Annotated in this window: 101 protein-coding genes, 1 tRNA gene and 1 riboswitch (1 of these 103 running past the window's edge); of the genes, 23 read left to right on the plus strand and 79 right to left on the minus strand. The window is 65.5% G+C overall.

Going from position 1 to position 115,343, the window contains the following annotated elements:
* Nucleotides 1–34: 34 nt before the first annotated feature.
* On the minus strand, nt 35–2,335 hold the full coding sequence (clpA, locus tag NX778_RS13015) for an ATP-dependent Clp protease ATP-binding subunit ClpA (RefSeq protein WP_258812177.1): 2,301 nt from the start codon (nt 2,333–2,335) through the stop codon (nt 35–37).
* Entirely contained in the window at nt 2,332–2,634 is a 303-nt protein-coding gene (gene clpS, locus NX778_RS13020; RefSeq protein WP_258812178.1) for an ATP-dependent Clp protease adapter ClpS, read from the minus strand. Before clpS ends, clpA begins: the two co-directional genes overlap by 4 nt.
* Before the next feature lie 331 nt (nt 2,635–2,965).
* On the opposite strand from clpS, the gene NX778_RS13025 reads away from it, so the two are divergent.
* Nucleotides 2,966–3,169, plus strand: coding sequence for a cold-shock protein (locus NX778_RS13025; RefSeq protein ID WP_078032457.1), 204 nt, complete (start codon nt 2,966–2,968; stop codon nt 3,167–3,169).
* A 91-nt stretch (nt 3,170–3,260) separates the two neighbouring features.
* Here NX778_RS13025 and icd read toward each other — a convergent pair whose 3' ends face one another.
* A complete protein-coding gene (icd, locus tag NX778_RS13030; RefSeq protein ID WP_258812179.1) occupies nt 3,261–4,508 on the minus strand; it encodes an NADP-dependent isocitrate dehydrogenase in 1,248 nt (415 codons plus the stop codon).
* 159 nt (nt 4,509–4,667) lie between these two features.
* Between icd and NX778_RS13035 the strand changes: the two genes are divergently transcribed.
* Nucleotides 4,668–5,234: a pseudouridine synthase gene (locus tag NX778_RS13035; protein ID WP_258812180.1), complete on the plus strand. Its 567-nt coding sequence runs from the start codon at nt 4,668–4,670 to the stop codon at nt 5,232–5,234.
* A 113-nt stretch (nt 5,235–5,347) separates the two neighbouring features.
* On the plus strand, nt 5,348–5,563 hold the full coding sequence (locus NX778_RS13040) for a hypothetical protein (RefSeq protein WP_258812182.1): 216 nt from the start codon (nt 5,348–5,350) through the stop codon (nt 5,561–5,563).
* A gap of 75 nt (nt 5,564–5,638) precedes the next feature.
* Here NX778_RS13040 and NX778_RS13045 read toward each other — a convergent pair whose 3' ends face one another.
* From NX778_RS13045 to rpsT, 4 genes are all read right to left on the minus strand, one after another.
* Nucleotides 5,639–5,899 carry a Txe/YoeB family addiction module toxin gene (locus NX778_RS13045; protein WP_258812183.1) on the minus strand — a complete coding sequence of 87 codons (261 nt, stop codon included), beginning with the start codon at nt 5,897–5,899 and terminating at the stop codon, nt 5,639–5,641.
* The gene (locus NX778_RS13050) at nt 5,892–6,170 is read right to left on the minus strand and encodes a type II toxin-antitoxin system Phd/YefM family antitoxin (RefSeq protein ID WP_258812184.1); all 279 of its coding nucleotides are present in this window, start codon (nt 6,168–6,170) and stop codon (nt 5,892–5,894) included. The genes NX778_RS13045 and NX778_RS13050 overlap by 8 nt, the downstream gene beginning before the upstream one ends.
* Before the next feature lie 227 nt (nt 6,171–6,397).
* Complete coding sequence (locus NX778_RS13055; protein WP_258812185.1) at nt 6,398–8,626, minus strand: NADP-dependent isocitrate dehydrogenase; 2,229 nt, start codon at nt 8,624–8,626, stop codon at nt 6,398–6,400.
* Between the two features lie 262 nt (nt 8,627–8,888).
* Nucleotides 8,889–9,155 carry a 30S ribosomal protein S20 gene (gene rpsT, locus NX778_RS13060; protein ID WP_258812186.1) on the minus strand — a complete coding sequence of 89 codons (267 nt, stop codon included), beginning with the start codon at nt 9,153–9,155 and terminating at the stop codon, nt 8,889–8,891.
* Nucleotides 9,156–9,433: 278 nt separating this feature from the next.
* Here rpsT and NX778_RS24650 point away from each other — a divergent pair, with 278 nt between their 5' ends.
* Nucleotides 9,434–11,452: an acyltransferase family protein gene (locus NX778_RS24650; RefSeq protein WP_258812187.1), complete on the plus strand. Its 2,019-nt coding sequence runs from the start codon at nt 9,434–9,436 to the stop codon at nt 11,450–11,452.
* A gap of 60 nt (nt 11,453–11,512) precedes the next feature.
* On the opposite strand, the gene NX778_RS13070 is transcribed toward NX778_RS24650, so the two are convergent.
* Nucleotides 11,513–12,601 carry a hypothetical protein gene (locus tag NX778_RS13070; RefSeq protein ID WP_258812188.1) on the minus strand — a complete coding sequence of 363 codons (1,089 nt, stop codon included), beginning with the start codon at nt 12,599–12,601 and terminating at the stop codon, nt 11,513–11,515.
* Nucleotides 12,602–13,087: 486 nt separating this feature from the next.
* On the opposite strand from NX778_RS13070, the gene NX778_RS13075 reads away from it, so the two are divergent.
* Nucleotides 13,088–14,527 carry a tyrosinase family protein gene (locus tag NX778_RS13075; protein WP_258812189.1) on the plus strand — a complete coding sequence of 480 codons (1,440 nt, stop codon included), beginning with the start codon at nt 13,088–13,090 and terminating at the stop codon, nt 14,525–14,527.
* Between the two features lie 58 nt (nt 14,528–14,585).
* On the opposite strand, the gene NX778_RS13080 is transcribed toward NX778_RS13075, so the two are convergent.
* The 12 genes from NX778_RS13080 to NX778_RS13135 all read right to left on the minus strand — a co-directional run bounded on the left by NX778_RS13080 (nt 14,586) and on the right by NX778_RS13135 (nt 28,065).
* Nucleotides 14,586–15,185, minus strand: coding sequence for a sigma-70 family RNA polymerase sigma factor (locus NX778_RS13080; RefSeq protein ID WP_258812190.1), 600 nt, complete (start codon nt 15,183–15,185; stop codon nt 14,586–14,588).
* 116 nt (nt 15,186–15,301) lie between these two features.
* The gene (locus NX778_RS13085) at nt 15,302–15,571 is read right to left on the minus strand and encodes a superinfection immunity protein (protein WP_258812191.1); all 270 of its coding nucleotides are present in this window, start codon (nt 15,569–15,571) and stop codon (nt 15,302–15,304) included.
* Between the two features lie 54 nt (nt 15,572–15,625).
* Nucleotides 15,626–17,065 carry a GNVR domain-containing protein gene (locus tag NX778_RS13090; RefSeq protein ID WP_258812192.1) on the minus strand — a complete coding sequence of 480 codons (1,440 nt, stop codon included), beginning with the start codon at nt 17,063–17,065 and terminating at the stop codon, nt 15,626–15,628.
* 24 nt (nt 17,066–17,089) lie between these two features.
* Entirely contained in the window at nt 17,090–18,550 is a 1,461-nt protein-coding gene (locus tag NX778_RS13095; RefSeq protein WP_258812193.1) for a lipopolysaccharide biosynthesis protein, read from the minus strand.
* On the minus strand, nt 18,537–19,712 hold the full coding sequence (locus NX778_RS13100) for a glycosyltransferase (RefSeq protein WP_258812194.1): 1,176 nt from the start codon (nt 19,710–19,712) through the stop codon (nt 18,537–18,539). The genes NX778_RS13095 and NX778_RS13100 overlap by 14 nt, the downstream gene beginning before the upstream one ends.
* Complete coding sequence (locus NX778_RS13105; protein ID WP_258812195.1) at nt 19,705–20,811, minus strand: glycosyltransferase family 4 protein; 1,107 nt, start codon at nt 20,809–20,811, stop codon at nt 19,705–19,707. Before NX778_RS13105 ends, NX778_RS13100 begins: the two co-directional genes overlap by 8 nt.
* A gap of 21 nt (nt 20,812–20,832) precedes the next feature.
* A complete protein-coding gene (locus tag NX778_RS13110; protein ID WP_258812196.1) occupies nt 20,833–22,311 on the minus strand; it encodes an O-antigen ligase family protein in 1,479 nt (492 codons plus the stop codon).
* 18 nt (nt 22,312–22,329) lie between these two features.
* Nucleotides 22,330–23,958, minus strand: a complete 1,629-nt coding sequence (locus NX778_RS13115; RefSeq protein WP_258812197.1) for a glucosamine inositolphosphorylceramide transferase family protein — start codon at nt 23,956–23,958, stop codon at nt 22,330–22,332.
* A gap of 117 nt (nt 23,959–24,075) precedes the next feature.
* Nucleotides 24,076–25,221, minus strand: a complete 1,146-nt coding sequence (locus tag NX778_RS13120; RefSeq protein WP_258812198.1) for a glycosyltransferase family 4 protein — start codon at nt 25,219–25,221, stop codon at nt 24,076–24,078.
* A gap of 271 nt (nt 25,222–25,492) precedes the next feature.
* Entirely contained in the window at nt 25,493–25,867 is a 375-nt protein-coding gene (locus NX778_RS13125; RefSeq protein ID WP_258812199.1) for a hypothetical protein, read from the minus strand.
* A complete protein-coding gene (locus NX778_RS13130; protein ID WP_258812200.1) occupies nt 25,834–26,892 on the minus strand; it encodes a GNAT family N-acetyltransferase in 1,059 nt (352 codons plus the stop codon). The genes NX778_RS13125 and NX778_RS13130 overlap by 34 nt, the downstream gene beginning before the upstream one ends.
* Nucleotides 26,893–26,913: 21 nt before the next feature.
* Nucleotides 26,914–28,065, minus strand: coding sequence for a GNAT family N-acetyltransferase (locus tag NX778_RS13135; protein ID WP_258812201.1), 1,152 nt, complete (start codon nt 28,063–28,065; stop codon nt 26,914–26,916).
* Between the two features lie 195 nt (nt 28,066–28,260).
* Between NX778_RS13135 and NX778_RS13140 the strand changes: the two genes are divergently transcribed.
* The gene (locus NX778_RS13140) at nt 28,261–28,905 is read left to right on the plus strand and encodes a response regulator transcription factor (protein ID WP_258812202.1); all 645 of its coding nucleotides are present in this window, start codon (nt 28,261–28,263) and stop codon (nt 28,903–28,905) included.
* A gap of 18 nt (nt 28,906–28,923) precedes the next feature.
* Here NX778_RS13140 and NX778_RS13145 read toward each other — a convergent pair whose 3' ends face one another.
* Both NX778_RS13145 and NX778_RS13150 read right to left on the minus strand, forming a co-directional pair.
* Entirely contained in the window at nt 28,924–29,601 is a 678-nt protein-coding gene (locus NX778_RS13145) for a response regulator transcription factor (RefSeq protein WP_258812203.1), read from the minus strand.
* A 330-nt stretch (nt 29,602–29,931) separates the two neighbouring features.
* On the minus strand, nt 29,932–30,549 hold the full coding sequence (locus NX778_RS13150; protein WP_258812204.1) for a hypothetical protein: 618 nt from the start codon (nt 30,547–30,549) through the stop codon (nt 29,932–29,934).
* A gap of 301 nt (nt 30,550–30,850) precedes the next feature.
* Here NX778_RS13150 and NX778_RS13155 point away from each other — a divergent pair, with 301 nt between their 5' ends.
* Complete coding sequence (locus tag NX778_RS13155) at nt 30,851–31,975, plus strand: hypothetical protein (RefSeq protein ID WP_258812205.1); 1,125 nt, start codon at nt 30,851–30,853, stop codon at nt 31,973–31,975.
* Nucleotides 31,976–32,085: 110 nt separating this feature from the next.
* Nucleotides 32,086–33,636 carry a murein biosynthesis integral membrane protein MurJ gene (gene murJ, locus NX778_RS13160; RefSeq protein ID WP_258812206.1) on the plus strand — a complete coding sequence of 517 codons (1,551 nt, stop codon included), beginning with the start codon at nt 32,086–32,088 and terminating at the stop codon, nt 33,634–33,636.
* A gap of 132 nt (nt 33,637–33,768) precedes the next feature.
* On the opposite strand, the gene NX778_RS13165 is transcribed toward murJ, so the two are convergent.
* Genes NX778_RS13165 through gspG form a run of 11 tightly spaced genes read right to left on the minus strand, consistent with a single transcriptional unit; the run spans nt 33,769 to nt 42,740 of the window.
* Nucleotides 33,769–34,272, minus strand: a complete 504-nt coding sequence (locus tag NX778_RS13165; protein ID WP_307728043.1) for a type II secretion system protein — start codon at nt 34,270–34,272, stop codon at nt 33,769–33,771.
* Complete coding sequence (locus NX778_RS13170) at nt 34,272–34,643, minus strand: prepilin-type N-terminal cleavage/methylation domain-containing protein (protein WP_258812207.1); 372 nt, start codon at nt 34,641–34,643, stop codon at nt 34,272–34,274. The genes NX778_RS13165 and NX778_RS13170 overlap by 1 nt, the downstream gene beginning before the upstream one ends.
* A gap of 11 nt (nt 34,644–34,654) precedes the next feature.
* The gene (locus NX778_RS13175; RefSeq protein WP_258812208.1) at nt 34,655–35,134 is read right to left on the minus strand and encodes a type II secretion system protein; all 480 of its coding nucleotides are present in this window, start codon (nt 35,132–35,134) and stop codon (nt 34,655–34,657) included.
* Nucleotides 35,131–37,053 carry a secretin GspD/PilQ domain-containing protein gene (locus tag NX778_RS13180; protein WP_258812209.1) on the minus strand — a complete coding sequence of 641 codons (1,923 nt, stop codon included), beginning with the start codon at nt 37,051–37,053 and terminating at the stop codon, nt 35,131–35,133. Before NX778_RS13180 ends, NX778_RS13175 begins: the two co-directional genes overlap by 4 nt.
* Nucleotides 37,054–37,575 (minus strand): hypothetical protein, encoded by a 522-nt coding sequence (locus tag NX778_RS13185; RefSeq protein ID WP_258812210.1) that lies wholly within the window; start codon nt 37,573–37,575, stop codon nt 37,054–37,056.
* Nucleotides 37,572–38,117, minus strand: coding sequence for a hypothetical protein (locus NX778_RS13190; RefSeq protein WP_258812211.1), 546 nt, complete (start codon nt 38,115–38,117; stop codon nt 37,572–37,574). Before NX778_RS13190 ends, NX778_RS13185 begins: the two co-directional genes overlap by 4 nt.
* Nucleotides 38,114–38,659 carry a PilN domain-containing protein gene (locus NX778_RS13195; RefSeq protein WP_258812212.1) on the minus strand — a complete coding sequence of 182 codons (546 nt, stop codon included), beginning with the start codon at nt 38,657–38,659 and terminating at the stop codon, nt 38,114–38,116. The genes NX778_RS13190 and NX778_RS13195 overlap by 4 nt, the downstream gene beginning before the upstream one ends.
* Nucleotides 38,656–39,450 (minus strand): hypothetical protein, encoded by a 795-nt coding sequence (locus tag NX778_RS13200; RefSeq protein WP_258812213.1) that lies wholly within the window; start codon nt 39,448–39,450, stop codon nt 38,656–38,658. The genes NX778_RS13195 and NX778_RS13200 overlap by 4 nt, the downstream gene beginning before the upstream one ends.
* Nucleotides 39,443–41,110 (minus strand): GspE/PulE family protein, encoded by a 1,668-nt coding sequence (locus tag NX778_RS13205; RefSeq protein WP_258812214.1) that lies wholly within the window; start codon nt 41,108–41,110, stop codon nt 39,443–39,445. The genes NX778_RS13200 and NX778_RS13205 overlap by 8 nt, the downstream gene beginning before the upstream one ends.
* Nucleotides 41,107–42,294 carry a type II secretion system F family protein gene (locus tag NX778_RS13210; protein WP_258812215.1) on the minus strand — a complete coding sequence of 396 codons (1,188 nt, stop codon included), beginning with the start codon at nt 42,292–42,294 and terminating at the stop codon, nt 41,107–41,109. Before NX778_RS13210 ends, NX778_RS13205 begins: the two co-directional genes overlap by 4 nt.
* A 14-nt stretch (nt 42,295–42,308) precedes the next feature.
* Nucleotides 42,309–42,740, minus strand: a complete 432-nt coding sequence (gspG, locus tag NX778_RS13215; protein ID WP_258812216.1) for a type II secretion system major pseudopilin GspG — start codon at nt 42,738–42,740, stop codon at nt 42,309–42,311.
* A 385-nt stretch (nt 42,741–43,125) separates the two neighbouring features.
* Here gspG and NX778_RS13220 point away from each other — a divergent pair, with 385 nt between their 5' ends.
* The gene (locus NX778_RS13220; RefSeq protein ID WP_258812217.1) at nt 43,126–43,473 is read left to right on the plus strand and encodes a hypothetical protein; all 348 of its coding nucleotides are present in this window, start codon (nt 43,126–43,128) and stop codon (nt 43,471–43,473) included.
* Between the two features lie 105 nt (nt 43,474–43,578).
* Here NX778_RS13220 and NX778_RS13225 read toward each other — a convergent pair whose 3' ends face one another.
* From NX778_RS13225 to NX778_RS13350, 26 genes are all read right to left on the minus strand, one after another.
* On the minus strand, nt 43,579–44,616 hold the full coding sequence (locus NX778_RS13225) for a TIGR03790 family protein (protein WP_258812218.1): 1,038 nt from the start codon (nt 44,614–44,616) through the stop codon (nt 43,579–43,581).
* A gap of 60 nt (nt 44,617–44,676) precedes the next feature.
* Nucleotides 44,677–45,366, minus strand: coding sequence for a PEP_CTERM-anchored TLD domain-containing protein (locus NX778_RS13230; RefSeq protein ID WP_258812219.1), 690 nt, complete (start codon nt 45,364–45,366; stop codon nt 44,677–44,679).
* Nucleotides 45,367–45,500: 134 nt separating this feature from the next.
* Nucleotides 45,501–46,919 (minus strand): mannose-1-phosphate guanylyltransferase/mannose-6-phosphate isomerase, encoded by a 1,419-nt coding sequence (locus tag NX778_RS13235; RefSeq protein ID WP_258812220.1) that lies wholly within the window; start codon nt 46,917–46,919, stop codon nt 45,501–45,503.
* Nucleotides 46,916–48,079, minus strand: a complete 1,164-nt coding sequence (locus NX778_RS13240; protein WP_258812221.1) for a nucleotidyltransferase family protein — start codon at nt 48,077–48,079, stop codon at nt 46,916–46,918. The genes NX778_RS13235 and NX778_RS13240 overlap by 4 nt, the downstream gene beginning before the upstream one ends.
* Before the next feature lie 19 nt (nt 48,080–48,098).
* On the minus strand, nt 48,099–49,097 hold the full coding sequence (gene galE / locus NX778_RS13245) for a UDP-glucose 4-epimerase GalE (protein ID WP_258812222.1): 999 nt from the start codon (nt 49,095–49,097) through the stop codon (nt 48,099–48,101).
* Between the two features lie 131 nt (nt 49,098–49,228).
* On the minus strand, nt 49,229–49,972 hold the full coding sequence (locus NX778_RS13250; protein ID WP_258812223.1) for a WecB/TagA/CpsF family glycosyltransferase: 744 nt from the start codon (nt 49,970–49,972) through the stop codon (nt 49,229–49,231).
* Complete coding sequence (gene wecB / locus NX778_RS13255) at nt 49,969–51,093, minus strand: non-hydrolyzing UDP-N-acetylglucosamine 2-epimerase (RefSeq protein WP_258812224.1); 1,125 nt, start codon at nt 51,091–51,093, stop codon at nt 49,969–49,971. Before wecB ends, NX778_RS13250 begins: the two co-directional genes overlap by 4 nt.
* Nucleotides 51,094–51,096: 3 nt before the next feature.
* Nucleotides 51,097–54,120 (minus strand): heparinase II/III domain-containing protein, encoded by a 3,024-nt coding sequence (locus NX778_RS13260; RefSeq protein WP_258812225.1) that lies wholly within the window; start codon nt 54,118–54,120, stop codon nt 51,097–51,099.
* Nucleotides 54,121–54,227: 107 nt separating this feature from the next.
* Nucleotides 54,228–55,778 carry a glycosyltransferase gene (locus NX778_RS13265; RefSeq protein WP_258812226.1) on the minus strand — a complete coding sequence of 517 codons (1,551 nt, stop codon included), beginning with the start codon at nt 55,776–55,778 and terminating at the stop codon, nt 54,228–54,230.
* Nucleotides 55,779–56,025: 247 nt separating this feature from the next.
* On the minus strand, nt 56,026–58,260 hold the full coding sequence (locus tag NX778_RS13270; RefSeq protein ID WP_258812227.1) for a heparinase II/III domain-containing protein: 2,235 nt from the start codon (nt 58,258–58,260) through the stop codon (nt 56,026–56,028).
* A gap of 276 nt (nt 58,261–58,536) precedes the next feature.
* The gene (locus NX778_RS13275) at nt 58,537–59,298 is read right to left on the minus strand and encodes a glycosyltransferase family 2 protein (protein WP_258812228.1); all 762 of its coding nucleotides are present in this window, start codon (nt 59,296–59,298) and stop codon (nt 58,537–58,539) included.
* A complete protein-coding gene (locus tag NX778_RS13280) occupies nt 59,288–60,499 on the minus strand; it encodes a glycosyltransferase family 4 protein (RefSeq protein WP_258812229.1) in 1,212 nt (403 codons plus the stop codon). The genes NX778_RS13275 and NX778_RS13280 overlap by 11 nt, the downstream gene beginning before the upstream one ends.
* A 12-nt stretch (nt 60,500–60,511) precedes the next feature.
* A complete protein-coding gene (locus NX778_RS13285) occupies nt 60,512–62,020 on the minus strand; it encodes an oligosaccharide flippase family protein (RefSeq protein WP_258812230.1) in 1,509 nt (502 codons plus the stop codon).
* The gene (locus tag NX778_RS13290) at nt 62,017–63,474 is read right to left on the minus strand and encodes an O-antigen ligase family protein (RefSeq protein ID WP_258812231.1); all 1,458 of its coding nucleotides are present in this window, start codon (nt 63,472–63,474) and stop codon (nt 62,017–62,019) included. The genes NX778_RS13285 and NX778_RS13290 overlap by 4 nt, the downstream gene beginning before the upstream one ends.
* 19 nt (nt 63,475–63,493) lie before the next feature.
* Nucleotides 63,494–64,180 carry an exosortase-associated protein EpsI, B-type gene (epsI, locus tag NX778_RS13295; RefSeq protein ID WP_258812232.1) on the minus strand — a complete coding sequence of 229 codons (687 nt, stop codon included), beginning with the start codon at nt 64,178–64,180 and terminating at the stop codon, nt 63,494–63,496.
* A complete protein-coding gene (gene xrtB, locus NX778_RS13300; protein WP_258812233.1) occupies nt 64,177–65,073 on the minus strand; it encodes an exosortase B in 897 nt (298 codons plus the stop codon). The genes epsI and xrtB overlap by 4 nt, the downstream gene beginning before the upstream one ends.
* Before the next feature lies 1 nt (nt 65,074).
* The gene (epsG, locus tag NX778_RS13305; protein WP_258812234.1) at nt 65,075–65,947 is read right to left on the minus strand and encodes a chain length determinant protein tyrosine kinase EpsG; all 873 of its coding nucleotides are present in this window, start codon (nt 65,945–65,947) and stop codon (nt 65,075–65,077) included.
* A 14-nt stretch (nt 65,948–65,961) separates the two neighbouring features.
* Entirely contained in the window at nt 65,962–67,368 is a 1,407-nt protein-coding gene (gene epsF, locus NX778_RS13310; RefSeq protein WP_258812235.1) for a chain length determinant protein EpsF, read from the minus strand.
* Between the two features lie 38 nt (nt 67,369–67,406).
* Nucleotides 67,407–68,195: a polysaccharide export protein EpsE gene (gene epsE / locus NX778_RS13315; RefSeq protein ID WP_258812236.1), complete on the minus strand. Its 789-nt coding sequence runs from the start codon at nt 68,193–68,195 to the stop codon at nt 67,407–67,409.
* 30 nt (nt 68,196–68,225) lie between these two features.
* Nucleotides 68,226–69,236, minus strand: coding sequence for an EpsD family peptidyl-prolyl cis-trans isomerase (locus NX778_RS13320; protein ID WP_258812237.1), 1,011 nt, complete (start codon nt 69,234–69,236; stop codon nt 68,226–68,228).
* A gap of 76 nt (nt 69,237–69,312) precedes the next feature.
* Nucleotides 69,313–70,293, minus strand: coding sequence for a GDP-L-fucose synthase (gene fcl / locus NX778_RS13325; RefSeq protein WP_258812238.1), 981 nt, complete (start codon nt 70,291–70,293; stop codon nt 69,313–69,315).
* A 4-nt stretch (nt 70,294–70,297) separates the two neighbouring features.
* On the minus strand, nt 70,298–71,413 hold the full coding sequence (gmd, locus tag NX778_RS13330) for a GDP-mannose 4,6-dehydratase (RefSeq protein ID WP_258812239.1): 1,116 nt from the start codon (nt 71,411–71,413) through the stop codon (nt 70,298–70,300).
* A gap of 153 nt (nt 71,414–71,566) precedes the next feature.
* Entirely contained in the window at nt 71,567–72,946 is a 1,380-nt protein-coding gene (locus NX778_RS13335; RefSeq protein WP_258812240.1) for an undecaprenyl-phosphate glucose phosphotransferase, read from the minus strand.
* 22 nt (nt 72,947–72,968) lie between these two features.
* Entirely contained in the window at nt 72,969–74,162 is a 1,194-nt protein-coding gene (gene epsL, locus NX778_RS13340) for an XrtB/PEP-CTERM-associated polysaccharide biosynthesis outer membrane protein EpsL (RefSeq protein ID WP_258812241.1), read from the minus strand.
* A gap of 37 nt (nt 74,163–74,199) precedes the next feature.
* The gene (locus NX778_RS13345; RefSeq protein WP_258812242.1) at nt 74,200–74,922 is read right to left on the minus strand and encodes a CAAX prenyl protease-related protein; all 723 of its coding nucleotides are present in this window, start codon (nt 74,920–74,922) and stop codon (nt 74,200–74,202) included.
* A 261-nt stretch (nt 74,923–75,183) separates the two neighbouring features.
* Nucleotides 75,184–77,091 (minus strand): ATP-binding cassette domain-containing protein, encoded by a 1,908-nt coding sequence (locus tag NX778_RS13350; RefSeq protein WP_258812243.1) that lies wholly within the window; start codon nt 77,089–77,091, stop codon nt 75,184–75,186.
* Nucleotides 77,092–77,266: 175 nt separating this feature from the next.
* On the opposite strand from NX778_RS13350, the gene NX778_RS13355 reads away from it, so the two are divergent.
* Nucleotides 77,267–77,341, plus strand: a tRNA-Arg gene (locus NX778_RS13355).
* A gap of 16 nt (nt 77,342–77,357) precedes the next feature.
* On the opposite strand, the gene NX778_RS13360 is transcribed toward NX778_RS13355, so the two are convergent.
* On the minus strand, nt 77,358–78,623 hold the full coding sequence (locus NX778_RS13360) for a DUF2264 domain-containing protein (RefSeq protein WP_258812244.1): 1,266 nt from the start codon (nt 78,621–78,623) through the stop codon (nt 77,358–77,360).
* Between the two features lie 139 nt (nt 78,624–78,762).
* On the opposite strand from NX778_RS13360, the gene NX778_RS13365 reads away from it, so the two are divergent.
* The 12 genes from NX778_RS13365 (at nt 78,763) to NX778_RS13420 (ending at nt 92,361) form a co-directional block, all read left to right on the plus strand.
* Entirely contained in the window at nt 78,763–81,156 is a 2,394-nt protein-coding gene (locus tag NX778_RS13365; RefSeq protein ID WP_258812245.1) for a beta-galactosidase, read from the plus strand.
* Between the two features lie 40 nt (nt 81,157–81,196).
* The gene (gene cobT, locus NX778_RS13370; RefSeq protein WP_258812246.1) at nt 81,197–82,231 is read left to right on the plus strand and encodes a nicotinate-nucleotide--dimethylbenzimidazole phosphoribosyltransferase; all 1,035 of its coding nucleotides are present in this window, start codon (nt 81,197–81,199) and stop codon (nt 82,229–82,231) included.
* The gene (locus NX778_RS13375) at nt 82,231–83,010 is read left to right on the plus strand and encodes an adenosylcobinamide-GDP ribazoletransferase (protein WP_258812566.1); all 780 of its coding nucleotides are present in this window, start codon (nt 82,231–82,233) and stop codon (nt 83,008–83,010) included. Before cobT ends, NX778_RS13375 begins: the two co-directional genes overlap by 1 nt.
* Complete coding sequence (locus NX778_RS13380; RefSeq protein ID WP_258812247.1) at nt 83,007–83,552, plus strand: histidine phosphatase family protein; 546 nt, start codon at nt 83,007–83,009, stop codon at nt 83,550–83,552. The genes NX778_RS13375 and NX778_RS13380 overlap by 4 nt, the downstream gene beginning before the upstream one ends.
* Nucleotides 83,547–83,765: riboswitch (cobalamin riboswitch) on the plus strand. (Overlaps the previous gene by 6 nt.)
* Nucleotides 83,766–83,827: 62 nt before the next feature.
* On the plus strand, nt 83,828–85,666 hold the full coding sequence (locus NX778_RS13385; RefSeq protein WP_258812248.1) for a TonB-dependent receptor plug domain-containing protein: 1,839 nt from the start codon (nt 83,828–83,830) through the stop codon (nt 85,664–85,666).
* Nucleotides 85,667–85,684: 18 nt separating this feature from the next.
* On the plus strand, nt 85,685–86,287 hold the full coding sequence (gene cobO, locus NX778_RS13390; RefSeq protein WP_258812567.1) for a cob(I)yrinic acid a,c-diamide adenosyltransferase: 603 nt from the start codon (nt 85,685–85,687) through the stop codon (nt 86,285–86,287).
* Nucleotides 86,281–87,585, plus strand: a complete 1,305-nt coding sequence (locus tag NX778_RS13395; RefSeq protein ID WP_258812249.1) for a cobyrinic acid a,c-diamide synthase CobB — start codon at nt 86,281–86,283, stop codon at nt 87,583–87,585. Before cobO ends, NX778_RS13395 begins: the two co-directional genes overlap by 7 nt.
* On the plus strand, nt 87,582–88,139 hold the full coding sequence (gene cobU, locus NX778_RS13400) for a bifunctional adenosylcobinamide kinase/adenosylcobinamide-phosphate guanylyltransferase (protein ID WP_258812568.1): 558 nt from the start codon (nt 87,582–87,584) through the stop codon (nt 88,137–88,139). Before NX778_RS13395 ends, cobU begins: the two co-directional genes overlap by 4 nt.
* The gene (gene cbiB, locus NX778_RS13405) at nt 88,133–89,065 is read left to right on the plus strand and encodes an adenosylcobinamide-phosphate synthase CbiB (RefSeq protein ID WP_258812250.1); all 933 of its coding nucleotides are present in this window, start codon (nt 88,133–88,135) and stop codon (nt 89,063–89,065) included. Before cobU ends, cbiB begins: the two co-directional genes overlap by 7 nt.
* Nucleotides 89,058–90,038 carry a threonine-phosphate decarboxylase CobD gene (gene cobD / locus NX778_RS13410; protein WP_258812251.1) on the plus strand — a complete coding sequence of 327 codons (981 nt, stop codon included), beginning with the start codon at nt 89,058–89,060 and terminating at the stop codon, nt 90,036–90,038. Before cbiB ends, cobD begins: the two co-directional genes overlap by 8 nt.
* Complete coding sequence (locus tag NX778_RS13415; protein ID WP_258812252.1) at nt 90,035–90,907, plus strand: cobalamin-binding protein; 873 nt, start codon at nt 90,035–90,037, stop codon at nt 90,905–90,907. Before cobD ends, NX778_RS13415 begins: the two co-directional genes overlap by 4 nt.
* Nucleotides 90,904–92,361 carry a cobyric acid synthase gene (locus NX778_RS13420; protein ID WP_258812253.1) on the plus strand — a complete coding sequence of 486 codons (1,458 nt, stop codon included), beginning with the start codon at nt 90,904–90,906 and terminating at the stop codon, nt 92,359–92,361. The genes NX778_RS13415 and NX778_RS13420 overlap by 4 nt, the downstream gene beginning before the upstream one ends.
* 5 nt (nt 92,362–92,366) lie before the next feature.
* On the opposite strand, the gene NX778_RS13425 is transcribed toward NX778_RS13420, so the two are convergent.
* The 9 genes from NX778_RS13425 to NX778_RS13465 all read right to left on the minus strand — a co-directional run bounded on the left by NX778_RS13425 (nt 92,367) and on the right by NX778_RS13465 (nt 104,665).
* On the minus strand, nt 92,367–92,837 hold the full coding sequence (locus tag NX778_RS13425; protein WP_258812254.1) for a hypothetical protein: 471 nt from the start codon (nt 92,835–92,837) through the stop codon (nt 92,367–92,369).
* A 95-nt stretch (nt 92,838–92,932) separates the two neighbouring features.
* Nucleotides 92,933–93,430, minus strand: coding sequence for a MarR family winged helix-turn-helix transcriptional regulator (locus NX778_RS13430; RefSeq protein WP_258812255.1), 498 nt, complete (start codon nt 93,428–93,430; stop codon nt 92,933–92,935).
* A gap of 2 nt (nt 93,431–93,432) precedes the next feature.
* Nucleotides 93,433–95,076, minus strand: a complete 1,644-nt coding sequence (locus NX778_RS13435; protein WP_258812256.1) for an AMP-binding protein — start codon at nt 95,074–95,076, stop codon at nt 93,433–93,435.
* 96 nt (nt 95,077–95,172) lie between these two features.
* Nucleotides 95,173–95,883, minus strand: coding sequence for a response regulator (locus NX778_RS13440; protein WP_258812257.1), 711 nt, complete (start codon nt 95,881–95,883; stop codon nt 95,173–95,175).
* A 37-nt stretch (nt 95,884–95,920) separates the two neighbouring features.
* Complete coding sequence (locus NX778_RS13445) at nt 95,921–100,168, minus strand: hybrid sensor histidine kinase/response regulator (RefSeq protein WP_258812258.1); 4,248 nt, start codon at nt 100,166–100,168, stop codon at nt 95,921–95,923.
* Complete coding sequence (locus NX778_RS13450) at nt 100,165–101,328, minus strand: patatin-like phospholipase family protein (protein WP_258812259.1); 1,164 nt, start codon at nt 101,326–101,328, stop codon at nt 100,165–100,167. The genes NX778_RS13445 and NX778_RS13450 overlap by 4 nt, the downstream gene beginning before the upstream one ends.
* A 69-nt stretch (nt 101,329–101,397) precedes the next feature.
* Entirely contained in the window at nt 101,398–103,176 is a 1,779-nt protein-coding gene (gene ggt, locus NX778_RS13455) for a gamma-glutamyltransferase (RefSeq protein ID WP_258812260.1), read from the minus strand.
* A gap of 95 nt (nt 103,177–103,271) precedes the next feature.
* Nucleotides 103,272–104,030, minus strand: coding sequence for a 3-hydroxyacyl-CoA dehydrogenase (locus tag NX778_RS13460; protein WP_258812261.1), 759 nt, complete (start codon nt 104,028–104,030; stop codon nt 103,272–103,274).
* A gap of 89 nt (nt 104,031–104,119) precedes the next feature.
* Nucleotides 104,120–104,665 carry a hypothetical protein gene (locus tag NX778_RS13465; RefSeq protein WP_258812262.1) on the minus strand — a complete coding sequence of 182 codons (546 nt, stop codon included), beginning with the start codon at nt 104,663–104,665 and terminating at the stop codon, nt 104,120–104,122.
* Between the two features lie 161 nt (nt 104,666–104,826).
* Here NX778_RS13465 and NX778_RS13470 point away from each other — a divergent pair, with 161 nt between their 5' ends.
* Nucleotides 104,827–106,125, plus strand: coding sequence for an acetyl-CoA hydrolase/transferase family protein (locus NX778_RS13470; protein WP_258812263.1), 1,299 nt, complete (start codon nt 104,827–104,829; stop codon nt 106,123–106,125).
* Nucleotides 106,126–106,128: 3 nt separating this feature from the next.
* Here NX778_RS13470 and NX778_RS13475 read toward each other — a convergent pair whose 3' ends face one another.
* The 10 genes from NX778_RS13475 to NX778_RS13520 all read right to left on the minus strand — a co-directional run.
* Entirely contained in the window at nt 106,129–106,824 is a 696-nt protein-coding gene (locus NX778_RS13475; RefSeq protein WP_258812264.1) for a hemerythrin domain-containing protein, read from the minus strand.
* 8 nt (nt 106,825–106,832) lie between these two features.
* Nucleotides 106,833–107,027 (minus strand): DUF1059 domain-containing protein, encoded by a 195-nt coding sequence (locus NX778_RS13480; RefSeq protein WP_258812265.1) that lies wholly within the window; start codon nt 107,025–107,027, stop codon nt 106,833–106,835.
* 279 nt (nt 107,028–107,306) lie between these two features.
* The gene (locus NX778_RS13485) at nt 107,307–109,469 is read right to left on the minus strand and encodes a sodium-translocating pyrophosphatase (protein WP_258812266.1); all 2,163 of its coding nucleotides are present in this window, start codon (nt 109,467–109,469) and stop codon (nt 107,307–107,309) included.
* A 187-nt stretch (nt 109,470–109,656) separates the two neighbouring features.
* Complete coding sequence (adk, locus tag NX778_RS13490; RefSeq protein WP_258812267.1) at nt 109,657–110,313, minus strand: adenylate kinase; 657 nt, start codon at nt 110,311–110,313, stop codon at nt 109,657–109,659.
* A 169-nt stretch (nt 110,314–110,482) separates the two neighbouring features.
* Entirely contained in the window at nt 110,483–111,235 is a 753-nt protein-coding gene (gene kdsB, locus NX778_RS13495; protein WP_258812268.1) for a 3-deoxy-manno-octulosonate cytidylyltransferase, read from the minus strand.
* Entirely contained in the window at nt 111,232–111,402 is a 171-nt protein-coding gene (locus NX778_RS13500; protein WP_258812269.1) for a Trm112 family protein, read from the minus strand. Before NX778_RS13500 ends, kdsB begins: the two co-directional genes overlap by 4 nt.
* On the minus strand, nt 111,383–112,405 hold the full coding sequence (gene lpxK / locus NX778_RS13505) for a tetraacyldisaccharide 4'-kinase (RefSeq protein WP_258812270.1): 1,023 nt from the start codon (nt 112,403–112,405) through the stop codon (nt 111,383–111,385). The genes NX778_RS13500 and lpxK overlap by 20 nt, the downstream gene beginning before the upstream one ends.
* 141 nt (nt 112,406–112,546) lie before the next feature.
* Nucleotides 112,547–112,999, minus strand: a complete 453-nt coding sequence (locus tag NX778_RS13510) for an ExbD/TolR family protein (protein ID WP_258812569.1) — start codon at nt 112,997–112,999, stop codon at nt 112,547–112,549.
* The gene (locus tag NX778_RS13515) at nt 112,999–113,607 is read right to left on the minus strand and encodes a MotA/TolQ/ExbB proton channel family protein (protein WP_258812271.1); all 609 of its coding nucleotides are present in this window, start codon (nt 113,605–113,607) and stop codon (nt 112,999–113,001) included. Before NX778_RS13515 ends, NX778_RS13510 begins: the two co-directional genes overlap by 1 nt.
* Before the next feature lie 975 nt (nt 113,608–114,582).
* Nucleotides 114,583–115,343: the 3' portion of a pirin family protein gene (locus tag NX778_RS13520; protein ID WP_258812272.1), read on the minus strand. 151 nt of this gene lie beyond the right edge of the window; only the last 761 of its 912 coding nucleotides appear in the window; its start codon lies off the right edge, out of view — the gene reads right to left on this strand; its stop codon occupies nt 114,583–114,585.

Genomic DNA, 115,343 nt, shown 5'->3' on the forward strand with positions numbered 1-115,343 from the left:
CGCACGAGGCGCGGTTTTTGTGGAGCGGCGAGGCTTACTCGATCTCGACCGTTTCGGCCGGTGCCGGCGGCGGCAGTTCGTCGCCTTCCGGGAACTCGAGGATCACGTTGTCCTTGTCGTCCAACTCGACCGTCACGCGGCCGCCGCTGACCAGGCGGCCGAACAGCAGCTCGTCGGCCAGCGCCTTGCGGATCATGTCCTGGATCAGGCGGGCCATCGGCCGTGCACCCATCTGCGGGTCGAAGCCCTTCTTCGCCAGGAACTTGCGCAGCTTGTCGCTGAACACGGCGTCGACTTTCTTCTCGTGCAGCTGCTCTTCCAGCTGCATCAGGAACTTGTCGACCACGCGCAGGATGATGTCCTCGTCCAGCGCACGGAAGCTGATGATCGCGTCCAGGCGGTTGCGGAACTCCGGCGTGAACATGCGCTTGATGTCGGCCATCTCGTCGCCCTGCGCACGCGCATCCACGAAGCCCACGCTGCGCCGGGTCAGGCTTTCGGCGCCCGCGTTGGTGGTCATGATGATGATCACGTTGCGGAAGTCCGCCTTGCGGCCGTTGTTGTCGGTCAGCGTGCCGTGGTCCATCACCTGCAGCAGGATGTTGAAAATGTCCGGGTGGGCTTTTTCAATCTCGTCCAGCAGCAGCACCGCGTGCGGCTTCTTGGTGATGGCCTCGGTCAGCAGGCCGCCCTGGTCGAAGCCGACGTAGCCCGGCGGCGCGCCGATCAGGCGCGACACCGCATGGCGCTCCATGTATTCCGACATGTCGAAGCGCACCAGCTCGATGCCGAGGATGAAGGCCAGCTGCTTGGCGACCTCGGTCTTGCCGACGCCCGTGGGGCCGGAGAACAGGAAGGAGCCGATCGGCTTGTCGGTCTTGCCGAGGCCGGCGCGCGCCATCTTGATCGCCGAGGCCAGCGCATCGATCGCCGGGTCTTGCCCGAACACGACGTTGCGCAGGTCGCGGTCGATGTTCTGCAGCTTGCTGCGGTCATCCTGGTTGACGGTTTGCGGGGGAATCCGCGCGATCTTGGCGATGATGTCCTCGATCTCGGTCTTGCCGATAGTCTTTTTCTGCTTGGACTTCGGCAGGATGCGCTGGGCCGCGCCCGCTTCGTCGATGACGTCGATGGCCTTGTCCGGCAGGTGGCGATCGTTGATGAAGCGCGCCGCCAGTTCGGCCGCGGTCGACAGCGCCGACGACGAGTACTTGACGCCGTGGTGCTCTTCGAAGCGCGACTTCAGGCCGCGCAGGATCGCGACGGTCTGCTCGACCGACGGCTCGTTGACGTCGACCTTCTGGAAGCGCCGCGACAGCGCGTGGTCTTTCTCGAACACGCCACGGAACTCGGTGTAGGTGGTCGCGCCGATGCACTTGAGCTGGCCGTTGGCGAGCGCCGGCTTGAGCAGGTTCGAAGCGTCCAGCGTGCCGCCCGACGCCGAGCCGGCGCCGATGATCGTGTGGATCTCGTCGATGAACAGGATGCCGTTCGGCGTGTCCTTCAGCTGCTTGAGCACGGCCTTGAGGCGCTGCTCGAAATCGCCACGGTACTTGGTGCCGGCCAGCAGCGCGCCCATGTCGAGCGAGTACACGACGGCATTGCCGAGGATGTCGGGCACGTCTTCCTGCACGATGCGCCAGGCCAGGCCTTCCGCGATCGCGGTCTTGCCGACCCCGGCCTCGCCCACCAGCAGCGGGTTGTTCTTGCGGCGGCGGCACAGGATCTGGATCACGCGGTCGACTTCATCCTCGCGCCCGATCAGCGGGTCGATCTTGCCGTCGGCGGCAGCCTTGTTCAGGTTCTGCGTGAACTGGTCGAGCGGGCTTTCCTTGGTCTGCCCCTCGACCTGCGCTTCTTCCACGCCTTCCGAGGCTTTCTGGGTGTCGAGCTGCTGGTCCTTGCGCACGCCGTGCGAAATGAAATTGACGACGTCGAGGCGCGTCACGCCCTGCTGGTGCAGGTAGTAAACAGCATGCGAATCCTTCTCGCCGAAGATAGCCACCAGCACATTGGCGCCGGTCACTTCCTTCTTGCCGTTGGACGCCGACTGCACGTGCATGATGGCGCGCTGGATCACGCGCTGGAAACCAAGCGTCGGCTGGGTGTCGACCTCGCCCGTGCCAGGCACGGTCGGGGTGTTGTCACCGATAAAGTTCGTCAAGGTCTTGCGCAGATCTTCAATATTCACCGCGCACGCACGCAGGACTTCGGCGGCCGAGGGATTGTCGAGCAGGGCCAGCAGCAGGTGCTCGACGGTAATGAACTCGTGCCGAGCCTGCCTTGCTTCGACAAAGGCCATATGTAGAGATACTTCAAGTTCCTGCGCAATCATACTTCCTCCATCACGCACTGCAGGGGATGCCCGGCCTTGCGCGCATGTGTTAAAACAAACTCCACTTTGGTACACGCCACATCTTTGGAAAACACGCCACACACGCCTTTGCCGTGGCGGTGGACGGACAGCATGATTTGCGTTGCGGTCTCTCGGTCTTTATTGAAGTATTCCTGAATGATCGCCACCACGAATTCCATCGGTGTGTAGTCGTCGTTTAGCAGCGCCACCTGGTACAGAGGCGGCGGTTTCACCGTCTGCCGCTCCAGCAGTTGTTCAGTATCGTGCTTGGTTGCCATGGACGTATTCTAATGCTTTCAGGGATCATGCAATGCGTAAACAAACAGGCCGTTTTCGCTCGCTTCCATCTTACGCGTTTTCCAATTACTGCGCAGATGGCGGCCCGTTTGCTGAAATCAAGAGTCCCTTTTTCAGAGGCTGGCAAGGGGTGTGGAAAAATTTGCAACAGTGTGTTTCAAAACCGCTTGACTTTGAAGATTGTTGCACCAACAATGCTCTCATTGACATGTACTTATGTACTTGTTGATAAGAGTGAGCAGGCTGAGGAGGGGGCAAGAAGCTTCTTGCTTTTATGGCTCGTGTGATTTGTTTTTAATTGAAAGTTCTTTTATGGCAACTGGTACCGTTAAGTGGTTCAATGATTCCAAAGGTTTTGGCTTCATCACTCCTGATGATGGCGGCGAGGATCTGTTCGCACACTTCTCCGCAATCAATATGACCGGTTTTAAGACCCTCAAAGAAGGTCAAAAAGTCCAATTCGAAGTCACGCAAGGCCCTAAAGGCAAGCAAGCTTCCAACATCCAGGGCGTGTAATCACCCGCCTGGGAAGCAAAAAACCCCGCTGCGGCGGGGTTTTTTTTCGTCCCTTCACTCGAAGGGACATGGTAGCACCGGCGGGCGTGCGTCACATGTTCTCGATCATCACCTGGCCGAAGCCCGAGCACGACACCTGGGTCGCCCCTTCCATCAGGCGCGCGAAGTCGTAGGTGACGTGCTTGGACCGGATCGCCTTTTCCATCGAGCTGATGATGAGCTGGGCGGCCTCGGTCCAGCCCATATGGCGCAGCATCATGTCGGCGGACAGGATCAGTGATCCGGGATTCACATAATCCTTGCCGGCATATTTGGGCGAGGTGCCATGGGTGGCTTCGAACATGGCGACCGTGTCCGACATATTGGCGCCGGGGGCGATGCCGATGCCGCCGACCTGGGCCGCCAGTGCGTCCGACTCGCCGTTCAGGTTGAGGGTGGCGATGACCGAATATTCGGCCGGGCGCATCAGAATTTGTTGCAAGAAAGCATCAGCGATCGAATCCTTGATCATGATGTCGCGCCCGGTCCGCGGATTGGTGAGCTTGCACCACGGACCGCCATCGACCAGCTTGGCGCCGAACTCGCGCTGGGCCAGCGCATAGCCCCAGTCGCGGAAGGCGCCTTCCGTATATTTCATGATGTTGCCCTTGTGCACCAGCGTCACCGAAGGCTTGTCGTGGTCGATCGCGTACTGGATCGCGCGCCGCACCAGGCGCTCGCTGCCTTCGCGCGAGACCGGCTTGACGCCGATGCCCGAGGTCTGCGGGAAGCGGATCGAGTTCACGCCCATCTGGTTGACGAGGAAGTCGATCAGCTTGCGCGCGCCGTCCGAGCCTTCCGGCCATTCGACGCCGGCATAGATGTCTTCCGAGTTCTCGCGGAAGATCACCATATTGGTTTTCTCCGGATGCTTGAGCGGCGACGGCACGCCGCGGAAGTAGCGAACCGGGCGCAGGCAGACGTAAAGGTCGAGCTCCTGGCGCAGGGTCACGTTGAGCGAGCGGATGCCGCCGCCGACCGGCGTGGTCAGCGGGCCCTTGATCGACACCACATAGTCGCGCACCGCATCAAAGGTCTCGGCGGGCAAGGACACGCCGGGGCCGTAGACGCGTGCGGCCTTCTCGCCGGCGTAGATCTCCATCCACGCGATGCGGCGCTGGCCGCCGTAGGCTTTCTCGACCGCCGCGTCCACCACCCGGCGCATCACCGGAGTGATGTCGGCGCCCGTGCCATCGCCTTCGATGAAGGGGATCACCGGGGTGTCCGGCACGTTCAGGGTGAAGTCCGGGTTGACCGTGATCTTCTGGCCGTCAGCGGGCACGCTGATATGTTGGTACATCGGGTTCTCCAAAGTGGCGCGGGGCTGGGCCAGGCGCCCGCTGCATTACAATAGCGGTCGACTGGCCTTGCCCAAGACATAAGTGCTCTGCATTATGCACCAGTCAAAGGGCCGCCGCCACGCCGCTGCCCGCCCTGCCCTGTTCCCGATTGCCGCCTGATGCCCCTGATCCTTTTCAATAAACCGTTCCAGGTCCTGTGCCAGTTCTCGCCGCAGGAAGGCCGCGAATCGCTCGCCGATTACCTGGACATCCCGAACATCTATCCGGCCGGCCGCCTGGACGCCGACAGCGAAGGCCTGATGCTGCTGACCGATGACGGCCGCCTGCAGCACAAGATCGCGCACCCGGACCACAAGGAAGCCAAGTCCTATCTGGTGCAGGTGGACGGCGTGCCCGATGCCGAGTCGCTGGCGCGGCTGCAGGCGCCGCTCGACCTGGGCGACTTCGTGACCAAGCCCTGCCGCGCGGTGCGCATCGCCGAGCCGGAATGGCTGTGGCCGCGCAATCCGCCGATCCGCGCCCGTAAGGACAAGCCGACCAGCTGGATCGCGATCACGCTCGAAGAAGGCAAGAACCGCCAGGTGCGCCGGATGACGGCGGCGGTCGGGCTGCCGACCTTGCGGCTGGTGCGCACCAGCATCGGGCCGTTTTCGCTCGCCAGCCATCCGTTGATGCCAGGTGAATGGATGGAAGTCGCCGCCGAAGACGTCGGGGGACGGTCTTAACCACGTTCAAGATTTTTCGCGGCGGATGCAAATTTCTGTCAACCGAGCAAAAATGACTAGCGTTAAGGGATTAGATTCATTTGAATCGCTACCCCACCCGAAAGGAAACCAAAATGTCCAAGATCGTCGCTGCCCTGGTTGCTTCCCTGTTCGCTGTTTCCGCTTTCGCCCAGGCTCCGGCTGCCGCTCCGGCTGCTTCGTCGGCTCCGGCTGCTGCCGCTGCTACCGACACCGCTGCTCCGGCCAAGCACAAGAAAGCCAAGCACGCCAAGAAAGCCAAGAAGGAAGCTGCTCCGGCCGCCGAAGCTGCACCGGCCGCTACCAAGTAAGCCGTTTTTGGTTTCGCGACAAAGGCAGGCGCGTCCTGCCTTTTTTTACGCCCCGGGTTTTCCAAACGGGCGTCGTCAGCTGTAATGGTGTCGGCATGAGATGACGATCAGGTCCGGATCGCTCACCTGATGCACCAGGCGATTCTGTTCGTCGATGCGACGAGACCAACAGCCGGACAAATTCCCTTTCAATGCCTCGGGCTTGCCCATTCCGTTAAATGGGTCCCGTACTGCCGCCTGAATTAATTTGTTCACCCGACTGAGCGTCTTTTTATCCTGGGTTTGCCAGTAGAGATAATCGGCCCAAGCTTCGTCGGTGAATTTCAGGCTACGCATCCGGTTCCACGACGTTGTCGACGTCGATCAGTTCCCGGAGCCTGGCCTCGCCATCGCGCGCTTGGGCGATGGACTTGGCTAGATGTTCCGCATTGGCAGGCGAGCCGAGTAAATGCACGGTTTCGATCAGGCCGTTGTAATAATCGAGGGACATTAACACCGCGTCGGCCGCGTCGCGGCTGGTGATGATGGTGATGTCGGCGTCATCGACGGCTTGGTCGATGACGTGGCGCAGATTATCTCTGGCTTCGGAAAAGTTGATCACCCTCATGATTGCTCCTCGTTACCTGTACAAGTAGTTGTGCAAGTTATCGTACAGACCACCGGGGCGGTTGTCTTGATTGGGCTCAAACGGGCGTCGGTCTGCGAGGGAAATGGGGCCCCGCCTGCGCGGGAAGTCGTTTTCGGCAGTGCCGGAAACGACAGTCGGTATATAGCGAACGCCGCCATGAAAAAACCCGCCATGCGGCGGGTTTTTTATTCATGCTGAGGAAGCGATCAGGCCGAAGCCAGCGCAGCGTTGAAGGTCGGGCTCGGGCGCATCACGGCCTTGACCTTGGCGTCGTCCGGCTTGTAGTAGCCGCCGATGTCGACGTGCTTGCCCTGCACGGCCAGCAGCTCGGCGACGATCTTCTGCTCGTTCTCGGCCAGCGACTTGGCCAGCGGCGCGAAGTGCGCGGCCAGGCCGGCGTCTTCGGTCTGCGCGGCCAGTTCCTGGGCCCAGTACATGGCCAGGTAGAACTGGCTGCCGCGGTTGTCGAGCTCGCCGGTCTTGGGCGACGGCGACTTGCGGTTGTCGAGCAGCTTGCCGGTGGCGGCGTCGAGCGTCTTGGCCAGCAGCTTGGCGCGCGCGTTGCCGGTCTTGATGCCGAGGTCTTCCAGGCTGACGGCCAGCGCCAGGAATTCACCCAGCGAGTCCCAGCGCAGGTGGTTCTCTTCGACCAGCTGCTGCACGTGCTTCGGCGCCGAACCGCCGGCGCCGGTTTCGTACATGCCGCCGCCCGCCATCAGCGGAACGATCGACAGCATCTTGGCGCTGGTGCCCAGCTCCAGGATCGGGAACAGGTCGGTCAGGTAGTCGCGCAGGATGTTGCCGGTCACCGAGATGGTGTCGATGCCGCGCCACACGCGCTCCAGGGTGAAGCGCATCGCGCGCACCTGCGACATGATCTGGATATCCAGGCCGCTGGTGTCGTAATCCTTCAGGTAGGTGTTGACCTTCTTGATCAGCTCGTTTTCGTGCGGACGGTACGGGTCCAGCCAGAACACGGCGGTCATGCCCGAGTTGCGGGCGCGGGTGACGGCCAGCTTGACCCAGTCGCGCACCGCGGCGTCCTTGGTCTGGCACATGCGCCAGATGTCGCCCTGCCCGACGTTCTCCGACAGCAGCACTTCGCCGGTGGCGATGTCGACGATGTTGGCCACGCCGTCTTCCTGGATCTCGAAGGTCTTGTCGTGCGAGCCGTATTCCTCGGCCTGCTGCGCCATCAGGCCGACGTTGGGAACGGTGCCCATGGTGCGCGGATCGAAGGCGCCATGCCATTTGCAGAAGTTGATCACTTCCTGGTAGATGCGGGCGAAGGTCGATTCCGGCAGCACGGCCTTGACTTCCTTCAGGCGGCCATCGGCGCCGTACATCTTGCCGCCGGCGCGGATCATGGCCGGCATCGACGCGTCGACGATCACGTCGTTCGGCGAGTGGAAATTGGTGATGCCCTTGGCCGAGTCGACCATGGCCAGTTCCGGCTGGTGTTCCTGGCAGGCGTGGATGTCGCGGATGATCTCTTCTTTCTGCGAATCCGGCAGCTTCTCGATCTTGCTGTACAGGTCGGCCATGCCGTTGTTGACGTTCACGCCCAGGCTGTCGAGCACGGCGCTGTGCTTGTCGAACGCTTCCTTGTAGAAGGTGCGCACGCAGTGGCCGAACACGATCGGGTGCGAGACCTTCATCATGGTCGCCTTCACGTGCAGCGAGAACATCATGCCGGTCTTCTTGGCGTCGGCGATCTGCTTCTCGTAGAAGTCGATCAGGGCCTTCTTGCTCATGTACATGGAATCGATGATCTCGCCCTGCAGCAGCGAAGTCTTCGGTTTCAGCACCACGGTCTGGCCGCTCTTGGTCACCAGTTCCATGCGCACGTCGCGGGCGCGGTCCAGGGTCAGCGATTTTTCGCCGTGGTAGAAGTCGCCAGCGGTCATGTGCGACACGTGGGTGCGCGAGGCCGGCGACCATTCGCCCATCGAGTGCGGGTTCTTGCGGGCGTATTCCTTGACGGCCTTCGGCGCGCGGCGGTCGGAGTTACCTTCGCGCAGCACCGGGTTCACGGACGAGCCGATGCACTTGCCGTAGCGGGCCTTGATCGCCTTTTCTTCGTCGGTCTTCGGATCGGCCGGGTAGTCGGGGATGTTGTAGCCCTTGGCCTGCAGTTCCTTGATCGCGTTGATCAGCTGGGTCACCGAGGCGCTGATGTTCGGCAGCTTGATGATGTTGGCGTCCGCTTCCAGCGTCTTCTTGCCCAGTTCACCCAGGGCGTCCGGCACGCGCTGCTCGGGCGTCAGGTTTTCCGGGAAGTTGGCCAGGATGCGGGCGGCGACCGAGATGTCGCTCTCCTGCACGCGGATACCCGCCGGCTTGGTGAAGGTGCTGATGACGGGCAGGAAGGCGTAGGTCGCCAGCAGGGGCGCTTCGTCGGTCAGGGTATAGATGATGGTCGGATCACTGCTCATGCGCTTTTTCCTCGGTGTTCGCGAGCTGCTCGCGAGATATCAATCAAAATGGTCGCCGCTGCCTTGCCTAAGTCTTCTATAAGACATAAGACAGATTTTCACATTATGCACCAGTATTTCGGATGACGCCATAGCTTCGGATAGCAATAATGGGCCGCGAAAGCGGATCGCACAAGCGAAAAAACCCGCCGGACCAAAAGGTCGGGCGGGTCTTCTTCACGTACTGCTTCCCGCGGCGAACGCCGCGCGCAACGATGGTCGCTTAGGCCGACAGGGCCTTCAGGGCAGCAGCCAGGCGGCTCTTGTGGCGAGCGGCCTTGTTCTTGTGAATGATTTTCTTGTCAGCGATGCTGTCGATGGTCGACACGGACTGCTGGAAGATCTGGGTTGCGGCAGCCTTGTCGCCGGCCTGGATGGCCTTGCGGACAGCCTTGATCGCGGTGCGCAGGGTCGAACGCTGTGCCGAGTTGTGCGCGTTTTGCTTGACTGCTTGACGAGCGCGTTTGCGCGCCTGTGCGGTATTTGCCATGGAGTTTCCTAAATCGGGGTCAGGTTGCGTTTGCAAACAGTGTCAACCCGGCCCTCTGGGTGGCCTGTCGACGTTGGGTGCCTGCTAACAGAAATCAGTACAGCCCACGATTATAGCGAATTATTCCGCACACGGCAATGTAAAAATCGACCACACCACTCGCAGAGCTAATCGCTGCCCGTTTGACGCGTCTCAATACTAACCCACAATTTATCGAGTGAACTGGGAACGATTTCGCTTCTTTTTGATCGTCATCAAACGCGACCGCTGGAGGGAACGTGAATGTAGCACCGCCCCATCGAAGCCTCACCACCTATCGTCCCGACATCGACGGACTGCGGGCCGTCGCCGTCATCGCCGTCATCCTGTATCACGCCTGGCCCAACTACGTGCCTGGCGGCTTTATCGGCGTCGACGTGTTCTTCGTCATCTCCGGTTTCCTGATCACCTCGATCATCCTGTCCCAGCTTGAGCAAGGCCGCTTCAGCATCCTCGGCTTCTATGCGCGCCGCATCCGCCGCATTTTCCCGGCTCTGCTGCTGGTGCTGGCCGCCACCATCGGGTTCGGCTGGATCGTGCTGCTGCCGGCCGAGTTCAAGCAGATCGGGCGCCACACCATGGCCGGCAGCGCCTTCGTTTCCAATTTGCTGCTGTGGCATGAGGCCGGCTACTTCGACAATAGCGCGGCGACCAAGCCCCTGCTCCACCTGTGGTCGCTCGGCATCGAGGAGCAATTCTATGCGCTGTGGCCGCTGATGCTGTGGCTCACCTACAAGCGCAAGACGGGCGTGCTGCTACTGCTGGGGACGGTATTCCTGTGCTCGATGGCGCTGAACCTGGTGGTCACGGCGCGCGACGCCACGGCCGCCTTCTATTCGCCGGCGACGCGCTTCTGGGAATTGATGACAGGGGGCATCGGCGCCTACCTGCAGCTGCACGGGCGCGACTGGGCCGCACGCCAGGCGCAGGCCGGATCGCTGGCCGGCGTGGTGTTGCTGGCGGCCGGCTTCCTCCTCATCCGGCCGCAGGATCCTTTCCCGGGCTGGTGGGCCGTGCTGCCGGTCGCCGGCACGTTCATGCTCATCATGTGCGGGCCGTCCGCCTTCGTGAACCGGCAGATCCTCGGCCGCCGGCTGGCGGTCGGCATCGGCTTGATCAGCTACCCGCTCTACCTATGGCACTGGCCGCTGCTGTCCTATGCCTATATCGTCATCGGCGAAAAACCCGCGTTCCTGGCCCGCGTCGGCCTGATCGCGCTGACCTTCCTGCTGGCCATCCTCACCTACCGCCTGGTCGAACTGCCCGTGCGGAAATCGCGTGCGCGCGTCCGCGTGGTGCGGCACCTGGCGGCCGGCATGGCGGCGGCCCTGCTGGTTGGCGTGCTGGTCGATACCGGCCTGCTGCGCCAGCGCATCGATGCGCGCGGCGCGGAAGCCTTCCTCAACGCGCTCAACGACAGCGCCTTCCCGGGGCCGACCCTGGCGCCGCTGCGTTACAAGAATTCCTTGTTCCAGAAGGCGAGCAGCCGCGCTGCCGGGGTCACTGTCTTCCTGGGCGATTCCGTCGTCGAACAATACGGTCCCTTTGTCGAACAGGCGATCGCGAACGGGCCGGATCGCGTCCGCTCCGTTGTCTTTGCCACGGCGGGCAATTGTCCACCGATCCTGCATACTTTTCCACTGCCAAAGATCCGTTACGTGCGTTGTCCCGCGACCGTCGAGAATGGCTACGACTATGCCCGGCGCCCCGAGGTGGAAGCCGTCGTGGTCGGCGGCGCCTGGTACGGCTATTTCCAGGACCGCGGCGCAGGCCTGCAGTTCGACGATGGCCAGGTGCAGCTGCAGTTCCCCGACAAACGCGCGCAGGAAGCGGCCTACCGGACGCTTGAGGCCAGCCTCCTGCAGTTGAGACAACTCGGCAAGCAAGTGTACCTGCTGCTGCAGCCGCCGATGGGTTCGTCTTTTGATCCGCGCAATATGATCACCGGATCGCGTTTCGCCAGCATCCGGCCGCTCGCGCGCATCGAGCCGGTCAGGCTGGATCGCTTTCTCGACAATAACGCGGCAGTGCACGACCGCCTGGTGCAGATCGCGCGCGCGACCGGCGTCGAACTGATCGACCCGACCGCCTTCCTATGCCAGCGCAATCTGTGCCCGGTACTCGGTCCCGACGGCGCCCCGGTCTATACGGACACCATGCACATGCGGCCCGGGTATAGCCGCAGCGCGGCCCAATACCTGATCCGGACCATTTCCGCGCGCACGGCGGCGCCATCGATCTCGATGGCCCGCCAATAAAAAAAACCCTGGGAGCGCGGAGCTCGCAGGGTTTTTCGCGGCCGTCAGGCGCGCGCGGTATTACGGTGCAATCGGGGCTGCCAGCGGCTGCTTCGGCGTGCCGCCGCCACCGATGGTGGACGCGGTGTTGTTGCTCACGACGGAGAGGGCCTTGACCAGGCGCTGGATGTCGCGCACCCACGGCGTGTTGTTGTTGACACGCTGCTCCATCGCGAAGCCCCAGTCACGCTGGAACTCGGCCGTCTTGGAACCGCTCGGACCATCTTCGACGTTCAGGTCGAAGCCCGGCGCATAGGTGTCGTCGACCACGTAGGCGCCATAGTTCTGCAGGGTCCACGCAAGCTGCTGCGCGGGCTTGGTCTCCAGGCCCAGGGCGGCGATGTTGATCGACGGCGGAATCGCCAGCAGCGCACCCATCTTGGTCTGCACATTGCTGTTGTTGTTGGCGGTCCCGTACCAGCCCACGGCGTAGCTGTCGGCTTTCACCGCCGGCCAGCGATAGCAGGCCGAGCTGGTGGTGCACTTGTACAGCACTTCCTTGGCATACACGTTCACCTTCAGGGCATGGCGCGGGCCGGTGGTGGTGCCAGGACGCAGTTCGCCGAGACGGATGCTGCCGCCGATGGCCGACAGGCCCGAGCCGCCGTGGGCGCCGGTGATGCCGGTGCCGAACAGGTCGACGTTGGCAAATTTCGCCATCGCGGTGCCGGGGGCGCCCGCCGTGCAACGCGCCAGCGGCTGCGTCTGCACGATCGTGCGGCCGTCCTTGAGCAGGAAGGAAGCCGAGCTGTTCAGGGTCGAATTCGGGACCACATAGCTGCTCGGCATCGGCACTTGGAGCATCAGGCCGCCGGTGGCCGAACAACGGTTCTTGCCGGTCCAGCCAGCGTTGCTGAGGTTCAGACTGGTCAGGGGGGCGGTCGGCGTCAGCACGATTTTCTCGGTATCCGCGCCGGGCATCTTGGCCCAGATATTGTTGCCCGGGGTGGGCGAGATTTTCGCCGGCGTAAACACGGCGCCGCTGCCGATCGGCATATTCCAGATGCTGTTACTGGCGAACGGTTGTTTCAACGGATCGCGAGAGCCCGTGTAGGCATTTGCCGGGCCACAGGCCAGAAGGAGCGACACCATCGGGGCGGCGACCAGCATGGTTGCCTTCAGTTTGGTTCGCGTATTTGCATTCATTTCGAATCGTTGAGAAGTATGCACTAAATTTCCTTACGTATCTGTGAAAGACAGAACGTTTGAGTATTCCCAAAAGCATTTAGTTCCCAACGTCAAAGAAAAAAATTCTCGGAATGCAATAATCTATATAGAGAATATTAATTTCTAGCTTTACAATATAGGGCAAGCAAAACGAAGCAAGACTATTTACTAATGCCCAATAATCATGGCATATTGAACATTATTGGGTTGTCATTACACGAGAAAACTCTTGTTAACTCATCGATAATTCATTATTTTGAAATTCGTTGCATTATCGCGGCGATAAACATATGAGATACATCAATCGCATCGCGGAATATAAGCGTACCGTCAAAACAGCCAAGCCCAGCGCATAAACGGTGCATACCACATTTAGCTCAGCTGCGCCCGGCGTGGGAAATGGCGCGACAGTTAACGGTGGAGGACAAGATGAACCAAACAATGGGTGGACGACGGCGATTCCTGCGAAACTCGGCAATTGCACTCACCGTCCCTACTTTCCCAATCGACCTCCTGGCGCAAACCACCTTGTTCAAGCGTCTGGAGTGGCAGAATTTCAAAGTGACGTCGCAATACGATTCCCTGCTGAGCGCGATCACCAAGATGAAGGCGAATACCAATTCCGCCGACCCCAATAGCTGGACATATTGGGTGAATATCCACCAGAACAAATGTCCACACGGGATTCCGTATTTCCTCGGCTGGCATCGCGGCTTCCTCTACTATTTCGAGAAGCAGCTGCGGACCGCATCCGGTGACAGCAGCCTGGTCCTGCCTTATTGGGATTACTATACTTACGCCACGCTCCCGGCGGAATTCACCAACCCCGGCACCTCGAATCCGCTTTACGTCAGCCGCGTCAATACGAATGTCCGGGCGGCGCTCACGCTCGCGCCTTTCGCGCCCACCATCGTCAATTTCCCCCGTGGTTACAGCTATGCCTTCGAGCCAAGCGTTGAAGGCGCGCCGCATAACCCGGTGCACGACATCATCGGCGATGTCATGGCAACCATGCAGTCGCCAACCGACCCGATCTTCTGGCTGCACCACGCGAACATCGACCGCCTGTGGGTCGCGTGGGTCGCGGCAGGTGGTGGCCGCAAAATGCCGTCGAAAACCAGTTCCTATTGGTACGGAAGCTATAGCTACACCAGCCTGCTGACGATGCAGCGTACCTACACTTACGATACGCGGACCAGACTGTCATATCTTTACCAGAACGAAACGATGCCGACCTCGATTCCGATTGCCCGGGCATCCCAGCCCCAGGCACGCCTGGTCCAGGCGACCGGCGACGACCTCGTGTCGACGATGCCGCCGGTGGGCGCATTCCAGGTCTCGGGACCGCGCGAGACCAGCGCGACGGGAATGTCGATCGCAGGCGCGCTCAATGTCGGACTGGACGAACGCTCGATCAGCGCACAGCTCCCGATTTCGCCTGAGTTCTCATCCGCAGTGCAGGAAATCATGCGCGGCAATTCGGCCTCCGTGCCGGGCAGCGCAAAGAAATACCGCTCGGTACACCTGGTACTGGACGGTGTCGAACTGGCGGACGCCGGCAAAAACGGCGGCTACTACTACCAGGTCTACCTGAACTGGCCGAAGGCCGGCAACAGCCCGAATAAACCGACCTCCCTGTTGCTCGGAACCCTGGGCCCGTTCCAGATCAACGGCGCGATGCACCATATGGGCGGACACGCGCAATTGAGGTTTGCGATTGGCAGGAAAATGGCCGGACTTTCAGGCATGCAGATTGGGATGGCGACGGTGTCCTTCGTCCGGGTGAACGGCGAAAACAGCCCAAGCGGACCGGTGATTGGCATTGGCGAAGTGAGGGTCGAGCTGTCGACCGAAGACATCCAGTCCTGATTGCGCTGCTGCGGCGGGCGCCGCGCGCGGCGCCCGGCACGGGGTTCGCTCTCCGGCCTCAGTGTTTCGCTGCCGGCGCCTCAATGATCGCCCGCAACGCCGAGCTGATCGACTCCCGGGCGCGATGCACGCGGCTGCGCACGGTACCTACCGGGCAGTGCATTCTTTCCGCGATCTCTTCATAGCTCAGGCCTTCGAGTTCCCGCAACAACAAGGCGTCGCGGTAATCGGCGGACAGCTCGTCGATCGCCACACTCAGCAAATGCAGCAGCTGCTGGCTCTCCAATATCGACTCCGGCGTCTCCAGTTCGATAAACTGTTCGGACACGAGCCTTTCCTGGTCGTCCTGATCCGCAATATCGGAAATAAGCGGCAAGCGCCGGCTCGAGCGCAGCCGGCTGTATTTTGCCGAGTTGATGGCGATCCGATATAGCCAGGTGAAGAAACTGGAGTCTCCCCGGAAATTTCGAAGCGAGGAGAACGCCGACACCAAGGCATCCTGGACAATATCCTCGGCTTCGCTATTGTCCCTGACGAGCGGTAACACTTGACGAACGAGTTGGCGCCGATACCGCAACACAAGGGTATCGAATGCCGGCCCGCTGCCATCCTGCGCAAGGCGAACCAATAGTTGATCACTTTCGCTATTGTTAAGCATAGGTGCGCTTCGGTAAGGTTTCCCTCCAGTTCGACTAACGCCAAGGCGCATCCAGCTTTCACGGTGGCCGCCGGGGTCAAGGCACGCCCTGCCCCCTTCTTCCACATCCGCAGCCGTCAACTCCAATGGAACAGCATATGGTCCATGCTGTGTGACTTGGTGTGCGACAACACGAAGAACAGACAGGCCAGCCAGGGGACAAGCAGCCAGCCAGTGAGACCACATACCCAATAAATGCGCCCGGCCTTGGGGTAGTTGCGCCGGGACGCTATGACGGCAGGCAACAGATAGGCACGGGCGACCGAACCCAGCGCCAACACCGCCAGCCTGACGACATACAGCACCGCCACAAGGACAAGCACGATCACCATCCGCAGGACTTTCATAGGACTCCCTTCCGGCCCTCCGTTCGGCAGCCTGTCGACGCCGACCGCGACCTTTTAATGATTACTGGTGTAGAAAAACATCCTCTTCAAAAACGCCGCAAATATGCCAAGAAATACTCCTATCGCCAGAAAGAAGCCTAATATTGCCGCCCGCGATCCTTTCGGGGTGTAAGGAACGATCGGTTCGTCGACGACCTTGACGTTACTCGAGCGATCCTGGGCCACCACCTGCATTTCCGCCAATTTGCGCTCGACCGTGGTGTAGATTTCCGTTTCGTTCTGCAGGTTTCTTGCCAGGCGGTCGAGCTCCTTGGAAACCGACGGGTAACTTCTTATTTCCGAGGAAACCGCCCCGCCTTCCCGTTCCGCAGCCCGGATCTGCTGGTCGAGCGCATGCAGCAAGGGGTGCTGGTCGCCGAGGCGATCACTCATTTCGGCGCGCTTCTGCCGCAATTCCGCCAACTGTTCCCGATTGGCGGAAATACGTCCCAGCCTCAGTTTTGTTTCTTCCGCCAGGTCCACCGTGTTATGCGCCTGCCGGAAAGCCTCATAATCCGCTGCGGCTTTTCTCACGCGTGCTTTCAATCCGGGAATCTGCGCTTCCAATACCCTGACCGACTCCGACGATTGCTCGCGTTTTTGACTGCCGACGAAGCCGGTATAGGTGTCGCCGATATTCTTCAAGACCTTTTGCACCATTTCCGGATTGCTGTCGGAAAAACTGACGTTCAACATGCCCGAGTCTTTTCCCAACTCTTGCACCGACATGGCGCTGCCCAGGTCCTGCAGCGCGACCGCGCGCGGCTTCTTTTTCAGCCTGAATTGGGTACCGCGCCTTGCATAGAGTTCATCGATGTCGAGCCTTACCTCGCCTTGCTCCGTACTCAACAGTAGCGCCTGGCCGACGCGCCCCATGGCGCGAATGCCGGCATCGCGAGCGCTGAGCTCGAACTTCCCGCCATCCAGTTTGGTCACGACGAAGGGCGTGTCGAGCAAGGCCGGCGGGACGACAAAGGTATCGACATCGATTTTTTCGCCGCCCCACGCATAGCCGCCGAAGGGCAAATGGAACACGCCATCACTCCAGTGGGCCAGCGCACGTCCGATCAGCGGAAAATACTTTGGTGAAGCAACAATATCCATGTGCACATTGTCGATCACCGTCCCCAGCACCGCGCGCGAGCGCAGGACCTCGGACTCGGACATGGGTGTTCGCCGGTCGGAATACAGCACGGGAGCGCCAAGCAGACTGCGTTGCTCGCTGGCGCGCTCATCCGCAACCGAGATCAGGAGATTTCCCTCGTACACAGGCGCTTTGGAATAGGCATAGAAGGCGCCTCCCAGCGATACCGTGCCCGCCACCATCAGCACCAGGGCGCGGTAGTGAATGACGACGTCGACGTGCTCGGCCAATGGAATCGGTGCCACCCCCGAAGCAGGTCTCAGCTTGGCGACGCGATTCGGTGCCGAAGAAACAATTCTAGGTTCACTCATGACATTTCCTGTTCAACTGAACATCTAAAAGCTTGATCGAAGTAATCTGAGGTCGGCCATCCCGCCGGTGGCCACATACAGGCCCACCGTGCAGACGGTGCAGGCGATCGCCTTCAGCATTACCAGCACAAACAAGTTCTCGCTCACATGCCCGCCTAGCGCGAAGGCGGCGACATTCCCTAGTGCGATGCCGAGCCCGATCCGAAAGATCGTGGGGATGGGCAGCATTTCCGTCGCGGCGCTTCCCAGCCGCTTGCCCATGACCCGGAAATTCAATGCCTCGCCCAGCGCGAACGCCAGCACGCTGCCGATCGCGGCGCCTGCCAGCCCGAGGTAATACACCCCCACAACGCTGCAGGCGATGGAAAACAGGAGGCAGCCGAGGTTGATCCGCATCGCCAGCGATCCCAGATTCAGGCTGGGGAAGGCATAGCCTGTTGCAATCGACTGGAACATAATCCCGAGCAAATAAATCCGCATGACCGGCGTGGCCGCCTCGTACTTCGGTGTGAACACCAGGCTCACCAGCTCGGGCGCCACCGCAAACAGCACACCGGCTGCCGGCAACAGGATCAAAGCCGTGACCTGGTTGCTCCTGGAGAGCAAGTACACGATCCGCCCGGCATCGCCGGCAGCGAAGGCCTGGCTGATGTGCGGGAGCACCGCGCTGTTGATCGGCTGGCGGATCAGCGACGCCACCGGAAGCACCACCGCACCGATGGTGAAAGCGGCGAAGGCCGCGTGCGACAACATCGTCGCCGCAATCCACTGATCGGCCTGCGCACGCAGCACGAACAGGGCCGCACCCACCGCGAACGGCAGGCAATAGCGGAACTGGGTGAGCAGGAAGCCGGGATCGAACGCCAGCCTTGCGCCGCCCGTCCCGGTCGCCAGATAGGCAGCCAGCACGCCGAGCCGCACCAGCGCTTCGAGCGCCAGCGCCCAGACCACCCAGGCCAGCTGATGGGTATAGGCCGCGGCAAGGCCGATTGCCGCGACCCGCAAGGCGGCGATGCACACGTCGGACAGGACGCGCCACGCGACGCGCCCTTCCGCCACCGGCAATACCGTCGAGATCGATACCACGATCCATAGCATCAGAAACAGTGCCGACATGCCACGCGACGCCGCGAAGACCTCGCGCAGGGCCGCGCCCACGTAGGGGTTGGCGGGACTGGCGACGATGGCCACCACGATGCCGGCGCCGGCCAGATAGGCCAGCACCGTGCCGATCACGACCCCGTGCCCCTGCGTGGAAGCGCGCGGCAGAAAATAATAGAGGGACTGCGGCATGAAGGCCGGCGCCAGCGCCAGGGCAGTGCCGGCGGTCAGCATGAAAATGCGGTATTTGCCGAAATCGTCGGCAGCCAGATTGCGCACCAGGATCATGGGGATCAGGAATTGCAGGCCGAACTCCACGCACCCCGAGGCTGCGAGCAGGGCCGCGCTGCGTCCGACGCTGACTGGCCGTTCAAGAAAGGACATGCGACGCCACCTTTCCTTCGGCAACCAGGCCGGACAGGACCTGCGCATACATCGCCACCATGGTGGCCGCCGAGAATCTGGTTGCCACGGTCTCCCAGGCCTGGCGTCCCAGGGCCGCGCGCCGGGCGCCGTCGGCCAGCAGTTCGATCCGCTGCGACAGTGCCGCGATGTCGCCCTTCGGATAGAGGTAGCCGTTGGCGTCGCTGCCCACCATTTCCGCGGCCCCGCCAACGTCCGACATGATGACGGGCTTGCCCAGCGCCATGGATTCCAGGGCCGCCATCGAAAAGGTTTCATTCCTGGACGGCACGGCGATGACGTCGCAAGCGGCGACCGCCAGTCGGACGTCGCCCAGCAGGCCGGTAATCGCCACATGCTCGCCCAGCCCGCCGTTGCGCACCAACAGTTCCACCGACTTGCGCATGGGGCCGTCGCCGATGAGCAGGCATTTGACGTCGGTGCCGCGCGCGCGCGCCATCGCAATCGCCGCGACCAGGTCGCCGTGGGCCTTTTCCGGGCGCATGTAGCCGCACACGCCGACCAGGTAATGCTTGTCGCCAAAACCGAAGCGGGCACGAAAGGCGGCAATATCGTTTTCCGAGAAATTATTTGAGAAGCGGGCGAGGTCGACACCGTTGTAGATGACCCGCGAACAGCGCGCCGACAAAAAATTGCGTTCCCAAAAAGTGCGCTGGTAATTGCACACATACACCAGCAGGTCGGTCATCCGGAAGAGCGGCCGAAGGACCGTCATCTGGACCCGCGCGTGCACGGTAAACGGTTCGGTTGAATGCAGTATTTCCACGATCTTCAGGGGCCCGCCGTACAAGCTTCGCAGCGCCGATGCATACAGCAGGGGAAAGGGATTCGCACAGACCACCAGGTCGACCGCCTCGCGCTTGCAATACACCAGCAGCTTGCGCAATGCCGCCACATCGAATTTGCGCCGGACGCCGGGGCAGAACACCGCAATTCCCGCGTTCAATTGCTGGGGAAGATCGGCGCCGTCACTTTCATCTTTCAGGTAAGCCAGCGACACCCGGAAGCGCGCCGCCTGCAAGCCATTGGCCAGCGCAATCGCATGGATCTCGGCCCCGCCTATGCTTTGCGAGACCAGGAGAAACAGGACATGGATGGGCCGGCCCGGCGCCTGTTCAGACACGACACACCTCCTGCACGCCGTCAAGGTAAGGCGCCAATACCTGCTGCTCGGAATAGGTCCGGCGCATATACTCCAGGCAGCGCTCGCTGTATTCCGCCCACAGCAGTTCGTCGCCGGTCAAGGCCGCGACCTGCTCCGCCATCTGTTCGATCGACGCCACCGCCGATCCAAGCCGGTGGCGGGCAATGACGGCGTCCGGATCAAAGAACGCGACCGTCGGCGTGCCATGCGCCCAGGCCTGCAGGTAAGAGTTGGGGAAGCCTTCGCTATCGGAGGTATTGACGAAGACCCGGGCCCGCGCATAATGCCCCGACATCGCGTGATACGGTACCCGGCCCAGGAACTGGAGGTTGGGTATGCCGGCCGCTTCGCGGACCATGTCGTCGTACAGGCCGGCGAATCCTTCTTGCTTGCCGCCGATCATGCAAAAGCTCAGGTGCGGGCATTTGCGCGCCAGCGCGAGCAGCAGGTCCGGCCGCTTGAAATCGCGCAGATTATTCACCCACAAGACGTCCACATCACGCCCGACGCTGCGGTCCGGCTGCTGCACCAGCATTTTTGCGACGGTGCTCCGCATTCCGTAATTGGCGAGCATCGCCTGCTGCTGCTGGCAGCTCTGCACGAGCACCAGGTCGGCGCGCCGCAGGCCGTATTCGTACAATTTCTTGTCCCGCCAATACTTGATCAGGAGCGCGTCCGGCTGGCAGTCCGTGTCGTGCGCCACGCGGAAAATGAAGCGGCGCCGATAGCGCTGGCAAAACAAGGCGACCAGGCCCAGCTGCATCCCCGCGCAGCTCACGTAATACACATCGGCGTCCGCCTCGCACAAGGCGCGCCAGGTGCTGGTCCAGCGCGGGTGGATGTAGCGAAACACCGGGATGCCCGCGCGTGGCCGATAGGCCCGATAGGTCATCACCCCGTCCCACTCTTTCCGGTTCGGCTGGCCATAGTCATACACGATCATCGAGACCTCGAAGCCGCGCCTGGCGAACGAACGCGCGAGCAGGGTTTGCTGTACCTGTTCCCCGCCGATGCCGTGCGCACTGAATTCCGGCGCCAGCACCGGCAGATTGTCCATTCCGAAGAAGCAGATTCTCATGTCGGATCCCGTGCTTGAGAATTAAGGAGAACGACGGCGCAGCGCCGCCAGCCGGAAGCCGCGGCGCGACAGCCAGCCCAGCGCCGCGCCATAAGCAATCCAGAGAAAGGAATGGGTGTAGCGTGGCATGAAGGTGTCGTCGGTCATGCCCTGGACGAGCAAGATCGGAACGCAGGCCGAGGCGCCATAGAAATACGCCGAGGTGAGGGCCGAGCGGACCCGCGTCCGCAGGTCCCACAACGTCCGCCATACGTGGACCAGGAATAACAGGACCACGGCGGTCCCGACCACGCCAAGATCGAGCAAGGCGGACAGGTAGGCCGAGTGCGGATGGCCGACCGGCAGCATGGTCCGGTCTTTGGCCGCATCCGACCACAGCAGGGAGCCGTGGCCCTTGCCGATGACCGGACTCTTCAGCACATCGGGAATCAATGGCTTCCAGATCTCATCCACGCGGCCGGTGCTCACGTCATCCAGGTTCTGGGCCGAGGATGCGTAGCTGGAGCGCTTGATCATCGACTCCGGCGTGAGGAAAATGACGCAGCCGGCCAGCACCAGCAAGGGCAGCAGCATCTTCTTCTTCCCGCCCCAGGTCAGGATGAAATAGACCAGGGTGGTGGCAAGCCCGGCAAATGCACCGCGCGAGAATGTCACGAAAATCGTCGCGCCCAACATCAGCACCAGGCAGGCCATCGCCAGGCGCTTCCCCCATCCCCGGACGCAAAAGGAGACCGACACCGTGATCGCCAGCGCCATGTTCATCATCAGGCCGATTTCATTCGCATGCAGCCCGGTACCCGACAAGTAGCGGCGCGCGTCGACGCTGGCCATCTCGGACAATGAGGCGCCGCCCTGCAGCGTGAAGAGGATCACGAGGCAGGACAGGATGCAGGCGGCGCCGAGGGTCGGCAGCAGGATCCAGCGCACATTGCGCGTGTTCGCGGACAGTACCGCCGCCACCATGGCCGCGCAGACGATCAGCATCGGAATCACCAGCGAGACCCGCAAATAGGCACCCACCGTCGTGTCCTTGACGACCGCGAGCGCCTTCATGTAGTCCGGGGTTTGCGCGGTGTACTGGGCGCCGTTGATGGCCTCCACCACCACCACGGCAAGATACAACAGGAAAATCACGGGCAAGCGCGGCAGCGCGATTTTTCCGGGCCTGAGCGCGCAGGAAAAAAACAGCGACAGTGCCGCGAATGCCAGGGCGCCGGCCAGCACGAACGGACCGGAGATCCCCTTGTCGGATTGCGACAGCAAATAGGTCGGTACCAGCGGCAGCAACAGCAACACGCCGGCACAGGCGACTTTGAAATTGTTGATTCCGATCAAAATCAACGGCGTCAGGATCGTCGCGGCCAGGGCCGGCTTCGGCCCAAAACGGTCGAGCAGAACCCCGGCCACCAAGGCGATGCCGGTCGACGCCACATAGGCCCAGACCGCAGCCGATCCGACCCGCGGTCCGGGCTTTGCTGAGGTGCGCGCGATCGTTCCCATGATGGTAGCGCCGCCCGGTCAAGGCGCGAATCGCCGGGTCAGGTAATCGACGACCGTCACTCTTCCCGTCGTCGATATGTGGTGCGAGCCCAGGGCACGGGACGGCCGCACCCGTTTCAGATCCGTGACCTTCACTTCCTCGTAATGGGTGTCGTCCAGGCGGATGATTTCATACAGGCCGACCGCCTCGCCGTATTGATCGAATCCCTGCATCTGCGCGGCCCGGAAGATCTTGCCTTTGTCGAGAATCAATCCCGCGTTGCGGCCACAACAGGCGTCGACATACAGGGGGTTGGCGGGATGCGGGGTCCAGGTGGTGTCGAGCGGCGAACTGGCGGAAAAAAGGCATAGTTCCGAACAATGGTCCTTCAGGCCGGCCCGGTCCAGGCTGGTCAGCAGCCACCATCTGCCGCCATGTTCGAAGAACATCGAATCGGCCGCGGAGATATCGCGCATGGCGATCGAACACAATTCCCACTGCAGCGGGAAGGCGGTGGCCTTGTACACGCGGATCTGCCTGCTTTCCGACGCCTCAGGGCACATATAGATCTCGCCGCGGTACTTGAACAGAAAGGGAAACGAGAGATGAAACGTCTCCTGCAAGGCGACGCCGATGGGGACCAGCTTCTTCTCGATCAGCTCCAGCACGGAAATGTGGGCGCGTTTGGTCGAATATAGGTAGTCCTCCACGAAACAATAGGTGCGCCCTGAATCCGCCAGCAAGAACGGGTCGGCCCAGAAGTGCCCGACCGGCGCCGATATCCTGATGCCGTTCTCGGCCTTGGCCTTGCGCCAGTCCGAGATGGTGATCTGCAGCGCCCATGTCTGCCGGATGTTCAGCGCGCGGCCGATGGCTTTGCCGGACAGCCTGGCAGCCACCTTCGCCAGATACACCAAGGCTTGCCCCGCGTGCGGCAGCGTGGCGAATGGTCCGGTCTCAGGCAACGCCGGGCGTGGTGGCGGCAGCGCGCCACTGAGCGCGACCGAAAGCAGGATCCTTTCCAACTGGGCGAGTGATTTCCGATAGAGGTGCGCCTGGTTCAGCAGGAAGGAAAACTGGGTGCGAAACGCGCCCTGTAACAGCAGCCGTTCACCGCTAGCCGCGGCATCGGCGGACCTGATCGAAAACTGGGTACGCGCCTGCCGGTGATAGGACTCCCAAAAGCCTGCACACACTGTCGGCAACATCGGCCTCTCGTGATAGCCGATCCCGAGCGCGCCCAGGCGCGACAGCGCGAGCAAGGCGCTAGGCAGCGCGGCCGAGCTGAAATTGAGCAGGATGTCGATGCCGAGATCCGTGAGCTGCCGCCAGCCGGCATCGTCCGGACCGCCGTCGCGCTGCAGCGTCATCATGGGAAGGCCGGCCGGGCCCAGGACATTCCCACGCTCCAGGTCCACGACGGACAGGTGTTGCCGATGCGCTGAATAGAATTTCAGCAAGTGCTGTTCACTCCACATGACGCATTCGAAAGCCCATGCCCGGATCGAACGGCGGGGCGCGCGCGCGTCAGCGGCGGCCGGCGCAGGCAGCCGTATCGCCACCACCAGCTCCAGCACGTCCTGCCGCGCGGCCCACTGGAAAAACGAGGCTACATACACATTGGTCAGGGGGCTGTCGAGAACAATGCCCATCCGAAGTTTACGCATAGTCGAGTCCTGTCCGCTGTTCAGCCCGCCAGTCATGGCGCAAGGCGCCCTGTCCGCGACTGATGGCTATGAAGATGGGTTGGCCAGTCAAGGCGGCGCTCCATGTCGGCGCTCCGCTCAAAACTGCCTGTCGGTGTCCGGCTGCCTGTGGCCGGGCGCCCTGCCCAGCGCAGGCCGCGCCTGTGCCCTCGCCTGGCTGCGGCGAATCTGGTCGTACAGTCTTTCCAATGAAGAGATGGTCTTATCGACGCTGAACTCGTGTTCAACTTTCGAGCGCGCGGAATCGGCGAACATCCTGCGTTGATCCGGATTGCCCAGCAAATGGACGATGCCGTTTGCGAGGGCGCGGACATCGCCTGGCTCGACCAGCAAACCCTCGCTGCCGCTGTTGATGGCTTCCGGGATTCCGCCCACGCGGGTCGCGATCACCGGCAGTCTGGCGGCCATGGCTTCCAGCACACTCATCGGCAAGCCTTCGGCATACGAGGGCAAGACCAGCACGGTTGCCTTCGACAACCAGCGCGCACGCGACTGGGTATCGATCCAGCCTGCCACCTGAACGTGCTCCGCCAGGCCGAGCAGCTCTATGGACTTCTGCGCACCGGCGGTGTCGCCGTCGCCGCATAGCACCAGCCTGACGTCGGGAAATGCCGAAATGACCTTCGGCATCGCGTGCAGGAGGTCGTAAGTGCCTTTGGCTTTCCCGAGGTGCCCCAGGAACAGCAGGGTGGCCTGGTCACGCAGGGGCGAATTTTCCTTTTCTTCAATGACTGCGGGATTGAAGATGGTGAGGACCGAACGCTGCGTCGAAATAGAGCGAACCCAGGCGTTAAGCGTATTCGACACGACGACGACATGCTGGACCTTGTCCAGCAAATACCGCACGATGGCACGCTCCGCCCGGTTGCAACGCTTCTCATAGAACTCGGGAAAATGGCCGGCATGGATATGCAGGATCGTGGGAATACCGGAGGCCCGCGCGAGCAAGAGGAAAACCGCTTTGCGCCAGAAACTCATGTCGCAAGCAACGTGAGTATGCACAATTGAAATTGCCCCCTGTAATAGAAGATGATAGAAGCGCGCAACAGAGGAGATGAAAAGGATGCATTTCGTTAAGGACGAGCCGGTGGAATGGGTCGGAAGATAAACGACGTGTTGTCGAACAAATAGGTCCTGCTTTTCGTAGAGCGCAACGACCGATGCTATTCCGCCGAAGGCGTCGCTCCGTGTGCCAAGCATGACGATTTGTTTCTCTTTAACCATGATTCAAGCGCTATACGAGTATTCTTCGCCAGAAGATGAGCTATCTCAGGCAAGATTTTCTTTATGCAGCAATCATATTGAGAGATCGGTCAACAATTGATTTGACGAAGATCAAACGTCCAACAATTTTTTTGAACTTGTGGCGGATTGTTGAATTTGCTTCGTGAAAGCACGAAAAGGCCGGAATCATGCTCGCCAGCACGCTGCGCTGGCATTTTGTGCATGAAGGGCGCCAAGGACAGGCTGGAAATCCCCCGGGCCGAGGGCCCGCTTACGGACGAGCGGCGGGATTCTGCTCCGCGGTGAGGGTGATGGACACTGCGGGGTTGCGGAGCGCGATATGGTGTTTAATTGAAGAAATAAATTCTGGAATAGAAATAAAATCCTGGGAAAAATATGCCCAGGCCACCAGCGCCGTCGTCAGCACGATGATCTTTGCCTGGCGCTCGGCTTGCAAAATGGAAGTATGTTTCCTCAGTGGCGGCGCTTGGTCGGCCATGCGCGGTCCGGCCGATGTCCTCACCGCCACATTGCACTCGCTTTTGCCTGGCTTTTCCTGGCGGTACGGCAGCGGCGGAACAGCGTCATCTACCTCCAGGACCTCGTTGCTCCCTATCCGGCGCCGCCGGTCTGCAATCTGCTCCATTTTCTCCTCCAGGTTTTTATAATTTTTTTTATCATGCGCCCCTCCCCGCGCACGCCGTTCAGGACATAACGCGGCCAATGAGCCAGCATCGACCGATACGAGCGATACAAGGTAATGCGGTCATAATCGCGTTGCTGCCCCATAAAACGGAATTTGTAGTCATATTGGCCTGACAGCATGTGGTACTCCCTCCCGCCACGCCCGATCGCGTCGCAAATGCTCAGGTAGCAGCACACCTTCCCAAGCCGGAGCGCATCCAGCGCCGGATCATGCGCGATTACGTGCATGAAGAAATTCCCTCCGATGCGGGTGCAAATGACGCCGCCGCAGATTTTCCCGTGCAAGCTTGCGATCAATGTCACCCCATACCGCCCAACCAGGCGCGCCAGCTGTGCTATGGATTGCTCGCTGTGGTTCGGCGTTTCACGCTTCAGTTCGATCCGGGCACTGCTCAGATCGACGATGGAGCGGATTTGCGCGAGGCTGACTCGATCGCCCTCGTAGAAGTCGAACTTTATTTCCGGGAATTGTTGAGCTATCCGCTTGCGATACCTGCGAATGCTCTCCTTGGTATTCCTGCTCAACATGGACCAATAGTGCTCGGCAGTTTCCGGAAGCGGCGCTACGAGGTCTTCCGTGGCATTGAAGCGCTGGAAGGGATAGGGCAGTCCGGTATCGCCGATCGACACCGCAGGCAGGTAAACCAGATCGACGTCCTTGAAGTACTGGAATACGTCCCTGGCAAAGCAGGCCAGATCTTCCCCGGACAGGGAGAATATTTCGTTCAAAACCTTAACGGCAGTGCCTTGCTTCGTAAACATGATAACGAGCCTGATATCGTCCTCAACCGCCACAACGTAGGCGTGGGCTGCCTCGCCCGGGTTCGCGTCCGCGAATCTCGCCGCCGAGCAAAATACATTTTCGAAGATCCGCTCAAGCGCGTGCTGGATATCCGGTGAAAAGGGGGCGCGCGCAATCCACGAGCGCCGCCCTTCCCCGGCTGGTGCCAGCATTTCCAGTTTCACTTCGCCCTCCGATAGGGCGTGCTAGATCTCGGTTTTCTTTGCTTGTAGCGCATTTCTGGCAATAATTGATTTTTCGATCAAACGGCCAAGCAGGGTCTTCTTCTCAAGCTGTTCCTTGCAGGCCGCTTTGAGCGCGATTTTTTTCAGTCGGAGCAACTGTTCGGCAAACAGGCGCCCGTGTCGCAAGGCATGCATCCTGGACCGATAGAGCGTGATGCTATTGAAGGTATACGGTTTGGCCCTGAACCTGGCTTTGTGCGCGCGGGCGCCCCCCATCAGCCAGCATTCTTCGGCACGCAGCTCAATCGCATACAGGATCGCCGCCAACCACATCTGGTTGCCCAGCATGTACTGGTCGTAATCCGGGTCGTGCGCGATGAATGCGTGAAAATGTTTCCTTCCGACACTGAAGGAAATCGACCCGGCACAGATCCTGTCGTCGATCGTCGCCATGACGAGGTGCCCGTACCTCTGCAATGTGCTCAAGAGGGCAACGCGGTCGACTTTCTCACTATAAGCGGCACACCCTTTTGCGTCCATGCGCTGCTTCGCCAGCGCCAGGATTTGCGTGACCTGATGCTCTTCAATGGCGCCCCGATCAACCATGCGCAAGCGGAACGAGGGATGATCCTCAGCAATCTTCGCGGCGCCCACCCTGATCTGTTTGGCGAATTGGGGACGCAGGCTGGAAAGATAGGCTTCTTTGCTCGGAGGTAAATGGATGATGTTTTCCTCGATGGACTGCAATTGCTGACATGGCAAAGAAGAACGTTCCAGGCTGGCGTCTAGTCCATAAAACCGGATCACTTGGGCAGATTTAAATGTCCGAAAAATTGTCTCGCAAAATGTGAGTATTTTCTCAGCCGGTAAGCTAATTTGCTGATTGAGAACGTACACGATGTGATGGTCGATCCGGAACAGGATCACGGCCGTGATCGTGCAACCATCTTTCCGGACATAGGTGCTGATACGTTCCAGCGAATCGTACGCCGCGATGCGCGTCAGCGTACAATAAACACAGGCGTAGAGCCGCTCTAATGTTGCGCCCACGAAAGCGGGAATCTCATCCTTATAAATGATTTCCGCTACGTGATTTTCGCTTGAAGCGGCAATAGCCGGTCGTCCCAATTCTCGCATTGTCCGCGGCGTTTCGCTTGGTCGACCATTAGTCATAGGAAATATCTCCGCGGAGCACTTGATATTTATCAATGCTAGTAGTTTTGATCGGCCGCGGTTTGAGACACATCAAGCTTTACCTTATTCGCGGCAGAGATTTGTTTTTACGTCTCAGGTAATCATTTCTATAAATATAATTTCCGGACGCAATATAAAACGGAATGCGGCGGTCCCAAACCAGGATGCGTAAAGATGATCACGGTGGAGTTAATTGACGAGGACGTCCTGATCCTTGAAGGACTCAAGGGCTATCTGTCGACCGCGAGCGAGGTGCTGGTCGTCGGCGAAGCAAGGGATAGTTACGCCTTGGCCGAGCAAGGCGATCACGGTGCCGTTCATGTAGTGATACTGGAGGTCAACGAAGCAGGCGATGGATGGACGGATGCGATCCGGCGTGTGCGGGCGGTTCGCCCGGATTCCGGCATCCTGGTATTGAGCCACTTTCGCAACAGCGACTACGCCTTGATCGCCATTCGCGCTGGCGCCATGGGGATGTTGCAGAAGAACTGCTCAGTATCGGATCTCGTGAATGCGGTGTTCAAGGCGGCCAGCGGCATACCATATGTCGACGACGCGCTTTGCGAACTGCTGTTCATTCACGCGGCAGGTGCCAATTCCCCGCCATCCGACAAGCTGTCCGGGCTCGAACTGGCAATTCTTCGCCTGCTTGTCAGCGGCCGCACCGTTGTCCAGGCGTCGGAGATCGTTGGCCTCAGCGTTGGGCAGCTGCGTTGGAGACGCACGAAACTCATGCAAAAGCTTGGCGCCAGGTCAGTCGGCGATCTTTGCGATTATGCGCGCCACCACCACCCCGCTTTCCTGACGCCGGCTGCCTAGCGAACAAGACCGGAAGGTCTAGTGGGCCAGATCGGTGCAGTCGGCTGCAGCGAGTTGCCGGGATGGGTCTTCAAGGAGGCCAATCGACATCGCATACTGGATAAGCTCGGGCACCGAACTCATGCCGATTTTTTCCAAAATGCGCGCCTTATAGGTGCTGACTGTTTTGACGCTGATGCCCAATTCGGCGCCAATATTCGTGCATTTCTTGCCCTGGCAAAGCTGGGCGAGGATTTCAAACTCGCGCTTGGTCAAATTCGCATGGTGGCGGGCAGTCTTCAGCAATTTCGCGTCATTGGCAAACAGTTCCGATACGCTCTCGTTCACATAAACGCGACCCGCGGCAACAGTCCTGATGGCGTCGGGAAGCGACTCCGGCGAACAGTCATTGGTCAACAGCCCTCGGACTTCGCTTGCGAACCCGTTCAGACCATGTTTCATCGCATCCCTGTGCCCGATCATGATGAGTTGGCAAGCAGGAAGACGGTGACGGATTGCAGCGAGGATTGTTTCATTCAGGGCGCCAAAGGGATTGGCGATCACCAGTACTTCTTCACCATTGCTCGGCTCGTGGAAACATAGTTCTTCAAAACAAGTATATTCTCCGGCCACCGTCAAATCGTCGTGCCATGAAATAATTCTTTTCATGCCCTCGCGCAATAGCGATATTGAGCTCGCAAGTCCGACGCGCGTCATGATTCCTCCCCTTCTTGTTCTTTGTCGGCAATCAAAAGCAATGTCTTTGCGAATGATTTCCTTTGATAATCGCCAACGGTATCGCAGCGTGATGTCTGGGTCTTATTTTATCCCATCGGTTTCATTTATTTAGTAACTATGTGGCTAAACCACATCATTTTCCACTCAAGCACAGTATAGTCAGCGATGCAGGTTTTTGCTGGGAAAACTATTGTCCCTTGATTAATTTTTCTTCGTCAGCATTTTACTATTCGGTTTAAGCCGAGCGGTATTTTCACTCCTGCAATAATTAATCCGCCGGTGACTGCTCGCACCGGCGTTTCCTACCCTTTAATGATTTACAGCGGGCACTTTCGGATCGCTTCCAATGGTCGTCGGATCCGGCGTTTTGACAGGCTCGGCACTTGCCGTCAGTGTGGCAGCTGCATTGTTGCTGCCATCCTGTTGTGCCGGGCTTGAGCCGGCTGCAGCTGCCGCCACGGCGCCCGCACTCGGGGCATTCGCCGGATTCACGTTGGCGCCGGCGTCCCCTGGCGTCGTGCCGGAGGCGGCGGCGACGCGGGCGTCCGCTGCCATCTGGCTCGCGGGGTCTGCCGGAGGAGTCCCGGTGTTCGATGCGCCACCCGGTGCCGCCGGGCTCGCCGGCGTCGCCGGGGTCGCCGTCGCGATCGTGCTCGCCGCCCCCACGGTGTCTGCCGCAGCCGTTGCAGTATCGGTAATCACTGGCGGATTCGTATCGGAGCTCGGCGCTTCAACGCTGTCAACCTGGTAATTCGCGGGGCGGACCTGGGCATCCAGCTCTGCGGCCTGAACGTTCAAGGCATCCCCATAGGGAACATCGCCACCACCACAAGCCGAGAGAAGCGCGAAGATCGGCGCGATGAGGATCGCGTTTGCGATAACGCGTCGCTTATTTGCCTTGTGTAAGAGCTTTTGCGAAATAGTCAACGGTCTTTCCTTTACGTGTCTATGGGAAAGAAGTTGGAGTATTTCCTAAGCTCATTAGTTCCCAACGTAAAGAAAAAAATTTTCGCGATGCAATGTTGGCTATCGCTATTTCTCTTCCATTTTTTGCAAATGACCTCCAAATCGATTCAGTCCGGCATTGATATTTACTCTATAAATTATTGCATCTGAAAAATTTTTTTCTTTTCGTTGGGAACTAAATGCTTTTGGGAATAATCAAACGCTGTGCCTTTTCACCGAAACGTAAGGAAAACCCGTGGTGCAAACTTCTCAACGATTCCTCATGAACGCCAATAAGCGCTCCAAACTGAAGGCAAGCATTCTGGTACTTGCCCCCGTCGCATCGCTCCTGCTCGCTTGTGGCCCGGCAAGTGCCTACACAGGTAGCCGGGATCCCCTGAAGCAACCGTTCGCCAGCAACAGCATCTGGAATATGCCGATCGGCAGCGGCGCAGTGTTTACGCCGGCGAATATCTCGCCCACCCCGGGCAACAATATCTGGGCCAAGATGCCCGGCGCAGATACCGAGAAAATCGTGTTGACGCCGACCGCCCCCTTGACCACCCTCAACACCAGCAGCGCTGGCTGGACCGGCGCCAACCGCTGTTCGGCCACCGGCGGCCTGCTGATGCAGGTGCCGATGCCGAGCAACTACGTGGTCCCGAATTCGACCCTGAACAGCTCGGCTTCCTTCCTGCTCGCGGACGGCCGCACGATCGTGCAGACGCAGCCGCTGGCGCGTTGCACGGCGGGCGCCCCCGGCACCGCAATGGCGAAATTTGCCAACGTCGACCTGTTTGGCACCGGCATCACCGGCGCCCACGGCGGCTCGGGCCTGTCGGCCATCGGCGGCAGCATCCGTCTCGGCGAACTGCGTCCTGGCACCACCACCGGTCCGCGCCATGCCCTGAAGGTGAACGTGTATGCAAAGGAAGTGCTGTACAAGTGCACCACCAGCTCGGCCTGCTTCCGCTGGCCGGCGGTGAAAGCCGACAGCTACGCCGTGGGCTGGTACGGCACCGCCAACAACAACAGCAATGTGCAGACCAAGATGGGTGCGCTGCTGGCGATTCCGCCGTCGATCAACATCGCCGCCCTGGGCCTGGAGACCAAGCCCGCGATGCAGCTTGCGTGGACCCTGCAGAACTATGGCGCCTACGTGGTCGACGACACCTATGCGCCGGGCTTCGACCTGAACGTCGAAGATGGTCCGAGCGGTTCCAAGACGGCCGAGTTCCAGGCTGACTGGGGCTTCGCGATGGAGCAGCGTGTCAACAACAACACGCCCTGGGTGCGCGACATCCAGCGCCTGGTCAAGGCCCTCTCCGTCGTGAGCAACAACACCGCGACCACCATCGGTGGCGGCGGCACGCCGAAGCAGCCGCTGGCAGCGCCGATTGCACCGTAAGCATCACGACGTGATCTGAAAGCACCCTGCCGGTCTGCCCGGCGGGGTGTTTTACGTTTACCCCCTCCACTACCCCTAGCGGCGATATTGCCGGGCTATAATTCCGGCCCATGAACCTGCTTAAGACGCTCGCGGCAATTTCCAGCATGACCATGCTGTCGCGAATCACCGGTCTGCTGCGCGATAGCCTGTTTGCGGGCGCGTTCGGCCAATCCGCCTTCACCGACGCCTTCAATGTGGCGTTCCGCCTCCCCAACCTGCTGCGCCGGCTGTTTGCCGAGGGCGCATTTTCCCAGGCCTTCGTGCCGATCTTGTCGGAATATAAAAACCAGCACGGCGAGACGGCGACCAAGACCCTGGTCGACCACGTGGGCAATTCCCTGATCTGGGCGACGCTGGCCACCAGCGTCATCGGCATCATCGGCAGCCCCGTCATCATGTGGATCATCGCCTCCGAGATGCAGCAGAACCGGGCGGCCTTCGATGCCGGGGTGCTGATGACGCGCGTGATGTTCCCGTATATCGTTTGCATGGCCTTCGTGTCGCTGGGCAGCGGCGTGCTCAACACCTGGCGCGAGTTCCGCGTCCCCGCCTTCAGCCCGGTGCTGCTGAACGTGGCCTCGATCTTCGGCGCCGTGGTGCTGAGCCGTTTCTTCGCGATCCCGATCTTCGGCATGGCGGTGGCGGTCATGATCGGCGGCATCTTGCAGGTGGCGGTGCTGGTGCCGGCGCTGGTGCGCATCGGCATGCTGCCGCGGCTGTCGCTGAATCCCTTCGCCGGCCTGCATGACCCGGGGGTGCGCCGCATCCTGCTGAAGATGGGCCCGGCCGTGTTCGCCGTGGCGGCCGCGCAGATCAGCCTGCTAATCAACACCAGCATCGCGGTCGGGTTGGGCGAAGGCGCCGTGTCGGCCCTGCAATATGCGGACAGGCTGATGGAATTCCCGACCGCCCTGCTGGGCGTGGCGCTGAGCACGGTGCTGCTGCCCTACCTGTCCAAGGCCAATGTCGAAGGCGACCGCGAGGAATATTCGGCCCTGCTCAACTGGGGTCTGCGGCTGACTTTCCTGCTGGCGCTGCCTGCGGCGGTGGGACTGGCCGTGATGTCCAAGCCGCTGATCGCGACCCTCTTCAACTACGGCAAGTTCACCGCGGCGGACGTGGCGCGCTCGGCGGCGCCGCTGGCGGCGTATGGCGCCGGGCTGGTCGGCATCATCCTCGTCAAGACGCTGGCGCCCGCCTTCTACGCGCGGCAGGACATCCGCACGCCGGTGAAGATCGCGGTCGGTGTGCTGATCGCCACCCAGCTCATGAACCTGGTGTTCGTGCCGCTGCTGGACGTGGCCGGACTGGCGCTGTCGATCGGCGCCGGCGCTTGCCTGAACGCGGCCTTCCTGTACACCGGGCTGCGCAAACGCGGCGTGTTCGTGCCGCAGCCGGGCTGGCTCGGCTTTTTCGCGCGGCTGGCGGTGGCGGTGACGGTGATGGGCGCACTGGCCTGGATCTGCCAGGTACAGCTGGACTGGACCGCGCTGCGCGCGCACAAGTTCCTGCGCATCGCGGCGCTGGGAGGGATCGTCTGTCTGGCGGGAGCCACCTACTTCGCGGTGCTGCTTGCGCTCGGGTTCAAGCTGAAGGACTTCAAGCGGACCGCGAAATAAGGGCGAACCGTAGGGTTGGACGTCGTTCCCGCGGACGCGGGAACCCCATTTTGCGTGCGTATCGATACAGCTCGCGTTAGTAACTCTCTCACGAAACGGTATTCCCGCCTTCGCGGGAACGACGGGTCAATTTTAGCGCGCTGCTTGCTGCGCGGCCGCCTGCCCAGCTTGCAGCAGCCCCTGCCCGGCCGCCGTGAACTTCCAGTCCGAGACATGCTCTTTTTTCTCGAAGCCGGCGAAGCGCGCATCGAAATTGCCGATCTTGAGCGGCCGGGCATCCGACAGGCTGTAGACCGCCACCACGCCCTTTTCGCCATTCGCATAGACGATGCCCCACTGCGCCTTGCCGGTCATCGGATCGATGAAGATCTTGCGCAGATGCCGGCGCACGCCGGGAAAGCGCGGATCGCGCAGCAGATCGTCGAGCGCCGGCGGCTGGGTGGGCTGGCCACGCGGCGTGACCGCGGCGTAGCTTTGCAGGGCGGCGCTGAAGGCGGCGCCAGTCGCGAGCAGTTCCTCCTCGGCGGCGGCGCGGCGCAGCAGTGCGTCGGCCTTGAGCGTGAGCGCGCCGACCAGGCCGACCACCGTCACCAGCACGAGCAGGCCAAGATAGGTAAAGCCGTCCTCGCGCCGCATCACCACTTCTGGTAGGGCCGGCCGTCGCGGCCGTTGCCGGGCGCGCCGCTGTGCAGGTCAAGCACGCCACCCTGGCTCGCCTCCTGCGGCGGCTGGATGATCCAGGTCTCGCTGCTGCCCGTGATCGGGTCGGCGGGCAGCGCCGCGAGATACTTCTTGTCCACCAGCTGCTGCAGCGAATCCGGATAGCGGCCGGTGTCCGCGCGGTACTGGTCGATCACCGCGCGCGTGCTGCGCAGGTTGTCCGCCAGGATGGTCTCCTTCGCGCCGTCGATGTGCTGGAAGTAGCGCGGCAGCGCGAGCGTGAGCAGCAAGGCCACGATGGCCAGCACCACCAGCAGCTCGATCAGCGTGAACCCGCGTTCCCTCATTCGAATCTCCCCTACCATCGCCGGTACGCGATGCCGTTCAGGCCCGTGCCCGGCGCGCGCGAGTACACGTCATACACATCCGCACCCTCCTCCGGCGCGTCCGGTTCGCTGGCGTAGCTGCGCTTGCCCCAGGTCTGGGCATCCGCCAGCGCCGGATCGGCGGAGAACGGGTCGCGCGGCAGGCGGCGCAGGAAGTAGATCTTCGATTCCTTCGGGCTGCGCAGGTCGCGCACCCCCTCGACCAGCAGCTCCAGCCGCTCGGGATAGCCGGTGGCCCCGGCCTGCCGCGCGATGCGGCCTTCGTCGCTCGCGCGCTTGTAGGCGTCGAGCGCCTGCCGGATCTCGCGCAGGCTGCTGCGCAGCTGGGCTTCATGGCGGCGCTGCGCGGCGATCTGCGCCACTGGCGCCACCAGCGCGCCAAGCATCGCCAGGATCGCCAGCGTCGCCAGCAATTCGATCAGCGTGAAGCCATGTGCGCGCGCCATATTCATTTGGCGTCGAGTCCCTGCGGCGCGGGCAGCTGGGAGGCCGGCATCTCGGGCGGCGGCGACAGGGCCGGCTGGGCGGCGGAAGCCGGCTGCGGCATTTGCGGAATCTGCGGCGTTGGCGCGCGCGCAGGCGCAGGCTGCGATGGCTGGACGGGCGGGGGCACCGTCTCGGGACGGTTGCGCAAGCTGGCGTCGGTCCCGGCCGCGAAGTAGGCCGCATCGGCCGACGGCCGCGCGAGGTTGCGCACCAGGTGGGGCGTGATCGACAGGACGATCTCGGTGCGGTCGCTGGAATCGTTGGTGGTCCCGAACAGGCGCCCCACCAGAGGCACATCGCCCAGCAGGGGCAGCTTGCTGCCGCTCTTGCGGTCCTCGTTGCGGATCAGGCCAGCCAGTACCTGGTTCTCGCCGTCCTTCAGCTGCAGCAGCGTGGCGGCGGAGCGCTTGCCGATGCGGTAGACGGTGCTGCCGGATTTGGTCGACGACGAATCGATCACGTTGCTCACTTCGAGCGAGACCTTGATCGCCACTTCGTTATCGAGGTGGATGGTCGGCTCGACGTTGAGCGTCAGGCCGACGTCGGCGTAGGTGACCGATTCGGACGCGAAGCCGCCCACGCCTGGCGACACCGTCGTGGTTATGATCGGCAGCTTCTCGCCGATCACCACATTGGCCTTTTCCCTGTTGCGCACGCGGATGCGCGGATTGGCGAGGATATTCGAATCGCCGTCATCCTTGCGCGCCGTGACCGTCGCGGCGACGCCGGCCACGCCGATCGTGCTCCCGTTCAGCCCACGCAGCTGGTCGACCGTCAGCGCGTGGCCGTCGCCAGTGGTCAGGGGCGCGAACGACACGCTGGCCGGCCACGTCACGCCAAGGTCCACGATGCGGCTGTGCTGGACCTCGAGCACCTCGACATCGAGCATCACCTCGGGCTCCGGCACGTCGAGCAAGGCCACCAGCCGCGAAGCCAGGCGGATCGCATCCGGGGTATCGCGCACGATCACCAAGTTAAGCTTTTCGTCGACCACGATGTCGCGCGACTTGACGATCGCCTTCAGGCTGGCGGAAACGCTCTTGGCGTCGCCGTAGGCCAGGTAGAAGGTCTTCACCGCCAGTTCCTGGTAGTCCTTCAGCTTGGCCGGATTGTTCGGATAGACCAGGATCGTGTTGCGGTCCATGACCTGGCGTTCGAGCTGGTTGGTCATCAGGAGGTAATACACCGCGGCTTCGACCGTGCTGTTCCTCAGGAAGATCGAGGTGCGGGCATCGGCGCGCACGTCCTTGTCGAACACGAAGTTCAGCCCCGACTGGCGGGAGATGACTTCGAACACCTGGCGCAGCGGGGCTTCGCGGAATTCGAGGCTGACCGGCTTGCGGAACGCCGCCGCCAGCGCGGCTTCGGCCGGCGGCGCGGCGGTCGCCTCCCTCACCTTCTCCATCAGCGCCAGCGCGCCGGGATGAGCGGGCTGCTCGGACAGGATGTCGTCCAGCTTGCGGCGCGCGCTGTCGTAGTCCTTCCTGCCGAAGGCTTCGGCGGCGCCGGCCAGGCTGGCATCCAGGCGCCGTGTGGCCTCGATCGTGCGCAGACCGGCACGGGCGCGCGCGTTGTCAGGTGCGAACGAGAGCACACGCTGGTAGGCCTGCTGTGCCAGCTCGGCCTTGCCGGCGGCGAGGTCGCGGCCGGCCTGTTCCAGCAGGCGCACAGTGGCCGCGTCGCGGGCGCGCAAGTAGGTCACCTTGTACACCGCGTTGGCGGGATCGGCCGCCACCGCTTCACGATACTTCAGCAGCGCTTCCTCGACCTGGTCGTGCGCGATCAGCTCATTGCCCTCGCGGTAGGCACGCTGCGCGGCGCATCCTGCCAGCGCGAGCGCGGCGAACAGCACGGCAAGGCAGCGGAAAACGGAATAAGGGGTCATCTAGTCAAACACTCCAATATTGAGCTGCCGGACCTGCTCCAGCTGCACGTAAGTCAGGATCATCAGCGGCGGCTTGATCGCGTCCACGCGCCAGGAACCGTCGATGACATCCTTTTCGTGGACCAGCCAGGTCTGTTCGCCGCGCGCGAGGAAGACTTCCCACCTGCCTTCCTGCAGCGACTTGCCGATCACGGTGAACGGCAGCGGCGGCGCTTGCGGCGGGGCCGGCGGCACAACCGGCGCGGGCGGCGGCGGAGGCGGCGGCGGGGTCCAGTTGTGCGCGGCGAAACCGTCACCGGGTCCGGCGCCGAACGCATCGGCGTCATCGCCAATCAATGTCTCTCGCGGCTGCAGGCGCATGATCGCGGGCGCTTGTGGGCGCGGGGCCGTCTGGCTCGCCGCCCTCACCGGTGCCTGGCGCGCAGGCTCGACCACCTCCGTTGCCGGGCTGTTGTCGCCGAACAGGGCGAGCCAAGCCGCGAGCGCCAGTGCACAGGCCATCGCAACGTGGCGCGCCTTCATCGGTCTTCCCCCGCAGGCCGGTCGCGCAAGTAGACAGTGAAGCGCAGGCGTGCCTCGACGTCGGGGTCGCCGATGGCATCGCGATGAAAGCCAATGTCGTCGAGCGAGGCGAATGGGATGGCCTGCAGCGACTGCAGCGCGAAAGCCCAGATGGCCCCGTACCCGCCCCTGACCGGCAGGGTGACCTGATAGGTCCACACCTTCGCGTTCGGGTCGAAGGCCTCCCGGTACTCGCCCTTGCTCAGCACAAGCCCGGCTTTCGACGCCAGCGCGAACATGGTCTTGATTTGTTCGCCAGCGTAGCGACGTTCGCCCAGCGCACGGTAGAACTGGGCGGTGTTGTCATCGCCCGCAGGAACGTCCAACTTGGGAACGGCCTTCGGCAATGCGGCAGACTGCACGGCCAGTTCCTGCCTTTGTTCCAGCGCCTTGGCCACCTGCTCCAGCCACGCAATGACGGCAAGGCCGGCGATGAGCAGCAGCGCGGACACCACTCCGATCACGCCCACCCTTGCAAACAGAATCCGTGCGCGCAGCATCATGGCTGCCTCCAGCGGGCGTCGAGCTGGAAGCGCAGCGGGCGGTTCGGATCCTGCTCGTTGATCTCATGACGGGTCAGCGCGGCGGCCTCGAACCATTCCTGAGACTGGATCTGTTCGACGTAGCCGACCATGTCGTCGCTATTCTTCGCTTCCGCGGTGATGCGCAGCACACGGTTTTTCGCGTCCGGCTCCAGCGCCAGCAAGGCGATCGCCGGTGGCGTGGCGCCCGCCACGGCATCGCGCAAACCGCGCCACGGCAAGTTCAGCTGTATGACTGCGGCGTTGATGGCCGCTGCCTGCGCCGGGCTTACCTGCGGCGTGCGCGGCGAAGGAGGCAGCGGAACCAATGCCTGGTCGCGAGCGCGCAGTGCGGCCAGCTGCTGCTCGTAGCCAGCCATCTGGCCGGCGTACCTGTACGCGCCGATGGCAGCCGCCAGCAGCATCAGCCCCGCCGCCACCGCCAGCGCGCGAACTGTCATCGGCGTCTCGTGAAGCGTGCGGCGCAGGCTTGGCACGGCAAGGTTGATCCGCACCTTCCTCATCGTGCACTCCCGGTGCAGGCCACCGCTGCGAGGCCGGACAGGCCCGATTGCGCGCTCGCGAGCAGTTCACATCCATCGCCACCTGCCCAGCTGGCAGGCGCGGGGCCGCAAACCAGCAAGCGCTCCGGCCGCGCTACGCCCACCCGCAGGGCCTCGCGCGCCACATGCGCATCGAGCCAGTCGGGACCGGCGTCCGGCGAGACCGGAACGGAGCGCACGGCGGCAAAGGCGGCGCCGTCGAACAGGGCCAGCGTGAGCACCTCGGACTGAATCATGCCGAACCATGCGCCCGGACGAATCTGGGCGCGCCACTCATTCAGCGCCGCGACAAATTGCGGCACCACCTCCACCACCTGGCCGCGCTGCCCTCGCACTGCCTCCTCGATCGCGCCGACCAATGGCTCCGGCGCCGCAGCGGCGAGGAATGGACGGGATGCATCCCAGTCCGCAGCGATGCGCCACCCCGTCGTGCTTGCGCCGAACAACGTTTGGAAGCGCATGCCGGCGGCGGCCTGCAGGTCCGACATGCGGGTGCATCCGGCGGGCGGCGTCACCTGCCATATGCGGGCCAGATCGTCCGCCAGCACCACCGATACGGCCGCGTTGCGCGGTATCGCACCGTCGAGCGCCTCGCCAACGGCGGCGGCGAGCTGTTCGTGTGATGCTCCGGCGGGCAGCGCGCGCTCGGCCAGCACCTCGATCCCGGCCCGGCGCCAGACGCTGGTGCGCGCCAGCGCCACGCCGCCAGGCGCGACCCCGATGCGGAACTGTTTGCCGAGGCGCTTAAGCATTAAGCGTCACTCGCTTGATTTCGTCGAGCGTGGTCGCGCCGCGGCGCACGAGGTCGAGCGCGGCAAGGCGCAGGCTGCGCGTGCCATTGGCCTGTGCGGCCGCCTTGATGCGGCGGATCGGCTGCTTGTCCACGATCAGCTCGCGGATCTCGTCGGTCAGTGTCAGGATCTCGGCAATCGAGCGGCGGCCCTTGTAGCCGGTTCCGCGGCAGTCGCCGCAGCCTGCGCCGCGCATGAAGAAGTAGCCCTCAACCTCCGGACGCTGCAGCCGTACGCTGGCCAGTTCGGCGTCGCCCGGCGTGTAGCGCTGGGCGCAGTGAGGACAGTTCATGCGCACAAGGCGCTGGGCCCAGATGCCGTTGAGCGCGGAGACGAAGGCGTAGGGATCGATGCCCATGTGCGTGAAGCGCCCGAAGACGTCGAACACATTGTTGGCGTGGACGGTCGTCAGCACGAGGTGGCCGGTGAGCGCCGACTGCACCGCGATCTCGGCGGTCTCGCGGTCGCGGATTTCGCCGACCATGATCTTGTCCGGATCGTGGCGCAGGATAGAGCGCAGGCCCTTGGCGAAGGTCAGCCCCTTTTTCTCGTTGACCGGGATCTGCAGGATGCCGGGCAGCTGGTACTCGACCGGATCCTCGATGGTGATGATCTTCTCGCGCCCGGTGTGAATTTCGGTGAGCGCGGCGTACAGCGTGGTGGTCTTGCCGGAGCCGGTCGGGCCGGTCACGAGCAGCATGCCGTACGGTTCCTCGGCCAGCGCTCGCAAGCTCGCGAGCGAGGCGTCGTCGAAGCCCAGCGCCTCAAGCGTCAAGGCGCCGTAGGCCTCGATCATGGCGCGCTTGTCGAGGATGCGTATGACGGCGTCCTCGCCGTGGATGCTCGGCATGACGGACACGCGCAGGTCAATTTCGCGGCCGCCGGATTCGACGCGGAAGCTGCCGTCCTGCGGCACGCGGCGCTCCGCGATGTCGAGCTCCGCCAGCACTTTCAGGCGCGAGATGATGTGCTCCGCCAGCTCGATGCCGCCGACCGTGGTCACGTGATCGAGCACGCCGTCGACCCGGTACTTGACAGCGATGCCGCCGGCCGTGCTTTCGAGGTGAATGTCCGAGGCGCCGGCCTTGAGCGCATCATACAGCGTCGAGTTGACCAGCTTGACCGCGGGGCTGGCGGCTTCGGACACGGAGGCGAACGACAGCACCTGGGCCACGTTGCCGTCGCGCCGAGCGTCCATCGCGGCGCCTTCCAGCGTATCGACTGCGCGCGCGGTTTCCTCCTGTTTCGACAGGTAGGCCTGGATGTCGGCCTGCAGCGCAAGGCGCAACTGCAGCGGGCGGCCGTGCGTGGCGCCGGCATGCGCGGACAGCCAGGTCTGCAGGTCCAGGTCGAAGGGATCGGGAATCACGCCGGTGAGCGCGCCGTGCGCGTCGCGCAGCAGCACGCAGTGGCGCGCCAATGCCTGCGCCAGCGGCAGCAGGTCAAAGGCCGGCTGCTGGCCGAACATTTCGGCAGTCTCCATCACGTTCAATCCGAACGGCTCGGCCAGAGCGCGCACCAGTTGGCGCGGCTCCATGCCGCTGATGGCGAGCAGTTCGGCCACCAGCGGGCGCCGGCTCGCGCGGGCGCGCTCGATCAGCGCGTCGAGGACTGCGCTCACGACATGTCTCCCGCGAGGTCGAAGATCGGCATGTAGAGCAGGATCACGATGGTGCCCACTACCAGTCCGATCGCGGCCATCAGCAGCGGCTCGAAGGTGCGCGTGAAGCGATCGATCCAGCGACTGATCTCGCCATCGTAGAAGACCGCCGACTGCGTCAGCATTGCACCCATCTCGCCGGTGCGCTCGCCCACGCGCAGCATGCGCAGCGAAATCGGCGTGGTCAGGCCGTTCGATTCGAAGGCCTCCGACAACGGCCGCCCCTCGCGGATCGCGGCGCGCGCGGCAAGCAGCGACAGGCGCACGGGTTTCGACACCATCGGTTCGACAGTCTCCATCGCGTTGACGATGGTGATGCCGCCCTCGGTCAACATGCCGAGCGTGAGATAGAGGCGCGACAGTTCGTAGATGCGCACACGCTCGCCGATGCCGGGCAGGCGTGCGAGCAGTTGACCGATGCCGCCGCTGCGCAACAGGCGACGCAGGCCCAGCGCGGTGGCACCCATCGCGCACAACACGGCGAGCCCCAGCGCCGCTCCGTGGCGCGCGGCGAACTGGCCCCAGTCGAGCATCAGCCGCGACATCCACGGCAGATCCCGGCCCGCACCCTGGTACACCTCGGCGAAGCGCGGCACCACGTACATGATCAGGAAGGCGCTCACAGCTGCGCCCACACCCAGCAGGATCGTTGGATAGATCGACGCACTGACGACCTTCGAGCGCACCTGGTCGATGCGCTGCTGGTAGTCGATGTAGCGCGACAGCGCGCGGGGCAGGTCGCTGGTGCCTTCGGCGGCGCGAACGATGCCGACATACAGCGGCGGGAACAGGTCGGGTTGCGCGCCCAGCATGGTGGAAAAGCGCTTCCCTTCGCGCAGGCCGGCAAGCAGCCGTTCGAGCACCGTGCGCGTTGCGGGATTGGCTTCCTTTTCGAGCAGTGCTTCCAGGCCTTCGACGATGCCCAGGCCCGCATTCAGCAGCGCCAGCAACTCCTGGCTGAACAGCACGAGCGACAGCTTGCGGCCGCGCGGGCGCACGAGGCCAGCCGCGCGCGCGGGCTCGATCGCGCTGACAAACAAGCCGCGCGCTTCCACTTGGCGGCGTGCATCGGCTTCGTCGAGCGCATCGACGACGACGCTGGCAATGGTCATGTCGGGCGCGAGGGTGCGGACTGCGAACTGCATTGGTGCTGCGGCGGCTATTGCGAGCTGATGTCGGCGTCTTCGCCGGAGCCGCCAGGCTGGCCGTCCTTGCCGGTCGAGAGAACCTCGTAATCACCCTTGCTGCCCGGTGCGCGGTACTGGTACGGATGGCCCCACGGGTCGAGCGGGAGACCCTTCTTCAGGTACGGTCCGTTCCACTTGCCGACGGCGGTAGGCGGCGCGTTGAGCAGCGCGTTCAAGCCCTCTTCCGTGGTCGGATAGCGGCCCACGTCCAGCCGGTAAGTGTCGAGCGATTTCCCGAACGCCTCGATCTGCGCCTTGGCGATCGTCACTTCCGACTTGCCGAGCTGGGAAAAATACTTCGGACCGACGTAGGCCGCCAGCAGCCCAATGATCACGATGACCACCAGCAGCTCGAGCAAGGTGAAGCCCGGCTGCGCGTGGCGGCGGGTGACGATCGTGGACATGGCACACTCCTGAATGTTGCTTTTTTGAAAGACTTAAAAGGCTAGCATGCCCAACAAGCCTAGAGAATGCGAAAGCAGCTCGAAACTGTTGAAGCTGCAAGGGATACCCCAAGCGTGGGGGCGGAATTAGTTGCGCGAACACGAATCCTGATGCGAGCTAAACGAATTGTCACAAAATCCGTCGCGGTCGCGCCACATTGTCGAGCAATTAGGGGGTTGCGGCTGGAAATCAATTTCCCACCATCATCACTTAACGTGCAGCATCTTCGCTCATCAGTATTTCAAATGTTCAATATTTACACGTAACCAACAAAAAACAGATTGATTTGCGGAAAGTTTCCAGCCTACAATCCGGACGTTGAATAGCTGAGTTAGCGAACGTCCCATGAAAACTATCCGCATCCTGCTCCCGATCGCCATCGCCACCCTGCTGAGCGCCTGTGGCGCCAATATGGAAGACGGCAGCACCCGCACCGTCGTGGTGAGCCAGTCGGTCGGCGTGCAGGCCGACACCACTGCTACTGCCCAGCCGGTGACCCAGGTCGCTGCGGCACAGGCGCCGAATCCCTACGGTCCGCCGCAGCCGCCGGTGATGGGGCCGAATATGCCGGAGCCGGATTGTGCGGCAGATGGTTGCCACGCCGTGCGGGTGATCGATGAGAATCTGGAAGTGGCGCACCTGGCGGCGGTGCGTCGTGCGGCCGCGCAGGAAGCGGGGCAGCCGGGCGCTTGAAGCCTCTTCAAGCGTATCGATTGTGCATAGGAAATGGGGTTCCCGCGTGCGCGGGAACGACGCTCTCACTTAAGACGACGCCATTTGCTATCTGCGCCCCTCTGCTCAGCGCCGATGATATGGCGCGGCGAGCGGCTCGCCGATGAATAATCCCTGCGTCGGCCACGCCACGCTCTTCCAGTAGGCTTCGATAGCGCTTGCGCCTTGCACGTAGTGCTGCAGCAGCACGGTTGGATTCGGGAATTTTTGCCAGAAGCTGCAGGGCTCGCTCACGGTGCCGTAACTGGCGGTGGCGCCCGCCTCCAGCCAGCGCAGGCTGCTCATCTGTCCGTCACCCAGCAGGTCGCCGCCGAAGGAAGTCAGATGGTCCGCCAACGCGCCCGGGCGGAACTTGAGCGTGTCGAGCTTGTCCACCTGCGCCATTCCCGTTTCGTAGATCATGATGTCGCTGGCGCCTTCCAGCACGTCGGCCGCCATGCGCTTGGTGACCAGCTTGCGCGCGTCGAACCTGCCGTTCGGCGGGAAGAACAGCGCGCGCGAATTGCGCGCCGTCTCGGACGTGGTCAGGTAGTAGGCGGTGGCCGGCACCATTCGAAACCCACTGCTGACACCGCGGTCGATCACGGCCTTGGCCAGTTCCACCGAACCCGCCGGCAGCAGCATCGAGATGCGCATCTTGAAATCGGTATAGGGCTGCGCAGACTTCGAATTGAAATACGGGCTCGGACTGCTCCGCGCACAGGTACGCGCGCACAGGGTCGGGTCGAAGCCGGAGGTGTACGCGCCCGTGATCGAATTGCACTCCACCGCGTACGGCGCGGTCCAGATCATCAGCACCGCCTGTACCTGCGGGCCAAGCCTGGCGTCGATCTCTTCCTTCAGCTCGTGAAAGCGCGGCGCGCTCAGCTTGCGCGGCTTGCCCGGGATGCGCACGTGCACCACGTTGGCCCGCGGTATGGCGCGCCGCTTTCGGTAATACTCCCCTACTTCCACGCTGTTCGGATCGTCGTCGTTGATGACGATGCCCAACTGACGCGGCTGCAGTGCGCTTTCGGCCGCGAACTGAAGCTGGGCGCGCGCAGCGCCAGCGTAAGCAAACAAGGCAAGCAAAAGGATCAGGACGCGACGCAAGCTCTGGGTCATGGGCATCGAATGGATGAAGTAACACTCCACCCCATCATGCCACAGCCCGGCTGAAAGCCCCTACACGCCTCGCTTGCGCCGCAGCAGCGCGAACAAGCCGAGGCCGGCCGCGAACATGGCTGGCGCCGGCAGCTCGGGCACCGGCGACAAGGTGTACATCTGGAACGCGTCGATGTGGAACAACTGCGCGCCGAGCGAGCGGTCGATGATGCTCTTGCCTTCATCCGCCGGGTCGCCGTAGCTGAGCTGCCAGGAGAACGCGGTATCGAGCTTGTCGTTGACGTACAGGTCGGCCCCGGAGCCGAACACCGGCCCGACCTTGGACGCGTTGTAGGTCTGGTGCAGCCCCTGGCTGGGGAACATGTAGGTGGTCGGCACCTGGCGGTACACGACCGAATCCGTCAGGTTGAAGACAAAGGCGGTGCGCTCGGCGTCGGTCGGCGTCAGGTGCCAGCCGTCCGTCGAGGACCAGCTTTGCGGGTTGTAGGCGCCGACCAGCCATGATGCGCCGGCCGGGTCGCTCACCTGGAGCAGCGCGAAGGTGGCGCCTTTGCCGTCGGCGGCGGCGTGGAAATCGAGCGAGCTGGCGCCGCGCGTGGCGCTGAAGATTTCGGTGAAGTTCTGGTTGCCGGCGCCGAGCCAGCTTTCGAGTTGGGCTTCGCGGAAAGGATCAAGGAGGCCGGTACTGCCTTGCGCCGCGGCGAGACTGCAGGTGCACGCGAGCGCAGCGCTGATGAACAAGAACTTCATGATCGGACTCCGATCAGGCAACGACGACTTCATTGTAGCGCCGCGCTTGGGTGCCGCCCGCACGCTTGCTCGGGACCGTGGCGGCACGGACACAGGGCAACGCCCGCGCCGGCGCGCGGGCCATGCCTGATGCCTCAGGCGCGCTGGTAGATGTCCTCGAAGCGGACGATGTCGTCCTCGCCAAGGTAGCTGCCCGACTGCACTTCGATGATATGCAGCGGCAGCTTGCCCGGGTTTTCCAGGCGATGGTTCATGCCGATCGGGATATAGGTCGATTCGTTTTCGGACAGCAGGCTGACCTTGTCGCCGCAGGTCACGCGCGCGGTGCCCGACACCACCACCCAGTGCTCGGCACGGTGGTGGTGCATCTGCAGCGACAGCTTCTCGCCCGGCTTGACCGTGATGCGCTTGACCTGGAAGCGCTCGCCCGAATCGATGCCTTCGTAGTGGCCCCACGGACGATAGACGCGGGTGTGGTGCAGGTGCTCGGTGCGCGCTTGCGACTTGAGGTGGTCGACCACCTGCTTGACGCGCTGCACCTGGTCCTTGTGCGCGACCAGCACCGCGTCGCCGGTTTCCACCACCACCAGGTCTTTGACGCCGACCACGGCCACGATGCGGCTCTCGGCGCGCACCAGGGAGTTGGAGACATTGTCCAGGTAGACGTCGCCGCGCTTGGCATTGCCGTTGGCGTCGCGCTGCTGCACTTCCCACAGCGCCGACCATGAGCCGACGTCGTTCCAGCCGATGTCGGCCGGCACCACCACGGCGTCGCGGGTGCGCTCCATCACGGCGTAGTCGATCGAATCCGAGGGGCTGCCGGTGAAGGCGGCCTCGTCCAGGCGGCAGAAGTCGAGGTCACGGTAGCCGGTGCGCACGGCGGCCTCGGCGGCGGCCGCGATCCCGGGCTTGAAGTGCGCCAGCTCGGTCAGGTATTTGGATGCCTGGAACATGAACATGCCGCTGTTCCAGTAGTAGCCGCCATCGGCGAGGAAGGCTTCGGCGGTGGCCGCATCCGGCTTCTCGACAAAGCGGTCGACGGTGAAGCAGTCGTCCACCAGCGGCAGCGGTTCGCCGCGGCGGATGTAGCCGTAGCCGGTTTCCGGCGCATTCGGCACGATGCCGAAGGTGGCGAGCTGGCCACGCTGCACCAGCGGCCAGGCGCGCCCGACCGCGGCCTGGAAGGCGTCGCGGTCTTCGATGACGTGGTCAGCCGGCAGCACCAGCATCACGGCATCCGGATCGATGGCCTGCAGGTAGTTGGCGGCGGCCGCCACCGCCGGCGCGGTATTGCGCCCGACGGGTTCGAGCAGGATGCCCAGCGGCGTGATGCCGGCTTCGCGCATCTGCTCGGCCACCATGAAGCGGTGGTCGTTGCCGCACACCACCAGCGGCGCCATCAGGCCGGGCCAGCCAGCCACCCTCAACGCGGTTTCCTGCAGCATCGTGTGATCGGACACGAGCGGCAGCAGCTGCTTGGGCAGCGCGGCGCGCGACAGCGGCCACAAACGGGTTCCGGCACCGCCGGAGAGGATGACTGGATAGATTTTCATGCGCTTACTTTCTCTAAACTGGCGGAATCGTTCGCGACTTCCTTGCGGCTCGCGTGGCGCCGGTCGCGGGCATTGAGCCATTCCTCGGACTTGTACTCCGAAGCATGTTTCATCTGGCCTGCGCGGTCGACGCTGTAGTCCTTGAACACGATCATTTCGTGCAATGAGACATCATTTAGAACGCGAGTATATTCGAACAATACGCTCCGCACGATTTCCGCGCCTTCACAAATGTGGCTGCCGTGCCCGATCCAGGTCGGGCCGACGATGGAAACGCCCGATTCGATGCGCACGCCCGAGCCGATGTAAACCGGGCCGGTGATCTTGGTGCCGTTCCACTCGATGCTGGTGTTCAGGCCCACCCACAGCCCCGGCTCGATCTGGATGCCGGGCACGTCCATATTGTTGACTTCGCCGGTCAGCACGTTCTGCAGCACTTCCCAGTAGTCGCCGACACTGCCGATGTCGAGCCAGTTGAACGGGCGCTTTTGCGCATAGAAGGGCATGCCCTTCTCGGCCAGCAGCGGGAACAGCTCGGAGCCGATGTCGAAGGGAACCCCGGACGGGATCAGGTCGATCACCTCGGGTTCGAAAATATAGATGCCGGTACTGATGAAATTGGACAGCGCTTCTTCCTGCCTGGGCTTTTCCTGGAACTTGGTGATGCGGCCGTTGTCATCAGTGACGACCACGCCGTAGGAGGACACCTTGTCCCACGGTACTTCGCGCGTGATGACCGAGGCCAGCGCGCCCTTGCGCCGGTGTTCCAGCAGCGCGGCCTTGAGGTCGAGGTCGATCAGGGCGTCGCCGCACAGCACGATGGTGGTGTCGTCGAAGAAGCCGCCGAAATCCTGGATTTTCTTCATGCCGCCGGCCGAGCCGATCGGCTGGGCCACGACTTCGCCGCCGTCGGTGGTATAGCCTTCGAAGGAGTAACCGATCTGTACGCCGAACTGGTGCCCCTCGCCGAAATACTCTTCGATCTTTTCATGCAGGTGACTGACGTTCACCATGATCTCGGTGATGCCGAATTTGTGCAGATGCTCCACGAGGTAAGCCATCACCGGCTTGCCCAGCAGGGGGATCATCGGTTTCGGCAGGTCGTACGTAAGCGGGCGCACACGGGTGCCCTTGCCTGCCGCAAGAATCATTGCTTTCATTAGACCGTCCTTATGACCGTTACTTCGGTGTTGTCTGGTAGTGCCACACGTCGGCACACATTTGCGCGATATCGCGCTCGGCGGTCCAGCCCAGTTCGTCGCGCGCCTTGCTGGGATCGGCATAGCACTTCGCGATATCGCCCGGACGGCGGTCAACGATTTGATAGGGAATCTTGCGCCCCGACGCCTGTTCGAAGGCGCGCACCATTTCCAGCACGCTGTTGCCGCGCCCGGTTCCCAAATTGTACGTAACTATGCCGGCGCCTGTCGCCAGCTTGTCGAGCGTCTTGACGTGCCCGATCGCGAGGTCGACCACGTGGATATAGTCGCGCATGCCGGTGCCGTCCGGGGTCGGGTAATCGCCGCCGTAGACCGACAATTGTTGGCGCTGGCCAGTGGCCACCTGGGCGATGTAGGGCACGAGGTTGTTGGGAATGCCGCTCGGCTCTTCGCCGATCAGGCCGCTCTCGTGGGCGCCCACCGGGTTGAAGTAGCGCAGCAGCGCGATGCGCCAGTCCGGCTCCGCCTTGATGAGGTCGCGCAGGATGTCTTCGATCATCAGCTTGCTGCGGCCGTAGGGGTTGGTGGCGGACAGCGGGAAGTCTTCGCGGATCGGCACCGAGGCCGGGTCGCCGTACACCGTGGCGGACGAGCTGAACACGATGGTCTGGACGCGGAACTTGGCCATGGTCTCGAACAGCACTACGCTGCCGGAGACGTTGTTGTCGTAGTAGCGCAGCGGCTGCGCGACCGATTCGCCGACCGCCTTCAGGCCGGCGAAGTGGATCACGGCGCCGACCTGGTGCTTGCCGAAGACGCCTTCCATGCCTTCGCGGTCGCGGATGTCGACCTGCTCGAAGTCGATCGGCTTGCCGGCGATGTGTTCGATGCGCTGCTTGACCGAAGCTTGCGCGTTGCAAAGGTTATCGACCACCACCACCTCGTGGCCGACCTTGAGGAGTTCGACGACGGTGTGCGAGCCGATGTAGCCCATGCCGCCGGTGACCAGGATTTTCATGTGTTGCTCTCTTTTCTCTACAGTTTGATTCGTCGTTCCCGCGCAGGCGGGAACCCATGCTGAGCATCCCGTCACGCGGTCTATGGGTTCCCGCCTCCGCGGGAACGACGATGGTGGATGGGAGCCTGCGGCTAAGACCTCCGCGCCGCCTCCTTAATGAACAGCCAGATGAAGGCCATGTCGTCGATGAAGTAGCGCCGGAACATGCGGCGCGGCTCTTGCAGGAAGCGGTAGAACCACTCCAGCCCCGACTTCTGCATCCACAGCGGCGCGCGCCGCACGCGGCCGATCGCGACGTCGAAGGTGCCCCCCACACCCATCGCGAACGGGATCTTCATCTCGGCCTGGTATTTGCCAAGGAACTGTTCCTTCTTCGGCGAACTGATCGCCACGAACAAGAGGTCGGCGCGGCTGTCGCGGACCTGGCGCGCCACCTCCGCTTCCTCCGCCTCGCCTTTCCAGTAGCCGTTGCGGTAGCCGGCCAGCGCCAGGCGCGGATACTTGCGCTGGTAGGTCTCGGCCACCTTGCTCACCACTTCCTCGCGCGCGCCCAGCAGGAACACGCGCCAGCCCTTTTCGCCGGCGCGCTGCATCAGCGCCTCGAACAGGTCGACACCGGCCACGCGCTCCTTGAGCGGCTTGCCGAGCAGGCGCGAGGCCCACACCACCGGCATCCCGTCGGCATTGACCAGCGCGCAGTCATTGATGATCTGCCGCAGTTCCGCGTCGCGGCTGGCCTTGACGAGCTTGTCGACATTGACCACCACGTGCTGGTGCGGCCGGCCCGACTGGATGAACTGCTCGATGCGGCCGAGCGTTTCCTCCATCGACAGATTGTCGACCTGGCAGCCCATCAGCGTGATGCGCCCGCTCACCGGAGTTCCTCGGCGAGGATGGCGACGATGCGTTCGGCGGCCTTGCCGTCCCACAGCTGCGGGCGGCGGCCCTGCTTGCCCTGGCCGCGCAGCACGCGGTGCGCTTCCGCGACGATTTTTTTCGGATCGGTGCCGGCCAGGACGTTGGAGCCCTCTTCCACCGTCACCGGCCGCTCCGTGTTTTCGCGGATCGTGATGCAGGGCACGCCGAGCGCGGTGGTTTCTTCCTGCAGGCCGCCGCTGTCGGTCAGCACCACGGCCGCGTCCTTCCACAGGTTGAGGAAGGCCATGTAGGCCTGCGGCCCGGCCAGCGTGACATTGGGGCCGAGGTCGATGCCGAACTTGTCGATGTTGGCGCGGGTGCGCGGGTGCACCGGGAAGATCAGCGGCAGTTCCACCGCGATGTCCTTGAGCGCGCCGGCGATGCGGGCGAAGGTCGCGGGATCGTCGACATTGCTCGGGCGGTGCAGGGTGACCACGCCGTAGCGGCCACCCTTCTCCTTCTGCGCGGCCTTGAACGCGGCGGCTTCGGCGTCATCGGGTGCGCCGGTGCGCGACAGCTTGTCGGCCTGGTACAGCACGTTGTCGACCATCACGTGGCCGACGTAGTGGATCTTGTCGTCCGACTTGCCCTCGCGCCGCAGGTGCTGCACCGCGGATGGCTCGGTGACGAAGAACCAGTCCGAGATGCTGTCGGTAACGAGCCGGTTGATTTCCTCGGGCATGGCCATGTCGAAGCTGCGCAGGCCGGCCTCGACGTGGGCCACCCGGATGTTGAGCTTCTTGGCGACGATCGAGCAGGCCAGCGTGGAATTGACGTCGCCCACCACCAGTACCGCATCGGGCCGCTCGGTGGTACACAGTTCCTCGAAGCCGAGCATGATCTTGGCGGTCTGGGCCGCATGGCTGCCGCCGCCGGCGGCCATGAACACATCCGGCTGCGGGATGCCCAGCTCCTCGAAGAACACGTCGTTCATTTCGCGGTCGTAGTGCTGTCCCGTGTGGATGATCTTGAAGGCCAGCGCGCCGCTCGCCTGCAGGGCGCGCACGATGGGCGCGATCTTCATGAAATTCGGGCGGGCACCGGCGATAAGGTAGAGCAGCGGACGATTGTTTTTCATATTTCACAACAGGTTGATGGTGAAGCGGCACTCGACCGGCACAGCCGACGATACCGCTGTGATCCGAAGTACGTCGCACGGTTCCTTCGACTCGTAGCTGCGCGAGGCCCAGCCGAGCGGCGGATGCTCGGCGCCGCGCACCAGTTCCAGCTGGAGGCCGGCGCCGCTGACCTGCAGTTGCAAGGTGAACGCCTTGCCGCGCGCCACCAGTTCGCTGCCGGCCAGGCGCACGTCCAGCGCGGGCGCAAAATGCCAGAACAGCTCGACCTGGTGCGGACGGCGCGCGGTCACCTCGTCGCGCACCACGAGGGTGCCGCCGGCGCCATCGAAGCGCACGCTGCGCACGTGGCGCGCCGGGTCGGCCAGGCGCCGGTAGCCGTCGTGGGAGCCACGAAAGTCGAAATCCTGCGGCGATTGCGGCATGCGCTCGATCGTGGCGAGCGCCTTGCGCAGCCACATGAAGCGGCCGCCGGACACCGACTGGTCGAGCCGGTCCACGCGCACCGTGTTGTGGGCCGCGGTGCCGCGGAAGTAGTCGCGCCACTTCTTCGCCTGCCAATAGGAATAGGTGCCGGGATCGATCAGGCATTCCTCCCCCGCCACCGACAAGGTGAGCGCCAGCGCGTCCGCATGGCCGTGGGCGGCGATGCCGAGGTAGCCCAGCGGGCCGCAGTCGAGCACGCCCTTGATCTCGCGCGGGGTGCCGAAACCGGAACCGAACAGCAGGTAGCCGCCATCCGGGAAGCACCAGCCGGTCGCGGCTTCCCGGGTGCCGGTGTCCGGGCGCGGGCCGGGCAAGGTATGCAGCAGCCAGCGCACGCCGGGGGCGTCGGTGCCGCCGCCAAACACCGCATCGCCCAGCGCCAGCAGCTGGGCCGCGCGGCCGTTGCCGGCGGCGTCGAGGCGAAACACGGCGCCGTCGTCGGCATCGCCGATGCGCGGCACATGGCCGCCGGCGTCCGTCACCGAGCGCAGGAAGCGCAGCGCGCGCTGCAGCACCGTCCAGTAGCCGGGCGCGAAAGGATCGCCGCAGGCTTGCCCCAGCAGGCCGGCGAGGAACAGGAATTCGCAGGCGAACACGTGGTAGGCAAGGGCCTGCTCGCGGTTGACGCCGTCGCGCGAAAACTGGGCCCGGGCCTCGGCTTCGAGCTCGCGTTTGGCGAGCGCCTGCCAGCCGCGCGATGCGCGCCAGCAGGGCCAGGTGACGGCGGCCACGTACAAGCCGGCCAGTTCGCCGATCAGGTGATTGTTGGCCGACGAATGGCGCGACAGGTGGCGCGTGATGCTGCGGCAATGGGCGTGGATGCTGGCCAGCCAGTCGGCCTTGAGGCGCGCGCCGTCCGCGCCCGCGAACAAGGGCCCGGCCTCGCCGCCGCACAGCTGCCAGATCAGGCGCCAGTTGATCAGGCGGATCCCCAGTTCGAGCGAGCTGGCCCAGTTGGGGCCGATGGACGGCGGGCACTGGTCGAGCCAGCTGCGTAGCTGCGCCGCCAGTGCCGCGGTCCAGCGCGCGTCGCCGCTGATGGCCCAGGCCTGCGCCAGGCGCACCAGGTGCAAGTGGCGGTTCAGCTCCCAGATATGCTTGATGTCGCCGACCCGGTCGCGGTAGGTGATCGGGATGTCGCCCGAGAACACCGACGGTGCCACGATGCCGGTTTCCGGGTCGCGGTTCCACAGCGGCGGCGCGCCGACGTCGTAGCGGCGGTCGGCGAACAGCAGGACGCGGCCGGCCAGGATACATTCGGCGTCCCGCAGCAGCGCCGCGCGCTCGCCCTCGTCCAGCGGCGGGGCCCCGCGCGGCGCGAGCGCGAGCGCGCGCGGCAGCGGTGCCGGCGCCGCGTTGCCGTCGAGCCGGCGCGCCAGCTTGGTGACGGCCACTTGTTGCACCCGGTAGCCGATCTCGGCCACCGACATGCAGCGCAAGCGATTGACCAGCCAGGTCACGCGTGCCAAGCCACTCGTTCTTCCCTCCAGCTCGTGGTAGAGGTCGGCGATCCGGTCGATCACCGCGCCGGCTTCGAAGTCGCGCGCGATCGTGGCGCGCGCCCGCGCGCCCAGTTCGCGGCGGCGCTGGTCGTCGTCGAGCAGGCTGCCGAGCGCCGCGGCCAGGCCGGCCACATCGCCCGGCGCCACCAGCAGGCCGTTGTCGCCATCCCGCACGGCATGGGGGATCCCGCCGACGCTGGTGGCGACGACGGCCTTGCCGGCCGCCATCGCTTCCAGCATGGCCATCGGCAGGCCTTCCGCATGGGAAGGCAGGCAGAACATCGCCGCGCGCGCCAGCTCGGCCTGCTTGTCGGCGCCGCTGAGCCAGCCCAGGAACTGCACGCGGTCGGCGATGCCGAGCGCTTCGGCGCGGCGGCGCACCGCCTCGACTTCGCCCTGGCCGCCAATGGCCAGCACCGCCTGCGGATGGCGCGGCGCCAGCAGCGCCAGCGCTTCCAGCAATTCATAGATGCCCTTGCGTGGCTCGATCTGGCCCAGGAACACGATGCGGCCCGGCTCGGCCTCGGTGCGGGAGGCGGGCGGCAGCGGCACCGAATTCGGGATCACGATCACGCGCGCGCCCGGCGCCAGGCGGCGCAGGAAATCGGCCCAGTGCGGCGACAGCGCGATCACGACCGAGGTCGCCTGCAGGGTGTGGCGGATCCAGCGCCGCAGCAGCGGGCTGGCCTGCTGTTCGGCGTAGCGGTCGAAGCAGGCCCCGTGCAGGTGGAACACGGTGCGGCAGCCGGCGCCGCGTGCCACCGCCAGCAGCAGCGACTTGCGCAGGAAGCTGGCGTTGGAGGCCGCATGCACGTGCACGACCTGGGGCCGCCGGAACAGGCAAATGCCCAGCGTGCGCAACAGGCCGGACAGCGCGGCGCGTGCCTTGGCGCCGCGGCCGCCATCGGCGTGGGTGGCGACGTAGCGCACCTGCTCGCGCTCGAACAGGCCGCCCGCGCGCAACATCGATACCACGGTGGCGACACCGCCGCGCCCGTCGAGCGCGGTGCCGAGCATCAGGACGCGCGCCTTGCCGCTCACGCGTCCGCCCCCGTTACCGCTTGCTGCCGTCTCTGTATGCGCATGGTCTTATAAAATAAACAATATTTTTGATAGTACATTATTGTTACGCCGATAGGGCGCACGCTTCACATATCCGGGGCGATGAACTCGAATTTGCCGTTGGGGCCGCGGGGAATGGCGTCCACCCGCTCCACCGTGACGTCGGCGCCCGGCACGCGCCGCAGGAAGCTGCCGATCAGGGCCGCCTCGTCGGCGGCGGCAAAACACGCGGTCGGGACCACGCGCAGCACGAAGCGGGCGGCGCCGCGGTAGCGCACCTGGCCTGCGACCAGGACGTGGTCATGGCCCTGGAAGACGCGGTCCAGGCGCGCCAGGCGGCGGCCATCGGGCAGGGTCAGGGTGCATTCCTCGCGGCCGGGCGCGGCCGCCGGCGAGCGGCGGTCGAGGGGCGTGGCCGGCCGCGGCGCGGCGGCGCGCAGGCGCTGGTAGGCGCGCGCCACGCGCTTGCCGAGGATGGCGTAGCTACGGTGGCTGCGCACCCAGCCGGGGCCGCCCGCGGCCAGGCTGGCGGCCAGTTCGCGGTCGCGCAGCAGGCGCAAGGTGGCGTCGGCGAAGGCGTCGGCCGCCATCGGCACGCACAGCCCTGCCCCGCTCTGCTCGATGACCAGCCGCTGGTCGGGGATGTCGTTGGCAACGCTGGGGATGCCGAGCGCCAGGTATTCGACCAGCTTGGTGGGCGAGGACACGTCGAACAGGGCGCCGCGCGGAATCGGCGACAGGCCGACCTCGGCGCGCACCGCGTAGCCGAGCGCGGCTTCCTGCGGCAGCCAGCCGGTCAGCAGGACGTGGCCGGCCAGGTCGCGGCGGTCGAGCTCGGATCGCATCCAGTCCATCTCGTCGCTGGACGCCGCGGCGCCGGCGATGACCAGCAGGCTGTCGGGCATGGCGGCGCGCAGCCGTTCGGCGACGTCGAACAGGAAATCGGACCGGCGGGCGCGCGCCACGCGGCCCAGGTACAGCACCACGCGGCGCCCGTCGAGGCGTGGATCGGCGGCGGGTGCGATGCGGGCGCGGTCGAAGCGCGCGCCATCGACGCCCATCGGCACCGGCGTCATGCGCGCGCGCGCGAAGCCCCGGTCCGCCAGCCAGGCGGCCATGGCCTCGCTCTGCACGAAGATGTGGCGCGCGCCCGGCAGCACCAGCCGGTAGAGGACGAAGCGCGACAGCGCCGCGCGCAGCGCGTGGGCCGGCCAGCTGCGGCGGCCGGCGCGGCGCAGGTCGTCGCGCCGCGCCTCGAAGCCTTCGACGATCGGGAACGACATCCAGTACACGAAGGGGACGCGCAGCACGGCGGCGGCGAGGCGGCCCAGCAGGCCGCTGGCGATCTTGTCGCGCACCTGGATGATGTCGGGCCGCGCGCGGCGGCAGGCGCGCCACAGGCCGCGCAGGTCCCACCAGGCCGACAGCAGGCTGGCGCGGCGCGAGGACAGCCGGCCCACCGCGTGCATGGCGCCGGCGCGCCACGGCTGCGCCGGCGCAGCGCCGGCCTGCCCGATCAGTTCGGACGTGATGCCGTAGCGCGGAAGTTCGTCGCCGAACAGGGTCAGCACATCGGCCCGGGCCGGCGGCAACGGGTCGCGGATAATGAAGGCAATGTTGGTCGGCGCCTGGCGCATGGAGCACGGTCCTGGAAGCGAAATACCGTGTCCGATTTTATCTTACGCGCCAAGGCGCACGTTTCATGAAATTCAACGCCATGTGCGGTGCTTAACGCAAGCCGATACAGGCCTTGCCGCGGCTGGGCCGACAGCGTAAAAAAAGGTTCACCCCGGAAATCGCCGTAAAAAAAATCCTCCCGGGCGCGCGGCCGCGGGAGGATCGTGGCGCGGGCCGGTCTTGCCGGTCCGCACGGCGCGGGGGCGCTTAGTTCAGGGTAAGCGACTGGCCGCCGACGGTCACGGTCCTGACGCCGTTGCTGGTGCTGATGCTCACGGCCGGGCGCAGGCAGCCCGGATCGACCAGGACCAGGAACTCGTTGACCGTGTTGGCGCTGCCCTTCAGGTAGAAGGCGCCGTGGTCTTCGACGGTGCCGCTCTTGGCGGCCGGGCCGGTCCACTTGGCGAAGTTCACGTTGGTGTTCAGCGAGCGCACGCACACCGACTGGGTGCCGTTCACGACCTTGACGCTGGTCGGGCTTTCCACGGTCATGATCACCGGGGTGTTCATGTTCCACTCGTAGGTGTGGGCCACGGTAGCAGACAGCTTGTCGCGCACCAGCATCGCATTGCCGGCGTTACGCAGGTTCCAGACCTGGCGCTTGGCCATGGTCAGGGCGCCGGCATAGGCCGGGGTGGCGTCGCCTTCGACGAAGTCGTAGGCCGAGGTGGCCGAGAAGGCACTGATGCGGCCGTTGTTCTGCAGGGTCTCGCGATAGCCCGCCACGTTCTGGCCGACACCGCCGTCAAAGGTGATGCCGTTGGTCGAGCGGGTGATGCGGTACCAGTCGGTCCACATCGGCGAGCCGTACCAGTCGTACCAGCCGGCCTTGGACAGCAGCGGGGTACCGCCGATCGACAGCTCGATCGCGTTCTGGTCGCCGTGGCTGTGGTTGAACGAGCCGTAGGGGCTGGACTTGAAGAACATGGAAATCCGGTTGCTGCTGCTCATGTCGCTGTGCATCGCGGCCCAGCCAATGCTGGGGAAGTAGGCCGAGTTGGACGGCGCGATCTTGTACGGCACCGTGGTGATCGGCAGCGGATACGGCGCCTGCAGGCGGGTCAGCGCGTCCTCGAAGCTGTTCATATTGGTGATGTACCAGGCCGCGCGCGGCGAGTTCATGCGCGAAGCGAAAGCGGTCCAGACGCGGGCGTCGGGACCGGTTTCCTCGGCGTCGCCGAAGGCGTGGCGCTTGGCGCCGACCGGCACGAACTCGGTGGCGAAGTCGATGAAGCCATTGGCCCAGGGCTTGGCATAGAAATTGATGCCGGACGCGGCCGACAGCGGATCCCACACCGACAGCAGGATGGCGGCGGCGTATTCACCATAGGCGGTGCCGTTGGCGTAGCCGCCTTCCGGGCCGCTCCACGGGTTCGGCGCCAGCGCATAGGCGCGGAACGAGAAGTCGAACCAGGCCTGGGCGTCGGGAATGTCGCCCAGCGCCAGGGTCGAGATCAGGGTCAGGTAGCACAGCGCGGTGTTGCCGTGCGAGTCGAACGGATACTGGTCGAGGCGGCCGTTGCTGCCGGACAGGTCGTTGTAGATCTCGGTGGTGCGCACCTTGACGATGTTCAGCCAGTTGGCCTTGCGGTTTGCGTCGAGGTCGGCGGCCAGGAAGTCGATCGCCTTGAGCAGGCTGAGCGCGATCTGGCGGGTGGCCTGGTCCTGGTTGACGTAACTGGTCGGGCCGGTCGGGCTGAGCGCGGCCAGCTGGTCGCCGCGGCGAATGGCTTCATTGAAGAAGACCGGGTCCTTTTTCAGGCGCCACATCAGCGCGGCCGCCTCCAGCTGGCGGCTGGCTTCGTCGATCTTGTTGCGGATGTCCGCCTGCTGGGAGTTCATGGCGGCCGTCAGGGGCGAGCTGATGGCCAGCGGCCAGAGCGCGTCGGACAGGTTGATTTCGTTGACGATCTGCGACTTGACTTCGTTCCCCATGCGGCTGGCGTAGGCGTCGAGGTCGGCCAGCTTGGCGCTCGACCAGGTCGAATAGCTGGTGAACGAGGACGGCAGCGCGCGCGGGTGCGCCTTGGCCGCGATGGTGGCGCGCAGGGTGGCGTTGTCGGGCACCGCCCAGGTGGTCGAACGGCTGGTGATCTGGAAGGTACGCGCGGCACTCCAGTCGCTGCTGCCGGTCGGGCGCACGCGCCAGCTGTAGGTGCCGGGCGGCAATGCCTTGGACGGGAGGTACCAGTTGCGGGTCACGGTGGCGCTGACCGGCACGCCGCCGTTCGGGGTGATCTGGACTTCATAGGAGGCCGGGCCGGTCGGGTAGCGGGCCCAGGTCAGGCCGGGCGGGTTTTGCACCTGCACATCGCCGTTGGCGGGGGCGGCCTTGATGATCAGCGGATCGGTCGACTGGGCCCAATCGGCACGCGCATTGGCGCCAAACAGAAGCGACGACACGGCAAGCGCAAGGGCGAGGCCTTTTCGAGGAAACATCATGTATGGATACTCCGAGAATCGATTGACTGGACTACCGAGGGCGGCACCGCGGGGCGGCGATTTTGCATTTCCCCGAATCGCCGGGGACGCCGGGCGATGCCGATCGCGCAGAAGTGCATCCTACCGGAAACTTCTTGGCTTTGGGAAATTTACCCTTAGAAATCAAAGATTTCTCACAGATATCACACAAAAGCGACGTTCCGAAACCTCCTTGATAACGGTAATCTTTTCAGTTCGACCATACGTGTTTTCGGTCAGGCATGCCAAACTAGAAATTTAACAATTTGCGGCCTCGGCCCGCAGCGCGCGCATCCGTTTCAGGTAGCGCAGGCAGTACACGCCGAAGGCCAGCGGCGCCTGGCGCAGGTAGCGGCGGCGCACCTGGAACTCCTCCATGCGGGCCTTGATCTTGTTGGCCGAGGACACGCTGCCGGCGTGGTCGCGGAAGATGGTCAGGGGACGGTCGATGGCGGCCGGGCGCGCCACCCGGCCCAGGCGCAGCCACAGGTCGATGTCCATCGCGTACTTGAGCTGCTCGTCGAACATGCCGACCCGCTCGAACACCGCGCGGCGCAGGAACACGGCCGGGTGGGCCACGAAGGCGCGGCCGGAAGCGAAGGCACGGTAGCTGTAAGGCACCGTCGGGTAAGGCGGCACCAGCCGGCCGTCCTTGAGCACCTGGACCTTGCCGAACACCCAGTCGACCCGGTCCTGCTCGAAACGGTCCGCGACCGTGGCCAGCACGTCGTCGCTGGCGTAGTAGTCGTCCGAGTGCAGGTGGGCGATGTAGCGGCCGCGGGCGGCCTCGATGCCCTGGTTCATGGCGCGGCTGATGCCGCCGCCGACGTCGTGCAGCACGCGCTTATTGCCGGGATAGGCGGCGATCATGTCGAGGGTGCCGTCGGTCGAGCCGCCGTCGACGAAGATGTGCTCGACGTCGCGGCAGGTCTGGCGTTGCACCGAGGCCAGGGTGTCGGCCAGGGTGGCGGCGCTGTTCCAGGTGCAGGTGACGATCGAGAAAGTGGGTTCAGTCGGCATAACAGTCCAGTATCTTGGGAATTGCGTGGTAGACGTCCATCGGGAAGGCGTCCGGCAGGCTGGGCTCGACCGGATCGGTTTGCAGCAGGCCGGCCAGCAGGCCGACCAGCCGCGGCATGTCTTGCGCCAGCTGCAGCTGGCCCTCGTAGTACTGGTAGGCGGCCAGCTCGGCCGAGCCACCGTGGGCCAGCGCCACGCAGGGCTTGCCCAGCGCCAGCGCTTCAAGGATGGTGGTGGCGCAGGGTTCCTCGCACACCGAGGGCACCACGCAGACGTGGGCCTCGGCCGAGCGGCGGATCACTTCGTCATTCGGGCGCCAGCCGAGGAAGCGCACCTGTTCGTTGCCGTAGCGCTGCTCCAGCGCGGCGCGCTCGGGGCCGTCGCCGATGATGGTGACTTGCGCACCCGGCGGCAGGCGGCCCGCGGCGGCAGCCAGGAATTCGCCGAAGCCCTTGCCGGCGTCGATGCGGCCGACCAGCAGCGCCACGCCGCGCCGCACCGGGCCGGCGGACTCGGCCTGCGCCTTCAGGTTCGGGTAGCTGATGAAATTGTGGATCACGCGGCTGCGCCGCAGGTCGGCGTCCGGCACCGCACGCAGGAAGGCCTGGCGCAGGAAGTCGGACACGAAGATGGTCTTGTGGCGCGCGAAGGCGTCGGCGGTCAGGCGCCGGTAGCGCTCGACGGCGTGGCCGGACAGCGCGCTGCGCAGCGCGCCGGGCGCGCGGTGGATGCAGCCGGCGCAGTCAGCCGCGCGCACCGTGGCGCAGGGGTGGCCATCCTTGATGCGCAGGTGGATCACGCATTCGCTGCCCTGGTCGTGGCGGGTCTGCACGAAGTTCAGCTGCGGGTCGACGTAGCGCCCGGCCAGCGGCAGGTGGCCGTGGTAGTGCACCACGTCGTAGTCGCCGCCGTGGCGCTCGATGGCGCGCGCGATGCGGTGCGCGAAGAAGGGCCGCTTGTAGGGATTGAAGAAGCCCAGCTGCAGTTCCTTCCAGCCGAGGTGGGTGAAGCCGAAGCCCGGCAGCACGCGGCCGCGAAAGCCGATCTGGCGCGCGCTGGCGTGGTTGACGTCCTCGGCGCGGCCCAGGATGTCGACGAAATGGCCGGACTCGACCAGGGCGTTGGCGAGCGTCACCACATGCTTGCCGAGGCCGCCGATGCGCTCGCCGGGCAGGTCTTCGGACACCATCAGGATGCGCATGCCCTGCCCTCCTCAGCGCGCCGACAGCAGGCATTTGACCTTGGACCAGGCCAGGGTCTTGTCGTCCTTCTCGACCACGAACAGCAGGCCGCACACGGCCAGCACGGCGGCCGTGAGCAGCACCAGCAGCAGCTGGTCGAGGAAGCCGGGACCGGCCAGCGGGCGGGCCAGCGCGGCGGCCAGCGCGACCGCGGCGACCGGCAGCAGGCCGGGGCCGAAGGCGTGGGTGGCGAGGCGGCCCAGCCGGGTCGGCACCGTGCGCCCGTGCACCCACAGCAGGAAGGCGGCGCTCAGCACGCTGGAGGCGGCCAGGTGGCCCCAGGCGGCACCAATGATGCCGGCCCACAGCACGCCGAGCCAGACCGCGAGCAAGCCGAGCAGGGCCCTGGCCAGCGCGAACATGCCGGACACGTGCGGGTGGCCCATGCCGTCGTTGACCAGCGACGGCAGGTTGGTCAGCGAATCGACGAACTGCGACAGCGCCATCACGGCCAGCACCACGGCGCCGTTGGCGGCGAACCGGGCGTCCATCCAGAAGTACAGGATCGGGTAGGCGAACACCGAGATCAGCACCAGCGCGGCGGCGTTGACGAAGGTGATGTAGCGGCTGGCCTTGAGGTAGAGCCGGTCCAGGCGCTCGAGCTGGCCGGTGGCGGCCAGGCTGCTGGCGGCCGGGAACAGCACGCCGGACAGGCGGAAGGTCAGGCTCAGCACGCGGTTGGCCAGGCTGGAGGCCACCGTGAAATAGGCCAGGCCGGTGACGCCGACCAGGGCCCCGATGATCAGCTTGTCGGCATAGGAATACGACAGGCTGGCAAAGCGCGACAGGAAGGAATAGGCCGAAAAGCCCAGCAGCTCGCGGCGGATGCTGGCGCCCGGGGTGCGCCAGGACAGGTCGGGCAGCAGCTTGCCGATCGCCAGCCACAGCACCACGCAGTTGAGCGCGCTGGCGACGATGCGCACCAGGATGACTTCGAACAGGCCATAGCCCAGCATCAGCACCAGCACCGTCAGCAGCGGCACCACGATGCCGAACACGACCTCGTAGCGGCCGGACACGTCGAAGCGCATCAGCGACTGCGGCACGCTTTGCAGGTAGCCCTGCAGCTGTCCGATCAAAAAACCCAGCGCGGACAGTTTCAGCGTGGCGACCGCCTCGTTGCCCAGGCCAGGTGGCACGCTGAACACGCTGTGCACGAACCAGTGCGCACCGACATACAAGCCCAGCGCGCCGGCCAGGCCGAGGCCGCCGTACACGAGCAGGCCGAACACCACGGTCTCGCTGATCCGCTCGCGGTCCTCGCTGGCGTTGTACTGGGCGATGAACTTGACCGAGCCGGCCGTGACGTTGATATCCAGTACCGCGAAATAGCCGACGATGGCCGTGATCAGCGAATACACGCCGTAGCCGGCGTTGCCCAGGCCCTTGACCACCAGCGGCACCGTCGCCAGCGCGACGAGCGCGGGAATGGCCGCGCCGGCCAGGTTGGACAGCGCGTTGCGGAGCAGGCGCAGGTTCATGTCGCCGGCACCAGGTTCAGGCGGCGCGCGGACGGCGCCGCTTCGGTGGCCGGCAGGTGGGCCACGCCCAGCCCCACGTAGGGCAGCGCCATGCAGATGGCCAGCATCTGGGTGGTGCGCACCTGCGGGATCGGGGTGCCGACCAGCAAGTCCGGCAGCATGAAGACCAGGCCGCAGGCGCCGGCAGTGGCCAGCGGCAGCAGCTCCGGCGGCAGGGTGCGGAAGGCGCGCCGCGCGCCCAGCACGAAGGCGGCGATGGTGCCGGCCAGCAGCGCCAGCCCGGGCAGCCCGGTCTTGAGCGCGATGTGCAGCACGCCGCTGTGCAGGAATTTGCCGCCGTCCGGTCCCTCCTGCCAGGAGATCATCTGGTAACCCGTGTAGCGGCCCCAGCTGCCGATGCCGGTGAAGGGCTTGGACAGGAAGTCGGCCAGCGCCAGCTTCAGCTCGATCACGCGGTCGCTCTCCGGGCCGATGCGCTTCGATTCCATGTCGTACACCAGACTGGACAGGCCGTGGCCGGCGCCCTTGGTCTGGCCGAGCCGCCTCATGCCCGCGTACAGCAGGCCGGCGCCGACCACCGGCGTGCCCAGCACGGCCAGCTGGATGCGCCGCTTCAGCGGGAAGCGCATCATCACAATCAGGCCGGCCAGCACGAAGCCGATCCAGGCCGAGCGGCGGTAGGACAGCACCACGCACAGGGTGGTCGCGCCCAGGGTGGCCCATTCGGCCAGCCACCAGAAACCGCCCTGCTTGCGCTTGTTCACCTGGAACAGGCTGACCGCGGCGACGGCGAAGGCGGCGGTGCACACCATGCCGTCGTTGATGTCGAAGAAGGTCAGCTTGATGTGGATGTCGTTCATATTGGCGTAGATATTGTTCGGATCGCCGCCGAGGAAGGCCCAGCGCGCCAGGCCGAAGCAGGCGCGCCCGAGGCCGGCCAGCATGATGAAGCGGCCCAGCTCGACCGCGTGCGCGCGGGTGCGGAAGGACAGCAGCATCACGCTGACCAGGATGCCCATCCACACCAGGTTGGAAAAGCCGGACGGCGCCAGCGCGTCCTTCATGGTCACGTTGAGGAAGCTGGCCGCGGCCAGGTGCGCGCACAGCAGCAGGAACCAGCCCCAGAACCAGGGCCGCAGGTTGCAGGCCGGGGCCTGCCAGTGGCGGTAGCTGGCCGACAGCCGCGCGCACAGCCAGAAGGCGAGCAGCGCCCATTGCACCAGCGGGAACAACAGCACGCCCGAGCCGCGGGTATACACGCCGCCGGTGGCCCACACCGCCAGGCTGCCGTAGCTGGTCGAGTTCATCCAGAAGAAGATCGCCAGGTAGCCGTACAACAGAAAGCGCGGCCACACGGCGCCGATGCCGATGCCGGCCACGGCCATCAGCGACAGCAGCGCCACCACCATCCACGGCAGCGCCTGGTACATCCAGATCAGCAGGGTTTCCATCATCGCGCGGCCTGTCCTTTCCTCAGCCGGCCTTGCCGGCCCCGAGCAGGCGGGCGCGGTCGGGCGGCGCCATCGCGCCCAGCATGGCGGCCACGAAGCGGTCCTGCACCCGGTAGGCCTCGTCCTCGTTGACCTGGATGGTCGAGACCCGCACCAGCATGCCGTCCGGGATCTTGCCGGACAGGCCGTAGGCCAGCCGCCGCAGCTTCTGGTCGAGGCCGGAGTTGACGGCCTTGTCGCCGATCGTGATCCAGTAGGTGATCGGCTCGTTGCGGCGGTCCTGGCGCGCCACCAGGCGCCGGACCGGCAAGCGGCCGAAGCCGGTGGCGAGCGTGTCGGGCCGGCTATTGAGCATCTGGAAGCCCTGGGCCACATAGCACACCTCGGGCAGGTGCAGCTCCAGCGACTTGCTCTGGTCGCCGCCGTAGGCGATCGACAGCATCACCCGGTTGCCGGCGCGGTCGACGTAGGTGCGGGCCAGGGTCTGGTCGTACAGGCGGGCCAGCATGGCTTCCTGGTCGGGGTCGGGTTTCAGCGGCACGATGTCCTGGTCCACGGTCCAGCCGCCGAAGCTGGCCGGGATCATCGCCTCCAGCGTGAAGCGCGCGCCGGCCGCGATCCGGGTCTTGGGCGTCAGCGCGCCGGTCAGGGCCGAGGTCAGCGCCATCGCCAGGCCCAGCACCAGGCTGGCCGCGAAGCGGCGGTTCATGCGCCCTCCTTCGGCCGCGCCGCGCGGCGCCGCAGGTACCACTGCAGGGCCGAGTCGACCGACAGGATCAGCAGCAGCGCCGTCACGAACAGCACCATGCCGGCGAAGCCGTGCAGGAAGCCCTGGCCGGCGGCGTCGCCGAAGTAATAGGTGATCAGGGTCAGGGCGATCACGCGGATCACGTTGGCCGAGAAGGAAATCGGGATGATGAACAGCGCCAGGCCGATGTTGCGGAAGGCCGAGGGATGGCGCATGAAGTTCAGGTAGAACAGGCCGAGCGCCTCCAGCGTGAGCAGGGTCTGCAGGCCTGCGCAGGCGTCGGCCACCAGCAGCTGGTACTGGCCGATCTGCAGGATCACGCCGGTGCGGCTGATCGGGTAGCCGAGCGCGAACAGCAGGTGCTCGGTGGCCCACGACACCGCCATCTTCATCGGCAGGGTGACGGCGGCCACGAACTCGCTCGGCAGCGGCACCATGAACAGCATGAAGAAAAACGGGAACCACAGGATGGCCAGCGCGCGTGCCCCGCGCTTGACCAGCAGCACGGCCGCCATCACGACGATGATTGCGCCGACTTCCAGCATCAGGATGTGCTGCGAGCGGCCCAGCAGGTGCAGGGCCAGGCCGAGGGCCAGCACCGGCCAGCCGCTCCAGCTCTGGCGCGCGGGGACGGCCAGCACTTCCGGCCACTTGCGCCAGATCAGCCACAGGGCCAGGCCGTAGATGATCGGGCCGTGGCCCTGCTCCTCGCTGATCCAGGCGCCGGTGAACAGGTCGTAGAAGGTCGGCAGCAGCAGGACCGCGAGCCCGGCGATCACCGGCCACCACTCGGGCAGCACGGCGCGGACCTGGGCCAGCTGGGGCGGAACTGCGCGGCGCACGCCGGTCTGCATGTCAGGACTCCACCACCACCGAGCCGAGCACTTCGCCGCCGGCGTCCACCAGCTGCTCGACCATGCGGGCCAGGTTGGCGACCCGGGTGTAATTCTTGCGCGCCACCAGCAGCACGCCGCCGGCGCGGCCGGCCACCGCCAGCGCGTCGGCGCCGCTGGCAAACGGCGGCAGGTCGTACAGCACCACGTCGTAGCGGCTTTCCAGCTGGGTGTTGAGGTTGCGGAAGGATTCGCGCGCCAGCAGCTCCTGGGGGTTGGGCGGCAGGGTTCCGGCCGGCATCACCGACAGGTCGGCAAAGCCGGGGATGCGCGCGATGACGTCGAGGTCGGCGCGCCCGGCCAGCAGGTCGGACAGGCCCTGGCGCGGCTTCAGGCCGAAGGCATCGGCCTGCTGCGGCCGGCGCAGGTTGGCGTCCACCAGCAAGGTCTGTTCGCCGAGCTGGGAGAACACCACCGCCAGGTTGGCGGCGAACAGGGCGGCGCCATCGTTGGCATCGATCCCGACCACGGCCAGCGCGCGCCGGCCGCGCGCGAACCAGCGCAGCATCAACTGGCTGCGCACCGCGCGCAGCGCCTCCACCTGTGGCGCGAACGGATCGTAGGCCGCCACCAGCCGAGGCGACAGGTTGGCCTGCCCCTGCTGCAGGTAGGGATAGGCGAACTGGCGCGCCAGCGCCTGCTGGATGTCGTCTTCCGACACCAGCCCGAGGCGCACGGCGGCCTCGCCGAAGCGCAGCCCGGTTTCCGTCTGGCTGCGCAGCACGCGCTCGGCGTTCTCCGGGGTCAGCTTGCCGGCATCGAGCAGCAGCGCGCCCATGCGCGATGCGGCGGCGGTATGGTCGGCATGCAGGGCCGACAGCACGGGTGAATTCATGAGCAGGTCCTTCCTTAGTTCAGGCGCAGCAGCCGGCGTGGCGCCATCAGGGCGCGCAAGCCGCGCGGGCGCGGCGCCGCCTTCCAGTCGATGGTGCCGAGCACCGGGATGCCCAGCATGTCCTTGAGGTCGGCACTGGAGCGGATCGGGCGGTTCAGCAGTTCCAGCAGCATCGCCAGGCCCACGCCCAGCACGGTGCCGATCAGGATCGACACCAGGGTGTTGAGCAGGATGCGCGGGGCGGATGGATCGATCGGCGCCACCGCCGGGTTCAGGATCGCCACCTCGGACTGCTCGGACTGGGCTTCAATGCGGGTCTGCGAGAAGCGCTGGCTGGCGGCGTCGAAGGCGCGCTGGGCCGAGTCGAGGTCCTTCAGCAGCACGCCCAGCTCGTCGCGGGCGCGGTTCAGCTCCAGCACCCTGGCCTTCTGCTCGGCCACGGCCTGGCGCAGCTCGCTTTCGCGGGCGCGCAGCACGGCGGCGTTGTTGCCGACGCTCCTGGAGACGTTCGCCAGCGCCGCGTTGAGCTCGCCGCGCAGCTTGTTGACCTCGGCCTGGGCGGCCTGGTACTGCGGATGGTTGCGGCCGTAGCGCGAGGCGGTGTCGGCCAGCTTGCCCTCGGCGCTGGACAGGCCCACCCGCAGGCTCTGGATCAGTCCGTTGTTGGCGACGTCCGGGGAATTGAGGCCGCCGCCGGCGACCTGGGCCCGCGAGCTGCCTTCCATCGCCGCCGCCTGGGCCGCCACCAGCTGGGCCGACAGGTCGTTCAGGCGCTGCAACTCGACGTCGGCGCGGTTGTTGTCGAGCGAGACGATCCCCTTTTCCTGCTGGTACTTGGACAGGCGCGCCTGGGCCGCCTCCAGGTTGTCGCGCAGCTGCCGGGTCTGCTCGTTGAAGTAGGACGAGGTCTTTTTCATCGGGTCGGTCTTGAGCTGGACCGTGATGCGCTGGTACTCGTCGGCGAAGGCGTTGGCGACCGCCGCCGCGAATTGCGGATCGGCGCCCTTGAAGCTGATCTCGACCACCGACGATTCGCGCGACGGCTGGATCTCCAGCTTCTTGAGCAGGAGATCGGCCAGCCAGTCGCGCACGTCGCCGCGGCCCTCGGTGGCGGCGTTGAACTGCTGCGCCACGCCCGGGCTCTGGGCCAGGTGCAGCGTCTCGACCACGCGACGCGCCACGTTCTTGCTGCCGATGATGTCGATCTGGGTCGCCATATAGCCCGGCATCAGCTGGCTCGGGACCGCCAGGCCGGTCAGCGGGTCCACGCCCTTGTAGTTGAGCAGGACCGAGGCCGTGGCCTTGTAGGTCTTGGGCTGCACCAGGCTCCAGCCCAGCGCCAGGGCGACCGTGACCAGCAGGGTCGCCAGGATGGTCTTCTTCCTGGCGTTCAGGATCAGCAGGAATTGATGGATGTTCATCGCGCGTTCTCGTTTGACGGGGGGCAAATGAGAACGGCTCAGAACCAGCTTTCGCGGACCGTGATCACGTCATCGGTCTGGACCAGGTCGCTGCCCTTGACGTCGATGGTGCGGGTGCCGCCATTGCCGTCGCGGCGGGTCACGCGCCAGCCGCTGTTGCTGCCGCGCTGGGTCAGGCCGCCGCCGGCCGACACCGCCTGCTGGACCGTCATGCCGCGCTCGATGCGGAAGGCGCCGGGCCGCTGCACTTCGCCCATCACATAGGCGCGCGGGGCGCGCTCGACGAAGATGACGTCGCCGCCGTTGACCTCGAAGTCACGGTTCAGCTCGCCCTTGCGCACCATCTCGACCACGTCGATGGTTTCGCGGCTGGTCTTGCCGTCGCGGGTGCGCACCAGGTCGATGGTGTCGCCGCCCTCGGGCGCGATGCCGCCGGCCAGCGCCAGCAGGTCAAGCACCTTGCGCGGGCCGTCCACCGGGTAGCGGCCGGGCCGGTTGACCTGGCCCAGCACCGACACCTGGGCACTGGCCATGGTGGTCACCAGCAGGTTGACCTGGGCTTTCTTCAGGTAGCCGCCCTTCTCCAGCGCGTCGCCGATCTTCTTCTCGGCCTGGGAGGTCGACAGGCCGCCCACCTGCACCGGGCCGAGCAGCGGCACGGTCATCTTGCCGCTCTCGGAGACGCGGGCCTCCACCGCCAGGTCGGGACTGCCATAGACAGTCATCTTGACCACGTCGCCCGGTCCCAGCAGCACATCGGCCGCGCTCGCGCCGCAGGCCGCCACGGCCAGCCAGGCCGCCATCATCCATTGCATCAGTCGCTTCATGTTGTCCTCCCGGTTGCTTACAGTTGAGATTTACTTCAGGCCGGCCACACCGCGCTCGAGCGCAGCCTTGTCGGAAGCCGGCGCCGTGGCGCCGGCCGCTACCGCCGGCGCCGCGGCCGGAGCCGCCGCGCCTTGCACCGCCGCCGCCGGACTGGCGGCAGGCGCATTCGATTCCAGCGCCAGTTCCTTGCTCAGGTACTCGACCTTGGCGCCGCTGCGCAGGCGCTTGATCTCGGCCGAAGCGGCATCCTTGTTGCGTTCGGCCGCGAGGGCCTCGGCGATCTGCGGCCCGGCCACCTCCAGCGTCACCGGCGCGTTGCGCACCTCGGCCACCGACATCATCAGGGCGCGGCCGCCCTCATTGACGATGAAGATCTGGCCCTTGGGCATCGACAGCAGCTTCCGCGAAATCTCCGCCGGCATGTCGGAGGTGGTGCGGGTCACCTGGCTGCGCCCGTACTTGACTTTGTGGGTGTCCAGCCAGACGGCGACCTCTTCCAGCGATCTGGAGCCGTCGGCGGCGGCCCGCAGCGGCGGCGTCAGGTCGCTCGACTGCACCACCAGCTGGTTCATCACCAGCGCCTTGCGGTTGCTGAAGAACTCGGGATGCTTGTCGAAATAGTCCGCCACCTCGGCCGGGGCGGGCGGCGCCGGATTGCCGAGGCGCTTCTGGATATAGGCCTGGGCCAGGATCAGCGCGCGCGCGCGGTCGATCGCCTGCATCACCCGCGGATCGCGGTCGAGCTTGTCCTTTTCCGCCGCGTTGTCGAGCAACTGGCGGTCGATCAGGGCCTGCAGCAGCTGCTTGCTGGCGGCCTGCTGCTGGGAGGCGGGAATACCGGAGCGCTGCAGCTCCTCGTTCAGCTGCAGCACCGTGATCTCGCTGCCGTCCACCCGCGCCAGCGCCTGCCCGGGGCGGGTCTCCTTGGCCTTTTCGGAACAGCCGGCCAGCAGCGCCGCCAGCAACACCAGGCCCGCACCCAGGGCGCGCTTGTGCTTCGACAGGGTCATCGGGTGCATCGTGGACAGGTAGGTTTTCAAGATCGTTTCCTCGGCTTGTTGATTGGTCAGGCACATCCATTGTGGGAGCCGCCGCGCAGCGGCTCTGTACGTCACTTCACGCTGACGAGCCCGCCAGCTGCGCCGGCTGCAGCCCGCGGTAGGCCGCATAGGCGCGGCGCAAGCCCTCCGGCAAGGGCGTGCTGGCCTGCCAGCCCAGCCCCTTGAGCTTGGACACGTCGAGCAGCTTGCGCGGCGTGCCGTCCGGCTTGCTGGTATCGAACACGATGCGGCCGCGGTAGCCGACGGTCGCGCCCACCAGCCGCGCCAGCTCGGCGATGGTGACGTCCTCGCCGGTGCCGACGTTCAGGTGCGAATGCATCGGGTCGGTGTGGGCCGCATAGGTGGCACGGTCCAGGTTCATCACGTGGACGCAGGCGGCCGCCATGTCGTCGACGTAGAGAAATTCGCGCATCGGCTTGCCGCTGCCCCAGATCACCACTTCCGGGGCGTCGGTTTCCTTGGCTTCGTGGAAGCGGCGCATCAGGGCCGGGATCACGTGGCTGTTTTCCGGGTGGTAGTTGTCGCCGGGACCGTACAGATTGGTCGGCATCACGCTGCGAAAGTCGGTGCCGTACTGGCGGTTGTAGCTCTCGCACAACTTGATGCCGGCGATCTTGGCCATCGCATACGGCTCGTTGGTGGGCTCCAACATGCCGCTCATCAGGTATTCCTCGCGGATCGGCTGCGGCGCCAGGCGCGGGTAGATGCAGGACGAACCGAGGAACAGCAGCTTCTGCACGCCCGCGCCCCAGGCTTCGTGGACCACATTGGCCTGCACCATCATGTTGTCGTAGATGAATTCGGCCGGGTAGGTATTGTTGGCATGGATGCCGCCGACCCGGGCTGCGGCCAGGTAGACCTGGTCGATCTTTTCGTTTCTGAAAAAGTCGTGGACCTGGGCCTGGTTGGTCAGCTCGAGCTCGGCATGGCTGCGGGTCACGAGCTTGGTGAGGCCGCGCGCGGCCAGCGCGCGGACGATGGCGGCGCCGACCAGGCCCTGGTGGCCGGCGACGTAGATGCGGGGTTGCGTGTTCAAGCCTCTACTCCAGTGAGATTGCGATGTCGTAACCATGCGATTTGAGCAGCTTGTGGCGGCGCGCCTTGTCCAGATCGCACAGCACCATTTCCTGCACCATCGCCTCGAAGGAAATGCGGGGTTCCCAGCCGAGCCGGCGGCGGGCCTTGCCGGGATCGCCCAGCAGGGTCTCGACCTCGGTCGGGCGGAAGTACTGGGGATCGACGGCGACGATCGTTTGCCCGAGCGCCACCCCGGGCGCCTGGTCGCCGCTGACGGCGGCCACCACGCCGCGTTCGTCGACGCCGCTGCCCTGCCAGCCGATCTCGATTCCGAGCTCGCGCGCGGCGACCTCGACGAAGTGGCGCACCGAATACTGGCGGCCGGTGGCGATCACGAAGTCTTCCGGCGCATCCTGCTGCAGCATCAGCCACTGCATCTGGACATAGTCCTTGGCATGGCCCCAATCGCGCAGCGCATCGAGGTTGCCGAGGAACAGCTGTGGTTCCAGGCCCTGGGCGATGTGCGCCAACGCGCGCGTGATCTTGCGCGTGACGAAGGTTTCGCCGCGGCGCGGCGACTCGTGGTTGAACAGGATGCCGTTGCAGGCATACATGCCGTAGGCCTCGCGGTAATTGACCGTGATCCAGTAGGCATACAGCTTGGCCACCGCATACGGGCTGCGCGGATAGAACGGCGTGCTCTCGCGCTGCGGGGTTTCCTGCACCAGGCCGTAGAGCTCGGAGGTCGAGGCCTGGTAGAACCGGGTCTTCTGCTCCAGGCCGAGGAAGCGGATCGCCTCCAGCAGGCGCAGGGCGCCCATGCCGTCGACGTCGGCCGTGTACTCGGGCGACTCGAACGAGACCGCCACGTGGCTCATCGCGCCCAGGTTGTAGACCTCGTCCGGCTGCACCTCCTGCATGATGCGGGTCAAGTTGGAGGTGTCGCTCAGGTCGCCGTAATGGAGGAAGAAGTTCTTGTTGTCCGCCTGCGGCGACTGGTAGATGTGGTCGATGCGTCCCGTATTGAACAGCGAGGCGCGGCGCTTGATGCCGTGCACCTCGTAACCCTTTTCCAGCAGCAGTTCCGCCAGGTAGGAACCATCCTGCCCGGTGACCCCGGTGATCAGCGCTTTCTTCATCTTCTTGTCCTTGTTTAGGCCGGGAAACAATTCCGCAGACCGCTTAACAATGTTGCAAACTAAACAATATTTTACGCGTCGCGGAGAGCTCTGCAAGGCAAATTCAATCGTGCGCGGCCTGTTTAAGCCGGACTTAAGCCGGCCGCCATCCGGTCAGAACGCGTTTTCGCGCGCCAACACCACCTTGACGGTCTTCAGGATGATCCAGAGGTCGAGCCAGACCGACCAGTTGCGCAGGTAGTCCAGGTCGTACTGGATGCGCGCCTCCATCCGGTCCAGGGTGGCGGTTTCGCCGCGCAGGCCGTTGACCTGGGCCCAGCCGGTGATGCCCGGCTTGACCTTGTGGCGCAGCATGTAACCCTTGATCAGCTTGCGGTACTGCTCGTTGTGCGCGACCGCATGCGGGCGCGGGCCGACGATGCTCATCCGCCCCTGCAACACGTTGATGAACTGCGGCAATTCGTCGAGCGAGGTGCGGCGCAGGAAGCCGCCGATCCGGGTCAGGCGCTGGTCGCCGCGGCTGGCCTGTACCACCTGCTCGCCATCCTCCGCCACCGTCATCGAGCGGAACTTGTAGACGATGATTTCCTCGCCATACAGGCCGTAGCGGCGCTGGCGGAAGATCACCGGGCCGTTGGAGGACAGCTTCACCGCCAGCGCGGTGGCCAGCATCAGCGGCGCCAGCGAGATGAGGATGATGGTGGCCAGCACGATGTCGCTGGCGCGCTTGATCATGCTGTTCAAGCCCATGAAGGGGGTTTCGCAGATCGCGATCACCGGCATGCCGCCGACATTGTCGAAGCGCGCCTGCATCAGGTCGAAGATGTACACGTCGGGCAGGAAGTAGACCGAGGCCGTGGTGTCCTGCAATTCGTCGATCAGCTTGCGGATGCGCGGCTGGGCCGAGATCGGCTGGCTGATGAAAATCATCTTGGTGTGGTGCTGGCGCACATAGGCCACGATCTCGTTCATCTTGCCCAGCATCGGATGGGGGAGCGCGAGCGGCTGGCGCTCCCCGGCGCGGTCGTCGAAGAAGCCGTGCACCTGCATGAACAGGTTGGGGTGGTCGTCGCAGATGCGGGCAAAGCGCAGCCCGAGGTCGTTGGCGCCGACCACCACGGCGCTGCGCACCTCCTTGCGTTGCTCAGGCGCGCCGGCGCTGCGCACCGCGATATGGCAGGTCAGCAGGATCACCGGCACCGCCACGAACCAGCCCAGCACCACATTGTCGTTGTAGTAGTAGCGCAGGCCGCTGGAGTTGCCGAGGAACCACAGCACGGCGATGGTCAGGCACCAGCCGAACACCGTGTCGCGGGCATAGGCCAGCATGCGGCCGCTGCGCCAGGTGCGGTAGGGGTCGATGTGCTCGTAGACGGCCGAAGAAATGAAGAAGGCGAGGATCATCAGCACCAGCGTGTAGCCGGTGAAGGGCTCGCCGAAGACCAGCGACGACAGGTACAGCGTGCCCATGATGATCAGGGGATCGAGCACGCGCTGGAAGAACGAGATGATCGGGATATCGTTGACCGTCATGTCGTTGTCCTGTTCCAGGTCCTCAGAAGACCAGGCTCGCGTTCAGCGTGACCATGTTCGACTTGAAGGCGCCCAGGCCCAGCACGGCCGAACCGCTGCGCGACTGGTGCACCACGCCGGTCGAGACTTCGACCTTGCGCGTCACCTGCCACACCGCGTTCAGGCTGGCGGTGCGCAGCGCGTCGCGCAGGTTGGACGCTCCCTGCAGGGCGGAACCGGCGCGCACGTCGTAGGAGCGGCGCTCGTAGGTAGCCAGCGCGTCGACCTTGATCTTGGCGCTCGCGCTCCAGGTCGCGCCCAGGCTGACGCCCTTGTTCAGGGTAGTCGACACCACCGTGCTCTCCAGCGGGGCGAAGTCCTGCCATACCGACGCCGTATAGGTGACCTTGCCGCGGGGGGTATACAGCAGCGAGACGCGGCCGTTGGCGCCGGAGGTGGTGCCGCCGAAGGAGGGTTGGTCGCGGCGCGCGTAACCGACCAGGCCCTGCAGCGTGGTGGTGCCGGTGAGCAGCCAGTCGATGCGCGCCTTCAGTTCATCCTGCTTGTAGTCGTTGTTGACGATCAGGAAGCCGAACGGGTAGCCGTTCGGGTAGCGCCCGTTCAGGTGGCGATAGACCAGGCCGATGGTGCTGCCGTTGGCGGGCACGTAATCGCCTTCCAGCTCGCTCGCGTATTCGGTGCGGTTGTTGAAGCGTTGACTGTTCAGCTCGTAGGTCCAGCTGTCCTTGGCGAAGGCCGTCTTCGCCTGCCAGCTGGGATGGAAGCGCCAGGCGCCCTCGAAAAAATTGCGGCGGCGCGTACGCAGGTTGCGCTGGTCGGAGTAGAAGTCGGTGTAGGGGGCGAGGGTTTCGTCGAACAGCGTACCGAGCTTGCCCGACAGGTGGTTGCCGAGCTGCCAGTACCAGGTGCCCTCGAGGTTCTTGCCCGTGTAGTTCAGCTGCTTGAAATGGTCGTAGTCCACCCGCGCCAACCGGGTTTGCAGGAGCACGCGCTGGCGGCTCCAGGTGTGGTCGTAATAAAAGCCGGCCACGCCCTGCTTCCATGAATCGGAACGGGTATTGTCGAAGCCCGGAAGGTTGTCCGGGACCCGCAGCAGGTTGTCGTCATGGCCCCAGCCGATGCCGGCGTAGGGATGGAAGCCTTCGTCCTGCTGGGCAAGGGCGGGAAGGGCGAAGAGTGCGCCGATCAAGAGCGCCAGGGTCTTGGAAGTTTGCATATTGTTTGTTTTGTTGAGCACTATGTGTTGAACTTGTTTACCAATACGACCAGTTACCAGTCGCCACCACCCAGACCCCTAGCAGGCCATTGGTCACCGCATGCGCCACGATCGGCGCCCACAAGGTGCGGCAGCGGTGGTACAGCCAACCATACACCGCGCCTGCCACGATGCCCGCCAGCCACAAATTGTGTTCGAAACCGAAAAGAACGGCTGTGACGACGAAACTCTTGATCCCGAGCCGGGACGGATCAACCGACTGGAACTCGGCCGATTCGATCCAGCGCATCAGGAACGACCGCCAAAACAATTCCTCCATGACAGGTACCACCAGCGCCGCACCGGCCAGGCGCACCAGCGCCAGCGGCCAGTCGATCGCGCCGCCCAGCCGCGGATCGTAGCCGGCGGCGGCGCCGACGATCATCCACGGCGCATCCAGGCTGATCCACAGGACCAGCACCACCGCGCCCGCCGCCGCCGCCAACGCCACTGTCCGGCGCGGCGCGGGGCGGCCGAGTTCATTGTAGTCCCGCCAGAACAAGGCGAGCAGCACAATTACCACCGTGATCTTGACCGGGTAGAGCCACAGCAAGCTGGCCGGCGTGTGGCCCATCCTTTCAAGCATGTCGCCGGCGAAAATGAAGAACACGTAGGCCAGGAAGGGCAGGATGCGCCGCCACGCCGCCCGGTTCAGCAGCGGCGCGTCGGCCGCGGCCGGGCTGGCGGTGGGGGCGGTCTGTGCTTCGTCTGGCTCGGTCATGTCGCTCCATGGGCTGGCCGCGCATGCCGCGCCGGCGTTGCTCAAAGTCAAGATCAGCGGCGAACGCACGCCATCGGCTTCGCTGCACTGCGACTCAACTTTACGCGCATGCCGACAGGCTTCTGTGCGGTAGATGACAGAACCAGCCCTTTGCCGGACTCATCAGGTTGACCGGATTCAATGCCTGTTGGGGGAGCGAAAAACCGGCTGCTCGAAAAAAAACGCCGGGGTAACCGGCGTTTTTAGGGAGACGAGGCTGGCTCAGGCGTCGCCGCGGGCGCGCGCCTCGATCTGCTCCCAGCGCTCCAGCGCTTCGAGCAATTGCTCCTCGATCTCGGCGAAGCGCTCGGTCATGCGGCGCGCATCGGCCGGGTTGGTCTTGTAGAAGTCCGGCCCGTTCAGCTGGGCCGTGATGGCGGACTGTTCGTCCTCCAGGCTGGCGATCAGCTTGGGCAATTCCTCCAGCTCGCGCTGCTCCTTGAAGCTGAGCTTGACCTTCTTTCCGGGGGCCGGCGCGGCAGACGGCGCCTCGGCCGGCTTCGGCGCGGCCTTGGGCGCCGCTGGCGCGGGTGCTTCGCTGCGCACCCGCTCCCAGTCGCTGTAGCCGCCCACGTAGTCGCGCCACTTGCCCTGCCCTTCGGACACGATCACCTGGGTGACCACGTTGTCGAGGAAGGTGCGGTCGTGGCTGACCAGGAACACGGTGCCGGTGTAATCCTCCAGCAGCTCCTCCAGCAGTTCCAGGGTGTCGATGTCGAGGTCGTTGGTCGGCTCGTCCAGCACCAGGCAGTTGGCCGGCTTGGCGAACAGGCGCGCCAGCAGCAGGCGGTTGCGCTCGCCGCCGGACAGCGACTTGACCGGCGAGCGGGCCCGCTCCGGCGCGAACAGGAAGTCGCCCAGGTAGCTCATCACGTGCTTCTTCTGGCCATTGATCTCGACCCAGTCGCTGCCCGGCGAAATGGTGTCGGCCAGCGACGCGTCCTCGTTCAGCTGGGCGCGCATCTGGTCGAAGTAGGCCACGTTCAGGCGCGTACCGAGCTGGACCTTGCCGCTGTCGGCCGCTTCCTCGCCGAGGATGATCTTGAGCAGCGTGGTCTTGCCGGCGCCGTTCGGCCCGATCAGGCCGACCTTGTCGCCACGCATGATGATGGTGCTGAAATCCTTGACGATGACTTTCTCGCCGAAGGACTTGGACACGTTCTCCAGCTCGGCCACGATCTTGCCCGAGCGCTCGCCGGTGGCGAGGTCAAGCCGCACCTGGCCCTGCAGGTCGCGGCGCGCCACGCGCTGTTCGCGCAGCGCTTCGAGGCGCCGCACGCGGCCCTCGTTGCGGGTACGGCGCGCCTCCACGCCCTTGCGGATCCACACTTCTTCCTGCGCCAGGAACTTGTCGAACTTGGCGTTCTCCACTTCCTCGACCGCCAACAGGTCGCGCTTGCGCTCCTGGTACTTGGAGAAATTGCCCGGGAAAGAAAGCAGGCGGCCGCGGTCCAGCTCGATGATACGGGTGGCGACGTTGTCGAGGAAGCTGCGGTCGTGGGTGATGAACAGCACCGAGCCGCGAAAATCGCGCAGCAGCGTCTCCAGCCACTTGATCGAAGTGAAGTCCAGGTGGTTGGTCGGCTCGTCCAGCAGCAGCACGTCCGGCGCCGACACCAGCGCCACGGCCAGCGCCACGCGCTTCTGCATGCCGCCCGACAGCGTGCCCATCCTGGCGTCGCGGTTCAGGCCGAGGCGGTCGAGCGTCGTGTCGACCTTGTTGGCCAGGTTCCAGGCATCGGTGGCATCGAGCTTCACCTGCAGCTCGTGCATGCGCTCCATCAGCGCCTCGTCATTGCCCTGGCCGAACTGGCCGGTCAGCGCTTCGTACTCGGCCAGCATCGCCTGCTGGCCGCCCATGCCGGCCGCGACCGCGTCGAACACGCTGTCGTCCGGATTGAACACGGGCTCCTGCTCGACGTAGGCGATCTTCAGGCCCTGCTGCATCACCAGCAGGCCGTCGTCCAGGCGCGACTGGCCGGACAGGATCTTCAGCAGCGACGACTTGCCGGTGCCGTTGCGGCCGATGAGACCGACGCGCTCGCCGGTTTCGAGCGAAAAATCTGCGTGGTCGAGCAGGGCGACGTGCCCGAAAGCGAGCTGGGCGGAGGTGAGCGAGATGACTGCCATAAGGATTCGAGGGCGCGGCTGGAATGCGAAGAAACGAGCATTGTACCGGCAGTCAGCCGATTCTCGATTGCGCGCGCCATCCTCGGCTATAATTGCGCCAGTTCACGATACCGGGCTGCGACTGCAGCGACCGCTCGCCGAACCACCGGGCGCCGCTTCCTGCGGCGCCAGCGTCCTCCCCGTAGCACAATGGATAGTGCACATGCCTCCTAAGCGTGGGATACTGGTTCGATTCCAGTCGGGGGGACCAAAGCTGACATCCCCTTTCAATAAGTGACCGCGTAATCCTTCGGAAACGGCCGGCCTGCGAACGCCTTTTTCTGGGTCCAGTCCTGGGCGGGACTCGTCCAGTAGGAATCCGTCGCCGGCAGGCCCAGCGCGAGGAAGCTTGCCGACGCGATGTACATGCTGCCGTTGTTGGAGTACCAGTCGGCCAGTTCCGGGTGATGGCCGACAAAGCCGATCGTCAGGAAGCCGTCATTGGTGAAATTGCTCGGCTCGCTCCAGACGGCTTCGTGGACGGCCTGCAGCGCCGCCCGCACCTGCCCTTCCGGCAAGCCTTCCGGCAGCTGCTTGCGCCACGCCAGCAAGGCCAGGGGCTGGAACGCGGCCGTGCGGTAGGTCAGCGAGCGCCCGATCGGCGGATAGGTCCCGGTCGGCGAAATGAAGCGTTCCAGGTGCGCGCAATAGCGCTGCGTGCGTTTCAATTCCTGCGCATACAGTTCGGCGGGCTTCGCGTTCATGAACGGCCCGTGATGCTGGTCGAGCACCTCCAGCACCTCGAGCATCATCGGGTGCATCACGTAGGAGTTGTAGTAATCGAAGTGGAAGGACTCGCCGTCCTTGATCCAGCCGTCCCCGGCATACCATTCGTTGACCTTGCGGATCGCAACGTTCAGGCGCAGCGGATCCGATTCCTCGCCGATCGACAGCAGCCAGGCCTCGTTCATCGCCGCGAACAGCATCCAGTTGGAGTACGGCGGATCGACCCGGCGCAGGCCCTTGACCTCGGCGACGATGCGGCGCTTGGTGGTGGCATCGAGCGGCTCCCACAACGCTTTCGGCGCGCGCATCAGCGCATTGGTGAAGTAGGCCGAGTCGACCAGCGGCTGGCCCTCCTTTTTCCACAGCAGGTAATCCGGACTCTTCGGATCGACCGAATTCACATAGCTCTGCAGCGCCATCTCGCGCAGGCGCTTGCGGGTGCGCCCTTCCTGGCTGTCGTCGTCCGGCAGGGCCAGCCACGGGGCGGCGCCAGCGATCAGGCGGCCAAAGCATTCGAGATAGGCGACGCGGCGGTCACGGCCATCCCAGGTCGGACTCACCTCGATCGGGAAGTTTTTCTGGAGCTCGCCGCGCGACATATTCGATAGCACCGGTTCGGCCATCTTTTGCAGGAGACCGGCCATGTAGGCGCGGTCATTGCCCCGCGCGGGCGCATCCGGCACCGCGGCAGCGGCGGCGCCGGCCCCGAGCAGGCCGCCCACCGCGGAACCGGCCATCACGGTCCGCATGAAATTGCGTCGTTCCATCTTGTCTCCTTTTTATTTTTGAACCATTGTTATGGAGCATGATAATCCGGGCAATTTCAGGCTAGCTATACGAACTTGGCATGCAGTTATACAAATAATCGATGAGTCAGGCATCTGGACAGGCCGTAAGATTGCTTTCATGACCACCCCTCTCTCCCGTCGCGGCCTGCTGCACGGCAGCGCTGCCGCCATCGCCAGCCTGTGCCTCCCCTTTGGCAAGCAGGTCCAGGCTGCCGCCCATGATGTGGCTTCGCCGCGCTTTTCGGTTGGCGCCACCGATTTCCTGCTCGACGGCAAACCGCTGCAGATTCGCTGCGGCGAAATGCACTTTGCCCGCGTGCCGCGCGAATACTGGGCGCACCGGCTCAAGGCCCTGAAGGCGATGGGCCTGAACACCGTGTGCGCCTATCTGTTCTGGAATTACCACGAGTGGCGCGAAGGCCGCTACGACTGGGGCGGCCAGCGCGACGCCGCCGAGTTCTGCCGCCTGGCGCAAGAGCTTGGCCTGTGGGTGATCCTGCGCCCCGGGCCTTACGCCTGCGCGGAGTGGGAAATGGGCGGCCTGCCCTGGTGGCTGCTCAAGCATCCGGGCGATGCCTTCCTGCGCACCCGGGACGAAGCGTTCATGCAGCCGGCCCGCCGCTGGCTGGCGGAGGTCGGCCGGGTGCTGGCGCCGATGCAGGTGACGCACGGCGGGCCGATCCTGACGGTGCAGGTGGAGAACGAATACGGCTTTTTCGGCCAGGACCTGGACTACCTGCGCGCGATGCGCCAGGCGCTGCTGGACGCGCGCTTCGACGTGCCGCTATTCCAGTGCAACCCAACCAATGCGGTCGCGAAAACCCATATCCCCGAGTTGCTGTCCGTGGCGAACTTCGGCAGCGACCCCGAACGGGGCTACCGGGCGCTGGCCTCGGTCCAGCAGGGACCGCTGATGTGCGGCGAATTCTATTCGGGCTGGTTCGACACCTGGGGCGCGCCACACCGCCGCGGCGACGCCGGCAATGCGGTCAAGGACATCCAGGCCATGCTCAAGGCCAGGGGTTCGTTCAGCCTGTACATGGCCCACGGCGGCACCAGCTTCGGCCTGTGGGGTGGCAGCGATCGTCCCTTCCGTCCCGACACCAGCAGCTACGACTACGACGCGCCCATCGGCGAGGCCGGCTGGGTGGGCGAGAAATTCGACGCCTACCGCGAGGGCATCAAGCCATTCCTCGGGCCGGGTGAAACGCTGCCTTCCGCGCCGCCGCGCAATCCGGTGATCGCCATCGCGCCGTTCACGTTTAAGCATAGCGCCGAGGTCATGGCCAACCTGCCCGGGCGCGTGATCAAGGACCGCTCGCCGCGGCCAATCGAGCAGTACGACATCAGCCGCGGGCTGGTCGCCTACCAGGTCACGCTGCCCGCCGGGCCGGCTGGCGTCATCGAAGCGGCCAAGGTGCGCGACCTGGCCTGGGTCTATCTCGATGGCGAGCCGGTCGGCACGATGGACACGCGCCACCGCCGCTACCGGGTCGAGATCCCCGCCCGCGACAAGCCGGCCACGCTCGAGGTGCTGCTGTACACGATCGCGCGGGTGAACTTCGGCGTCGAGGTGCATGACCGCAAAGGCATGCACGGACCGATTCGCTTCCGGCCGCGGGAAGGCGAGGTGCAGGTCCTCGAAGACTGGACCATTCGTGCGATCGACTTCGACGCCGACGGCTCGCTGCCTGCACTGGACTGGAAGCCAGGGCGGGCGCGCGGACCGGCGTTCTGGCGCGGCGGTTTCGATGCATCGGAAACCGGCGATACCTTCCTCGATATGTCGACATGGGGACAGGGCATCGTCTGGATAAACGGGCGCTGCCTGGGACGCTACTGGAGCATCGGACCGACGCAGACGATGTATTTGCCGGGGCCGTGGATCAAGCGCGGCCGCAATGAGGTCGTCGTCCTGGACCTGACCGGACCACAAAGCGCACGGGTCGAGGGACTGACGACGCCGATCCTCGACCGCCTGCAACCGGACCGGGACCTGCCGCGTGCATCGCACGCTAGCCGCCTGATGCTTGACGGCGTCGCGCCGGTCGCCGAAGGAGCATTCGCGCCGGGCGCCATGATCCAGGATGTCCGCTTCGCCAAACCAGCTAGCGGCCGTCAGTTCTGCCTTGAGGCGCTCAGTGCTTTCGATGGCAAGGACTCCGCCGCAATCGCCGAACTGTCCCTGCTCGATGCCGCGGGCCGGCCACTCGACCAGTCCGCCTGGACCATCGCCTATGCCAGCAGCGAGGAAATGAACCGGGAAGATGGCTCGGCACTCAATGCAATCAATGGCCAGGCCACCGACTTCTGGCACACCGCGTACAGCGGCGAGCAGCATCCACGTTTTCCGCATCGCCTCGTGATCGACCTTGGCGCGAGCACGGAGATTCACGGAATGCGCTACACGCCGCGCCAGGGGCCGCCACAGGTCACGGGACGGATCAGGGATTACCGCATTTACGTGGGGGAGCGGCTGGTCGTCGAAGATCGTCAGGCTGTCCGGTCATGACGATGTGCTATCGTTCGCGCTTTCTTGAAGGCACGATCCGATGAAACTCCCCGACATCACTCCTACCGCCAACCCCACCCTCGCCGCCGCGCTCGACCAGGCCATCAACAACAAGACCAAGCCGCTTGGAAGCCTCGGCGCGCTGGAGCGGCTGGCCCGCCAGTTGGGCCTGATCCAGGGACGAACTGTCGTCACCATCGAGCATCCGGCCATCCTCGTCTTCGCCGGCGACCACGGCATCGTGGCCGAGGGCGTGTCGGCCTATCCGAAGGACGTGACCTGGCAGATGGTCGAGAACTTCCTCGCGGACGGCGCCGCCATCAACGTGTTCGCGCGCCAGAACGGCTGCGCCCTGCACGTGGTCGACGCTGGTGTCGACCACGATTTCGGCCCCCGCGAGCGCCTGCTGGACCGCAAGGTCGCAAACGGCACCCGCAATTTCGCCATCGAGCCGGCGATGAGCGCGGCGCAGTGCGCCGACGCGATGGTGCATGGCGCCGCGCTGGTCGCCGGCCTGCCCGGCAATGTGGTCGGCTTCGGCGAAATGGGCATCGGGAACACCACCGCGGCCGCGGCGCTGATGCACAAGCTGACCGGCATCCCCGTGGCCGCTTGCGTCGGCGCCGGTACTGGCTTGACGCCGGACGGCGTGCTGCACAAGCAGCGCGTGATCGAGGCGGCGGTGGAGCGCCATGCCGGCGTCGACGCACCGCTCGACGTGCTGGCGACCTTCGGCGGCCTGGAGATCGCGATGATGGCCGGCGCCATGCTGCAGGCCGCGTCGATGCGCAAGGTGCTGCTGATCGACGGCTTCATCGTCACCAGCGCGCTGCTGGCCGCCGCCCGCATCGCACCCGGCGTGCTCGATTACTGCGTGTTCGCGCACTGCTCGGACGAATCCGGCCACCGCCGCATGCTGGACGCGCTCGGCGCGACGCCGCTGCTGCAGCTCGGCCTGCGCCTCGGCGAAGGCACCGGCGCCGCGCTCGCCCTGCCGCTGCTGCATGCCGCCGCCAACTTCCTGGGCCAGATGGCGACCTTCGAGTCGGCCAGCGTCAGCGAAAAATCGGCGTGATGCAGCAGATCCGCCTGTTCTTCATCGCGCTGCAGTTCTTCACGCGGCTGCCGATCCCGGCCTGGGTCGGCTTCGAAGCGGCCTGGCTGCAGCACGCCTCGCGCTACTTCCCGCTGGTCGGCTGCGTGGTCGGCGTGCTGGCCGCGGCCACCTACTTCGCCGCCTCGCTGGTGCTGCCGGCGCCGGTGGCGGCGGTGCTGTCGAGCGCGGCCTCGATCTACCTGACCGGGGCCTTCCACGAGGACGGCTTTGCCGACACCTGCGATGGGCTGGGCGGCGGCACCAGCCGCGAGCGGGTGCTGGAGATCATGAAGGACTCGCGCGTTGGCGCTTACGGCGCCATCGGCATCGTGTGCATGCTGGCGGCCAAGCTGTCGGCCCTGGCGATGCTGCCGCCACGCGTCGCGATTGCCGCGCTGCTGCTGGCCCATCCTCTGTCGCGCCTCGCCGCCACGGCGTTGATCTGGAAGCTGGACTACGTGCGCGGCGAAGGCAAGGCCAAGCCGCTGGCCCAGCACATGACGGGCGGCGAATTCGGCATCGCCGCCGCGACTTGCCTGCTGCCTGCCGCCGTGGTCCTGGCAAGCGGCTGGGTGCCGGCGGCTGCGGTGCTGGCGGCCGCGCTGGCCGCGATGCTGGCCGCGCTCTGGCTCGGGCGCAAGCTCGTGCGACGCATCGGCGGCTACACCGGCGACTGCCTCGGCGCCGTGCAGCAGCTGGCCGAAGTGGCGATCTACATCGCGCTGCTGGCCACGCTCGGGCACGGGGCGTGGGTGTGAAGCTGCACCTGCTGCGCCATCCGCAGCCGGCCGTTGCGCCGGGCCTGTGCTACGGCGCCACCGACATGCCTGCGCTCGATTACGAGATCGAACGCGTGCACGCCGAACTGATCGCACGAGGACTGCCGGGCGCCCTCCCCGTTTTTTCGAGCCCGCTGCGGCGCTGCGCCGAGCTGGCGCAGCGCTTGCAGCCGCACGGCCCGCAGCTGGACGCGCGGCTGGCCGAAATGGATTTCGGCGCCTGGGAGATGCGTGCGTGGAGCGACATCCCGCGCGCCGAAGTCGACGCCTGGGCCGCGGACCTGTCCAACTATCGGCCGGGCGGTGGCGAAAACCTGCGCGAGGTGGCCGCGCGCGTCAATGGCTTCGCCAACGACCTGCTCCGCGCAGGTCACGCCGCGGCGCTGATCGTCTGCCATGCCGGCACCATTCGCCTGCTCACGGCCCTGTGCGCCGGCCTGCCGCTGGAACAAGCCGCAGCCACGCCGCATCGCATCGGCTACGGCGAACTGGTCGTGCTCGAACGTCAACACAGGGTATAATCGCCCCGTTTTGGTGCTCGCGCCTGTGCTCACAGGTGCAGTTAAACGGGAAACACGGAGCCCCTCGGGCCAACGTGTGCTGCCCCCGCAACGGTAAGCAAGTGCCGCACGCTGTACGCGGCAATCGTCTTCTCACACCACTGTGCTTTTGCATGGGAAGGTCAGACGGCTACACTTGCCAGCCCGGATACCGGCCAAAAGGTGGAAGCGCGTGCGCTTCCGTTCAATCTGGTTGGCGGGGACGCCGGCCGGTTGTCAGCGACATCGAAACTGCCATGAAATTTTCAATTACGCGGCCTACGGCCGTGCTGTCCGTCGCATGCGCCGTCGCCGCGCCTTGCGCCTTCGCCGATTCCACTCCCGATACCGTGATCGTCACCGCGGCCCGCATTCCGCAGAGCGCCGCCCAGGTCATCGCCGACACCACCGTGATCGGCGCCGAAGAAATCGCCCGCTCGGGCGCCGGCTCGGTCGCCGACCTGCTGGGCCGCCAGCGCGGCATCGAGATCGTCCGCAACGGCGGCGCCGGTGCCAGCACCAGCGTGTTCCTGCGCGGCGCCAACAGCAACCAGGTGGTGGTGCTGGTCGATGGGGTGCGCATCGGCTCGTCCACCACGGGCGCGGCCAGCTGGAATGCGATCCCGCTGTCCATCATCGACCACATCGAAGTCGTCTACGGTCCCCTGAGTTCCCTGTACGGCGCCGATGCGATTGGCGGCGTGGTCCAGATCTTCACCAGGAAGAGCGAAGGCGCGCCGCAATTCGACGCCGGCGCCGGCGCGGGCACCTATGCCACCCGCCAGTACGACGCCAGCGTGCACGGATCGACCGCCGGCGCGCACGCCGTCAGCTATGCGTTCGGCGGGGCGCATGAGGAATCGCGCGGCTATTCGGCCACCCACCCGGGCGCCTTCGGCTACAACCCGGACGACGACGGCTATACCCGCAACAGCGTCAATGGCCGCGCAGTTATCACCCTGGCCGACGGCGTCGAGGCCGGCGCCCAGTTCCTGCGCAGCCGCTTGAGGGCACAGTACGACAACGGCAGCGCCACCTTCGACGCCCGCAACATCCAGGACCTCGACAGCTATGCCGTGTTCCTCAACGGCCGCATGCTGCCGAACTGGCGCAGCAGCGTGCAGCTTGGCCGCTCCGAGGACAAGCTGGGCAGTCTTGGCAGCGCAAGCAGCGCCAGCCAGATCGACACACGCCAGGACGACTTCACCTGGCACAACACGATCAATGTGGGCCCGGATACGCTGCAGCTGCTATACGGCCACCGCAAGGAGCAAGTCGTCTCCAGCTCCAGCGCAGCACTCGGCCGCAGCCGCATCACCAACTCGTACGCGGCCTCGTACGATCTGCAGCGCGGCGACCACCTGCTCGACATCAGCGCGCGCAACGACGACTCGGAATACGGCTCGAAGACGACCGGCGCACTCGGCTACGGCTACAGCTTCAGCCGCGCGTTGCGCGCCACCGCCAGCGTCGGCACCAGCTTCCGCGCACCGACCTTCAACGAGCTGTACTACCCGGGATACGGCCTCCCGGCCAACAAACCGGAAAAAGGCCGCAACGCCGAAGCGGGCCTGCGCTACCACGTGGCGGGCGCCGAACTGCAGGCGAACTACTACCGCAACCGCCTGACCGACCTGCTGGTGACTGCGGTCCCCTGCCCGACCGGCGGCAGCAGCTGCGCCTACAACGTCAACCGCGCGCTGCTCGAAGGCTTGACGATGTCGGCCGCCACGCACTTGTCGGGGCTGGCCCTGCGTGCCAATATCGACCTCCAGGACCCGCGCGACCAGACCACCGGCAAGCAGCTGGCGCGCCGTTCGCGCCGCCACGCCAGCGCAACCGCCGACTACAGCGCAGGCCAGTACGAGGCCGGCGCCGAATTGCAGCTCTCTGGCCAGCGCTTCGACGACGCCGCCAACACCAAGCGCCTGGGCGGCTACGGCCTCCTGAACCTGTACACCAGCTGGCGCTTCGCCCCCGACTGGTCGCTGCTGGTCCGGCTCGACAACGCCACCGCCAAGCGTTACGAGCTGGCGCGTTACTATGGCACCGCAGGCCGCAGTTGGTTCGCCGGCCTGCGCTACGGTATCCGCTAACAGAGGAAAGTGCACATGATGACCGACCAGAACGAGCGCCACCGCCTGCGCATGGAACGCAAGAAGGCGATCATCGACGCGAAGATCGCTGCCGCCGATAAGAACATCGGTGTCATCATCGTCAACACCGGCAACGGCAAGGGCAAGAGCTCGAGCGCCTTCGGCATGGCAGTGCGCGCGCTGGGCCATGGCGTGCAGGTCGGCGTGGTCCAGTTCATCAAGGGCGCGATGGCGACCGGTGAGGAGCTGTTCCTGCGCCGCTTCCCCGAACAAGTGCGCTTCCACGCGATGGGCGAAGGCTACACCTGGGTGACCCAGGACCGCGAGCGCGACATCGCCAGGGCGCAGCTGGCATGGGAACAGGCAAAGCTCTTCCTGTCAAATCCCGCCGTCGGGCTGGTGGTGCTGGATGAACTGAACATCGCGCTCAAGTACCGCTACCTCGACGTGCACCAGGTGATCGCCGACCTGCTCGACCGTCCGGCCATGCAGCACGTGGTGGTGACCGGGCGCGCCGCGCCGCCGGAGCTGATCGAGGTTGCCGACACGGTCACCGAAATGAACGTGGTCAAGCATGCATTTGCGGCCGGCATCGCGGCGCAGGCAGGCACGGAATGGTGAACGCGCATCCGGGTGCACGCATGGTGCTGGTCGCCGCCATCGCGTCCGGCCAGGGCAAGACCACCGTGACGGCGGCGCTGGCGCGGCGCCTGGCGCGCATGGGTCAGCGAGTGCGCGTGTTCAAGTGCGGGCCTGACTTCATCGACCCGATGTTGCTGGAACGCGCCAGCGGCGCGCCGGTGCACACCCTCGACTTGTGGATGACCGGCCCCGAGCAATGCCGCCAGCAGCTGGCGCAAGCCGCGCGCGAGGCCGACGTGGTGCTGATCGAGGGCGTGATGGGCCTGTACGACGGCCAGCCTTCGGCCGCAGACCTGGCGCGCGAATTCGACCTGCCGGTGCTGGCCGTGATCGATGCTGCCGCGATGGCGCAAACCGCCGGCGCCGTGGTGTTGGGACTGCGTGACTACGGGCCGGTGCGGCTGGCCGGCGTGATCGCCAACCGTGTCGCCAGCGAAGGCCACGCGCGCATGGTGGCCGCATCGCTGCGCGAGGTGCCGCTGCTGGCGAACCTGCCGCCGCAGGCGCACTCGCTGCCGGAGCGGCATCTCGGCCTGGTGACGCCGGAAGAAGTCGGCGGCCTCGACGCGTTGCTGGACCAGTTGGCCGCCCAGCTGGTGCTCGACGAGGACGCCTGGAGCACGCTCGCGCCGCGCCTGCCCGACGCGGTGACGCCGGAGCCGATTCCGTCGCTGCTGGCCGGGAAGACGGTGGCGGTCGCGCGCGACGCTGCCTTTTGCTTCCTGTACCCCGCCAACCTCGATACCCTGCACGCCCTCGGGGCGCGCCTCGTCTTTTTCTCGCCGCTGGCCGACGATCCGGTGCCGGCGGATGCCGACGCGGTCTACCTGCCTGGCGGTTATCCCGAACTGCATGGCGCCACGCTGGCGACGGCCGGACGCTGGCAGGTGTCGATTCGCGCCGCGCACCGCGCCGGCATTCCGATCCTGGCCGAATGCGGCGGCATGATGGCGATCGCCGAATCGATCACCGACCAGCAGGGCCATACCTGGGCCATGGCCGGGCTGCTGCCGGGGGCGGTGGCGATGCAGGCGCGCCTCGCCGGGCTCGGACCGCAATCGATGCCGACCGCCTCCGGCCCGCTGCGCGGCCATACCTTCCATTACTCGCGCATGGCCACCACGCTGGCGCCGGCGGCCTGCACCAGCAAGTACCCAAGCGGCTCCGAGGGCGAAGCCGTGTACCGGCAGGGGGCGCTGACCGCTTCCTACTTCCACGCCTACTTCGCCTCCAATCCGCAAGCCGTGGCAGCGCTGCTGACGGGGCGGGCATGGTGAGCCGCACCCTGCTGCTCGGCGGCGCGCGCTCCGGCAAGAGCGCGCTGGCCGAGCGCCTCGCTCGCGAATGCGGCAAGCAGGTGGTCTACCTGGCCACCGCGCACGCCGGCGATGGCGAAATGGCGGCCCGCATCGAACACCACCGCGCGCGCCGCCCGGCCGAATGGCAGACGGTCGAGGAAGCCACCGCGCTGGCGGACCGGCTGCGCGAACTGTGCGCGCCCGGGCGCATCGTGCTGGTCGACTGCCTGACCCTATGGCTCACCAACCTGATGTTCGCCGAAGGCCAGGTGTATCCCGAACTGGGGCCGGTGACGCTGCCGGCGCTGTTCGCGCAGGAGCGCGCCGCGCTCCTCGACTGGCTCGACAATGCCGAGGGCGAAGTCATCTTCGTGTCCAATGAAGTCGGCATGGGCATCGTGCCGTTTGGCGCGGTTTCGCGCTGCTTCGCTGACGAAGCGGGCCGCCTGAACCAGGAAGTCGCCGCGCGCTGCGAGCGCGTGCTGTTCGTCGCCGCCGGCCTGCCGCTTGTCCTCAAAGGCCCTCCGTGCTGAGCGGACTATCGCTCGCCGAAACCGCCATCCTGCTGGCGGCTGGCGTCATCCTCGACCTGCTGCTGGGCGAGGCGCGGCGCTGGCATCCGCTGGTCGGCTTGGGCATGCTGGCCCAGTGGCTCGAACGGCGCCTGAACCGCGGCCGCGCACGCGTCGCGCGTGGTGCGGCGGCGTGGCTGCTCGCCGTCGTTCCGCTGACGGCGCTCGCATGCGCGCTGCGAGGCTGGGCGCTGCACGCGCTGGTGCTGTATCTCTGCCTTGGCCTGCGCAGCCTGCGCGACCACGCGCTGCCGATCCGCGCCGCGCTGGCGCAAGGCGACCTGCCGCGCGCGCGCTGGCTCACCTCGCGCATCGTCAGCCGCGACACGACACAGGCCAGCGAGCCGGAGCTGGCCCGGGCCGGCGCCGAATCGCTGCTGGAGAACGGCAACGACGCCGTGTTCGGCACGCTGTTCTGGTTCATCGTCGCGGGCGGGCCGGGCGCCCTGCTGTTTCGCCTGTCGAACACGCTGGACGCGATGTGGGGCTATCGTAGCGAACGCTTCAACTTCTTCGGTCGCGCCGCAGCGCGCATCGACGACGTGCTGAACTACCTGCCGGCGCGCCTGACCGCACTGTCCTACGTCTTGCTGGCGGCGCCGGGCGGACGCCTGCGCGCCTGGCGCTGCTGGCGCAGCCAGGCGCGCGCGTGGAGCAGCCCGAATGCCGGCCCGGTCATGGCCAGCGGCGCCGGCGCGCTCGGCGTCACGCTTGGCGGCGCCGCAGTTTATGACGGCGAACTCGAAACGCGTCCGGTTCTCGGCGCCGGCCCGGCTGCGGCCGCACACGACATCCCGCGCGCGTGGACGCTGGTCTGGCACACCACCCTGCTCTGGCTGGCCGTAGTGGCCACGGCCGCACTCGTGCATGGAGCGCTGCATGCTTGAACACGGCGGCAACCTGCGCGACGCACAGCAGCGCTTCGGCGGCGATGACTGGATCGACCTGTCCACCGGCCTCAATCCGATCGGCTACCCGGCGCCGGCGCTGGCGCCCGACGCGTGGCAGCGCCTGCCGGAACCCGACCCCGCGCTGGTGCAAGCGGCCTGCGACTACTACGGCGCGCCGCACTTGCTGCCGGTGGCCGGCACCCAGGCGGCGATCCAGGCCCTGCCACGCTTGCGCGCGCCGTCGCGCATCGCCGTCGCCGCGCCGGGCTACGCGGAACACAGCCATCACTGGGCCCAGCACGGGCACAGCATGCGCCAGGTCCCGTACGCCACGCTCGGTGCGGCGGTCGGCGACAGCGACGTGCTGGTGGTCTGCAATCCCAACAACCCGACCGGCGACACCGTCGCTCCCGCCCAGCTGATCGCATGGTGCGATGCCTTGGCAGCACGCGGCGGCTGGCTGGTAGTCGACGAAGCTTTCGGCGATACCGCGCCCGCATCGAGCGTGGCCGCACACGTTGGGCGACCCGGCCTCATCGTGCTGCGCTCGGTGGGCAAGTTCTTCGGTCTCGCCGGCCTGCGGCTGGGCTTCGCCGGCGCCGAGCCACGCCTGCTCGCGGCGCTGGCCGACGTGCTCGGCCCCTGGACCGTCAGCGGACCGGCGCAGCTGGTTGCGCTGGCGGCGCTGCGCGATCGCCCATGGCAGCAGGCCACCCAGGCACGGCTCGCGCGCGACGGCATGCGCATGCGCGCGCTGCTGGCCGCCCACGGGATCCACGCGTCCGGCACGCCGCTGTTTCATTGGTGGGCCAGCGTGCATCCGGAAGAATTTCACGAGCATATGGCGCGCCGCGCGATCTGGGTGCGCCTGTTCCGCGAGGCCGGGCGCGGTATCCGCATCGGCCTGCCGGCCCATGCGTGGCAGTGGAATCGGATCGAACAAGCACTACGGGATTGGGACCAAGGATGAAACGACTGTTCCTGCCGGCCATGCTGGCGGCGCCCCTGCTGGCCCACGCGGCCATCACGGTCAAGGATGACGACGGCGCCACCGTCACCCTGCAAAAGCCGGCGCTGCGCGTCATCTCGCTGGCCCCGCACATCACCGAGCTGCTGTTTGCCGCCGGCGGCGGCGACCACATCGTCGGCGCCGTCTCGTACAGCGACTTCCCGGAAGCGGCGAAGAAGATCCCGCGCATCGGCTCCAACATCGAACTCGACCTCGAACGCATCATCGCGCTCAAGCCCGACCTGCTGGTGGTCTGGCGCCACGGGAATTCGGAACGGCAGATCGACGTGGTGCGCAGGCTCGGCGTGCCGGTCTTTCACAGCGAACCGCGCAAGCTGGATGACATCCCGGACAACCTGCTCAGGCTTGGACAGCTGATGGGGACGAGCGATGCGGCCAACAGCGCCGCGGCGGCATTGTCGGCCACACTGGCCGGCCTGCGCACGCGCTACGCGAACCGCCCGCCGGTACGCACCTTCTACCAGGTATGGGACAAGCCGCTGTACACGCTCAATGGCCAGCACATCGTCAGCGACGCGCTGCGCCTGTGCGGCGGCGAAAACGTCTTCGCCAGCCTGGCGGTGACGGCCCCGGTGGTCAGCGTGGAAGGCGTGCTGCAGGCGAATCCGGAAGCCATCTTCGGCTCAGCGGAAAAGAGCTACGGCGGCATCGATATGTGGCGGCGGTACGGCGCCCTCACCGCGGTCCGCAACGACAACCTGTTCACGGTCGACGGCGATCTCCTCAACCGCGCCGGCCCGCGCATGATTGACGGCGCGGCCCAGCTGTGCGAAAAACTGGAACTGGCACGCAGCCACCGCCACAAATGAAACGCTTCCCCTATCCCACCCTGATGGTGCAGGGCACCACCTCCGACGCCGGCAAGAGCACGCTGGTCGCCGCCCTGTGCCGCCTGTTGTGGCGCTCCGGCGTCAAGGTCGCGCCCTTCAAGCCGCAGAACATGGCGCTGAACAGCGCGGTCACCAGCGACGGCGGCGAGATCGGCCGCGCCCAGGCGCTGCAGGCCATCGCCGCCGGTGTCGCGCCGCATACCGACTTCAACCCGGTGCTGCTCAAGCCTTCGAGCGACATCGGCGCCCAGGTGATCGTCCACGGCCGCGTGCGCGCCGAGATGGATGCGCGCGACTACCACCAGTACAAGACCGTGGCGATGCAGGCCGTGCTGGAATCGCACGCGCGGCTGCGGCAACAATACGATGCGGTGATCGTCGAGGGCGCGGGCAGCCCGGCCGAGATCAACCTGCGCGACCGCGACATCGCCAACATGGGCTTTGCCGAAGCGGTCGACTGCCCGGTGGTGCTGGTCGCGGACATCGACCGTGGCGGTGTGTTCGCGCACATCGTCGGCACCCTCTCCTGCCTGTCCCCGAGCGAGCGTGGGCGCATCATCGGCTTCGTGATCAACCGCTTCCGCGGCGACATCGGGCTGCTGGAGCCGGGACTGGAATGGCTCGAACGCGAGACCGGCAAGCCGGTGCTGGCGGTGCTGCCCTACCTGCACGGCCTCTACCTCGATGCCGAGGACGCGGTGCAGCCGGTGGCGCCGCGCGCGGGCGCGTTCCGCGTGGTGGTGCCGAGCTATCCGCGCATGAGCAACCACACCGATTTCGATCCGCTGCGCGTGCATCCCGAAATCAACCTGCGCTACGTGCGCCAGGGTGAGGCCATTCCCGGCGCCGACCTGATCGTCCTCCCGGGCAGCAAGAACACCCGCGCGGACCTGGCCTGGCTGCGCGAGCACGGCTGGTTCGACGCGATCCGCCGCCACCTGCGCTACGGCGGCAAGGTGATCGGCATCTGCGGCGGCTTCCAGATGCTCGGGGCCAGCGTGGCCGATCCCGAAGGCGTCGAAGGAGCGCCCGGCACATCGCAGGCTCTCGGTTTGCTCGACATGAGCACGACGCTGGCCGGCACCAAGCGGCTGGCGCAAGTCTCTGGCGAATTCGCGTTCGGCCAAAACGACATCCCGATCGACGGCTATGAGATCCATATGGGCGTTTCGGAAGGTGTCGCGATGGCGCATCCCGCGTTCTGCATCGATGGCCGCGGCGACGGCGCCATGTCCGCAGATGGGCAGATCCTTGGGACCTACTTGCACGGTCTGTTCGACAACCCGCGAGCCTGTGCCGCTTTGCTCGACTGGGCAGGCCTGCACGGCGCGCAGGAAGTCGACAGCGCCGCCCTGCGCAACGCCAGCCTTGATCGCATCGCCGACGCCGCCGAACCGCTGCTGGCACGCCTGCTGGAGCTGGCGGCGCGATGAGGCTCTTACGGCCGGCGCGATGGCGGCGTTGAGCCTGCGGGCTTCGCAGGAAGGACTGGCGGCATGCCCGCCTGCAGCTGCTTGAGCAAAACCGCGGTTTCTTCCACCTGCCGTTTGATCTCTGCCTGGGTTGCCCCCATACTGGCTCCGGCCTGGAAGGCAGCGGTCATATTGGACAACAGCGTCGCGTTGATTGCGCCGACTCCGAGGACAATCGCGATTACCGCGCTGAGGCCCGTGACGATCGTCGTCGTTTTGAGATTGCTGATCGATTCCTGCGTTTTTTCAAACAACTTTTCGAGCCTCGCGAAACGCTCATCCGTTTGTTTGTCGCGTTCCTCCAGGCGCTTGTCGCGTTCATCCATGCGCATCACCAGCCCATCGATGCTCGCGTGAATTGCCGCGACATGCCCTTCAAGGCGGGCTTCCACGGTTGCAATCTTTGCGTCAACCTCCGCGCTGCTGGGACTGCTCATATGCGCTCCCCAATCGATTCAGCCAAGTTTACACCTGCACTGGCACCGCGCGTTTGAGCAGCCCTAATCTGTCCGCTTGAACTTCGGCGCCGCCTTCAGCCGGCGTCGAGATGGCGCTTCATCTGCGACAGCAGCTCGATCAGTCGCGCCTTGTCATCGACCGCGACATCGCACAGCAGCTCCTCGATCCAGCGCTCGTGCACCGCCGCCATCTCGGCAAACGCGGCGCGGCCGGCGTCGGTCAGCTTGACTGAAAAGGCACGCCGGTCCTTGGGATCGGGCACGCGCAGCACCAGCTTTTCACGTTCGAGCAGGTCGGTGATGCCGGTGATATTGCCGCCGGTGACCATCATGCGCTTGGAGAGCTCGCCCATGCGCAGGCCCTCGGGATGGCGCTCCAGCTGCGCCATCAGGTCGAAGCGCGGCAAGGTGATGTCGAAGGTCTCGCGCAGCCGGCTGCGGATCTCGTTCTCGATGCGCACGGTGCACGACAGCATGCGCAGCCACAGCTTGAGCGACTGGTGGTGATCGATGGTCAGTCGGCTCGCCAGGTCGAGCGCTTCGCCGCCGCCGTCTTGCGCCTGATCCGCCATCATCATTCCTGCCCGGCCGGATCGGCCTTGAGTTTGAAGCGCTGCAGCTTGCCGGTTTCGGTGCGCGGCAGCCGGTCACGGAATTTTACCGAGCGTGGATATTTGTAGGGCGCGATCTGGCCTTTGACGAATTCCTGCAGCTCGTGCGCGGTCGCCTCGCCAGCCTCGATGCCCGGCTTGAGCACGACGTGGGCTTCGACCAGCTGGCCGCGCTCCGCATCGGGCAGGCCGACCACGCCGCATTCGGCCACCGCCGGATGGCGCAGCAGCGCCTCCTCGACCTCGACGCCGGCGATGTTGTAACCGGCCGAGATGATCATGTCGTCGGTGCGCGAGCGATAGTGGAAATAACCTTCGTCGTCCATTTCATAGGCGTCCCCGGTGAGGTTCCAGCCGTTCTTGACGTAGTCGCGCTGGCGCGGGTCGGACAGGTAGCGGCAGCCGGTCGGCCCCTTGACCGCGAGCCGCCCGATCACGCCCGGCCCCTGCTCGATGCCATGCTCGTCGAGGATGCAGGCACGGTAGCCCGGCACCGGCTTGCCGGTGGCGCCGGGGCGGATGTCGGGACCGGAAGCCGAGATGAAGATGTGCAGGATCTCGGTGGCGCCGATCCCGTCGATCATGTCGAGCGAGGTGGCGGCGCGCCAGGCTTCGCGCGTGGCGAGTGGCAGCGCCTCGCCGGCGGACACCGTGCGCGTGAGGCTGGACAGGTCGAAGCGCGCGGCCAGCGGCGCCATCTGGCGGTAGAAGGTGGGCGCGGTGAAGCACACCGTGGCGCGGTATTGTTCGATGGCGGCCAGCAGCGACTCGGGCGTGAGCTTTTCGAGCAGCACCGCACTCGCGCCCACGCGCAGGGGAAACAGCAGCAGCCCGCCCAGGCCGAAGGTGAAGGCCAGCGGCGGCGTGCCGATGAAGACGTCGTCGATGCGCGAGCGCAGCACGTGCGGAGGAAAGCAGTCGCAGATTGCCAGCACGTCCCGGTGGAAGTGCATGGTCCCCTTCGGCACGCCGGTGGTGCCGGAGGTGAAGCTGATCAGGCAGACGTCGTCGGCGGAGGTGTCGACTGCGGTGAACGGCGCATCGTGCGCCCGCATCCGCGCCTCCAGGCCGTGCGGGCTCTCCTTGTCGCCGAAGCGCAGCAGCGGCGGGCACGGGACCGAGAGCGCATCGAATTCGGCGCACAGCGCGCCGGCGCACAGTACCGCGTCCACCCTGGCCTTGCCGATGATCTTGGACAGCTCGGCGGCGCGCAGCAGCGGCATGGTGGGGACGGCGATCAGGCCGGCCTTTTGCACCGCCAGGATGGCCGCGGCCATCATCGGGCAGTTGGCGCCGCGCAGCAGCACGCGGTTGCCGGTGACGAGGCCAAGGTCGCGGTGCAGCACGTGGGCGATGCGGTCGATTCGCTCTTGCAGCTCGCGGTAGGTCCAGCGTTCGTCCGCGCTCATCAGCGCGATGCGCGCGCCCCAGCCGCGGTCGACCGCCCGGTCCACCAGTTCGGCCACGCAGTTCATGCGCGCGGGGTAGCGCAGTTCGGGCAGCTCGAACAGGAAATCGGGCCACTCGTCGAACGGCGGCAGGCTGGCGCGCGCAAAGCCGTCCACGTAGGCGGAAGGACTCAGGTCTGCAGCGGTAAAGCGTGTCATGGACGCCCCGTGGAAGAGTGAGTGATGGACCGGAACCGGGGCTTACTTTAGACCTAAACTATGTGCTCAGCAAGCGGATTCGCATATGCTGTTGGCCTAGCCCATTGCGCGCGCCAGGTCGCTCTGGCGCACCACGCTGCTGCGCGCGGCATCGAGCGCATCCTCGGCATCGCACAGCTGCAGCCCGGATTTGGCGGCGGCGCCGGACAGCGCGCGCGATGCGGCATGCAGGCCGAGGGTGGCGCAGCCCTCGCCCAGGCGCCGCAGGCGCGCACGGGCCTCGTCGGCGTCGCCGGCCGCGAGCAACTGCCCGATTGCGGCGCCGGCCTCGCCCAGCTGCTTGTGCAGACCGCCCAGGTAGAGCAGCAGGCGGGCGGCGTCGATGCCGAGCCGGCGCAAGGTCTGCGCGGGAGCTTCGGCGTCGTCCTCGGCCGCGCCCAGGCTGGCCAGCAGCGCGCGCACCGCGTCCGGGTCGAAGGGCTTGACCAGGTAGCCCGAGGCGCCCAGCACGCTGGCCTGGTCGACCGTCGCGCGCTCGTCGGCGGCGGAGGCCAGCACGAAAGGGAGCCTGGAAAAGCGCGCGTCGGCGCGGATCCGCTGCAGCAGGTCCATGCCGGACAGGCGCGGCATGCGCAGGTCGCAGAACACGATCGCCGGCCGCGGCCCGCCGTCGAGCAGGCGCCATGCGTCTTCGCCGTCCTCGGCCTCGAGCACGTCGTAGCTGCCGCTGGAGTCGACCAGGTGCATCAGCACCATGCGCGACACCACGTCGTCATCCACCACCAGCACCTTGGTCCGTTCCTTCATCGCGTCTCCGTTTTCCCGCATTATAGCGGGCTGCGGCTCAGGCCCAGGCGGAGTCGAACGCGCGCAGCATCTGGGCCAGGCGCGGCAGCCCGGCGCGCAGCGCATCGAAGTCGCCGCCGTCGGCCAGCGCTTCGAGCTGGCCGCACAGCTCGGCCAGCTCGGTCTCGCCGAGATAGCCGGCGCTGCCGCGCAGGCCGTGCAGCAGCATGGCGCAGGCTTCGCGGTCCGCGCCCTGCAAGGCTTGCTCCAGCTGCGCGCGGCGCCGCGGCAGGTCGGCGGCGAAGGCGGCCCGCATGCGCTGGCGCAGGTCGGCGCCCGGCTCTGCCCCGCTTGCCGCCGCATCGGCCTGCAGGTCCGGGCCGGTGAACACGCCGAACATCTCATCCAGTTCCGCCGTGCTGCGGGCCGGCCTGCGCGGCGCCAGCAGTTCGAGCGCGACACCGCGCGCCAGCTGGCGTTCGATCGCGCGCACCAGCTGGAAGTGCAGCGCCTCCTCGTCGATCGGCTTGGACAGGAAGCCGTCCATGCCGCAGGCAAGGTAACGCGCGCGATCCTCGTCGCTGGCGTTGGCGGTGAGCGCGACGATCATCACCTGCGGGTCGAGCACCGGCGCATCCGCCTCGCCGCCGGCGCGGATCAGGCGCGCGCAGGTGGCGCCATCCATCTCCGGCATGCGGCCATCCATCAGCACCAGGTCGTAGCGGCGACGCGCGCAGGCCGCCAGCGCCAGCTTGCCGTTGCCCGCGACGTCGACCTCGTGGCCGAGCTCTTCCAGCAGGGTGCGCACGATGATCTGGTTGGTCGGGAAGTCTTCCGCGCACAGCACCGCGAGTCGATGCGTGTGCGGCTCGCGCCGTTCGCGCAGCGGCTGCGGCGGCTGCACGCCGTCGGCCAGCGGCAGCACGAAGCTGAAGGTGCTCCCCACGCCCTCGATACTCTCGGCCGTGATCCAGCCGCCCATCAGCTCGACCAGCTGGCGGCAGATCGCCAGTCCCAGCCCGGTGCCGCCGTAGCGCCGCGTGGTGGTGCTGTCGGCTTGCTCGAATTTCTGGAACAGGCGCGGCAAGGCGGCGGCGGCGATGCCGATGCCGGTGTCGCGCACCGAGAAGCGGATCATGTTCGGCCGCTCCACCCCGGGCTCGGTGTTCAGCTGGTCGCCCGGCCGTCGCTCCACCGCGAGAGTGATGGCGCCGTCATTGGTGAATTTGAAGGCGTTGCCGAGCAGGTTGACCAGCACCTGGCGCAGCCGGGTCGGGTCGCCCACCACGAAGCGCGGCAGGCCGGGCGCCAGCTCGATCGCGAAGCCGACGCTGCGCGCCGCGGCCTGCTCCTCGAACAGGCTGGCCACGTGGTCGATTGCCGCGTGCAGGGCGAAGTCGATGTTCTCGATGGTGAGCTTGCCTGCCTCGATCTTGGAGAAGTCGAGCAGGTCGTTGATGATGGCCAGCAGCGACTGCGCACTGGCCTGACCGCGCTCGATCTGCTCGCGCGTGGTGTTCTTCAGCTGGCGGTCGCGCAGCGCGAAGCCGAGCATGCCGATCACGCCGGCCAGCGGGGTGCGCATCTCGTGGCTCATATTGGCCAGGAATTCGGACTTCTGGCGGGTCGCGTCCTCGGCGCGCTGCTTGGCCAGGCGCAGGCGCTCCTCATTGTCCTGCAGCGCGCGGTTGGCCTGGGCCAGGTCCTCGGTATTGCGGCTCACCTCGCGCTCGCGCTCGCGCAGCTCGTGGGTCTGCAGTTCGAGCAGGCGGTTCTGCTGTTCGATGCGCTCGGTGCGGGCGCTCACCTGGCGCTCCAGCAGCACTTTCTGGCGGCGCAGGTTGGACAGGCGCGCCACCACCACACCGTAGCCGGCGCCGAGCAGCAGCAGCAATCCCAGCACACGGAACCACCAGGTCTTCCAGTACGGCGGCTCGATCACGATATTCAGCTCGGCCGGGGTGCTGCTCCACACGCCGTCCTTGTTGGCCGCCCGGACCTTGAACACGTAATGGCCGGGGTCGAGGTTGGTGTAGGTGGCGAAGCGCTTGGTGGCGTCGGCGCTGACCCAGTCGCGGTCGAAGCCTTCCAGCTTGTAGGCGAAGCGGTTGCGCTGGGGCGCCGCGTAGTGCAGCGCCGAGAACTCCAGCGTGAACACCGATTCCGCCGCGCTCAGGGTGATCGTCCTGGCGTGCTCGATCGGTCCCGGCGCGCCATCGCGCCGGATCTGGCCCACCGGCCGGTTGAAGATCTGGAAGCCGGTGATGACCGCGCGCGGCGCGATGCCGTTGTCGCGGATGGCGTCCGGGTTGAACGCCGTGATGCCGTTGAAGCCGCCGAAGTACAGGGTGCCGTCGGCCGCGCGCAGGGCCGAGGTGTCGTAGTAGGCGCCCTCGATGGTGCCGTCGACGGCGACGTAGTTGCGCCAGGTCGAGGTGGCCGGGTCGAGGCAGGACAGGCCGGCGCTGGTCGACACCCAGATGCGGCCGGCGCGGTCCTCCTGCATCGCCGCCACGTCGTCGTTGCCCAGGCCGTCGCGGGTGGTGTAGCGCAGGAAGCGGATGCTGCCGTTCTTTTCCTCGACCAGGCGGTTGATGCCGGCAGCGGTGCCGACCCACAGGTTGCCCTTGCTGTCCTCCAGCAGGTAGTGGACTTCGTCGTGCGTCAGGCTGGACGGGTCGCGCTCGTCGTGGTGGAAGTGGCGGAACTTGCCGGTGGCGCGGTCGAGCAGGTTCAGGCCGTCGAAGGTGCCGACCCACAGGCGGCCGCGCCGGTCTTCCAGAATCGGGCGCACGATATTGTCGGTCAGGGTGCTGGCGTCGCCCGGGTCGCGCTTGTAGGTGGTCAGCTTGCCGCTGCCGGTCTCGAGCCGGTGCAGGCCGCCGGAACTGGCGATCCACAGCGTGCCGGCGCGGTCCATGCTCATGTAGCGCACCTCGTTGGCTTCGCCGTCGCCCGGCACCAGCAGGCGCCGCGTGAAATGGCCGGTGGCGGGATCGAAGCGCGTCACGCCACGGCTGCTGCCGATCCACAGCGCGCCGCCCGGTTCGCGCGCCAGCGCGGTGCCCATGGTGTCGATCAGGCTGTCCGGGTTCTTCGGGTCGTGCCGGAACACGCGCACGGTGGTGGCGGTGGCCGGATCGAACAGGTTCAGGCCGGCGTTGGTGGCCAGCCACAGCTTGCCGCTGCCGTCCGGCGCCAGCGCGTGCACCTTGTTGTCGGCCAGCGTGACCTGCTGGTCCGGCGCGCGCACGATGCGGGTGAAGCCGCCGCTGCCGAGGTCCACGCGCGAGGCGCCGGCATACCAGGTGCCCACCCAGAAGGTGCCGACCCGGTCGCTGTACAGCGCCGAGACCTGGTTGTCGGCCAGGCTGTGGTCGTCGATGGCGACGTGGGCATAGTTGGCGAAACGGCCGCTGCGCACGCGCCAGCGGTACAGGCCATTCTCGCGCGAGCCGATCCACACCGCGCCATCCGGGCCCTCGTACAGCTTGGTGACTTCGCCCGGCTTCAGGCCATCGTCAGGGCCGAACACGCGGCGCTCCCCGCGCGGCGCGCGCGACCAGCGCTCCAGTCCCGACTGGGTGCCGACCCACAACGCGCCGTCGCGGTCCACCAGCAGCGCGCGCACGGCGTCGTTGTGGGCGCTGGCGGCGCGCGGGTAATGCTCGAAGCGCTCGCTGCCCGGCTCCAGGCTGTCGACGCCGGTCGAGGTGCCGATCCACAGGCGCCCGGCGCTGTCGAGCGCCAGCGCGTTGACGCGGTCGTCGACCAGGCTGGCGTCGTCGCCCGGCACCCGGTGCCAGGTGCGGAACTTGCCGCTGGCCGGATCGAAGTGCTGCAGGCCGTCGCCGGTGGCGATCCACATGCCGCCCTTGCGGTCGTCAAGGATCGCCATCACGCGCCGGTTGCCGTTGCCGAGCCGGTAAGGCTCCTTCGGCACGAAGTGGGTGAACGACTGGGTGTCCGGTTCGTAGCGATCGAGGCCGCCGTCGGTGCCGACCCACAGCTGGCCGCTGCGGTCGACGTGCAGCGCGCGGATGTAGTTGTGGGCCACGGTGCGGGCGTCGCCCACCACGTTGCGGTAATTGGTCACGCGGTAGCCGTCGTAGCGCGACAGGCCGGTCTGGGTCCCGAACCACATGAAGCCGTCCGCGTCCTGGGCGATCGCGAGCACGGTCTCCTGCGCCAGGCCGTCCTCGGTGGTCAGGTGGTCGAAGCGCAGCGTGGCGGCCGGCGCTGCGCGCGTGGCCGGGGCGATGCCGGCCAGCGCCAGCAGCAGGATCAGGGCGAACAGTGGTCTCATGCGAAGAAGGCCTGCACCTCGTGGCGCCGGGCGAAGGTGTCGCGCCGGCCGAGATCGACCAGTTCGCGCGTGAAGCTGCGTTCGAACAGCAGGTAGGACGCCAGCGCGGCGCCGCGGCTTTCCATCGCGCCGACCGCGGCCAGCATCATGCGCACCGGGCGCGGCAGGCTGTGGGCATGGCGCGCGGCGATTTCCTCGAGCCGTTCGGACGGCGCGATCACCAGCATCTTCAATGGCCGCAGCGGCATGCGCGCGCGCTCACGGGCCGACATCATCGACAGCGTCTGGTTGATCCGGTTGGCGCGCTCGACGTCGGCCGCCAGGCTGTCGAAAAAGATCGAGGACAGCGCATGGCCAGCGATCTGCGCCAGGCTCGGATAATGGGTTGACGGCGGTCCCGGCGGCGCCTCGTTGGCGCGGCCCGCGCCCACCACCAGCAAGCGGTCGGCGCCGAGGTGGATCGCGGGCGAGATCGGCGCCAGCTGGCGCATCGAGCCATCGCCGCAGTATTCGAGGCGGCCGTCCAGGTACAGCGGCACGGCCGGGAAGATGAAGGGGATCGCGGACGAGGCCAGCAGATGCTCGACGCCGATCTGGTCGGCCAGCGCCAGGCGCTGGGTGCGCACCCACGGCAGCACCTCGCGCGCGCTCTGGTAGAAGGTGACGTGGTGCCCCATCGTGTACGAGGAGGCCGTGACCGCCAGCGCGTGCAGGTGGCCGGACGCCAGCGCGCGGTCCAGGCGCGGGAGGTCGAGGATGCGGTGCAGCAGGCCGCACAGCGGCGTATTGTCCAGCAGCGAATTGGGTGGCGCGGCCTGCCATTTGCGCAGCAGCCAGCCGAAGGCCAGCAGCGACAGCCAGCGCGCGCCGGAGCGCATGATGCCAACCATGTCGGCACGGTAGACCTGCTCGGCGCTGATGTCCTGCCACACCTGCAGCAGCTTGTGGACGCCTTCCTCGAAGTTGTCGGCACGGCAGGCCAGCGCGGTCGCGTTGAGCGCGCCGGCCGAGGTGCCGCAGATGATGTCGAACGGGCTGCGGCCGCGCGGCCGGCCGCCATCGTCGAGGATGGCGCCGATCGCGTCGAGCACCCCGGCCTGGTAGGCGGCGCGGGCGCCGCCTCCGGTCAGGATCAGCCCGGTCTTCTGTTCAGTTTCCATTCACCAAGAGTAACAAACCTGTCACGCTTGGGGAAGAGACAAGGCGACCGTGTTGAAACGGCCTCTGAACTAGTCGCCTTTGGCGATGCCCTCACGGCGTGGATCCGCGCCGCCGAACCACAGCGGCACACCGTGGATGTTGATGCGCTCGATGCCGTGCAGGCCCGAGTTCTCGTCCACCGTGCGGATCACGTGGCCCCTGGCCTTCAGCGCTTCGATCTCCGACACCGGGAAGCGTCCCGTCTCGAGCTGGGTCGGGCCATTGCGGCTGCCGAAGTTGGGCAGCGAGATCGCTTCCTGCACGTTCAGGCCCCAGTCCAGCGTACCCACCAGCACCTTGGCCACATAATTGATGATGGCCGGGCCGCCGGGCGAGCCGACCGTCAGCACCAGCTTGCCGGTCTTCTTGTCGAACACCACGGTCGGCGACATCGCGCTGCGCGGGCGCTTGCCGGCTTCGACGCGGTTGGCCACCGGGCCGTTGGCGTCGCGCGAATCGAAGGAGAAGTCGGTCAGCTGGTTGTTGAGGATGAAGCCGTCCACCATCTGGCGCGAGCCGAAGGCGTCTTCCACGGTGGTGGTCATGGCCAGGCCGGCGCCGTACTGGTCGACCACCGACATGTGCGAGGTCGAATGCGCCTCGATCGAGTTGTCGGTGCCCCAGGCCACGTCCATGCCCGGCGGGTGGCCGGCCGGCGCCTTGCCCATCGACTTGTCGCCCACCAGCTTGGCGCGCTGGGCCAGGTAGCCCTTGTCGATCAGGCTCGGGATGCCGCGGCCGGGCAGCGGCACGAAGTCGGTGTCGGCGGCGTAGCGGTCGCGGTCGGCGTAGGCCAGGCGGCCCACTTCCGAGAACACGTGCACCGCCTGCGTGCCGGGCACGCCGTTGGCGGGCGCCAGTGCCTTCATGTCCATGGTCTCGAACATGCCCAGCATCTGCGCCACCGCGATGCCGCCCGAGGACGGCGGCGGCATGCCGCACACGGTGTACACGCGGTAGTCGCTGCACACCGGCTCGCGCAGTTTCGGCCGGTAGCTGGCGATGTCCTGCGCCGTCAGCAGGCCCGGGTTGGTCGGGTGCGCGTGCACCTTGGCCGCGATATCGCTGGCGATGTGGCCGGTGTAGAACACCTCGGCGCCGCCGTCGGCCAGTTCGCGCAGGGTGGCTGCCAGCTTGGGATTCTTCAGGATGTGCCCGACCGGCCACGGCTCGCCGCTGGGATCGTAGAAGTAGGCGCGCGCCTCGGCGTCCTTGCGGATGTAAGGATCCCAGGCCAGCAGGCGGTGCAGGCGCTCGCTGACCGCGAAGCCGTTGGCGGACAGCTCGATCGCAGGCTGGAACAGGGTCTTCCACGGCAGCCGGCCATGCTGCTTGTGGGCCAGCGCCAGCATGCGCAGCACGCCCGGCGCGCCGGTCGAGCGGCCGCCGACGATGCCTTCGACGCGCGACATCGGCGTGCCGTCCGGGTGCTGGAACAGGTGCTCGTCGGCGGCGGCCGGCGCGGTCTCGCGGCCGTCGAAGGCCTGCACCTTCTTGCCGTCGTAGTACATCAGGAAGGCGCCGCCGCCGATGCCGGACGATTGCGGCTCGACCAGGGTCAGCACCAGCTGGGTGGCGATGGCGGCATCGATCGCGGTGCCGCCCTTCTTCAGCATCTGGTAACCGGCCTCCACCGCCAGCGGATTGGCGGCCGCCACCATGAACTTGCTCGCGGCCCAGCCGGCCTTTTCGTGGTAGCCGGTCGACGCTTCGGGCGACTTTTGCAGGGTATCCTGCGCCCATGCGCAAGGACTGAGGAAGGCGCCCGCCAGGGCGCCGGAAAGGGCGAGCAGTTTCAGGTTCGTCACCAGGATCTCCACATATGAAAAGGGCGCGCGGCCTGCGCCGCGCGCCCGATACCTATTGGCATCCTACAACAAATCCTAGCGTCAATACGCCATGTTTATTTCGGCTGCATGCGGATCGCGCCGTCCAGGCGGATCGTCTCGCCGTTGAGCATCACGTTTTCGATGATGGCCTTGGCCAGGTGGGCGTACTCGGACGGCATGCCGAGGCGCGGGGGGAACGGCACCATCTTGCCGAGCGAATCGCGCACTTCCTGCGGCATGCCCATCAGCATCGGGGTCTCGAAGATGCCCGGCGCGATGGTCATCACGCGGATGCCGCTGCGCGACAGGTCGCGCGCCATCGGCAGCGTCATGCCGGCCACCGCGGCCTTGGAGGCGCCGTAGGCAGCCTGGCCGATCTGGCCGTCGAAAGCGGCCACCGATGCGGTGTTGATGATCACGCCGCGCTCGCCGTGCTCGATCGCGTCGGCCTTGCCCATCGCGTCCGCCGCCAGGCGGCACATATTGAAGGTGCCGACCAGGTTGATGTTGACGGTGCGCTGGAACAGGTCGAGCGGGTGCGGGCCGTCCTTGCCGACGGTCTTGACCGCGGGCGCCACGCCGGCGCAGTTGACCAGGCCGCGCAGCGTGCCCAGCGCCAGCGCCGCGTCGACCACGGCCTTGCCGTCCGCTTCCGAGGTGACGTCGCACTTGACGAACTTGCCGCCCAGCTCCTTCGCCAGCGCCTCGCCCGCCTCGACCTGCACGTCGGCCAGCACGACCTTGCCGCCGGCCGCGGTCAGCATGCGCGCGGTGGCCGCGCCGAGGCCCGACGCGCCGCCGGTGACGATGAATACATTGTTCTGAATTTGCATGATTTCCCCAGGTAGGTTTGCCTAACGTTTACGTAAACGTCAACCAGCGCGATTGTAGCGAACTTTTCGGGGAAAAAGCCACGTCCGGCTCAAAAGCATTGCACTGTTGCGCCGGAGCGATTGCACAAGCGGCCATTGCTGTCGGTGCCGGCATTGCCCACCCCGATCTGGTAGGACTTGCCGGAGGCATCGGTGCACTGGCTGCCAATGCACTGCTTGATCTGGCCCGGCGGCGGCGATCCGCCCGGGGCGGGCGCCGGCATCGGGCTCGGGTTGAGCACCGGGCCATAGGCTTGCGGAGCGGACGGGGCCGGCATGGTGCCGATGATGGCCGGGACGGCGCGCCGGCGCGGCGGCTGCCTGCCTTTCTGCTTGGGCGCTTGCTGGTCCTTGGCTTCCCGGTCCCTGGCCTGCCGGTCCTTGGCCTGCTGCTCCGGCTGGCCCTGCGGCTGGCCTTCGACCGCGTGCTCGCCCGGCTTGCGCACCGCTTGCAGGGCGGCATTGCCGGCCTGTTCCTCCTGGGACTGCGGATCGCCGTGGCGCTGCTCCTGCGCCTGCTGGGCGGCCTTGTCGGCTTGTGCGCCGGCGCCGGCGGCCAGCACCGCCAGCGCAAGCAGGCATGCTGCACGTTTCATGGTCCACCTCATGCAGTTCGTATTCGGAAGGAACCATTATCCGCCGGGGCGAGGCGAGCAAGCGCACGCCAAGCTGTCAGTTTTTGCACATCGACAGCGTCATTTTCAAGTCAGCTTTCAGGGCTACACTGATCCAATAACAATCAATCAGGAGACGCTACATGCAGACGGTGCAGGAGCTGTACCAATCAAAACGCGGCAGCGCGGCCGATGCGCTCAACCAGGTGCGCAACGGCGACATGATCATCGTGCCGACCGGCGTCGGCGAGCCGCCCACCCTGCTCACCGCCCTGTCAGAGGAAAGGCGGCGCTTTCGCGGAGTGCGGGTGGCGCAGATCCTGGCGGTGCGCAAGTACGGCTACTTCGATCCGGAAACGGCCGATTGCGTGCGCCACGCCGCGCTGTTCTTCGGCGGCGCCTCGCGTCCCGGCGGGCAGGCCGGCTGGTGCGACTTCATCCCCTGCTACTTCTCCGAGATCCCGGTCCTGATCGAGCGTGGCCTGATGCCGTCCGACGTCGTGTTCGCGATGGCCTCGCCGATGGATGCGCATGGCTACTTTTCGCTCAGCCTGGGCTGCGACTACACGATGGCGGCGGTGGCCAAGGCGCGCGCAGTGGTGCTTGAAGTCAATCCCAACGTGCCTTTCGCCCACGGCCAGTGCCATGTGCACGTGTCGCAGGTGACGGCGCTGGTCGAGAGCGAGGACCCGATCCTGGAAGTGGGCCTGCCCGCCATCGGCCCGGTGCAGGAAGCGATCGGCAAATACGTCGCCGACATGATCGAGGACGGCTCGACCTTGCAGATCGGCTACGGCGGCATCCCGGATGCGGTGGTGATGCAGCTGACCGGCAAGCGCGACCTCGGCATCCACAGCGAAATGATCGGCGACGGCATCCTGACCCTGGTCGAAGCGGGCGTCGTCACCAATCGCAAGAAGAACTTCATGCCGGGCAAGATGGCAGCCACCTTCGCGCTCGGTTCGCGCAAGCTCTACCAGTTCATGCACCAGAACCCGATGCTGGAGATGCATCCGTCCAATTTCACCAACGATCCGTACATCGCGGGCCAGAACGACCAGCTGGTGTCGATCAATGCCAGCCTGCAGATCGACCTGCTGGGCCAGTGCGGCAGCGAGAGCCTGGGCCACCTGCCCTACTCCGGCACCGGCGGCCAGGCCGATTTCGTGCGCGCGGCCAACCGTTCGCGCGGCGGCCAGTCCTTCATCGTGCTGCCGTCGACGGCCAGGAACGGCACCGTATCGCGCATCGCGCCGACGCTGTGCCCGGGCACGCACGCGACCACCAGCAAGAACGACGTCAACTACGTGGTCACGGAATATGGCGTGGCCCAGCTGCGTGGCAAGTCGGCCAAGGAACGGGCGCGCGCGCTGATCGGCATCGCGCATCCCGATTTCCGCGACTGGCTGCGCGAGGAGGCGGACCGGATGAGCGTGTTCTGAGCGTCAGGCGCCGGGCTTGGGCGGCGCCGGCATCGTCACGCCGGACAGGGTCGGCATGCCGAACTGCTGCTCGATGGCGGTGATCTGCTTGAGCGCCTCGTCGAAACCGTCCTTGCCGAAGGCCTGCCGTTCGATCTGCTCGAAGCGCTCGCCCATTTCAGCGTAGGCGCGCGGCGACAGCGACTCCTTCCAGGCGGGGAAGACCTCGGTATCTTCCAGCGCGGCGTGGATGCGGTACATGCTGACGAATTCCTGCAGCGCCTGCGCCAGCGGGTCCATATTGATCGAGGCGATGTTGCCGCCGCGCGTGACCTGCAGGACGTAATCGGTCAGCTCGCGCCCGCGTTCGTGCTGCTGCTGGAGGATGTCGGGGTAGTCAGCGACCTTGCCTGCGATCTTGCGCACGGCCGGGAAGATGTGCTGCTCCTCCAGCTTGCGCTCGTGGTAATCCTCGCCGAAGCTGCGGAATAGCCGCGCGGTTCGCGCCAGCAGCTCGGGATGCAGGTCGGCGTGCCCGATCTCGTTCAGGCGCTCGGCGGCGACGGTGTAGACCATCAGGGCGCGGCGCAGCACGCCGTGCTCGCGCATCAGGTCTTCGTTGGCGGTAACTTGTTTGCCGCCTTCCGCTGGCCACACCCGCGCGGGCGCCAGGGCCAGCGCGGCGCTTCCCGCCAGCAGAATGGTCCGTCGCTTGGGCATGCCTGCTCCTATTCCGGCGGACGGCCCTCGTGCATCACGGTTTTGAGCTGCTCGCGCAACTCTGGTGAATCCTGGTGCCCGTGCACCCTCTCCGCATGCTGGGCGGCGGCGTCGAGCAGCTCGTTTTCGCTGTCGGCCGCGATCGTCACCGAGCATTTCGTGTCGCTTGGAAATTCGCGACAGTCAATATATTTGCGTGCCATGATGACCTCCTGTCAGGTCGCACTACCAGTATATCCGTGGGGTCGGCGACTTCAAGCGATGGCGCGGAGGACACATGTCGGCAAGAATCGAAGCGATGGACCATGTCTGCGGGGCGGACGATGCGCCGGTCGAGGTCGTGGACTATGGCGATTAGCAGTGTCCCTACACGCCGGGACCCATGCTGAGTTTGCTGGACTGCGGCATTGATCCGCGGCCGGGCAAACGGTCGATGGGTCCCGGCCTCCGCCGGGACGACGTTGCTCGCTGTTACGAACCGCTCAGTGCGCCGGCTCAGGCGACGACACCGCCACCGACGTTGGCGGCACCGGCGCCGGTACCACCGTGCCTTGAGCATGCAGCGGCGCCGGCGCGTGCGCCACCTGCGGCGCCTTGATGGCAATCCAACCCGCCGCCGGCAGCAGCGGCACCAGCAGCAGCGCCACGATGTTGATGATCTTGATCAGCGGATTCACCGCCGGGCCCGCCGTATCCTTGTACGGGTCGCCCACGGTATCGCCGGTCACCGCGGCCTTGTGCGAATCGGAACCCTTGCCGCCGAAGTTGCCATCTTCGATGTACTTCTTCGCATTATCCCAGGCCCCGCCGCCGGTCGTCATCGAGATCGCCACGAACAGCCCGGTGACGATGGTCCCCATCAGCATGCCGCCCAGCGCAGCCGGCCCCAGCAGCATGCCGACGGCGATCGGCACCACCACCGGCAGCAGCGACGGCAACACCATTTCCTTGATCGCGGAGGCGGTCAGCATGTCGACCGCCTTGTCGTACTCCGGCTTGCCGGTGCCGGCCATGATGCCGACGATGTCGCGGAACTGGCGCCGCACCTCGATCACCACCGCACCAGCCGCGCGGCCCACGGCTTCCATCGCCAGCGCCCCGAACAGGTAGGGAATCAGGCCGCCGATGAACAGGCCCACGATCACCATCGGGTTGGCCAGTTCGAACACGATGGTCTTGCCCGAGGTTTCCAGCGCGTGCGTGTAGTCGGCGAACAGCACCAGCGCGGCCAGGCCGGCCGAACCGATCGCATAACCCTTGGTGACGGCCTTGGTGGTGTTGCCCACGGCATCGAGCGGGTCGGTGATCGCGCGCACCGATTCCGGCATGCCGCTCATCTCGGCGATGCCGCCGGCGTTGTCGGTGATCGGACCGTAGGCGTCGAGCGCGACGATGATGCCGGCCATCGACAGCATCGAGGTGGCGGCCACGGCGATGCCGTACAGCTCGCCCATCTGGTAGGCCACCAGGATCGCGGCGCACACCACCAGCACCGGATAGGCGGTGGACTTCATCGACACGCCCAGGCCGGCGATGATGTTGGTGCCGTGGCCGGTGGTCGATGCCTCGGCGATATGGCGCACCGGCTTGAATTCGGTGCCGGTGTAGTACTCGGTGATATAGACCATCAGCCCGGTCAGCACGATGCCAACCACCGCGCAGCCCATCATGCGCATGCGCATCGCCTCGTCGGTCCACAGCATCCAGGTGACGATCGCGAAGCCGATCAGCGACAGGCCGGCGGCCCACCACAGGCCGGTGTACAGGGCCGACATGATCTTCTTGCCCGGCTTGGCCTTGACCAGCGAGCAGCCGACGATGGAACCGATGATCGACACCGCCCCCAGCAGCATCGGATACAGGATCGCCTCGTTCGAGGAACCGGTGACCATCAGCGCGCCCAGCAGCATGGTGGCGATCAGCGTGACCACATAGGTTTCGAACAGGTCGGCCGCCATGCCGGCGCAGTCGCCGACGTTGTCGCCCACGTTGTCGGCGATCACGGCCGGGTTGCGCGGGTCGTCCTCGGGGATGCCGGCCTCGACTTTGCCGACCAGGTCGGCGCCGACGTCGGCGCCCTTGGTGAAGATGCCGCCGCCGAGGCGGGCGAAGATGGAGATGAGGGATGCGCCGAAGGCCAGGCCGATCAGCGGCTTGATCACTTCATGGGTCGACAGGCCGGAACCGACAGCCTGGCTGGTGAGCATCCAGTAGAACAGCGTGACGCCCAGGAGACCCAGGCCGACCACCAGCATGCCGGTGATGGCGCCGCCCTTGAACGCGACGTCGAGCGCTTCGTTCATGCCTTTCGACGCGGCCTGCGCGGTGCGCACATTGGCGCGCACCGACACGTTCATGCCGATGAAGCCGCAGGCGCCGGACAGCACGGCGCCGATCAGGAAGCCCAGTGCAGTCTGCCAGCCGAGCAGGAAGTAGATCGCCACCAGCAACACCACGCCGACGATGCCGATGGTGCGGTATTGCCGCGCCAGGTAGGCCGATGCGCCCTCCTGGATCGCATGCGCGATCTCCTGCATGCGCTGGTTGCCCGGCTCCTGGCGCAGGATCCACGCGCGCGACCACAGTCCATAGAGCACGGCGACCACGCCACAGGCTACCGCGAAACCTAATAGATTTGCTGCCATTTCGTCCCCTTAGTTCTTTAATCAAGTAACACAACAACACACTTCGAAAGACCGCGTCCTCTTTCAGGATCTGGGCGGCCAACCTAACTGCGCACTGCAACACTTTGATATCGAAAACTGGTGCGACGGATGGCGTGGGCGTCATCCGGGGCAAAAAAAAGCGGACACGCGGTCCGCTGTTTGCCTCTTAGCCGGCCAGGGCGGCAAACGCCGCGTCGCGTACCTGCTCCACCGGGCCGACGCCCGTGATCTTGCGGTACTTGGGTGCGCCCGGCAGGCCCGACTGTGCCCATTTGTTGTAATAGCCAAGCAGCACCTCGGTCTGGTCATGATAGACCTGCAGGCGCTTCTTGACGGTGTCTTCCTTGTCGTCGTCGCGCTGCACCAGCGGTTCGCCGGAGACGTCGTCGACCCCTTCCACTTTTGGCGGATTGAATTTGGTGTGGTACACGCGGCCCGAAGCCGGGTGCGAGCGGCGGCCGCTCATGCGCTCGACGATCATTTCGTCGGGCACGTCGATTTCGAGCACGTAGTCGATGGCGATGCCGCTTTCCTTCATCGCGTCAGCCTGGGCGATGGTGCGCGGGAAGCCGTCGAACAGGTAGCCGTTGGCGCAATCCGCTTCCTGCAGGCGCGCCTTCACCAGGCCGATGATGATGTCGTCCGACACCAGCTGGCCTGCATCCATGACCTTCTTGGCGGCCAGGCCCAGTTCGGTGCCGGCCTTGATGGCGGCACGCAGCATGTCGCCGGTGGAAATCTGTGGGATGTTGTACTTTTCCTTGATGAAGTTCGCCTGCGTGCCTTTGCCTGCACCCGGCGCTCCTAACAGAATGAGACGCATTGAAGATTCCTAAAACGGATTTGAAAAATTGTTATCGTGTCGCCAAACGAGCGTGATGCATATCTGACTAGAGTTGATAGCGAAACTTACCACAAAAGTCAACCACTGAGCACTAGACCACAGCCCGGACTTTATCTCCTTGACCTGTCACAGGCCTGACTGGACGGGCTCAGCTCGCAAAAAACCCGCGTACCCTGGCGAGGTCTTCCGGCGTATCGACCCCGGCCGGCGGCGCGCTGGCGGTGACGTGCACTGCGATCGCATGGCCGTGCCACAGCACACGCAGCTGCTCCAGCGCTTCCACCTGCTCCAACGGCGAGGCGTCCAGCTTTGGGTAGGACTGCAGGAAATCGTTGCGGTAGGCATACAGGCCAATATGGCGCAGCGGCGCGTACCCGGCCGGCAAATGGTCACGCGATTGAGCGAAGCCGTCGCGGTGCCAGGGGATCGTCGCGCGCGAAAAGTACAGCGCGCGGCCATTCTTATCCAGCACGACCTTGACCACGTTGGGATTGAACACGTCGGCGGCGTCGGCGATCGGGTGCGCGCAAGTCGCCATCGGCACCTCGGCCGAGATGCGCGCGGCGCAGGCCGACAGCAGCGCCGGGTCGATCAGGGGTTCGTCGCCCTGCAGGTTGACCACCACGGCATCCGGCGCCAGGCCGATCTTCAGCGCGACTTCGGCGATGCGGTCGCTGCCGGACTGGTGGTCGGCACGCGTCATGCAGGCTTCGATGCCGTGTGCCGCGCAGGCGGCGGCGATGTCGGCGTGGTCGGTGGCGACGATGATGCGGGCCGCGCCGGATTCACGCGCGCGCTCGGCCACGCGCACGATCATCGGCTTGCCGCCGAGGTCCGCCAGCGGCTTGTTCGGCAGCCGGGTCGAGGCCAGGCGGGCCGGGATGATGACGGTAAAACTCATTGCGCCTCGATCCGGCGCGCCTGGTCAGCCCACATGATGGGGATGCCGTCGCGGATCGGGTAGGCCAGGCGGTCCGGCTTGCAGATCAGTTCCTGCGCTTTCTTGTCGTATTCGAGCGGTCCCTTGCACAGCGGGCAAACCAGGATATCAAGCAGTCGGGCATCCACGACATTTCTCCACAATGAGTTCGGCCAGCGGCCCGTCGATGCTGGCCGCGACCGGCACGACCCACAGGCGCGGATCGTGCTTCAGGTTTTCAAGTTGCCCACATTTTACTGCATCCTTCTCCGTGATCAGGATGACTTCGGCGTCCAGTCCGTCGAATGGCGCGTCGAGGAAGTCGTGATGGTCGGGCAGCGGCAGCTCCTCGAACGCCAGGCCGGCGGCGCGCAGCATCGCGAAGAAGCGGCCCGGGTTGCCGATCCCGGCGGCGGCGACCATGCGCTTGCCGGCCAGTTCGGCGAGCTGGACTTTTTCCGTGGGCGCGGCCAGGCGCTCGGCGACCCCGCCAAGCAGGCGCATGCGATGGGGCTGGCCGCCGACCGCCTTGGCCAGCGCCGGGCCGATCTCGGGCGCGTTGACGACGGTGAAGTCGCGCCGGCGCGATGGCGGCTCGCGCAGCGGGCCGGCCGGCAGCAGCCAGCCGTTGCCGACGCCGCGGCCGTCGAACAGGATGATCTCGATGTCGCGCGCCAGGGCATAGTGCTGCAGGCCGTCGTCGGCGACCAGCACGTCGACTTGCGGATGGGCGGCCAGCAGCGCCCTGCCCGCTTCCGCCCGCTTGCGGCCCACGACCACCGGACAGTTGGCGCGGCGGGCGATCAGCAGCGGTTCGTCGCCAACCTCGGCGGGAGAGGATGTATCGGTGACTTCACGCGGCGCGTCGCCGCTGCTGCCGTGCCCGCGCGAGACCACGCCCGGTGTGTAGCCGGCCGCGCGCAGGGCTTCGACCAGCCAGATGGTGAGCGGCGTCTTGCCGGTGCCGCCGATGAAGATGTTGCCGACGACGATGACGGGGACCGGCAGCTTTTCAGCCTTGAGGATGGCTGTGCGGTAGAGGCCGGCACGGAGTGCGGCGAGCGCGCGGAACAGCAACGAGACAGGCCAGAGGGCACAGGCCAGCGGGCCGCGCTTCAGCCAGGCTCGCGTCAGTGTCGTCTCAAGCCCCACGAAGGTCGTTCCCGTGGAGGCGGGAACTCCATTTTGCGTGAGCAGACGGTACTGCAAACATGGCAGGTGTGCGTAAGAAATGGGGTTCCCGCCTGCGCGGGAACGACGATCTCATCAATGGACGCGGAAGGAGTCCCACGCTTACTGCTTGCCACCCGTCTGCGCCGCAAACGTCAGCTTGTCGTAGCCCGCGATGCGCGCCGCTTCCAGCACGTTGATCACCATCTGGTGCATCGCGAACTGGTCGGCATTGACGATCACGACCGGGCTCTGCGCCGGCTGGGCCAGCGGCTGGCCATCCGGGCCGGTGCGCGCCGCATTCTTCAGGTCCTCCGCCAGCCCCTGCACGCTGTGGAAGGAAACCGGCTGCCCGTTGACCGTGTAGTTACCCTTCGCGTCCACCGTGACATTGATCTCAAGCGGCTTCTCGATCGCCTTCTCGGCGTCCGCCGTCGGCAAGGTGATCTGCAGCTCGGTGAACTTGCTGAACGTCGTACTGACCATCAGGAAGATCAGCACCACCAGCAGCACGTCGATGAAGGGGATCAGGTTGATCTCCGGATCTTCGCGCTTGCGGCCACGGCGGAAGTCCATCATTTGCGGGCACCGTGCACGACATCGACGAACTTCACGGCCTGCAATTCCATGTCGATGATGAAGCTGTCGACCAGCGCGCGGAAGTGGCGGTAGAACACCAGCGCCGGCATCGCGATCGCCAGGCCGAAACCGGTGTTGTACAGCGCGACCGAGATGCCGTGCGCCAGCTGGCCCGGATTGGTGCTGCCGACCGCGTTCTGCGCGCCGAACAGCTCGATCATGCCGACCACCGTGCCGAACAGGCCCAGCAGCGGCGCCAGCGAGGCGATGGTGCCCAGCGTGGTCAGGAAACGTTCCAGCGTGTGCGCCACGCCGCGGCCGGCTTCCTCGATCGATTCCTTCATCACGTCGCGTGGCGCGTCGATATTGCGCAGCGCCGCGGCCAGGACGCCACCGAGCGGCGAGTTCTGCTCCAGGCGCTGCACGACTTCGGTCGTCACTTTGCCGTTGTGATACACGCGGATGACTTCGTCCAGCAGCGCGCGCGGCAGGATCTTGTCGCGGCGGAGGTAGATCAGGCGTTCAATGATGAGGGCAAGGGCGACGATGGAAGCAATCAACAGGAGCCAGATGGGCCAGCCTGCGGCTTGGAGAATGGAGAGCAAAACGGACTCCTGAACGAAGAAAAATCAATGCGGCAATGTAACGTGTTGCCCGCGCGCGGGCAAGACCAGTTCTGCACATCTTTTGTGGATAAAACTGTGTGCAATAGCGTTGCCATGCGCCAAGCATATTGATTTTAAAGGGGAAAATATTCTTGCGCAAAAACAAGGCATGGGCGCACAAGAGTGAAAATCATTGCGTCAAAGATTGCGCAGGCCGCCCCACCGCGCCGGCGGCTACTGCCGAGTTGCAAACAAAATCTGTGGATAAAATTGTTGGCAAGCGGTCGCGCACGGTTCCATCCCTTTGATTTCTATTAACTTTTCCCACGAGCACAAAAATATGGCAGGATTTTTCGATCCCGCCGGCGCATGACTTATTCCCCGTTTCTCACAAATTTTGTGGAAAACAATGTGAGCAAGGGCGCCGGATGCGCGCTATCTCGTTGATTTCATGCAGGAAAGAAGCGTCGCCCAATTTTTAAGCAGCCCAGGCATGAAGGCTCGCGCGCATTTCCTCACATTTTTTGTGGACAAAATTGTTAGCAAGGCCGTCAACAGCGTGCAAAGTCATTGATTCCCAAAGGAAAAGTTTCCTCGCCTAAAAAGTAATCAAAGCCATGATATCCACATGGCGGGGCTGGGGTAGCCCTTCCCGCGAGGTTTTTTCTCCTCCGTTCAAGACGCCCGATGGGATAAACCTCCGCTTTGCACACAAACTGTGGAAAAGGATGTGAGCAAGGATGAAGTTCGAGGGACAAGCCTTTGATTCTTAAGGAAAACAACCGGTCAGCTCAAAAAATGCGCAGCTGCAGGCCCGGCCTCGTCGGCACGGTCGCCGTCCCGCTTTTACACATCTTTTGTGGAAAAGATTGTTAGCAACAGACGATGCATATGAGCAAGTGCTTGATTTCAAAAAACATTCGCGGACTGCCCTGTTTTTAGGCAGGCAGTCCGGCTTGTGCACAACCGGCCCGCTCAGGGATAGCGCACCGGTTTGCCGAGGGTTTCCGGCAGGGGGATGAACTCGGTTTCGCCCGGCACAGAAGGGAAAGCCTGCTTTCGCCAATCCTCGCGCGCCTGCTCGATGCGGTCCGCCGAGCTGGACACGAAATTCCAGGAAAGGAAACGCGGCCCGTCCATCGGCTCGCCGCCCAGCAGCATCAGGCGCGCCGGGGTCGCGCCGCGCGCGGCCAGGGTCACGCTCGTCTTGGGCTTGAGCACCAGCAGCTGGCCGCCCGCGAAGATGCCGTCGCGGCCAAGATCAAGCTCGCCGTCGACCACGTAGATGGCCTGCTCGCTGTACTGCGCCGGCATGTCGATGCGCGCGCCGGGCTGCAGCACCAGGTCGACGTAGAACATCTCGGACAGGGTCGGCACCGGCGAACGCTGGCCGAAGAAGCTGCCGGCAATGATGCGCGCCCGCGCGCCGTCGCCCTCGAGTTCGGGCAAGGCGTCCGCGCCGACATGGACAAAGGACGGCGCGGTCTCCTCATGTGCCTGCGGCAAGGCCACCCAGCACTGCAAGCCCGCCAGCGACGAGCCGCCCGCGCGCTGTTCCTGCGCCGTGCGCTCCGAGTGCACGATGCCGCTGCCGGCCGTCATCCAGTTGACCTCGCCCGGACGGATGGCCTGCACGCTGCCGACGCTGTCGCGGTGCATGATTTCGCCATCGAACAAATAGGTGACGGTGGCCAGGTTGATGTGCGGATGTGGCCGCACATCAAGTCCGCGCCCCG

It is taken from the genome of Massilia terrae (assembly GCF_024753145.1).
Classification (GTDB): Bacteria; Pseudomonadota; Gammaproteobacteria; order Burkholderiales; family Burkholderiaceae_D; genus Telluria; species Telluria terrae.

Coding starts and splice junctions, on each gene's coding strand:
- clpA (WP_258812177.1), bottom strand. CDS start 2,335: ATGATTGCGCAGGAACTTGAAGTATCTCTACATATGGCCTTTGTCGAA.
- clpS (WP_258812178.1), bottom strand. CDS start 2,634: ATGGCAACCAAGCACGATACTGAACAACTGCTGGAGCGGCAGACGGTG.
- NX778_RS13025 (WP_078032457.1), top strand. CDS start 2,966: ATGGCAACTGGTACCGTTAAGTGGTTCAATGATTCCAAAGGTTTTGGC.
- icd (WP_258812179.1), bottom strand. CDS start 4,508: ATGTACCAACATATCAGCGTGCCCGCTGACGGCCAGAAGATCACGGTC.
- NX778_RS13035 (WP_258812180.1), top strand. CDS start 4,668: ATGCCCCTGATCCTTTTCAATAAACCGTTCCAGGTCCTGTGCCAGTTC.
- NX778_RS13040 (WP_258812182.1), top strand. CDS start 5,348: ATGTCCAAGATCGTCGCTGCCCTGGTTGCTTCCCTGTTCGCTGTTTCC.
- NX778_RS13045 (WP_258812183.1), bottom strand. CDS start 5,899: ATGCGTAGCCTGAAATTCACCGACGAAGCTTGGGCCGATTATCTCTAC.
- NX778_RS13050 (WP_258812184.1), bottom strand. CDS start 6,170: ATGAGGGTGATCAACTTTTCCGAAGCCAGAGATAATCTGCGCCACGTC.
- NX778_RS13055 (WP_258812185.1), bottom strand. CDS start 8,626: ATGAGCAGTGATCCGACCATCATCTATACCCTGACCGACGAAGCGCCC.
- rpsT (WP_258812186.1), bottom strand. CDS start 9,155: ATGGCAAATACCGCACAGGCGCGCAAACGCGCTCGTCAAGCAGTCAAG.
- NX778_RS13070 (WP_258812188.1), bottom strand. CDS start 12,601: ATGCTGGTCGCCGCCCCGATGGTGTCGCTCCTTCTGGCCTGTGGCCCG.
- NX778_RS13075 (WP_258812189.1), top strand. CDS start 13,088: ATGAACCAAACAATGGGTGGACGACGGCGATTCCTGCGAAACTCGGCA.
- NX778_RS13080 (WP_258812190.1), bottom strand. CDS start 15,185: ATGCTTAACAATAGCGAAAGTGATCAACTATTGGTTCGCCTTGCGCAG.
- NX778_RS13085 (WP_258812191.1), bottom strand. CDS start 15,571: ATGAAAGTCCTGCGGATGGTGATCGTGCTTGTCCTTGTGGCGGTGCTG.
- NX778_RS13090 (WP_258812192.1), bottom strand. CDS start 17,065: ATGAGTGAACCTAGAATTGTTTCTTCGGCACCGAATCGCGTCGCCAAG.
- NX778_RS13095 (WP_258812193.1), bottom strand. CDS start 18,550: ATGTCCTTTCTTGAACGGCCAGTCAGCGTCGGACGCAGCGCGGCCCTG.
- NX778_RS13105 (WP_258812195.1), bottom strand. CDS start 20,811: ATGAGAATCTGCTTCTTCGGAATGGACAATCTGCCGGTGCTGGCGCCG.
- NX778_RS13110 (WP_258812196.1), bottom strand. CDS start 22,311: ATGGGAACGATCGCGCGCACCTCAGCAAAGCCCGGACCGCGGGTCGGA.
- NX778_RS13115 (WP_258812197.1), bottom strand. CDS start 23,958: ATGCGTAAACTTCGGATGGGCATTGTTCTCGACAGCCCCCTGACCAAT.
- NX778_RS13120 (WP_258812198.1), bottom strand. CDS start 25,221: ATGGTTAAAGAGAAACAAATCGTCATGCTTGGCACACGGAGCGACGCC.
- NX778_RS13125 (WP_258812199.1), bottom strand. CDS start 25,867: ATGGAGCAGATTGCAGACCGGCGGCGCCGGATAGGGAGCAACGAGGTC.
- NX778_RS13135 (WP_258812201.1), bottom strand. CDS start 28,065: ATGACTAATGGTCGACCAAGCGAAACGCCGCGGACAATGCGAGAATTG.
- NX778_RS13140 (WP_258812202.1), top strand. CDS start 28,261: ATGATCACGGTGGAGTTAATTGACGAGGACGTCCTGATCCTTGAAGGA.
- NX778_RS13145 (WP_258812203.1), bottom strand. CDS start 29,601: ATGACGCGCGTCGGACTTGCGAGCTCAATATCGCTATTGCGCGAGGGC.
- NX778_RS13155 (WP_258812205.1), top strand. CDS start 30,851: ATGAACGCCAATAAGCGCTCCAAACTGAAGGCAAGCATTCTGGTACTT.
- murJ (WP_258812206.1), top strand. CDS start 32,086: ATGAACCTGCTTAAGACGCTCGCGGCAATTTCCAGCATGACCATGCTG.
- NX778_RS13165 (WP_307728043.1), bottom strand. CDS start 34,272: ATGCGGCGCGAGGACGGCTTTACCTATCTTGGCCTGCTCGTGCTGGTG.
- NX778_RS13170 (WP_258812207.1), bottom strand. CDS start 34,643: ATGAGGGAACGCGGGTTCACGCTGATCGAGCTGCTGGTGGTGCTGGCC.
- NX778_RS13175 (WP_258812208.1), bottom strand. CDS start 35,134: ATGAATATGGCGCGCGCACATGGCTTCACGCTGATCGAATTGCTGGCG.
- NX778_RS13180 (WP_258812209.1), bottom strand. CDS start 37,053: ATGACCCCTTATTCCGTTTTCCGCTGCCTTGCCGTGCTGTTCGCCGCG.
- NX778_RS13185 (WP_258812210.1), bottom strand. CDS start 37,575: ATGAAGGCGCGCCACGTTGCGATGGCCTGTGCACTGGCGCTCGCGGCT.
- NX778_RS13190 (WP_258812211.1), bottom strand. CDS start 38,117: ATGATGCTGCGCGCACGGATTCTGTTTGCAAGGGTGGGCGTGATCGGA.
- NX778_RS13195 (WP_258812212.1), bottom strand. CDS start 38,659: ATGAGGAAGGTGCGGATCAACCTTGCCGTGCCAAGCCTGCGCCGCACG.
- NX778_RS13200 (WP_258812213.1), bottom strand. CDS start 39,450: ATGCTTAAGCGCCTCGGCAAACAGTTCCGCATCGGGGTCGCGCCTGGC.
- NX778_RS13210 (WP_258812215.1), bottom strand. CDS start 42,294: ATGCAGTTCGCAGTCCGCACCCTCGCGCCCGACATGACCATTGCCAGC.
- gspG (WP_258812216.1), bottom strand. CDS start 42,740: ATGTCCACGATCGTCACCCGCCGCCACGCGCAGCCGGGCTTCACCTTG.
- NX778_RS13220 (WP_258812217.1), top strand. CDS start 43,126: ATGAAAACTATCCGCATCCTGCTCCCGATCGCCATCGCCACCCTGCTG.
- NX778_RS13225 (WP_258812218.1), bottom strand. CDS start 44,616: ATGACCCAGAGCTTGCGTCGCGTCCTGATCCTTTTGCTTGCCTTGTTT.
- NX778_RS13230 (WP_258812219.1), bottom strand. CDS start 45,366: ATGAAGTTCTTGTTCATCAGCGCTGCGCTCGCGTGCACCTGCAGTCTC.
- NX778_RS13235 (WP_258812220.1), bottom strand. CDS start 46,919: ATGAAAATCTATCCAGTCATCCTCTCCGGCGGTGCCGGAACCCGTTTG.
- NX778_RS13240 (WP_258812221.1), bottom strand. CDS start 48,079: ATGAAAGCAATGATTCTTGCGGCAGGCAAGGGCACCCGTGTGCGCCCG.
- galE (WP_258812222.1), bottom strand. CDS start 49,097: ATGAAAATCCTGGTCACCGGCGGCATGGGCTACATCGGCTCGCACACC.
- wecB (WP_258812224.1), bottom strand. CDS start 51,093: ATGAAAAACAATCGTCCGCTGCTCTACCTTATCGCCGGTGCCCGCCCG.
- NX778_RS13265 (WP_258812226.1), bottom strand. CDS start 55,778: ATGCGCCAGGCGCCGACCAACATTGCCTTCATTATCCGCGACCCGTTG.
- NX778_RS13270 (WP_258812227.1), bottom strand. CDS start 58,260: ATGATGTTTCCTCGAAAAGGCCTCGCCCTTGCGCTTGCCGTGTCGTCG.
- NX778_RS13275 (WP_258812228.1), bottom strand. CDS start 59,298: ATGCCGACTGAACCCACTTTCTCGATCGTCACCTGCACCTGGAACAGC.
- NX778_RS13280 (WP_258812229.1), bottom strand. CDS start 60,499: ATGCGCATCCTGATGGTGTCCGAAGACCTGCCCGGCGAGCGCATCGGC.
- NX778_RS13285 (WP_258812230.1), bottom strand. CDS start 62,020: ATGAACCTGCGCCTGCTCCGCAACGCGCTGTCCAACCTGGCCGGCGCG.
- NX778_RS13290 (WP_258812231.1), bottom strand. CDS start 63,474: ATGATGGAAACCCTGCTGATCTGGATGTACCAGGCGCTGCCGTGGATG.
- epsI (WP_258812232.1), bottom strand. CDS start 64,180: ATGAACCGCCGCTTCGCGGCCAGCCTGGTGCTGGGCCTGGCGATGGCG.
- xrtB (WP_258812233.1), bottom strand. CDS start 65,073: ATGCAGACCGGCGTGCGCCGCGCAGTTCCGCCCCAGCTGGCCCAGGTC.
- epsG (WP_258812234.1), bottom strand. CDS start 65,947: ATGAATTCACCCGTGCTGTCGGCCCTGCATGCCGACCATACCGCCGCC.
- epsF (WP_258812235.1), bottom strand. CDS start 67,368: ATGAACATCCATCAATTCCTGCTGATCCTGAACGCCAGGAAGAAGACC.
- epsE (WP_258812236.1), bottom strand. CDS start 68,195: ATGAAGCGACTGATGCAATGGATGATGGCGGCCTGGCTGGCCGTGGCG.
- gmd (WP_258812239.1), bottom strand. CDS start 71,413: ATGAAGAAAGCGCTGATCACCGGGGTCACCGGGCAGGATGGTTCCTAC.
- NX778_RS13335 (WP_258812240.1), bottom strand. CDS start 72,946: ATGACGGTCAACGATATCCCGATCATCTCGTTCTTCCAGCGCGTGCTC.
- epsL (WP_258812241.1), bottom strand. CDS start 74,162: ATGCAAACTTCCAAGACCCTGGCGCTCTTGATCGGCGCACTCTTCGCC.
- NX778_RS13345 (WP_258812242.1), bottom strand. CDS start 74,922: ATGACCGAGCCAGACGAAGCACAGACCGCCCCCACCGCCAGCCCGGCC.
- NX778_RS13350 (WP_258812243.1), bottom strand. CDS start 77,091: ATGGCAGTCATCTCGCTCACCTCCGCCCAGCTCGCTTTCGGGCACGTC.
- NX778_RS13360 (WP_258812244.1), bottom strand. CDS start 78,623: ATGGAACGACGCAATTTCATGCGGACCGTGATGGCCGGTTCCGCGGTG.
- NX778_RS13365 (WP_258812245.1), top strand. CDS start 78,763: ATGACCACCCCTCTCTCCCGTCGCGGCCTGCTGCACGGCAGCGCTGCC.
- cobT (WP_258812246.1), top strand. CDS start 81,197: ATGAAACTCCCCGACATCACTCCTACCGCCAACCCCACCCTCGCCGCC.
- NX778_RS13375 (WP_258812566.1), top strand. CDS start 82,231: ATGCAGCAGATCCGCCTGTTCTTCATCGCGCTGCAGTTCTTCACGCGG.
- NX778_RS13385 (WP_258812248.1), top strand. CDS start 83,828: ATGAAATTTTCAATTACGCGGCCTACGGCCGTGCTGTCCGTCGCATGC.
- cobO (WP_258812567.1), top strand. CDS start 85,685: ATGACCGACCAGAACGAGCGCCACCGCCTGCGCATGGAACGCAAGAAG.
- NX778_RS13395 (WP_258812249.1), top strand. CDS start 86,281: ATGGTGAACGCGCATCCGGGTGCACGCATGGTGCTGGTCGCCGCCATC.
- cobD (WP_258812251.1), top strand. CDS start 89,058: ATGCTTGAACACGGCGGCAACCTGCGCGACGCACAGCAGCGCTTCGGC.
- NX778_RS13415 (WP_258812252.1), top strand. CDS start 90,035: ATGAAACGACTGTTCCTGCCGGCCATGCTGGCGGCGCCCCTGCTGGCC.
- NX778_RS13420 (WP_258812253.1), top strand. CDS start 90,904: ATGAAACGCTTCCCCTATCCCACCCTGATGGTGCAGGGCACCACCTCC.
- NX778_RS13425 (WP_258812254.1), bottom strand. CDS start 92,837: ATGAGCAGTCCCAGCAGCGCGGAGGTTGACGCAAAGATTGCAACCGTG.
- NX778_RS13430 (WP_258812255.1), bottom strand. CDS start 93,430: ATGGCGGATCAGGCGCAAGACGGCGGCGGCGAAGCGCTCGACCTGGCG.
- NX778_RS13435 (WP_258812256.1), bottom strand. CDS start 95,076: ATGACACGCTTTACCGCTGCAGACCTGAGTCCTTCCGCCTACGTGGAC.
- NX778_RS13440 (WP_258812257.1), bottom strand. CDS start 95,883: ATGAAGGAACGGACCAAGGTGCTGGTGGTGGATGACGACGTGGTGTCG.
- NX778_RS13445 (WP_258812258.1), bottom strand. CDS start 100,168: ATGAGACCACTGTTCGCCCTGATCCTGCTGCTGGCGCTGGCCGGCATC.
- NX778_RS13450 (WP_258812259.1), bottom strand. CDS start 101,328: ATGGAAACTGAACAGAAGACCGGGCTGATCCTGACCGGAGGCGGCGCC.
- NX778_RS13460 (WP_258812261.1), bottom strand. CDS start 104,030: ATGCAAATTCAGAACAATGTATTCATCGTCACCGGCGGCGCGTCGGGC.
- NX778_RS13465 (WP_258812262.1), bottom strand. CDS start 104,665: ATGAAACGTGCAGCATGCCTGCTTGCGCTGGCGGTGCTGGCCGCCGGC.
- NX778_RS13470 (WP_258812263.1), top strand. CDS start 104,827: ATGCAGACGGTGCAGGAGCTGTACCAATCAAAACGCGGCAGCGCGGCC.
- NX778_RS13475 (WP_258812264.1), bottom strand. CDS start 106,824: ATGCCCAAGCGACGGACCATTCTGCTGGCGGGAAGCGCCGCGCTGGCC.
- NX778_RS13480 (WP_258812265.1), bottom strand. CDS start 107,027: ATGGCACGCAAATATATTGACTGTCGCGAATTTCCAAGCGACACGAAA.
- NX778_RS13485 (WP_258812266.1), bottom strand. CDS start 109,469: ATGGCAGCAAATCTATTAGGTTTCGCGGTAGCCTGTGGCGTGGTCGCC.
- adk (WP_258812267.1), bottom strand. CDS start 110,313: ATGCGTCTCATTCTGTTAGGAGCGCCGGGTGCAGGCAAAGGCACGCAG.
- kdsB (WP_258812268.1), bottom strand. CDS start 111,235: ATGAGTTTTACCGTCATCATCCCGGCCCGCCTGGCCTCGACCCGGCTG.
- NX778_RS13510 (WP_258812569.1), bottom strand. CDS start 112,999: ATGGACTTCCGCCGTGGCCGCAAGCGCGAAGATCCGGAGATCAACCTG.